General features: G+C 74.7%; 102 protein-coding genes and 1 pseudogene (1 of these 103 cut by a window edge). 37 read left to right on the top strand and 66 right to left on the bottom strand.

Annotated features, from left to right (window positions below):
- The 5 genes in view from BLP29_RS12990 to BLP29_RS12970 are tightly spaced (at most 45 nt apart) and all read right to left on the bottom strand, a layout consistent with a single transcriptional unit that may run on beyond the window.
- Positions 1-702 carry the 5' portion of a M16 family metallopeptidase gene (locus tag BLP29_RS12990; RefSeq protein ID WP_092805131.1) on the bottom strand. Its footprint begins 645 nt before the window's first position, so 702 of the gene's 1347 nt are visible here — the first part of the coding sequence; it begins with the start codon at positions 700-702; its stop codon lies off the left edge, out of view.
- Positions 699-2009, bottom strand: a complete 1311-nt coding sequence (locus BLP29_RS12985) for a M16 family metallopeptidase (RefSeq protein ID WP_092805129.1) — start codon at positions 2007-2009, stop codon at positions 699-701. Before BLP29_RS12985 ends, BLP29_RS12990 begins: the two co-directional genes overlap by 4 nt.
- 45 nt (positions 2010-2054) lie before the next feature.
- Positions 2055-2918 (bottom strand): DUF2510 domain-containing protein, encoded by an 864-nt coding sequence (locus BLP29_RS12980; protein WP_092805604.1) that lies wholly within the window; start codon positions 2916-2918, stop codon positions 2055-2057.
- 30 nt (positions 2919-2948) lie between these two features.
- Positions 2949-4667 carry a serine/threonine-protein kinase gene (locus BLP29_RS21280; protein WP_092805127.1) on the bottom strand — a complete coding sequence of 573 codons (1719 nt, stop codon included), beginning with the start codon at positions 4665-4667 and terminating at the stop codon, positions 2949-2951.
- A gap of 13 nt (positions 4668-4680) precedes the next feature.
- A complete protein-coding gene (locus BLP29_RS12970; RefSeq protein ID WP_092805125.1) occupies positions 4681-6111 on the bottom strand; it encodes a M20/M25/M40 family metallo-hydrolase in 1431 nt (476 codons plus the stop codon).
- Positions 6112-6162: 51 nt separating this feature from the next.
- On the opposite strand from BLP29_RS12970, the gene BLP29_RS12965 reads away from it, so the two are divergent.
- On the top strand, positions 6163-6996 hold the full coding sequence (locus tag BLP29_RS12965) for an alpha/beta fold hydrolase (protein ID WP_092805123.1): 834 nt from the start codon (positions 6163-6165) through the stop codon (positions 6994-6996).
- 111 nt (positions 6997-7107) lie between these two features.
- On the opposite strand, the gene BLP29_RS12960 is transcribed toward BLP29_RS12965, so the two are convergent.
- The 8 genes from BLP29_RS12960 to BLP29_RS12925 form a co-directional block, all read right to left on the bottom strand.
- On the bottom strand, positions 7108-10668 hold the full coding sequence (locus BLP29_RS12960) for an ATP-dependent helicase (protein ID WP_092805121.1): 3561 nt from the start codon (positions 10666-10668) through the stop codon (positions 7108-7110).
- The gene (locus tag BLP29_RS21805; protein ID WP_207798480.1) at positions 10665-13862 is read right to left on the bottom strand and encodes an ATP-dependent helicase; all 3198 of its coding nucleotides are present in this window, start codon (positions 13860-13862) and stop codon (positions 10665-10667) included. Before BLP29_RS21805 ends, BLP29_RS12960 begins: the two co-directional genes overlap by 4 nt.
- Before the next feature lie 49 nt (positions 13863-13911).
- A complete protein-coding gene (locus tag BLP29_RS12950; RefSeq protein ID WP_243469934.1) occupies positions 13912-14205 on the bottom strand; it encodes an MGMT family protein in 294 nt (97 codons plus the stop codon).
- 23 nt (positions 14206-14228) lie between these two features.
- The gene (locus BLP29_RS12945) at positions 14229-15293 is read right to left on the bottom strand and encodes a hypothetical protein (protein ID WP_092805117.1); all 1065 of its coding nucleotides are present in this window, start codon (positions 15291-15293) and stop codon (positions 14229-14231) included.
- 87 nt (positions 15294-15380) lie between these two features.
- Entirely contained in the window at positions 15381-15998 is a 618-nt protein-coding gene (locus BLP29_RS12940; RefSeq protein WP_092805115.1) for a maleylpyruvate isomerase N-terminal domain-containing protein, read from the bottom strand.
- Between the two features lie 64 nt (positions 15999-16062).
- Positions 16063-17223, bottom strand: coding sequence for an adenylyltransferase/sulfurtransferase MoeZ (gene moeZ, locus BLP29_RS12935; RefSeq protein WP_092805113.1), 1161 nt, complete (start codon positions 17221-17223; stop codon positions 16063-16065).
- Positions 17224-17325: 102 nt separating this feature from the next.
- Entirely contained in the window at positions 17326-18321 is a 996-nt protein-coding gene (locus BLP29_RS12930; RefSeq protein WP_092805110.1) for a DUF3152 domain-containing protein, read from the bottom strand.
- Positions 18322-18448: 127 nt separating this feature from the next.
- On the bottom strand, positions 18449-19555 hold the full coding sequence (locus tag BLP29_RS12925; RefSeq protein WP_243469933.1) for an alpha/beta fold hydrolase: 1107 nt from the start codon (positions 19553-19555) through the stop codon (positions 18449-18451).
- A gap of 81 nt (positions 19556-19636) precedes the next feature.
- On the opposite strand from BLP29_RS12925, the gene BLP29_RS12920 reads away from it, so the two are divergent.
- Positions 19637-20299 carry a TetR/AcrR family transcriptional regulator gene (locus BLP29_RS12920; RefSeq protein ID WP_092805108.1) on the top strand — a complete coding sequence of 221 codons (663 nt, stop codon included), beginning with the start codon at positions 19637-19639 and terminating at the stop codon, positions 20297-20299.
- A gap of 107 nt (positions 20300-20406) precedes the next feature.
- Entirely contained in the window at positions 20407-20640 is a 234-nt protein-coding gene (locus tag BLP29_RS12915; protein ID WP_092805106.1) for a DUF3107 domain-containing protein, read from the top strand.
- A gap of 166 nt (positions 20641-20806) precedes the next feature.
- Here BLP29_RS12915 and BLP29_RS12910 read toward each other — a convergent pair whose 3' ends face one another.
- Entirely contained in the window at positions 20807-21463 is a 657-nt protein-coding gene (locus tag BLP29_RS12910) for a ferritin-like fold-containing protein (protein ID WP_207798479.1), read from the bottom strand.
- Positions 21464-21914: 451 nt separating this feature from the next.
- Here BLP29_RS12910 and BLP29_RS12905 point away from each other — a divergent pair, with 451 nt between their 5' ends.
- The 4 genes from BLP29_RS12905 to BLP29_RS12890 are packed head-to-tail and all read left to right on the top strand — an operon-like array spanning position 21915 to position 26422.
- The gene (locus BLP29_RS12905; RefSeq protein WP_092805102.1) at positions 21915-23483 is read left to right on the top strand and encodes a DEAD/DEAH box helicase; all 1569 of its coding nucleotides are present in this window, start codon (positions 21915-21917) and stop codon (positions 23481-23483) included.
- Positions 23484-23517: 34 nt separating this feature from the next.
- Positions 23518-24657: an outer membrane protein assembly factor BamB family protein gene (locus BLP29_RS12900; protein WP_243469932.1), complete on the top strand. Its 1140-nt coding sequence runs from the start codon at positions 23518-23520 to the stop codon at positions 24655-24657.
- Between the two features lie 38 nt (positions 24658-24695).
- Positions 24696-25592: an alpha/beta fold hydrolase gene (locus BLP29_RS12895; protein WP_092805100.1), complete on the top strand. Its 897-nt coding sequence runs from the start codon at positions 24696-24698 to the stop codon at positions 25590-25592.
- Positions 25589-26422, top strand: a complete 834-nt coding sequence (locus BLP29_RS12890) for an oxygenase MpaB family protein (protein ID WP_092805098.1) — start codon at positions 25589-25591, stop codon at positions 26420-26422. The genes BLP29_RS12895 and BLP29_RS12890 overlap by 4 nt, the downstream gene beginning before the upstream one ends.
- A 236-nt stretch (positions 26423-26658) precedes the next feature.
- On the opposite strand, the pseudogene BLP29_RS21910 reads toward BLP29_RS12890, so the two are convergent.
- From BLP29_RS21910 to BLP29_RS12870, 5 genes and pseudogenes are all read right to left on the bottom strand, one after another.
- Positions 26659-26862 (bottom strand): annotated as a pseudogene (locus BLP29_RS21910) (PD-(D/E)XK nuclease family protein); the annotation flags it as partial.
- Positions 26863-26977: 115 nt separating this feature from the next.
- The gene (locus BLP29_RS12880) at positions 26978-27835 is read right to left on the bottom strand and encodes a PHP domain-containing protein (protein ID WP_092805096.1); all 858 of its coding nucleotides are present in this window, start codon (positions 27833-27835) and stop codon (positions 26978-26980) included.
- Between the two features lie 26 nt (positions 27836-27861).
- The gene (locus tag BLP29_RS12875; protein WP_092805094.1) at positions 27862-28524 is read right to left on the bottom strand and encodes a PH domain-containing protein; all 663 of its coding nucleotides are present in this window, start codon (positions 28522-28524) and stop codon (positions 27862-27864) included.
- A 25-nt stretch (positions 28525-28549) separates the two neighbouring features.
- Positions 28550-28708, bottom strand: a complete 159-nt coding sequence (locus tag BLP29_RS21050) for a hypothetical protein (RefSeq protein ID WP_165839379.1) — start codon at positions 28706-28708, stop codon at positions 28550-28552.
- A 132-nt stretch (positions 28709-28840) separates the two neighbouring features.
- Positions 28841-29461 (bottom strand): DUF6758 family protein, encoded by a 621-nt coding sequence (locus BLP29_RS12870; RefSeq protein WP_092805092.1) that lies wholly within the window; start codon positions 29459-29461, stop codon positions 28841-28843.
- Between the two features lie 63 nt (positions 29462-29524).
- Between BLP29_RS12870 and BLP29_RS12865 the strand changes: the two genes are divergently transcribed.
- Positions 29525-29920, top strand: coding sequence for an NUDIX domain-containing protein (locus tag BLP29_RS12865; RefSeq protein ID WP_207798478.1), 396 nt, complete (start codon positions 29525-29527; stop codon positions 29918-29920).
- A gap of 28 nt (positions 29921-29948) precedes the next feature.
- Here the strand turns inward: BLP29_RS12865 and BLP29_RS12860 are convergent, their stop codons facing one another.
- Entirely contained in the window at positions 29949-30509 is a 561-nt protein-coding gene (locus BLP29_RS12860; protein WP_341537344.1) for a MaoC family dehydratase, read from the bottom strand.
- A gap of 29 nt (positions 30510-30538) precedes the next feature.
- Here BLP29_RS12860 and BLP29_RS12855 point away from each other — a divergent pair, with 29 nt between their 5' ends.
- Together BLP29_RS12855 and BLP29_RS12850 are read left to right on the top strand one after the other, a co-directional pair.
- Complete coding sequence (locus BLP29_RS12855; protein ID WP_092805088.1) at positions 30539-31027, top strand: hypothetical protein; 489 nt, start codon at positions 30539-30541, stop codon at positions 31025-31027.
- Entirely contained in the window at positions 31024-31968 is a 945-nt protein-coding gene (locus BLP29_RS12850) for an MFS transporter permease (RefSeq protein ID WP_243469930.1), read from the top strand. The genes BLP29_RS12855 and BLP29_RS12850 overlap by 4 nt, the downstream gene beginning before the upstream one ends.
- Before the next feature lie 6 nt (positions 31969-31974).
- On the opposite strand, the gene BLP29_RS12845 is transcribed toward BLP29_RS12850, so the two are convergent.
- Complete coding sequence (locus tag BLP29_RS12845; protein WP_092805086.1) at positions 31975-32268, bottom strand: WXG100 family type VII secretion target; 294 nt, start codon at positions 32266-32268, stop codon at positions 31975-31977.
- Positions 32269-32420: 152 nt separating this feature from the next.
- Between BLP29_RS12845 and BLP29_RS12840 the strand changes: the two genes are divergently transcribed.
- A complete protein-coding gene (locus BLP29_RS12840) occupies positions 32421-36428 on the top strand; it encodes an FtsK/SpoIIIE domain-containing protein (RefSeq protein WP_092805084.1) in 4008 nt (1335 codons plus the stop codon).
- 3 nt (positions 36429-36431) lie between these two features.
- Here BLP29_RS12840 and BLP29_RS12835 read toward each other — a convergent pair whose 3' ends face one another.
- The 4 genes from BLP29_RS12835 to BLP29_RS12820 are packed head-to-tail and all read right to left on the bottom strand — an operon-like array spanning position 36432 to position 40477.
- Positions 36432-36932 (bottom strand): DUF6912 family protein, encoded by a 501-nt coding sequence (locus tag BLP29_RS12835; protein WP_092805592.1) that lies wholly within the window; start codon positions 36930-36932, stop codon positions 36432-36434.
- 10 nt (positions 36933-36942) lie between these two features.
- Positions 36943-38403, bottom strand: coding sequence for a WS/DGAT/MGAT family O-acyltransferase (locus BLP29_RS12830; protein WP_092805081.1), 1461 nt, complete (start codon positions 38401-38403; stop codon positions 36943-36945).
- A 41-nt stretch (positions 38404-38444) separates the two neighbouring features.
- On the bottom strand, positions 38445-39725 hold the full coding sequence (locus BLP29_RS12825; RefSeq protein WP_092805079.1) for a CpaE/TadZ family protein: 1281 nt from the start codon (positions 39723-39725) through the stop codon (positions 38445-38447).
- Positions 39725-40477, bottom strand: a complete 753-nt coding sequence (locus BLP29_RS12820) for an SAF domain-containing protein (protein WP_092805077.1) — start codon at positions 40475-40477, stop codon at positions 39725-39727. Before BLP29_RS12820 ends, BLP29_RS12825 begins: the two co-directional genes overlap by 1 nt.
- A 197-nt stretch (positions 40478-40674) precedes the next feature.
- Here BLP29_RS12820 and BLP29_RS12815 point away from each other — a divergent pair, with 197 nt between their 5' ends.
- The gene (locus BLP29_RS12815; protein ID WP_092805075.1) at positions 40675-40920 is read left to right on the top strand and encodes a helix-turn-helix domain-containing protein; all 246 of its coding nucleotides are present in this window, start codon (positions 40675-40677) and stop codon (positions 40918-40920) included.
- 27 nt (positions 40921-40947) lie between these two features.
- Here the strand turns inward: BLP29_RS12815 and BLP29_RS12810 are convergent, their stop codons facing one another.
- Positions 40948-41517, bottom strand: a complete 570-nt coding sequence (locus BLP29_RS12810; RefSeq protein ID WP_092805073.1) for a hypothetical protein — start codon at positions 41515-41517, stop codon at positions 40948-40950.
- A gap of 90 nt (positions 41518-41607) precedes the next feature.
- Between BLP29_RS12810 and BLP29_RS12805 the strand changes: the two genes are divergently transcribed.
- Positions 41608-42342 carry a hypothetical protein gene (locus tag BLP29_RS12805; RefSeq protein ID WP_092805071.1) on the top strand — a complete coding sequence of 245 codons (735 nt, stop codon included), beginning with the start codon at positions 41608-41610 and terminating at the stop codon, positions 42340-42342.
- A gap of 240 nt (positions 42343-42582) precedes the next feature.
- On the top strand, positions 42583-43014 hold the full coding sequence (locus tag BLP29_RS12800) for an Rv3235 family protein (RefSeq protein WP_243469929.1): 432 nt from the start codon (positions 42583-42585) through the stop codon (positions 43012-43014).
- A gap of 42 nt (positions 43015-43056) precedes the next feature.
- Here BLP29_RS12800 and secA read toward each other — a convergent pair whose 3' ends face one another.
- Both secA and BLP29_RS12790 read right to left on the bottom strand, forming a co-directional pair.
- Positions 43057-46086 (bottom strand): preprotein translocase subunit SecA, encoded by a 3030-nt coding sequence (gene secA / locus BLP29_RS12795; RefSeq protein ID WP_092805069.1) that lies wholly within the window; start codon positions 46084-46086, stop codon positions 43057-43059.
- A 48-nt stretch (positions 46087-46134) separates the two neighbouring features.
- Positions 46135-46836: an SDR family NAD(P)-dependent oxidoreductase gene (locus BLP29_RS12790; RefSeq protein WP_092805067.1), complete on the bottom strand. Its 702-nt coding sequence runs from the start codon at positions 46834-46836 to the stop codon at positions 46135-46137.
- 74 nt (positions 46837-46910) lie between these two features.
- Here BLP29_RS12790 and BLP29_RS12785 point away from each other — a divergent pair, with 74 nt between their 5' ends.
- Entirely contained in the window at positions 46911-47303 is a 393-nt protein-coding gene (locus BLP29_RS12785; RefSeq protein WP_092805065.1) for a pyridoxamine 5'-phosphate oxidase family protein, read from the top strand.
- A 69-nt stretch (positions 47304-47372) separates the two neighbouring features.
- On the opposite strand, the gene hpf is transcribed toward BLP29_RS12785, so the two are convergent.
- The 12 genes from hpf to BLP29_RS12725 all read right to left on the bottom strand — a co-directional run bounded on the left by hpf (position 47373) and on the right by BLP29_RS12725 (position 60227).
- Complete coding sequence (hpf, locus tag BLP29_RS12780) at positions 47373-48008, bottom strand: ribosome hibernation-promoting factor, HPF/YfiA family (protein WP_092805063.1); 636 nt, start codon at positions 48006-48008, stop codon at positions 47373-47375.
- A gap of 36 nt (positions 48009-48044) precedes the next feature.
- A complete protein-coding gene (locus BLP29_RS12775) occupies positions 48045-48857 on the bottom strand; it encodes a ComF family protein (RefSeq protein WP_092805061.1) in 813 nt (270 codons plus the stop codon).
- Positions 48858-48976: 119 nt separating this feature from the next.
- Entirely contained in the window at positions 48977-50695 is a 1719-nt protein-coding gene (locus BLP29_RS12770) for an LpqB family beta-propeller domain-containing protein (protein WP_092805059.1), read from the bottom strand.
- A complete protein-coding gene (gene mtrB, locus BLP29_RS12765; protein ID WP_243469928.1) occupies positions 50692-52299 on the bottom strand; it encodes an MtrAB system histidine kinase MtrB in 1608 nt (535 codons plus the stop codon). Before mtrB ends, BLP29_RS12770 begins: the two co-directional genes overlap by 4 nt.
- A gap of 7 nt (positions 52300-52306) precedes the next feature.
- Entirely contained in the window at positions 52307-53005 is a 699-nt protein-coding gene (gene mtrA / locus BLP29_RS12760; protein WP_092805057.1) for an MtrAB system response regulator MtrA, read from the bottom strand.
- 169 nt (positions 53006-53174) lie between these two features.
- Complete coding sequence (ahcY, locus tag BLP29_RS12755; protein ID WP_092805055.1) at positions 53175-54662, bottom strand: adenosylhomocysteinase; 1488 nt, start codon at positions 54660-54662, stop codon at positions 53175-53177.
- 145 nt (positions 54663-54807) lie between these two features.
- The gene (gene manA, locus BLP29_RS12750) at positions 54808-55989 is read right to left on the bottom strand and encodes a mannose-6-phosphate isomerase, class I (RefSeq protein WP_092805586.1); all 1182 of its coding nucleotides are present in this window, start codon (positions 55987-55989) and stop codon (positions 54808-54810) included.
- Between the two features lie 26 nt (positions 55990-56015).
- Positions 56016-57047 (bottom strand): cation diffusion facilitator family transporter, encoded by a 1032-nt coding sequence (locus BLP29_RS12745; RefSeq protein ID WP_092805053.1) that lies wholly within the window; start codon positions 57045-57047, stop codon positions 56016-56018.
- On the bottom strand, positions 57044-58204 hold the full coding sequence (locus tag BLP29_RS12740) for an SIS domain-containing protein (RefSeq protein ID WP_092805051.1): 1161 nt from the start codon (positions 58202-58204) through the stop codon (positions 57044-57046). Before BLP29_RS12740 ends, BLP29_RS12745 begins: the two co-directional genes overlap by 4 nt.
- Positions 58201-58413, bottom strand: coding sequence for a Trm112 family protein (locus BLP29_RS12735; RefSeq protein ID WP_243469927.1), 213 nt, complete (start codon positions 58411-58413; stop codon positions 58201-58203). The genes BLP29_RS12740 and BLP29_RS12735 overlap by 4 nt, the downstream gene beginning before the upstream one ends.
- Positions 58410-59786 carry a phosphomannomutase/phosphoglucomutase gene (locus tag BLP29_RS12730; RefSeq protein ID WP_092805048.1) on the bottom strand — a complete coding sequence of 459 codons (1377 nt, stop codon included), beginning with the start codon at positions 59784-59786 and terminating at the stop codon, positions 58410-58412. The genes BLP29_RS12735 and BLP29_RS12730 overlap by 4 nt, the downstream gene beginning before the upstream one ends.
- A gap of 90 nt (positions 59787-59876) precedes the next feature.
- Positions 59877-60227: a DUF3499 domain-containing protein gene (locus BLP29_RS12725; protein WP_091242127.1), complete on the bottom strand. Its 351-nt coding sequence runs from the start codon at positions 60225-60227 to the stop codon at positions 59877-59879.
- Between the two features lie 107 nt (positions 60228-60334).
- On the opposite strand from BLP29_RS12725, the gene BLP29_RS12720 reads away from it, so the two are divergent.
- Both BLP29_RS12720 and BLP29_RS12715 read left to right on the top strand, forming a co-directional pair.
- A complete protein-coding gene (locus BLP29_RS12720; protein ID WP_092805046.1) occupies positions 60335-60790 on the top strand; it encodes a metallopeptidase family protein in 456 nt (151 codons plus the stop codon).
- A 31-nt stretch (positions 60791-60821) separates the two neighbouring features.
- Positions 60822-61901 carry a hypothetical protein gene (locus tag BLP29_RS12715; protein WP_092805044.1) on the top strand — a complete coding sequence of 360 codons (1080 nt, stop codon included), beginning with the start codon at positions 60822-60824 and terminating at the stop codon, positions 61899-61901.
- Here the strand turns inward: BLP29_RS12715 and BLP29_RS12710 are convergent.
- Together BLP29_RS12710 and BLP29_RS12705 are read right to left on the bottom strand one after the other, a co-directional pair.
- Complete coding sequence (locus tag BLP29_RS12710; protein ID WP_092805042.1) at positions 61891-62709, bottom strand: GNAT family N-acetyltransferase; 819 nt, start codon at positions 62707-62709, stop codon at positions 61891-61893. The two genes, BLP29_RS12715 and BLP29_RS12710, sit on opposite strands and share 11 nt — an antisense overlap.
- Before the next feature lie 30 nt (positions 62710-62739).
- Complete coding sequence (locus tag BLP29_RS12705) at positions 62740-63066, bottom strand: WhiB family transcriptional regulator (RefSeq protein ID WP_243469926.1); 327 nt, start codon at positions 63064-63066, stop codon at positions 62740-62742.
- Between the two features lie 303 nt (positions 63067-63369).
- Here BLP29_RS12705 and cofD point away from each other — a divergent pair, with 303 nt between their 5' ends.
- Complete coding sequence (gene cofD, locus BLP29_RS12700; RefSeq protein ID WP_092805040.1) at positions 63370-64320, top strand: 2-phospho-L-lactate transferase; 951 nt, start codon at positions 63370-63372, stop codon at positions 64318-64320.
- Positions 64304-65368 carry a coenzyme F420-0:L-glutamate ligase gene (locus BLP29_RS12695; protein ID WP_092805038.1) on the top strand — a complete coding sequence of 355 codons (1065 nt, stop codon included), beginning with the start codon at positions 64304-64306 and terminating at the stop codon, positions 65366-65368. Before cofD ends, BLP29_RS12695 begins: the two co-directional genes overlap by 17 nt.
- A 22-nt stretch (positions 65369-65390) precedes the next feature.
- Here BLP29_RS12695 and rfbD read toward each other — a convergent pair whose 3' ends face one another.
- Entirely contained in the window at positions 65391-66287 is an 897-nt protein-coding gene (rfbD, locus tag BLP29_RS12690; RefSeq protein WP_092805036.1) for a dTDP-4-dehydrorhamnose reductase, read from the bottom strand.
- Entirely contained in the window at positions 66284-67279 is a 996-nt protein-coding gene (gene rfbB / locus BLP29_RS12685; protein ID WP_092805034.1) for a dTDP-glucose 4,6-dehydratase, read from the bottom strand. The genes rfbD and rfbB overlap by 4 nt, the downstream gene beginning before the upstream one ends.
- Before the next feature lie 101 nt (positions 67280-67380).
- On the opposite strand from rfbB, the gene rfbA reads away from it, so the two are divergent.
- Entirely contained in the window at positions 67381-68253 is an 873-nt protein-coding gene (gene rfbA, locus BLP29_RS12680) for a glucose-1-phosphate thymidylyltransferase RfbA (RefSeq protein WP_092805032.1), read from the top strand.
- A complete protein-coding gene (locus tag BLP29_RS12675) occupies positions 68250-68861 on the top strand; it encodes a dTDP-4-dehydrorhamnose 3,5-epimerase family protein (RefSeq protein WP_092805030.1) in 612 nt (203 codons plus the stop codon). Before rfbA ends, BLP29_RS12675 begins: the two co-directional genes overlap by 4 nt.
- Here the strand turns inward: BLP29_RS12675 and BLP29_RS12670 are convergent.
- Genes BLP29_RS12670 through BLP29_RS12650 form a run of 5 tightly spaced genes read right to left on the bottom strand, consistent with a single transcriptional unit; the run spans position 68846 to position 74706 of the window.
- A complete protein-coding gene (locus BLP29_RS12670) occupies positions 68846-69772 on the bottom strand; it encodes a DNA-3-methyladenine glycosylase family protein (protein ID WP_092805028.1) in 927 nt (308 codons plus the stop codon). The two genes, BLP29_RS12675 and BLP29_RS12670, sit on opposite strands and share 16 nt — an antisense overlap.
- Before the next feature lie 19 nt (positions 69773-69791).
- A complete protein-coding gene (locus tag BLP29_RS12665) occupies positions 69792-70883 on the bottom strand; it encodes a mannose-1-phosphate guanylyltransferase (RefSeq protein ID WP_092805026.1) in 1092 nt (363 codons plus the stop codon).
- Positions 70880-71791: a glycosyltransferase family 2 protein gene (locus BLP29_RS12660; RefSeq protein WP_092805024.1), complete on the bottom strand. Its 912-nt coding sequence runs from the start codon at positions 71789-71791 to the stop codon at positions 70880-70882. The genes BLP29_RS12665 and BLP29_RS12660 overlap by 4 nt, the downstream gene beginning before the upstream one ends.
- Positions 71788-72951, bottom strand: a complete 1164-nt coding sequence (locus BLP29_RS12655; protein ID WP_092805022.1) for a glycosyltransferase family 4 protein — start codon at positions 72949-72951, stop codon at positions 71788-71790. The genes BLP29_RS12660 and BLP29_RS12655 overlap by 4 nt, the downstream gene beginning before the upstream one ends.
- A 36-nt stretch (positions 72952-72987) precedes the next feature.
- On the bottom strand, positions 72988-74706 hold the full coding sequence (locus BLP29_RS12650; RefSeq protein WP_133379153.1) for a hypothetical protein: 1719 nt from the start codon (positions 74704-74706) through the stop codon (positions 72988-72990).
- A gap of 95 nt (positions 74707-74801) precedes the next feature.
- Between BLP29_RS12650 and BLP29_RS12645 the strand changes: the two genes are divergently transcribed.
- Positions 74802-75902: a glycosyltransferase family 4 protein gene (locus BLP29_RS12645; protein WP_207798477.1), complete on the top strand. Its 1101-nt coding sequence runs from the start codon at positions 74802-74804 to the stop codon at positions 75900-75902.
- 5 nt (positions 75903-75907) lie between these two features.
- Here the strand turns inward: BLP29_RS12645 and BLP29_RS12640 are convergent, their stop codons facing one another.
- Both BLP29_RS12640 and BLP29_RS12635 read right to left on the bottom strand, forming a co-directional pair.
- Positions 75908-76867, bottom strand: coding sequence for a GDP-mannose 4,6-dehydratase (locus tag BLP29_RS12640; protein ID WP_092805018.1), 960 nt, complete (start codon positions 76865-76867; stop codon positions 75908-75910).
- Complete coding sequence (locus tag BLP29_RS12635; protein WP_092805016.1) at positions 76864-77850, bottom strand: GDP-mannose 4,6-dehydratase; 987 nt, start codon at positions 77848-77850, stop codon at positions 76864-76866. The genes BLP29_RS12640 and BLP29_RS12635 overlap by 4 nt, the downstream gene beginning before the upstream one ends.
- Positions 77851-77964: 114 nt before the next feature.
- Here BLP29_RS12635 and BLP29_RS12630 point away from each other — a divergent pair, with 114 nt between their 5' ends.
- Positions 77965-79062 (top strand): glycosyltransferase family 4 protein, encoded by a 1098-nt coding sequence (locus tag BLP29_RS12630; protein ID WP_092805014.1) that lies wholly within the window; start codon positions 77965-77967, stop codon positions 79060-79062.
- Between the two features lie 61 nt (positions 79063-79123).
- Here the strand turns inward: BLP29_RS12630 and BLP29_RS12625 are convergent, their stop codons facing one another.
- Complete coding sequence (locus tag BLP29_RS12625; protein ID WP_092805012.1) at positions 79124-80947, bottom strand: SpoIID/LytB domain-containing protein; 1824 nt, start codon at positions 80945-80947, stop codon at positions 79124-79126.
- Positions 80948-81069: 122 nt separating this feature from the next.
- On the bottom strand, positions 81070-82209 hold the full coding sequence (locus BLP29_RS12620) for a glycosyltransferase family 4 protein (RefSeq protein WP_092805010.1): 1140 nt from the start codon (positions 82207-82209) through the stop codon (positions 81070-81072).
- Positions 82210-82398: 189 nt separating this feature from the next.
- Between BLP29_RS12620 and BLP29_RS12615 the strand changes: the two genes are divergently transcribed.
- The 5 genes from BLP29_RS12615 to BLP29_RS12595 are packed head-to-tail and all read left to right on the top strand — an operon-like array spanning position 82399 to position 88525.
- On the top strand, positions 82399-83376 hold the full coding sequence (locus BLP29_RS12615) for an FkbM family methyltransferase (RefSeq protein ID WP_165839378.1): 978 nt from the start codon (positions 82399-82401) through the stop codon (positions 83374-83376).
- Entirely contained in the window at positions 83373-84881 is a 1509-nt protein-coding gene (locus tag BLP29_RS12610) for a glycosyltransferase (RefSeq protein ID WP_092805006.1), read from the top strand. The genes BLP29_RS12615 and BLP29_RS12610 overlap by 4 nt, the downstream gene beginning before the upstream one ends.
- Entirely contained in the window at positions 84878-86401 is a 1524-nt protein-coding gene (locus BLP29_RS12605; protein ID WP_092805004.1) for a glycosyltransferase, read from the top strand. The genes BLP29_RS12610 and BLP29_RS12605 overlap by 4 nt, the downstream gene beginning before the upstream one ends.
- Complete coding sequence (locus BLP29_RS12600; RefSeq protein ID WP_092805002.1) at positions 86398-87336, top strand: ABC transporter permease; 939 nt, start codon at positions 86398-86400, stop codon at positions 87334-87336. Before BLP29_RS12605 ends, BLP29_RS12600 begins: the two co-directional genes overlap by 4 nt.
- Position 87337: 1 nt before the next feature.
- Positions 87338-88525, top strand: coding sequence for an ABC transporter ATP-binding protein (locus BLP29_RS12595; RefSeq protein WP_092805000.1), 1188 nt, complete (start codon positions 87338-87340; stop codon positions 88523-88525).
- Between the two features lie 20 nt (positions 88526-88545).
- On the opposite strand, the gene BLP29_RS12590 is transcribed toward BLP29_RS12595, so the two are convergent.
- Positions 88546-90741, bottom strand: coding sequence for a hypothetical protein (locus tag BLP29_RS12590; RefSeq protein ID WP_133379151.1), 2196 nt, complete (start codon positions 90739-90741; stop codon positions 88546-88548).
- Positions 90742-90882: 141 nt separating this feature from the next.
- Positions 90883-92688, bottom strand: coding sequence for a DUF4214 domain-containing protein (locus BLP29_RS12585; protein WP_207798476.1), 1806 nt, complete (start codon positions 92686-92688; stop codon positions 90883-90885).
- Between the two features lie 536 nt (positions 92689-93224).
- Here BLP29_RS12585 and BLP29_RS12580 point away from each other — a divergent pair.
- Complete coding sequence (locus BLP29_RS12580; protein WP_243469925.1) at positions 93225-94592, top strand: LCP family protein; 1368 nt, start codon at positions 93225-93227, stop codon at positions 94590-94592.
- Positions 94593-94622: 30 nt separating this feature from the next.
- On the opposite strand, the gene BLP29_RS12575 is transcribed toward BLP29_RS12580, so the two are convergent.
- Entirely contained in the window at positions 94623-95489 is an 867-nt protein-coding gene (locus BLP29_RS12575) for a decaprenyl-phosphate phosphoribosyltransferase (protein WP_092804992.1), read from the bottom strand.
- A gap of 83 nt (positions 95490-95572) precedes the next feature.
- A complete protein-coding gene (locus BLP29_RS12570; protein ID WP_092804990.1) occupies positions 95573-96109 on the bottom strand; it encodes a phosphatase PAP2 family protein in 537 nt (178 codons plus the stop codon).
- An 82-nt stretch (positions 96110-96191) separates the two neighbouring features.
- On the opposite strand from BLP29_RS12570, the gene BLP29_RS12565 reads away from it, so the two are divergent.
- The 4 genes from BLP29_RS12565 (at position 96192) to BLP29_RS12550 (ending at position 99796) form a co-directional block, all read left to right on the top strand.
- Positions 96192-97001 carry a TIGR03089 family protein gene (locus BLP29_RS12565; RefSeq protein ID WP_092804988.1) on the top strand — a complete coding sequence of 270 codons (810 nt, stop codon included), beginning with the start codon at positions 96192-96194 and terminating at the stop codon, positions 96999-97001.
- A 34-nt stretch (positions 97002-97035) separates the two neighbouring features.
- On the top strand, positions 97036-97800 hold the full coding sequence (locus BLP29_RS12560; RefSeq protein WP_092804986.1) for a CoA transferase subunit A: 765 nt from the start codon (positions 97036-97038) through the stop codon (positions 97798-97800).
- Between the two features lie 2 nt (positions 97801-97802).
- The gene (locus BLP29_RS12555; RefSeq protein WP_092804984.1) at positions 97803-98474 is read left to right on the top strand and encodes a CoA transferase subunit B; all 672 of its coding nucleotides are present in this window, start codon (positions 97803-97805) and stop codon (positions 98472-98474) included.
- A gap of 65 nt (positions 98475-98539) precedes the next feature.
- Positions 98540-99796, top strand: coding sequence for a lipopolysaccharide biosynthesis protein (locus tag BLP29_RS12550; RefSeq protein ID WP_092804982.1), 1257 nt, complete (start codon positions 98540-98542; stop codon positions 99794-99796).
- Positions 99797-99820: 24 nt separating this feature from the next.
- Here the strand turns inward: BLP29_RS12550 and BLP29_RS12545 are convergent, their stop codons facing one another.
- Genes BLP29_RS12545 through BLP29_RS12515 form a run of 7 tightly spaced genes read right to left on the bottom strand, consistent with a single transcriptional unit; the run spans position 99821 to position 108306 of the window.
- Complete coding sequence (locus tag BLP29_RS12545) at positions 99821-100978, bottom strand: acyl-CoA dehydrogenase family protein (RefSeq protein ID WP_092804980.1); 1158 nt, start codon at positions 100976-100978, stop codon at positions 99821-99823.
- 20 nt (positions 100979-100998) lie between these two features.
- Positions 100999-101508: a 5-(carboxyamino)imidazole ribonucleotide mutase gene (gene purE, locus BLP29_RS12540; protein ID WP_092804978.1), complete on the bottom strand. Its 510-nt coding sequence runs from the start codon at positions 101506-101508 to the stop codon at positions 100999-101001.
- On the bottom strand, positions 101508-102716 hold the full coding sequence (locus BLP29_RS12535; RefSeq protein WP_207798474.1) for a 5-(carboxyamino)imidazole ribonucleotide synthase: 1209 nt from the start codon (positions 102714-102716) through the stop codon (positions 101508-101510). Before BLP29_RS12535 ends, purE begins: the two co-directional genes overlap by 1 nt.
- A 19-nt stretch (positions 102717-102735) precedes the next feature.
- The gene (locus BLP29_RS12530) at positions 102736-105684 is read right to left on the bottom strand and encodes an AAA family ATPase (protein ID WP_092804976.1); all 2949 of its coding nucleotides are present in this window, start codon (positions 105682-105684) and stop codon (positions 102736-102738) included.
- Entirely contained in the window at positions 105681-106832 is a 1152-nt protein-coding gene (locus BLP29_RS12525; RefSeq protein WP_092804974.1) for an exonuclease SbcCD subunit D, read from the bottom strand. The genes BLP29_RS12530 and BLP29_RS12525 overlap by 4 nt, the downstream gene beginning before the upstream one ends.
- Positions 106833-106877: 45 nt before the next feature.
- Positions 106878-107444, bottom strand: coding sequence for a PH domain-containing protein (locus BLP29_RS12520; RefSeq protein ID WP_092804972.1), 567 nt, complete (start codon positions 107442-107444; stop codon positions 106878-106880).
- Between the two features lie 31 nt (positions 107445-107475).
- The gene (locus BLP29_RS12515; RefSeq protein WP_092804970.1) at positions 107476-108306 is read right to left on the bottom strand and encodes a biotin--[acetyl-CoA-carboxylase] ligase; all 831 of its coding nucleotides are present in this window, start codon (positions 108304-108306) and stop codon (positions 107476-107478) included.
- 79 nt (positions 108307-108385) lie between these two features.
- On the opposite strand from BLP29_RS12515, the gene BLP29_RS12510 reads away from it, so the two are divergent.
- Genes BLP29_RS12510 through BLP29_RS12500 form a run of 3 tightly spaced genes read left to right on the top strand, consistent with a single transcriptional unit; the run spans position 108386 to position 110822 of the window.
- Positions 108386-110011: an acyl-CoA carboxylase subunit beta gene (locus BLP29_RS12510; RefSeq protein ID WP_092804968.1), complete on the top strand. Its 1626-nt coding sequence runs from the start codon at positions 108386-108388 to the stop codon at positions 110009-110011.
- Entirely contained in the window at positions 110008-110223 is a 216-nt protein-coding gene (locus BLP29_RS12505) for an acyl-CoA carboxylase epsilon subunit (RefSeq protein ID WP_092804966.1), read from the top strand. Before BLP29_RS12510 ends, BLP29_RS12505 begins: the two co-directional genes overlap by 4 nt.
- On the top strand, positions 110220-110822 hold the full coding sequence (locus BLP29_RS12500; RefSeq protein ID WP_092804965.1) for a Maf family protein: 603 nt from the start codon (positions 110220-110222) through the stop codon (positions 110820-110822). The genes BLP29_RS12505 and BLP29_RS12500 overlap by 4 nt, the downstream gene beginning before the upstream one ends.
- A gap of 5 nt (positions 110823-110827) precedes the next feature.
- On the opposite strand, the gene BLP29_RS12495 is transcribed toward BLP29_RS12500, so the two are convergent.
- On the bottom strand, positions 110828-111544 hold the full coding sequence (locus tag BLP29_RS12495) for a class I SAM-dependent methyltransferase (RefSeq protein WP_092804963.1): 717 nt from the start codon (positions 111542-111544) through the stop codon (positions 110828-110830).
- 230 nt (positions 111545-111774) lie between these two features.
- Here BLP29_RS12495 and BLP29_RS12490 point away from each other — a divergent pair, with 230 nt between their 5' ends.
- Positions 111775-113532, top strand: coding sequence for an acetyl/propionyl/methylcrotonyl-CoA carboxylase subunit alpha (locus BLP29_RS12490; RefSeq protein ID WP_092804961.1), 1758 nt, complete (start codon positions 111775-111777; stop codon positions 113530-113532).
- Here the strand turns inward: BLP29_RS12490 and BLP29_RS12485 are convergent.
- Positions 113529-114023: a hypothetical protein gene (locus BLP29_RS12485; RefSeq protein WP_092804959.1), complete on the bottom strand. Its 495-nt coding sequence runs from the start codon at positions 114021-114023 to the stop codon at positions 113529-113531. The two genes, BLP29_RS12490 and BLP29_RS12485, sit on opposite strands and share 4 nt — an antisense overlap.
- Positions 114024-114052: the final 29 nt, after the last annotated feature.

Raw genomic sequence — 114052 nt, 5'->3', positions numbered from 1 at the left:
CCCGGCCCAGCCCCCGAGCGCGGTGGCCACGGCGTCGGTCGCCGCGGCCGGGTCGACGTCCCCGACCAGCACCAGCGTGCTGCCGGCGGGCAGGACCCGCTCGCGGTGCAGCTTGCGCAGCGCGGCCGGGGTGGTGGCCGCGACCTGCTCGGGGTCGGGCAACCCGACGGCGTAGGGGTGGGCCCCGTAGCGCCGGGCGGCCAGCGCCGTGCGGGCGACCACGCCCGGCTGCGAGCGGGCGATGGCCACGCGCTCGGCGACGCGGGCCTTCTCCGCGGCGACCTGGGCGGCCGGGTAGGTGGGGCGACCGAGCAGCTCGGCCAGCACACCGAGGACGGCGGGCAGGCCGTCGGGCAGCATCGTGGTGGACAGCAGCAGGCGGTCGGGGTCGGCCGACACCGACAGCTCGGCGCCCTGGGCCTGCAGCAGCTGGGCGATCTGCACCTGGTCGTGCGCGGCGGTGCCCAGCAGCACGGCGCCGGTCAGCACCGACGTGCGGGCGACGTGCGCGGCCACGGTGCGGGCCGAGGCGGCAGCGAAGGGGATGCGCAGCCGCAGCTCGACCAGCGGCACCCCGGCGCGGGGCACGACCGCGACCTGCAGGCCGGTGTCGAGGGTGGTCAGGTGGACGTCGGGCACCGGCTGCGGGCGGGGCTCCCCCAGCGGCGGGACCAGCGCGAGGTCCAGGACGGGCGCGCTCATGCGGCACCTCCGGCGGTGTGCAGCTCGAGGACGGCGGCGGTGTCGGGCACGAGCCCGCGGGCGGCGTGCTGCACCGCCTCGGGGGTGACCGCGGCCAGCCGGGCGGCGAGCTCGCCGGCCAGCTCGGCGCGGCCGTGGATCAGCTCGGCGGAGGCGAAGCCGAGGGTGCGGCCGAGCACGGAGTCGGCGCCGCGCAGCAGCTGCGCGCTGGTGCGGGCCTGCACGCGGGCCAGCTCCTCGGCCGGGACGCCGTCCTGGGCGACCTTCTCGACCTCCTCGTGGACCGCGGCCAGCACCCGCTCGGGGGTGATCTCGGCGGGGTGGTGCACCTGGGTGGTCAGCGTGGTGGCGTCGCGCACGTCGAACGGGTCGCCGAACAGGCCGACGTAGGAGGACTGGGCGATGGCCAGGTGGTCGCGGTGCACCAGGCGGAGCTCGAGCCGCGAGGCGTCGCCCTCGCTGAGCAGCTCGCTCAGCAGCACCGTGCCGAGGTAGGTGTCGAGGTCGGCGACCGGGTCGGGCACCCGCCACGCGATGGCCAGCGCGGGGGCCGGGGCAAGCGGGTCGACCACGACGCCGTGGCGGGCGGTGGTCGGCGACGGCTCGCCGGTGTAGGGCGTGGGTGGCGCCGGCCGGTGCGGGACCTGGTCGAACCAGCGGCGGACCAGCTTCTCGGTCTCGGTGACGTCGAGGTCGCCGCCCAGGCACAGGACGGCGTTGGCCGGGGCGTAGTAGCGGTCGAAGAAGTCCTGGGCGTCGGCGACGGTGGAGGACTCGAGGTCGACGAAGGAGCCGTAGCCGTCGTGGGTGTTGGCGAAGGACTCGAAGGCGATCTGCGGCAGCTGCAACCAGGGGAAGGCGCCGTAGGGCCGGTTGAGCACGTTGACCCGGATCTCCTCCTTCACCACGTCGATCTGGTTGCGGAGGTTCTCCTCGGTGATCGCCGGGGCCGCCATGCGGTCGGCCTCGAGGAACAGGGCGCGCTCGAGGGCCTCGGCGGGCAGGGCCTCGAAGTAGTTCGTGTAGTCCTGGTGGGTGGAGCCGTTGAAGGTGCCGCCGGCAGCCTGCACCAGGCGGGCGTGCTCCATCTTCGGCACGTTGGCCGAGCCCTGGAACATGACGTGCTCGAAGAGGTGGGCGAACCCGGTGCGGCCCTCGGGCTCGGAGCGCATGCCGACGTCGTAGAAGACGCTGACCGCCACGACCGGCACGCTGCTGTCGGGGGCGAGGACCACCCGCAGCCCGTTGTCGAGGGTGAAGCGCTCCACCGGGTGCCGCAGGGTCAGATCAGCAGCAGGTGAGCTCACGTCCCGACCCTAGTCGCGCCGCGGCCGCCCGGCCCGGGCCGGGCGTCAGAGGACGTCGACGGCCTCCACGACGCGGTCGATCACGCCGTACAGCTCGGCGTGGGTGTTGGGGATCGACAGGTAGAGCAGCGCCGGGGCCGAGCGGCCGGTGTCGACGACCAGGAGCGCCGCCCGCTCACCGGTGGCGTCGTACCCGGGGTTGTCCCAGGACAGGACGAACTCCCGGATCCAGCCCGGGGCGCCGTCGACGGTGACCGCCTCGTCGCGCAGCACCTCGGCCTCGTTGGGCCCCGGGTAGTAGTTCGCCCGCACGCTCTCGGTCAAGGTGTCCACCGTGGCCTGCGCGCTGCCGGGACCGGTCCACCCGTAGCCCTCGGCGACGGGCCCGGAGGTGATCTGCGCGATGAACTCGCCGCCGTCGGGCACGGTGTCCTGGGTGACGAAGTACTGCCCGGCCACCGACGTGGTCTCCAGCGGGGGGCTGAGCACGTACTGGTACCAGCCGTCGCCGAGGAACGGGTAGGCGATCCCGGCCTGGTTGTCGACGATCTGCACGGTGCCCGGCGCGAAGGTGGGGCCGGTCGCGGTGGGCCCCGCCACGCCGGTGGGGCCGGGGTCGCCGGTGCGCCCACCGGAGGTGCCGAGGACGACGCCGACCACCAGGACGACGACGGCCGCGACCACCGCGCCCACGACCCACGGCACGCGGCTACGGGTGGCTGCAGGGCCGGCGGGCTGCCACACCGGCCGGGGCGGGCGCAGCGTCTGCTCACCGGTGCCGGTGGTGACGCCGGGCCCGGCCGGGGTGGCGACGTCGGACCAGCCGATGCCGTTCCACCAGCGCACCATGCCGGGTGCGCCGTCCGGGTCCGGGTACCAGCCCGGAGGTGCCGCACCGGGAGCGCTCATGTCGAGCACCCTAGGCCCAGGCGTGCCGGGTCAGAGGTCCTCGCGGTCAGCGGTGTCCCGCCACCAGGAGAGCAGGTCCGACAGCCCGTCCTGGCCGCCGCGGCCGGTGACCGAGGCGTAGCCGGACCGGTCGTCCCAGGTCCAGGTCAGCACGGGCGCACCGTCGGCGTCGACGCCGCAGGAGAGCCGACCGACCGGCTGGTCGTCGAAGTCCGCGAGGCGCACCCAGCCCTGGTCGCCGTCCGAGCTCGAGCAGGCGAACGCGTCGTCGCCGTCGAGCTGGCCGAGCCCGGCGGCGGCCACGGCGTCGTCGAACGCGGCCGCGGCCGACTCCGGGGAGTCGTACAGCTGGTAGGTCTGGCCGCTGGGGCCGTCGGGGGACGGGCTGACCCCGCAGTCCAGCCCGGTGAGGACGGCGTCCTCGGCTGCGGTGCGCGTGCAGTCGGCGGGGACGACGTCGGTCGGCAGCCCGACGGCCAGCAGGGCCTGCTGGGCGTCCAGCGCAGCGTCCTCGGCGTCACCGGCCCGGGCCGTGGCGATCGCGGCCCACACCCCCAGGGCAGCCGCCACCAGCGCGAGGACGACGGCCAGCACGAGCAGCCCGCGCCCCGACCGACGCCGCGGTGCCCGGACCCGGCCCTGGCCCTGGCCGGGCGCCCACGGGGGCGGGCCCGGCGGCGGCACGGGCCCGCGCACCGCGTCGCCGAGCGGCGCACCCTGCGGGGCGTGACCCGGGAGCAGAGCGGTCGGGTCGGTGCGCAGGGCCGTGCCGGCCCGACCGGGGTCCTCGCCCTGCAGGCCGACGGTGGTGGGCGCGGTGCCGTTCGGGCCGGGGGGGCGATCGCCGGGGCGGGGCACCTCGATGCCGTTCACCCCGAGCGCTGCGCGGGCCGCCGCGGCCATCCCGCCGGCCGACGTCCAGCGCTGAGCCGGGTCCTTGGCCAGGCCGCGCAGCACCACGCCGTCCAGGACCGCCAGGTCGACGCCGCCGGACCCGCCTGGTCGCACCTCGCTGGGCGGCCGGGGGGTGCTGTTCACGTGCGCGTACATCTGGCTCACCGCGTCGCCGGGCGGGAACGGGCGCTCGCCGGTGAGCGCCTCGTGGAGGACGCAGGCCAGGGAGTACACGTCGGTGGCCGGCGACAGCTGGCGTCCGTGGAAGCGCTCGGGCGCCATGTACTCGGTGCTGCCGATGGTCAGCCCGGTGCCGGTGAGGGCGGGGCCGGTCTCGTCGCCGACCGGGCGGGCGATGCCGAAGTCGACCAGGTAGGCGAAGTCGTCCCCGACCACGGAGCCGGCGAGGTCGCCGCCGTCGGCGCGGGCGACCAGCAGCACGTTGGAGGGCTTGACGTCGCGGTGCACCAGGCCGTCGGCGTGGGCGGCGTCCAGCGCGCGGGCCACCTGGCCGACGATGTCGACCGCGCGGGCCGGGTGCAGCGGGCCGGTGCGGCGCAGCAGCGACCCGAGGTCCTCGCCCTCGACCAGCCGCATGTCCAGGAACAGCCGACCGTCGATCTCCCCGTAGCGGTGGATGGGCACCACGTGCGGCTCGCGCAGCCGGGCCACCACCCGGGCCTCGCGGCGGAACCGTTCGCGGTAGGACTCGTCGCCGGCCCACTGCGGGTGGAGCACCTTGAGCGCCACCTCGCGCTCGTGCTCGGCGTCCAGGGCACGCACCACCTCACCCATGCCACCGGACCCGAGCAGGCCCAGCACCCGGTAGGGGCCGAACTGGTCGCCCTCGCGCATCGTCGTCGTCCCCTCAGCGGGCCGGAGCGAGGGCGGCGAGCTCGCGCCACAGGTGCGCCGCCGCCTCGGCACCGCGGTGCAGCATCGGCAAGAGCACCCGCTCGTTGGGCGCGTGGATGCGGTCGGTGGGCAGGCCCACCCCGAGGAAGAGCAGCGGGGCGTCGAGGACCGCCACCAGGTCGGCCTCGGGGCCGCTGCCGCCCTCGCGGGTGAACAGCACCTCGTCGGCGGGGCGGTCGAAGGCCCGCCCGATGGCGGTGAGCAGCGCGGCCATGGCCGGGTGGTCGAGGTCGCTGGCGCAGGGGCTCACGCCGCCCTCGGGCACGTGCACGTCGGCCTCGATGCCGGCGGGCAGGTGGTCGGCGACCCACGCACGCAGCTGGTCGCCGAGGTCGGCCGGCACCTGGTCGGCCACCAGCCGGAAGGTGATCTTGGCGTGCGCCTCGGCCGGGACGATGGTCTTGTGCCCCGGTCCGGTGTAGCCGCCCCACATGCCGTTGACCTCGGCGGTGGGGCGGGCACCGATGCGCTCGAGCGTGCTGAACCCGGCCTCGCCGGCGGTCGCTCGCGACGCTGCGGGGCCGGCCAGCCAGGCCGCCTCGTCGAAGGGCACGCGGCCCATGAGCTCGCGCTCGCGGTCCGACAGCGGCCGCACCATGTCGTAGAACCCGGGCAGCGTGACCCGTCCCTGCTCGTCGTGCAGCGCGGCCAGCAGCGACGCCATGGCGTGGAGCGGGTTCGGGACCGCGCCGCCGAACGACCCGGAGTGCAGGTCGACGCCGGGGCCGCGCAGGGTGATCTCGGCGTCGGCCAGCCCGCGCATCGCGGTGACCGCGCTGGGCACGTCGGGGGCGGCCATGCCGGTGTCGCTGACCACCACGACGTCGCAGCCCAGCCGGTCGCGGCGCTCGTCGAGCAGGGCGCGGAAGTGCGGGGAGCCGGACTCCTCCTCGCCCTCGACCAGCAGCTTGACGGTCACCGCGGGGGTGTCACGGCCGGTGGCGGCCAGGTGGGCGCGCAGGCCCAGCAGGTGGAACGCCACGTTGCCCTTGTCGTCGATGGCACCGCGGGCGTGCAGCTCGGGGCCGCGGTCGGTCTCGACGACGGTGGGCTCGAACGGCGGGTGGGTCCAGGCGTCCTCGGGGGTCACCGGCTGCACATCGTGATGGCCGTAGACCAGCGCGACGGGGGCGTCGGCCTCGGCCGCCGGCCACTCGGCGTAGACCGCCGGCGCACCCGGGGTCTCCCACACCTCGACGACGGGGAAACCGACCCCGCGCAGCGCCCCGGCCAGCCACTCGGCACTGGCCCGCACGTCGGCGGCGTGCGCGGGGTCGGCGGAGATCGACGGGATGCGCAGCCAGGCGTCCAGGTCGGCGTGCAGGTCGTCGAGGTGGGCGCGGACGAACGTGCGCTCGGGGTTGCTGCTGGGGTCGCTGCTCACGCAGGCGACCGTAACGCGCCGCTCGTCGCGGGCCCCGCTACCTTCGCGGGCATGGGTGCTGGGCAGCTGCAGGTGGACGTCGGCGACCTCGTGTTCGACGTGCGGACCGACGGCCCGGAGGACGGTCGCCCCGTGCTGCTGCTGCACGGGTTCCCGCAGACGTCGCTGTCGTGGTCGGCGGTGACCCCGCTGCTGGCCGAGGCCGGGCTGCGCACCTACGCCCCCGACCAGCTGGGCTACTCCCCCGGCGCCCGGCCCGGGGAGACCGACGCCTACGCCCTCCCGGCGCTGGCCGCGGTGACCGCCGACCTGATGACCGCGCTGGACCTGACGACCGCCGACGTCGTGGGCCACGACTGGGGTGCCAACGTCGCGTGGGCGCTGGCCGGGTGGCACCCCGACCGCGTGCGCACCCTCACCGCGGTGTCGGTGCCGCACCCGACCGCCTACACCCTCGCCTACCGCGCCGACCCGGAGCAGAAGGAGCGCTCGGCCTACATCAAGCTGTTCTGGCAGCGCGACAAGGCCGAGCGCGTGCTGCTCGAGGACGACGCCCGCCGGCTGCGACGGATCCTCGGCGACGTGCCGCCCGAGGCGATCGACACCTACGTGGCGCACCTGTCGGCGCCGGGGGCGCTCACCGCGGCGCTGGACTGGTACCGGGCGATGAGCTCCTCCACCCCGGTCGACCCGGTCGGCGTGCCGACCACCTACGTGTGGAGCGACGAGGACATGGCCGTGGGCCGGACGGCCGCCGAGGCCTGCGCCGACCAGGTCACCGCCGACTACCGCTTCGTCGAGCTGCCCGGGGTCTCGCACTGGATCCCGGAGAAGGCGCCGCAGGAGCTCGCCGCAGCGATCCTGGACCGGGTCGCCACGGGCTGACCTGCCCCACCCCCGGCGGGGCCCACCACCCCGTCGCGCCGGGGCCGCGACCGCCCGGGCGTCGGGCCGGGGCCGATGAGCTGCCGGGGGTCGCCGGCCACCCCGGTTCGGTCACCGCGCACCGTCCCCGGGCCCGTCGGTGACCAGGGCGAGCAGGCCCGCCTCGTCGAGCAGGTCGGCGGGGCGGAGCGTGACCCCGGCCAGCACGTGGTGGAACCCGGCGCTGACCCGGTCGACAGGCACCCCGGCCAACCGGGACCACCCCAGCCGGTAGGCGGCCAGCTGCACCGCGGCGGCGGAGAGCTCGGCGGCGCCGGGGACCGGGCCGGTCTTCCAGTCGATGACCTCGTACCCCCCGTCGGCGTCGGCGTAGACGGCGTCGATGCGCCCGCGCAGCGTCAGCGGCCCCAGCGGCGTCTCGAACGGGGCCTCCACCTCCACCGGCTGGCGGTCGGCCCACTCCCCCGCCAGGAACGCCGCCTGCAGCGCGGCGAGGGCCTCGTCGGGGGCGGCGTCGGCGTCGCCGGAACCGGGCAGCTCGTCGAGGTCGATGAGCCGGGTGGTGCCGAACCGCTGCTCGAGCCACAGGTGGAACGCGGTGCCCCGCCGGGCCAACGGGGCAGGCGCGGCGGGCATGGGTCGCCGGAGCCGGCGGGCCAGCCCGGCCGGGTCGCGCCGGAGGGCCACCAGGGCCGAGACCGACAGGTGCCCGGGCAGCACCACCTCGGTGGCGCTGCGGCCGGACTCGGCACGTTCGCGCAGCAGCAGCTGGGCGTCGCGCACCCAGTCGGTGACCAGCGGGTCGTCGGCGGCGCCGAGGCCCGGCTCGCCCAGGGGGTGCGGCGCGGTGCCGGCCACGAGCTCGGCCGCGGCGGTGAGGGCGCGCCGCCGGCCGGCCGACAGCGGGTCGGCCGGCCAGACGCCCACGGGCCACTCGGCCAGCGCCGGGTTGGTGTCGCCGTCGGCCGGCGGGTCGGCCCAGTGGTCGACCGCACCGCGCACGGAACCGCCGTCGACCACCTCGCGGACGGCGAGCAGCAGGGACGAGGGGCCGGTGGGCTTGACCCCGTCGCGCCACCAGCTGCCCGAGCACAGGAGCAGGTGCCGGGCCCGGGTCACCGCCACGTAGCCCAGGCGGACCTCCTCGGCGGTGCCGAACGCCTTCCACTCGGCGACGTAGTCGGCGAGCGCGTCACGGACCGCGGCCTGGTCGCCGGAGCCCGGCACGGGCAGCCGCAGCGCGGGGAGGTCGTCGCGGTCGGTGAGCCGCAGCTCGGCCGGCACCGCACCGGGGTCGTTGATCCAGGAGTCGGAGGTGTCGGTGCGGCTGGGGAACTGGCCGACGGTGAGGCCGGGGACGGCGACGACGTCCCACTCGAGACCCTTGGCCGAGTGCCCGGTGAGCAGCTGCACCGCGTCGGGGTTGACCGCGACCTCGCCGGGCTCCAGGCCGCGCTCGCGGACCTCGGCGTCGGACAGGTAGCCCAGGAACGCCGGCAGCGACGGCAGCTCGGCCAGGTCGGCGAACTCGGCCGCCACCGCGTGCAGGGCGTCGAGGTGCACCCGGGCCCCGCCCGGGCTGGCGTCGGGATGGCTGGCCAGCTCGGTCTCCAGCCCCAGGGTGCGCACCACCTCGTCGACCAGGTCGGGCAGCGGGGCGCCGAGCCGGCCGCGGAGGGCGCCGAGCTCGGCGCCGAGGCGGCGCAGCCGCCGGTAGCCGTCGGCCGAGTACCCCACCGGTGCCCCCAGGTCGTCGAGGGCCTCGACGATGCTGCCGCGCTCGGTGGGCAGCGCCGGGGCCGTCGTGGGGTCGGGGGCCGGACCGGCGACCGCCCCGCCGCCGGTGCCTGCGTCCCCGTCCGGGGCGGGTCGCCGGTCGCGGACCAGGACCCGCGCGCGGGCCTCCAGGGCGGCGAGGTCTCGGGGCCCGATGCGCCAGCGGGCCCCGGTGAGCAGGCGCCCGAGGGCGTCGCCGGCGGTCGGGTCGACCAGCACGGTGAGGGTGGCGACCACGTCGATCACCTCGGGCACGTCGAGCAGCCCACCCAGTCCGACGACCTCGACGGGGAGGCCGCGCTCGCGCAGCGCTGCGGCGATGCCCGGCAGCTGGGCGCGGCGACGGGCCAGGACGGCCACGGTCGGGCGCCGGCGCGGGCCCCCCTCCGCGCCGTCCACCTGCGGCCCGGTCGCGGACGGATCGGCGCCCCCCGGGCCGGCACCCTGCGAACGGGCCTCCCCCGCACCGGCCTCGCCGGGGCCGGTCCCGCCCGGGCCGGTCCCGCCCGGGCCGGTCCCGCCCGGGCCGGCGTCGCCCGGGCCGGCGTCGCCCGGGCCGGCGTCGCCGGGACCGTGCCACTCGGCGGCCAGCCGGTCGGCCAGGGCCGCGGTCTCCTCGGCCACCGTCGCGTACAGGCCCACCCGCACCTCGCCCGGCCCGGCCGTGGGCGCGGCCGTGAGGTCGGGCAGCGGGTCGGCGCGGACGGGCTGGGGCAGCTCGGCCGCGACCCGGTTGGCCACGGCCAGGACGGCGTCGTCGTTGCGCCAGCTGGTGGACAGCGTCAGCCGCTCGGCCGGCCGGCCCGGCGCGCCGGGGAAGGTGCGGGAGAACCTCTCGATGGTGCCGGCCGAGGCCCCCCGCCAGCCGTAGATGGACTGGCGCGGGTCGCCGACGGCCAGCACCGGGTGGTGGGCCGCGCCGCCGAACAGCGCCTCGAGCATGCGCAGCTGCCCGACCGAGGTGTCCTGGTACTCGTCGAGCAGCACCACCCGCCAGCGGGCGCGCTCGCGGCGGCCCACCTCGGGGGACCCGGTCGCCGCGCGGGCGGCTGCGGCCACCTGGTCGGCGTAGTCGATGGCCCCGGCGGCCCGCTTGCGCGCCTCGAAGGCCTCCACCATGGGCAGCAGCGCGACCCGGGCCCGCTGGCGGGCGAGCATCTTGAGCACGTCGGCGTAGGGCCCCTTGGTGCGGCCGGTGACCGGGTAGGCGTGAACCTGGGCCTGGAGCCGGGCGGTCCAGGACCGCAACCGGTCGGGGGTGATGTCGTGCTCGCCCAGCTCGGCCGCCAGCTGCAGGACGTCCTCGGTGGTGGTGACCAGACCGAGGGCCACGTCGCTCATGTCACCGGTGTGCGCGGCGACGGCCGTGGCCGCCTGACCCCAGCACATGGCCGGACCGAGTACGCCGGCGCCGGGCTCGACGCCGATGCGCAGCCCGTGCTCGGCGACGATGCCCGCCGCGTAGCCGTGGTAGGTCGCGACCGTGGGCTGCGCGATCTCCAGCCGCTCGCGCAGCTGCGGCTCGGTGTCGGGGTGGGTGGCCAGCGCCCCCAGGCGCAGCCGGATGCGGGCGCCGAGCTCGCTGGCGGCCTTGCGGGTGAAGGTGAGCCCCAGCACCGCCTCGGGGGCCACCAGCTGGTTGGCCACCAGCCAGGCCACCCGGGCGGCCATCGTCTCGGTCTTGCCCGACCCGGCACCGGCGACCACCACCATGGGGCGGTCGACCGGCGCCTGCACGACCTGCGCCTGCTCGGCCGACGGGGCGTAGGACAGCCCGCAGCGCCGAGCCACCTCGGCCGGGTCGAGCAGCTCGGGGACCGCGGCGGCCCGGGGCTCGACGAACCCGGGGAGGTCGAAGGTCAGCTGCCCCTCGGGCGGGGTGCCGTGCCGGCTCACCGGGTCACCTGCCGGCCCGACTCCTGCACCGGGCAGCTGCGCCGGAAGGCGCACCGCTCGCAGTCGGTGTCGGTACGGGCCAGGAAGCTGCCCGCCCCCATGCCCTCGCCGACCTCGGCGACCAGCTCGCCGGCCCAGGTGCCGCGCGCCGGGACGTCGGGTGGCAGCGGCGGTTGCACGTGCTCCTTCGCCGCCTTCTGGCTGCCGCCGACCTGCAGCAGCGCCGCCCCGCCGGGCACGGTGCCGTGCTCGGCGAAGGCGCCCTCGGCGACGGCGACCTGGTAGGCCGCCAGCTGGCCGTGCTCGGCGACGGCGCGCGGGGCGGTCTTGCCGGTCTTGAGGTCGACCACCACCAGCCGGCCGGCGTCGTCGCGCTCGAGCCGGTCGACCTGACCACGCAGCCGGGCACGGCCGACGACGACGTCGAAGTCGTGCTCGGCGGCCACCAGCTCGCGGTCGGCACGCGCGTGCCAGGCGAGGAACTTGGCCAGCATCTCCTGGGCGCGGTCCCGCTGGCGCTGGTCGAACCACCCCGGGCCCAGGTCGAGCTGGTCGAGCTCGGCCGCGAGCACCTCGGGGGCGCGATCGGCGGGCAACCCCTCGGCCACCTGCTGGGCGACGTCGTGCACCGCCGACCCGACGGTGCGGGTGGTCTCGGGCGAGGCCTCCGCGCCGACGGCACCCAGCACCCACCGCAGGGGGCACCGCTGGAAGGTGTCCACCGCCGAGGGCCGCACGCGGACCACGGCGCCGGGGTCGACGAGCGGGGCGTCGTCGGACAGCGGCGCGAGCCCCCACCACGACGCCGGGTCGGCACCGGGGACCCGTTCCTCGGCCAGGCGGCGCAGCACCGCGGCAGCGCTGCGCCGCCGGCCGGCAGGGGTGTGCGGGTCGGTGAGCGCGCGGCGCAGCTCGGCGACGAGTGCGGGCAGGGTCAGCGCCCGCGGGAGCGGGGTGTGCGGGCGGCCGCCGTCGGCGCCTGCGTCGTCGGGGCGGGGCGGGGCGACCAGGTCGAGGAACCGGGAGGCGTTGGCCCCGACGTCGCCGCCCTCCAGGCCGCCGTCGACGGCGGTCACCACCAGCCGTCGCCGCGCCCGGGTGACCGCCACGTAGAACAGGCGGCGCTCCTCGGCCAGGGCCAGCGTGCGGCGGTCGACGTCGGTGACGTCGGTGCCGGCCGCGACCTCGACGAGGTCCTCGGCACCGAGCAGGCTGGCACGGGTGCGCAGATCGGGCCAGACGCCCTCCTGCACCCCCACGACGCACACGAGGTCCCACTCCAGGCCCTTGGACGCGTGCGCGGTGAGCAACCGCACCGTCTGGCCCTCGGGAGCGCGGGCGGCACCCCCGTCGCCGGGCAGCTCCTGGGCGCCGAAGTGGTCGACGAAGTCGGCCACCTGGGCGCCGGGCAGGCGGTCGACGAACCGGGCCGCGGCGTCGAACAGGGCGACGACGGCGTCGAGGTCGCGGTCGGCCACGGCCCCGGGCGGGCCACCGGCGGCGCTGAGGGCCGCCCACACCGGCGCCAGCCCGCTGGCCTGCCACATGGCCCACAGCACGTCCTCGGCCGACCCCTCGCGCAGCAGGGCGACCCGTCCGGCGGCCAGCACCCCCGCCACGCGGACCGCCGCGCGGGCCACCGGCGGGGGGACGGCGTCGAGCAGCGTGGCGTCGGCCAGCAGGTCGGCCAGGGGGGTGCCGCGCTCGGCCGGGTCCACGCCGCGGGCCACCAGGGCGCGGCGGGTCGCCCGGCGCAGCCGGCGGAGGTCGAGCACGGTGGCCCCGCCCAGCGGCGAGGCCAGCAGGGCCTCGGCGCCGGGCTCGGTGAGCCCGGCCGGAGCGGGCCCACCGGCGGGCAGCAACGAGCGCAGCGCCGCCAGCAGCGGTTCGACGGCGGGCTGCTGGGCCAGCGCGAGGTCGTCTGCGGACACCGCCACCGGCACCCCGGCCTGGGCCAGGGCCCGGCGCACGGGGGCCAAGGCGCTCGAGGTGCGCACGACCACGGCCATCGACGACCACGGGAGGCCGTCGAGCAGGTGGGCCCGGCGCAGGGTGTCGGCGACGTGCGCCGCCTCGACCGCGGGCGTGTCGAACACGTGCACCTCGGCGTGCCCCGGCGCACCATCGACCCCGGGGACCAGCTGCCGGTGCTCCCACGGGCCCGGCAGGCCGGCGGCCACCCGCCGACTGACCTCGAGCAGCGTGGCCCCCGACCGGCGGCACACCCCCAGCGACACCCGCTGGGCCGGTCGGCCGTCGCGGTGCCGGAAGCGGTCGGTGAACTCCGCGATGCCCCGGGGCTCGGACCCGCGGAAGGCGTAGATGGCCTGGTCGGGGTCGCCGACGACCACGAGGTCGCGGCCGGCCCCGGACAGCAGGTGCAGCAGCTCGACCTGGGCCGGGTCGGTGTCCTGGTACTCGTCGACGAACAGCCAGCTCGACCGGAGCTGCTCCTGCCGCAGCAGGGCGTCGTCGGCCCGTAGCTCGTCGATCGCGGCCCGGACCAGCTCGGCCGGGTCGTACCCGCTGCCCGACCCCTGGAACGCGGTCTCCAGGCCGGTGACGTCGTCGTACTGCCGGGCGAACCGGGCCGCAGCCACCCAGTGGGGGCGGTCGAGGGCGTGCCCCAGCTCGGCCAGCCGCCCGGGGTCGACCCCCCGCTCGGTGGCCCGCAGCAGCAGCTCGCGCAGCTCGCGCCGGAACCCGGCGGTGCGCAGCGCGGGCTCGAGGTCGGTGGGCCACGCGACGCCGTCGTCCTCGGCGTCGCCGGCCAGCAGCCGGCCCACCGTGAGGTCCTGCTCGGCGGAGGTGAGCAGCCGGGGCGGCGGGTCGCCGCGCAGCGCCGCGGCCCGGTGGAGCACCCCGAACGCGTAGGAGTGGAAGGTGCGGGCGACCGGCTCGCGGATGGTGCGGCCGACGCGCGCCGCGATGCGGGTGCGCAGCTCAGCGGCGGCCTTGCGGCTGAAGGTGAGCACCAGGATGCGCTCGGGGCCCACCCCCGCCTCGATGCGCCGGGCGACCGCCTCGACGACCGTGGTGGTCTTGCCCGTGCCGGGGCCGGCGAGCACGAGCAACGGGCCACCGGTGTGGTCGACGACGACCTGCTGGGTGGGGTCGAGCTCGGGGCGCGCCACGCTGCTCGGCGGCGGGACGACGAGCCGGTAGGCCGGTGCAGCGGTGCCCGTGGTCGTCATGGCCGCGATGACACCACGAAGGTCCGACAGGACCGGGCGGGGCGTGGGGTCAGCCGGACCAGCGGACGGCGTCGAGGTCCACCCGCTGGCCCCGGACCGGGACGCCCTCGGCCGCCAGCAGGGCCAGCTGACGGGCCCGCACCGGTTCGGCCGCCGTGCCGTCGGCGCGGACCACGCGGAACCAGGGCACCGCGGCGCCCCCCTGCGAGAGCGCCCGGGCGACCCGCCGGGGACCGACCCCGACGAGCCGCCCGACGTCGCCGTAGGTCGTGACGCGACCGGCCGGGACGCGCTCGACGACGTCGAACACCGCCTCGTCCACGTCCTCGGCCGGTCGGGTCACGGGTCGCCCCCCGGTGCGGTCGCTCAGTTGTAGTTGCTGTTGGCCTGCCACCACGTGTACAGGCTGGCGACGTCGGCCTGCGTGGTGCCGGTGGCCACGGCGATGCCCTCGATCGTGTACTGGTCGTCGGTCCATACGACCACGACCGTGCCGTTGGTGTTGATGCCGCACCCGACCATGCCGGTCTGGCTGCGGTCGTCGGTCGCCCAGGGGAAGTAGCCGACCGCGGTCGTGCAGTCCTGGTCGCCCGTGAGCTCGGTGAGACCGGCACCGGTCACGTCGGTCTGGAACACCGAGTCCATCGTGGACTGGTCCGGGTACTCGTAGAACGTGGCGCCCTGGGGACCGGGCTGCGTCAGCGCCGCACCGCACTCGGCGGCGTTGGTGGAGCCGTCGTCGCTCGGGGTCGCGGGCTCGCAGTCGGTGAAGTCGCTGGGCAGCGTGGCCAGGAACTCCTCCTCCTCGTCGGAGCCGGAGGAGGACGAGGTCGAGGACGCCGACGACGAGGACTCCGACGAGGACTCCGAGGACGACGACGTCGTGGCGGTCGTGGAGGTGGCCGTCGGGGTGGTCACGACGTCGTCGGAGTCGTCGCCACCGAGGGTGAGGAACAGGGTGACCCCGACCGCGATGGCGACCACGAGGGCGGCCACCGCACCGATGATCAGGCCCTTGTTGTTCCCGCCGGGAGCCGGCGGCTGACCGCCGAAGGGACCCCCCGGCCCACCCGGACCGCCGGGACCCCCGGGGCCGGACGGCCCACCGGGGCCTCCGAAGCCGGGCTGGCCGTACGGCGCCCCGCCGGGCGAACCGGGCTGACCGTAGGGCGCCCCGCCGGGCTGGCCGGGCTGGCCGTAGCCGGGCTGGCCGAACTGCTGGGTCGGCGGCGGGCCCTGCTGCCCGGGGCCCTGCTGACCGAACCCGGGCTGGCCCGGCTGGCCGAACTGCTGGGTGGGCTGCTGGGCGCCCCACCCGCCGGAGGACCCGCCCTGCTGGCCGAACGCCTCGGTCGGCGGCTCGCCCCCGGGCTGCTGGCCGAACGGCGGCTGCCCGCCGTGCTGCGGGTTGCCGTAGGGCGGCTGACTCATCGGGGACCTCCAGCTGGTGCGGACCGTACCGACCCGGATCGTAGGGCCACGGGTCGTCCCGGGCCGGTCGAACCGGTCACGAGATGATCACGCTCGCCGTCCGTACACGGCGAGCAGGCCGGACCGCGGATCGGTGCCGACCGCCGGGGACGGGGCGCCGGCCGGACCGGCGCCGTCGGGATCCGCGGAAGGCACGGGGAGACCGGGCACCCCGGGGCGCACGGGGTGGCGTCGGGCGTGCTCCCAGGCCGCCTCGACCAGGTCGGCATCGCCCACCGGGTCCGAACCGGTCGCCCGCGCCAGGTCCCAGGAGTGCACCAGCAGCTGGACGACGAGGTCCATGAGGTGCACCGCGGCGGGTACCCGCTGCTGGGCCCCGCCCGCGACCGGCACGGGCACGTCGAGGTCCCGCGGCACCGCCCACACGGTCAGCGCGCCGTCGGCGGCGGCCTCCCACGAGCCGAGCGGGTCGCCGGCGAGCAGGTCCTCGGTCCCCGTCGGCATCGCGGCCGGGACCGGGTCGTCGTCGACCAGCAGGGGCTCGTGCAGCTGGCCGGCGACGAGGTGCGCGACGAGGTCGGCCACGGTCCACCCGGGCAGGACGACGGCGTCCCACTGCTGCGGCTCGACGGCGTCGACAGCATCGGTGACCTGGGCTTGCGCCCGCTGGAAGAGCTCGAGCAACAGCACCTGCCGGGGATCCACCTGCTCAGTCAAACGCACCGGCCCCCCACCCGTGGGGGCGAGGGGCCGGTGCGCGGGACCTGCGTCAGTAGGTCGGGAGGGCCTTGTCGATGCGCGTCGCCCAGGCGGTGACGCCGCCCTGCACGTGGACGGCGTCGGAGAAGCCCGCCGCCTTGACCGCGGCCAGCGCCTCGGCCGAGCGCACGCCGGTCTTGCAGTGCAGCACGATCGGCTTGTCCTGCGGCAGGGTCGACAGGGCGCGGCCGGAGAGGATCTCGTCCTTGGGCACCAGGCGCGCACCGGGGATCGAGACGATCTCGTACTCGTTGGGCTCGCGGACGTCGATCAGCTCGAAGTCCTTGCCGGCGTCCATCATGTCCTTGAGCTCGTCGACGGTGATCGTCGAGCCGGCCGCGGCAGCCTGCGCCTCGTCGGACACGACGCCGCAGAACGCCTCGTAGTCGATGAGCCCGGTGATGGGCTCGGCCTCGGGGTCCTTGCGCACCTTAATCGTGCGGAAGGTCATCTCCAGGGCGTCGTAGACCATCAGCCGGCCCAGCAGCGAGTCACCGATGCCGGTGATCAGCTTGACCGCCTCGGTGGCCTGGATGGCGCCGATGGTCGCGCAGAGCACACCGAGCACGCCGCCCTCGGCGCACGAGGGCACCATCCCCGGCGGCGGGGGCACGGGGTAGAGGTCGCGGTAGTTCGGGCCGTGCTCGGCCCAGAACACCGACACCTGGCCGTCGAAGCGGTAGATCGAGCCCCAGACGTAGGGCTTGCCCAGCAGCACGCAGGCGTCGTTGACCAGGTAGCGGGTGGCGAAGTTGTCGGTGCCGTCGACGATCAGGTCGTACTGGCTGAAGATCTCCTCGACGTTCGAGGAGTCCAGCCGGGTCTCGTGCAGCCGGACGTCGACCAGCGGGTTGATCTCCTTGACGGAGTCGCGCGCGCTCTCGGCCTTGGAGCGGCCCACGTCGGAGGCACCGTGGATGATCTGGCGCTGCAGGTTGGACTCGTCGACGACGTCGAACTCGACGATGCCCAGCGTGCCGACCCCGGCGGCGGCCAGGTACATCAGCACGGGCGAGCCCAGCCCACCGGCGCCGACGGCGAGCACCTTGGCGTTCTTCAGCCGCTTCTGCCCGTCCATCCCGACGTCGGGGATGATCAGGTGGCGGCTGTAGCGGCGGACCTCGTCGATCGAGAGGTCGGCGGCGGGCTCCACCAGGGGTGGCAACGACACGTCGGGGCTCCTTGCGTGCGGGGTCTGGCAGCTGGGGACGGCGTCCTCACGAGCCCCAACAGCCTGCCAGCCGCCCCTCTTCCCGCTGCTGCGGGTGGGTGCTCAGGGGTAGGGCCAGGCGTTCTTCGCGCACCCCTGCAGGCCGAGGGTCTGCTGCTGCATGACCGGCGCGAGCTCACCGGGACCGGGGCAGGGCTGGTGCCCGTTGCCCAGGGCGTGACCGACCTCGTGGTTGACCACGTACTGCCGGTAGGTGGCGATGTCGCCGGCGTAGTCGGGGACGGCGGTCTCCCACCGGGCCAGGTTGATCACCGCGCGCTCGCCGTAGCGGCAGGAGGTGTACCCGCCGGTGCCGACGCCGGGGCAGTAGGTCTCCATGCTGCCGGGGCTGATCAGGCTGACCCGGAAGTCGTAGTCCCCGGCGGCGGCCTCGGCGGCCCCGACGCGCTGGAAGCTCATCGCGCCGTCGTGGCCCCAGGACCGCGGGTCCCCGAGGGTGGCCTCGACCGCTGCGGCGAAGGCGGGGCCGTCCATCCCGATGCCGTCCTCGACCTCCACGACGAAGCGGCGCAGCGGGCCGGTGCCGTACACCGCCGAGCTGCCGTCGACGACGCCGACGGTGCCCGCTCCGAGCTCGACGTAGCTGGCCGCGCCGGTGGTCGGGGCGAGGCCGGTGGGGTCGGCGTCGCCCTGGGCCACCGCCGGGTCGGTGGGCAGCACCGCAGCGTCGGGGGCCTCGGGGGCGGGGTCGGTCGCCGGGGCCGTGGTCACGGCCGTCGCGGCGCTGGTGGAGCGGGCCTGCCCGGTCCCGGTGACCGCGACGTCGACCAGGGCCAGGACGGTGAGGACGGCGAGCACCGGCAGTGCGTAGGCCCGCCACCCCCAGCGTGCGGCGAACCGGGTGGCCCAGCCGCCACGCACGCCGCCCGCCCGCCCGTGCCCGGGCGAACGGCTCGACCGGCGGCCGACCGGGTCGCGACGGGCGACCAGCGGACCCGCGGTGGTGCGCAGGCCCGTGCCGGGCAGCGGCCGCGGCAGCGGGTCCGGGGCCGGGGGGAAGTGGCTGCGGGACCGGCCGCGCGGCCGGGGGCCGACCAACGGTGGCCGCGGGACCGGGGGGAGCCCCGGTCGGGGGTCCGGCGCACGGCCGGGTCCAGGACCCTGGCCGTCCGACGCGCCGACCGCGCGGTCGGCGGGGTCCGGACGGGTCACACGTCCCAGGTTCTCACGCCGGTGCGGGGCCGCCGTCGTGGTCGGGCCCGGCCGAGGACGTGTCGGACCGTCCCGTCGCACCCGTCGCACCCGTCCCGTCGAGGAGTCCGGAGCCGGTCTCCTCCAGCATCGCCAGCACCGCCCGCGCGGTGTCCTCGGGTGCCTCCATCATCGCGACGTGGCCGATGCCGGCCTGCACCTGCAGCCGGGCGTCGGGCAGCGCCGTCGCCAGGCGCGGGGCCAGCCGCGGGTCGACCAGCTTGTCGCGGTCGCCCCAGACGACCAGCGCGGGGGCCGTGACGGAGCGGGCCGCCCGCCAGGCGTTGGCCCGCCCCACGCGCAGGTAGGAGGTCATGAGGCCGCGCATGCTGCGGGTCAGCGCCCGACCGGACCAGCTCTGCCCGTCGCGCAGCCGCATCTCCTCCACGGCCTCGGCCAAGCGCTCCGGCGGCACCCGCGCGGGGTCGCCGAAGCACATCTCCAGGGTCATCCGCACGCGGTCCTCCGGCGCACCGAGCCGCACGCGCTTCTCGGCCAGGGCCGGCACGCCGGGCACGAGCAGCAGGGCGATCGCCCGGTCGAACGCCGGCGGCACCCGGTACACCGGCATGGCCGGGGAGATCAGGGTGAGGGTCGCCACGAGGTCGGGACGGCGGACGGCGACGAGCAGGCTGACCAGGCCGCCGAGGGAGTTGCCCAGCAGGTGCACCGGCTGGTCCCGACCGGGTCCGGGGCGGGCGGCGACGTCGGCCAGCACCGCCTCGACCGCCTGCACGTGACGGGCGATGGAGTAGCGGCCGTGCGGCGGCGGCGCCGAGCGGCCGAAGCCGGGCAGGTCCACCGCGAAGCCCTCGAGCCGGCCGGACAGCAGGGCGGCGAGGTCGGTCCAGTTCGTGGAGGCCCCGCCGAGGCCGTGCACGTAGAGGGCGCGGGCCCCTTCGTCGGCACCGGTGCGGGGCGTGTGCCGCAGGAACACGGTGCCGCCGTCGGCGGGCACCTGCTCCCCGGGCCACGCCGGCACCGGGGACGGGAGGTCCGGCAGGTCGGCGGCGGAGCGCCCCGCCGGGCGCACGCCACCGGGCGCGGTCGCCGTCACCGGGGCCGGTCGGACGTCGGGCACCCGCGCGACGGTAGACCACCTCCCCGCCCGGCGACCGCCCGGCGACCCGGGGGCGAACTCGCCGGTAACATCTGCCGGGCCATGCAGCCTCCCCGACCGCCCGCGCCCCTCGACGCACCCGGCCGCCGCCCCTCCCGCCTGCCGCGGGGCGCCCGCCGGCTCCAGCTGCTGCGCGCGGCGCAGGAGGTGTTCGTCGCCCAGGGCTTCCACGCCGCGGCCATGGACGACATCGCCGTGGCCGCCGGGGTCAGCAAGCCGGTGCTGTACCAGCACTTCCCCGGCAAGCGCGAGCTGTACCTGGCGCTGCTCGAGCAGCAGGTCGGCGAGCTCACCGAGCGCATGCGCGAGGCGATGAGCGGTACCGACGACAACCGCACCCGGGTCGACGGCGCGGTCGGGGCCTACTTCGACTTCGTCGACGCCGACGGCGAGGCGTTCCGGCTGGTGTTCGAGTCCGACCTGCGCAACGACGAGGAGGTCCGCCGCATCGTCGACGAGGGCACGCGGGGCTGCGTCGAGGCCATCGCCGAGGTGATCGCCGCCGACACCGGGGTCGACCAGGAACGCGCCCTGCTGCTGGCCTCGGGCATGACCGGGCTGGCCGAGACCAGCGCGCGCTGGTGGCTGCCGCGCAAGGGCACCGTGTCCCGGGACGAGGCCGTGGCGCTGATGAGCTCGCTGTCCTGGCGGGGCATCTCGGGCTTCCCGCGGCTGGGCGACGCCGACCACCCGACCCGCTCCTGAGCCGTTCGCGCTCAGCGCACCTCGGCGGGCCACCGACCCGCCCCGGCTGGACTAGCGTCGGGGGCAGCAGCCAGAGCGGCCGCCAGACCTGAGGAGGCATCTCCAGCGTGGAAGTCAAGATCGGTGTTCAGCACTCCCCCCGCGAGCTGGTCATCGACAGCCCGAACACCCCCGACGAGATCGCGGCCGAGGTCTCCAAGGCCATGACCGGCTCGAAGGACGGCCTGCTCACCCTGGTCGACGAGCGCGGGCGCCGCATCGTCGTCCCCACCGACCGGATCGCCTACGTCGAGATCGCCGAGGCCGACACCCGGCGCGTCGGCTTCATCGCCGGGCCGTGACATCGCGATCCTCCGGATCGCACCGCGGCCAGGTGCCGTTCCCCTGATGTGCTGAGCGTGTCCGAGGTCCGGTGGGAGGAGGTCTCCGACCCCCGTCCCGCCGGACCTCCCTACCTCGTGGTGGTCGGGTTCTCCTACCTGCCACTCCCGTGCGGGAGCTACCTCATCAGCCGGCCAGGCCCAGCGCGCTCATCCGCTCGCCGTGCGCCGTGGTCAGGCGGGTGAGCAGGTCGGCGATGCCGTTGAGGTCGCCGGTGCCGGTGATCAGCAGGTCGGCCAGGCCGTCGCGCTCGGCGATGACGGCCTGCGACTGGGTCAGCGCCTCGCCCACCAGTCGCCGGGCCCACAGGGCCAGACGCCCGCCGACCCGCCGGTCCGCCGCGATCGCGGCCCGTACCTCCCGGACGGCGAACTGCGCGTGCCCGCTGTCGGCCAGGGTCTCCAGCACCAGGGTGCGGTCGGGCTCGGGCAGGAACGCGGCGACCTCGCGGTAGAAGTCCGTCGCCAGCCCGTCCCCGACGTAGGCCTTGACCAGCCCCTCCAGCCAGGTGCTGGCACGGGTGGAGTCGTGGAAGGCGTCCAGCGGCCGCACGAAGGGGGCCATGGCGCGGGCCGGCTCGACGTCGAGCTCGCGCAGCCGGTCGCACAGCCGCTGGTGGTGGCCGATCTCCGCGGCGGCCATGCGGGCCAGGGCCGCGTGCCCCTCCAGCGTGGGGGCCAACCGGGCGTCCTCGGCCAGCCGGTCGAAGGCGGTCAGCTCCGCGTAGGCCAGCACCCCCAGCAGGTCCACGACCGCCGGTTCCACCGTGTTGAGCGCGCTCACGCGGGTGCCTCCTCGACTGCGCGGGTCCGCTCCCGGGCGGGCGCGGGTGACCCGCACCGCAGCGCGGGGCCGGGTCGGACCGTATCCCGAGGTAGGATGGCCGCGGCGAGCCGCACGGCTCGCTCTCCGTGTGCGCTGATGACCGCTGGACGACGCCCGTCGGAACCCCGCCCGTGACGGCGGCGGCACCACGGTCGGTCCCCGGGCCTGTCTGCCCCACGACGCCCGGTCTGCTGGCCGCGTCGGCGCTGGATCGAAGAAGACGACCGGGCCGCAGCGCGTCGGCACACGACGCCGCAGCGGTCCCCTCCGGACCGAGGCGAGAGCACTGACCACCACAGAGCACACCCCGAACGACACCCCGCAGACCCCCGAGGTCGACCACGCCGAGTCGGGGGCACCCGCCCCCGAGCAGCTCGAGCAGCAGATCGACGAGCTCGGCGGCGCCCCCGTGCCCCCCGACGCGCCGTTGTTCAGCGACTTCGACGTGCACCCCGACATCATCGCGTCGCTGGCCGACGTCGGGATCACCCGCACGTTCGCCATCCAGGAGCTCACGCTCCCCCTCGCCCTGAGCGGCAACGACCTCATCGGCCAGGCGCGCACCGGCACCGGCAAGACGCTGGGCTTCGGCGTCCCGCTGCTGCAGCGGGTCACGCCGCCGTCCGAGGGCGCCGACGGCGTCCCGCAGGCGCTGGTCGTCGTCCCCACCCGCGAGCTGTGCGTGCAGGTCTCCCGCGACCTCGCCGCCGCCGGTGCCCGCCGCGGGATCCGGGTGCACGCGATCTACGGCGGCCGCGCCTTCGAGCCGCAGATCGCGGCGCTGCAGGCCGGCGTCGAGGTGGTCGTCGGCACCCCCGGCCGGCTGCTCGACCTGGCCCAGCGCGGTGACCTGATCCTGGGCAAGGTCGGCGGCCTGGTGCTCGACGAGGCCGACGAGATGCTCGACCTGGGCTTCCTGCCCGACATCGAGCGCATCCTCGCCATGGTCCCGACCAAGCGGCAGACCATGCTGTTCTCGGCCACCATGCCGGGGCCGATCGTGACGCTGTCGCGGTCGTTCATGTCGCAGCCGACCCACATCCGGGCGCACGGCAACGACGAGGGCTCCACGGTCCCGCAGACCACCCAGTTCATCTACCGGGCGCACAACCTGGACAAGCCCGAGCTGCTCTCGCGCGTGCTGCAGTCCCGCGACCGCGGCCTGGTCATGGTCTTCTGCCGCACCAAGCGCACGGCGCAGAAGGTGTCCGACGAGCTGGTCGACCGCGGGTTCGCCGCCGCCGCCGTGCACGGCGACCTGGGCCAGGGCGCCCGCGAGCAGGCACTGCGCGCCTTCCGGGCCGGCAAGGTCGACGTCCTGGTCGCCACCGACGTCGCCGCCCGCGGCATCGACGTCACGGGCGTCAGCCACGTCGTCAACTACCAGTGCCCCGAGGACGAGAAGACCTACGTGCACCGCATCGGCCGCACCGGCCGCGCGGGCAGCACCGGCGTCGCCGTCACGCTGGTCGACTGGGACGACATCCCCCGCTGGCAGCTGATCAACAAGGCGCTCGACCTCGACTTCGCCGACCCGCCGGAGACGTACTCGACCTCCCCGTGGGTCTACACCGACCTCGACGTGCCGACGACGGCCACCGGGCGGCTCCCCCGCGCCCAGCGCACCCGCGAGGGCCTGGACGCCGAGTCGCTGGAGGACCTCGGCGAGACCGGCAAGCGCCAGCGCACCGGTGACCGCGGCGGCGACCGTGGCGGCCGCTCCGGCGGGTCGGGCCCGGGCCGCGAGGCGCCGGCGGAGGAGACCCCCGCGGCCGGTCCGCGCAAGAGCCGGCCGCGCCGGCGCACCCGGGGCAACGGCGAGGCCGCGGCGGGTGCCGCAGCCGCTGCCGAGGGCGACTCGACGGCCGGGGCGGCCGCCGAGGGTGCACCGGCCGAGGGCGGGGCTCCCCGGCCGCGCCGTCGCCGTCGCCGCGGGGGCGCCGGGCGCTCAGGAGGCGGCGAGACCGCCGCCTCCTGACCACCCCACCCGGACGGTCGGGCACCATCTGGGCGTGAGCCCCGTGCACCGTCCCCCCGTCCGGGTCCTGGTGTGGACGGCGGTCACCCTCGTGGTGGTCGTCGTCGCCGTCCTGGCCTGGCGCAGCTCCGACGCCGCGGCGACCTCGAGCACCACCGCCGCGGCGCCCGCGCCGGCCACGGGGTCGCCGGCCGCGCAGCTCAGCGAGGCGTGGTCGACCAGCACCGACGGCCCGACGACCGGGGACGTGGTCGCCGACGCACGCGTGCTGCGCACCTCGACCGACGGCGTGGCCCTGCTCGACCCGGCCACCGGCACCGAGGCCTGGCACTACACCCGCGCCGGTGCACGGCTGTGCGGGGCGACGACGGTCGACCAGCTGGTCGTCGTGCTGTTCTCCACCGGCGGTCGGTGCAACGAGCTCACCGCGCTGCGCGCCGGCACCGGTGAGCGGCTCTGGTACCGGTCGGTGGGCTTCCGCGCCGACGCCACCCTGACCAGCACCGACCGCGTCGTCCTCGCGGTGAGCCCCACGGGCCTGGCCACCGTCGACCCCACCGGCAACAACCTGCGCTGGCACCAGGCCGCCCCCGAGGGCTGCCGGTTCACCGCCGCCGCGGCCGGCAGCACCGGTGTCGCCGCCCTGCAGCAGTGCGGCGACCAGCTGCAGGCCGTGCTCCTCGACGGGTTCGCCGGCACCCAGCGCTGGGTCGTCGACCTCGGCGCCGGTCCGGCACGCCTGGCCGGCGCCGACGGGTTCGTCGGAGTCGTCGTCGGCGACGAGCTGCGCTCCCTCGCCCCGGCCGACGGCACCCTGCTGGGCAGCACGGCGCTGCCCGCCGACCCCGACCCCGACGGCCCGGTCCTGGAGGTCGGGCTGGACGCCACGACGCTGGTGTGGGCGCGCGGCACCGTCCTCGCCCTCGACGCCGGCACGGGGGCACTGCGCTGGTCGGTCGCCGCGTCCGGGCTGCCCGCCGCCGGTGACGCCAAGGCCGCGCCGGCCACCGTGCTCGTCCCCGAGGACGGCGCGCTCGTGCGACGCGACGCCGTCACCGGCGCCGAGGTGTCCCGGTCCACCCTCCCCGGCGCCCTCCCCGCCGGCGCCCGCACGGCCGTGGTCGGCGACGTCGTGGTCGTCTCCTCCCCCGGACGGATCACCGCCCACCGCTGACCGGCGGACGCCCAGCTGCTCGGGGCACACTGGGGCGCATGCTCCCTGGCGGCTCCGAGAACAGCGCTCCCGACGACCTCCGGCAGCTCACCCCGCACCGGGCGGCCACCGTCACCTTCCCCGGCGGCACCGGACCGCTCGCCGCCCTGGACACCGGACCGGCAGCCCGCGGCACGGTCCTGCTGGTGCCCGGCTACACCGGGTCCAAGGAGGACTTCGCCCCGCTGCTGGACCCGGTCGCCGACGCCGGGTGGCGCGCGGTGGCCATCGACCAGCGCGGCCAGTACCGCTCCCCCGGCCCCGAGGACCCGGGCGCCTACACCGTCGCCGAGCTGGCCGCCGACGTCCTGGCCGTGGCCGACGAGCTGCGCGGCGACGGCCCGGTGCACCTGCTGGGGCACAGCTTCGGCGGCCTGGTGACCCGGGGTGCCGTGCTGGCCGACCCCGGTGCGTTCGCCTCGCTGACCCTGCTGGGCAGCGGTCCGGTCGGGCTCACCGGGCCGCGCGCCGAGCTGCTGGACCACCTCGCCCCGCTGCTGGCCGCCGGCGGCGTGCCGCTGGTGCACGAGACGCTGGAGCGGCTGGCCCTGACCGACCCGCGCACCCAGGAGGTGCCCGCCCCGGTGCGGGCGTTCCTGGCCGAGCGCTTCCTGGCCAACGCCGCCGCCGGGCTGACCGGCATGGGCGAGGCCATGACCGGCGAGCCCGACCGGGTCGCCGACCTGGCCGCCACCGGGGTGCCGGTGCTGGTCGCGCACGGGGTCGACGACGACGCCTGGAGCCCGGCGGCGCAGGAGGACATGGCGCACCGGCTCGGCGCGCACCACGAGGTCATCGCCGGGGCGGTACACTCCCCGGCCATCGAGCAGCCTGCGGTCACCGTCGCCGTGCTCACCAGCTTCTGGGCGAGCGTGCCGGCCGGGGTGGACGCATGAGCGGCCCCACCGTCACGGAGGACCGCGACGGCTTCTTCGGGCCCGACTCGGTGACCTGGCGGATCCACGGGGACCCCAGCTTCTCCGTCGGCGGGATCCGGGCGCTGCTGCTGCAGGCCCTGCACCCCGTGGCGATGGGCGGGGTGCACCGGTTCTCCGACGGCTTCCGCGACGAGCCGTGGGCCCGGCTCACCCGCACCGCCGAGTACGTCGCCACGCTCACCTTCGGCACCCGGCGGGAGGCGCTGCGCGCCGTCCGGCGGGTGCGCGGGGCGCACCGCGGCAAGTCCGACACCGAGCCGACCACCGGCCGGGCGTACTCGGTCGACGACCCCGACCTGCTGCTGTGGGTGCACGCCTGCGAGGTCGACTCGCTGCTGTCGGTGGCCCGCCGTTCGGGGATGCAGCTCACCCAGGACGACGCCGACCGGTACGTGCGCGAGCAGGTCGTCGCTGCCGAGCTGGTCGGGTGCACCCCCGGGACCGTGCCGACCACCGTCGCCGAGCTGGCCGCCTACTTCCGGCGGGTGCGGCCGCAGCTCGCCCTGACCGAGCCGGCCCGGCTGGCGGCCCGCTTCGTCCTGGTCCCGCCGATGCCGGGCTGGGTGCAGGTGCTCACCCCGGCGCGCCCCGCGTGGGCCGGGCTGGCCTCGCTGGGTCTGGCCACGCTGCCCCGGTGGGCGCGGTCGATGTACGGGCTGCCCGGCCTCGCGCTCACCGAGCCGGCCACGACGGCCGCGGTGCGGGCCTTCCGCACCACCGCGCTGGCGGTGCCCCCGCGCATCCGGGAGAACCCGACCCTGCGGGCGGCCCGCCTCCGGGTGGCCTGACGGACGTCGACGCCCCCCGGGCGACGCTCCGCGCCGACCGGGTCCCTGCGTCGAGGCCGTAGGTCACGTCGGGAGGAAGGACCAGGGCTCGCGGGCGGGAGCTGCCGCCTGGCCGGTGCGGCAGGACCGGCGGAAGTCGCACCAGCCGCACTGCTGCCCCGGCGCCGGCGGGAAGGGCTCGTCGTGGGCACGTACTCGTCGAGCCACCCGGCCGCCCGCGCGCGCCACGCGGCCGACTGCTCGGCGTCGGCGAAGCCGGTGTCCGACCAGTGCCCGTACAGCAGCTGGCGCGCCGCCCGCGGCGCGCGCTCCTGCACCGGCAGCTCCCACCACGACCGCAGGGCGGCGTGCACCGCCGACCCGACCGTGTTGTGCGCCCAGGGCGGGCCCTCCGGCGGGGTGGGCCGCTCGAGGTAGGAGAACCGGTAGCGGCGGGGCAGTCGGAGTACGTGGCCAGCTTGCTCGGCGTGGCCGGGAACAGCCGCCGCGGCATGCCGGGCATCTCCAGCTGGGCTCCGGTCACGGCAGGCACCGCGACCCGGGGGTCCGACGGCCTCAGCCGGCCGTCGGTGCGCTGCCCGTACCGGCCGCCAGCAGCCGCTCGTACTCGGCCGGGTGCGTGGTGCACGCCGCGATGGGCGTCTGCTTGTTGCTGCCGTGGTAGTCGCTGGACCCGGTGGTGAGCAGGCCCAGGTCACCGGCCAGCCCCCGCAGGTGGTCTCGGTCGGCGGGGGCGTGGTCGGGGTGGTCGACCTCCAGCCCCAGCAGTCCCGCCGTCGCCATGGCGGCCAACGCGGCGTCCCCCACCACCCGGCCCCGGGACCGCGCCAGGCCGTGGGCGAAGACCGGCACCCCGCCGGCGGCCCGCACCAGGGCGATCCCCTCGAGGACGTCGGTGTCGGCCTTGACGACGTAGTAGGGGCTGGTGTGGTGCAGGGGGCCGGCGAAGGCGGCGTCCACCGACGCCACCACGCCGGCCTCGACCAGGGCCCGGGCGACGTGCGGTCGGCCGACCACGCCGCCGCGGCTGCGCTCGACGATCGCGGCCCACGAGACCGGGTGGCCGTCGGCGGCCAGCGCGTCGACCATCCGCTCGCCCCGGGTCAGGCGCTCGGCCCGCAGCCGGGCCCGTTCGGCGGTGAGCTCGGGGGCCGCGGGGTCGAACAGGTAGGCCAGCAGGTGCACGCTGATCGGGGGCTCGTCGGCGGGGAACCAGCGGCAGGACAGCTCCATCCCCGGCACCAGCGTCAGGCCCGGGGGGCAGGCGGCGCGGGCGGCGTCCCAGCCGTCGGTGGTGTCGTGGTCGGTCAGCGCCACGACGTCCAGCCCGGTCGCGGCGGCCGCCGCGACGAGCTCGGCCGGGGTGTCGGTGCCGTCGGAGACCGACGAGTGCGTGTGCAGGTCGATGCGCATCGGCCCCCAGCCTGCCCGACGTCGGCTCAGCGCGGGCGGGGGTAGCGGCTGCGGAACCCCGGGATGGGGCCGGTGGGGTGCCGACCGTCCCCCGTGGGGGCGGGGCGCCGGACGACCGTGGCGCGCCCGACGAGCGGGGATCCGTCCTCGTCCTCACCACCACCACCGCGCGACCCGGCGTCGCTGGGGAACAGCAGTTCGCTGATGTCGTCGTAGATCTTCTTGGCGTCGGGCAGGTAGGTGATCTGGGAGAGCGCCTGGTCCTGCCCGGCGGACTCGAACCGGAAGCCCCCGTAGCCGAGCAGCTGCCCGACGAGGGTCTCCTGGTAGGTGAGGTCGGTGATGCGGCGCAGGGGCATCACCGCCACCTTGCGCACGACCACCCCTGAGGTGAGCAGCACGCGGCGCTTGGTGACCAGGAAGTGCCGGATCCACCACTCGGCGACCGCCAGACCCAGGTAGCCGAGCGCGCCCAGCGCGATGACCAGGCCGAGCACGACGGTGACGCGGTTGCCGGGGTCCAGCGCCAGCACCCACACGCCGAGGACGAGGACGGGGACGCCGCGCACCCCGGGGCGCACGAGCGCAGCCCAGTGACGCCGCTGGTTGACCACCGCGGTCTCCCCCGGGAGCAGGTAGCGCCCGGCGTCGCGCCCCAGCGGCGCCCCCGGTGCCCGCGCCCCCGTCATGCCCGCGCTGCCGTGCTCGAGCAGGTCAGAACAGCGAACCGACGAAGGTGGACAGCTGGCCCGCGGCGTCGGCGAGGGCCGTGCCGGTGGTGCGGACGATGTCGGCGGACCGCTCGGGCTGCGAGATCACGTAGAACAGCACGAACGCGACGACGACGAAGCCGAGGAGCTTCTTGACGTTCACCCGACACCTCCTCCTCGAGAGCCTGGGACGGGACCGCACGGACCCCGCGCGGCCGGGGAGGACCGCAGTCACATGGGTAACACGGGTCGCACGCGTCACGGCCGCGACACGCGGGGTCGGCGCGACCGCACTTCAGTCGCCGGGCAGCAGGTGCTCACCCGGCGGCCCCAGCGGGAGGTCCGGGGGCACCCGGTCCCGCAGGTCGGTGAGCACGAGGTCCTCGGCCAGCAGCCACGCCGCGGTGGCCGGCCACGTGACCAGCCACAGCCAGACCCCGTACGCCTCGCCCACGAAGGCCGACCGGTCCTCCCTCGTCGGCACCGACCACAGCGGTGCGCGCTGGCCGGCCGCCTGCACCGCCGCTGCCGACGCACCGCCCACCAGGTCGCCGGGGTCCACCCACGGCAGGCCGGCGTACCCCGCTCCCAACCCGGTGCCCGGCTCCTCGGCCACGAGCACCAGCTCGGCCTGGCCACCCAGCGGCGCCGGGCCCGAGCAGCCGACCACGATGCCCCGTGCGCCGGGCTCCCCGCCCCAGGCCGCCCCGGTGACCGACCACCCGGCCGGCATGGGGTCGGGCACCCAGGCCGGGACCCGGGAGTCCAGGCACACCGCGGACAGGGTGTCGTGGTCCAGGACGGCGGTGTGGTGCAGCGGCGTGACCGCCGCGTGCAGGTGGCACCAGGCCTCGTCGGACCCCGGGCGCACCACGAGGTCCGCACCGCACCGAGGACACACCGGACCGACGTTCATCCCGCCCACCGTCGCGGCCCGGGACCGCTCCTGTCAACGCCACCGGCCGCTACCGTCGGCGCCGTGACCGGGTTGGTGGCGTGCGTGGGCGGGGTGGTGCACGACCCCGCCGGCCGCCTGCTGCTGGTCCGCCGTGCGCACGACCCGGACCGGGGCAGCTGGTCGGTGCCCGGCGGTCGGGTCGAGCCCGGTGAGGACGACGCGACCGCCGTCGTGCGGGAGGTGCTGGAGGAGACCGGCCTGCACGTGGTGGCCGGGCGGGTCCTGGTGCCCGCCGGGGCGCCGCGGTACGAGGTCGTCGACCTGGTGTGCGAGCTCGTGGGCACGGCGGCGACCCCGGTGGCCGGCGACGACGCCGAGGCAGCGGCGTTCGTCGACCGGGCCACGCTGGCCACCCTGCGCTGCACGCCGGGGCTGGTGCCCACCCTCGGCGGGTGGGACCTGCTGCCCCGCTGCTGACGTGCGCCGGGGTCGCGGACGGCCCGGATCAGGGGCGGCGCGGCTCGGGGCGGCCGGGCTGCTCGCCGCCGCGGGCGTCGCCGTAGGACCGCTTGGGCACCATCACCTTGCGCCGGAAGACGCAGACGACCGTGCCGTCCTGCTTGTAGCCGATGGTCTCGACGTGGACGACCCCGCGGTCGTCCTTGGAGCGGGACTCCGTCTTGTCGAGCACGGTGGTCTCGCCGTAGATCGTGTCGCCGTGGAAGGTCGGGGCGATGTGCCTGAGCGACTCGACCTCGAGGTTGGCGATGGCCTTGCCGCTGACGTCGGCGACGCTCATGCCCAGCAGCAGCGAGTAGACGTAGTTGCCGACCACGACGTTCTTGCCGAAGTCGGTGGTCTCCCCCGCGTAGTGGGCGTCCATGTGCAGTGGGTGGTGGTTCATGGTGATGAGGCAGAAGAGGTGGTCGTCGTACTCGGTGACCGTCTTCCCGGGCCAGTGCTTGTAGACCGCCCCGACCTCGAACTCCTCGTAGTACCGGCCGAACTGCACGGATGCGCTCCTGTCGTCGTTGACCTGGTGTTCTGCCGGCCGGTCAACGGCCAGCAGCGCGTCGGCGATCCTACGATGGGTCCGTGCCCCTGCTGACCGCGACCGATGCCGAGGCCGGGCAGGAGGTCGAACGGCTGACCCCGGCCGGCCGGCGGGCCCGGCTCGCCGCCGCCTGCGTCGTGCTCGTCCTGCTGCTGGCCGGCAGCGTCTGGGGCGACGACTCCGAGTTCCCGTTCGGCCCCTTCCGCATGTACTCCACCCGCGCCGACCCCGACGCCCCGGTCGTCTCGACCCGGGTGGTCGGCGTGACCGCCGCGGGCGAGGAGGTGCGCCTGTCCGGGGGCGAGGTGGGTCTGCGGCGAGCCGAGTTCGAGGGCCAGCTGCCCCGGCTGGTCGACGACCCCTCGCTGCTCGGCCTGGTCGCCGAGTCCTACGAGTCGCGGCACCCCTCGGCCCCGGAGCTGGTGCGGGTCGAGGTCGTGCAGCGGCACTTCGACCTCTCCGGCGGGCAGCAGACCGGCACCTACACCGACGAGGTGCTCGTCTCCTACGAGCTGGACGGTGCCGCGTGAGCGCCCCGCCGACCGGGCGACCGGAGACCGCAGCAGCGGTGCCGCTGACCCCGCGGTGGTGGTTCCGCCCGGTGCCGCTGGCCCGCATCGCGGTCTTCCGGGTGATCGCCTACCTGTTCGTCCCCGTCGACGTCTTCCTCACCACCGCGTGGGTGAAGGCGCACGCCGACGTCCCCACGGCCTTCTACCAACCGTTGGCCATCGGTCGCCTCCTGCACCTGCCCACCCCCACCCACACGGTCGTCCTGGTGGTGCAGTGGGCCCTGGTGGTGGCCGCGGTCGCCGCGGCGACCGGGCGGGCCCCCCGACTGCTCGGCTGGGCCGTCTTCCTCCTGTACGCGGAGTGGATGGTCATCGCGATGAGCTACGGCAAGGTCGACCACGACCGCATCGCCTACCTCGTGGCCCTGGCGGTGCTGCCCACCATCGGCCGGGCCCGGTGGCGCGACCGGCGGTCGTCGGAGGCCGCCGGCTTCGCCACCGCCGCCGTGCTGGTCACGGTCATGCTGACCTACTTCCTGGCGGCCTGGGCCAAGATGCGCTTCGGCGGCTGGGACTGGGCAACCGGGGCCACCCTGACCCGCGCGGTGGTGCGCCGGGGCACCGAGCTGTCGCTGTGGACCCTCGACGTCGCCTGGCTGCTGCCCGCCGCGCAGTGGGTGATGCTGGTGTTCGAGTTCGCCTCACCGCTGATCCTGCTGGTGCGCAGCGACCGGGCGAGGGTCTGGCTGGTGGCGTTCCTGCTCGGCTTCCACGTGATGGTCTACGCCGGCGTCGGCATCATCTTCCTGCCGCACTGCATCGCCATCCTGTCGGTCCTCCCGTGGGAGCGGCTGCGTCGGCCCCGGGCCGACGCCGCCCCGCCCGCCGAGACGGCCGTCGACCGGGCCGCACCCGCGCCGGCCGCCGCCCCGTACCGGGACGGCGACCCGCCGGGCTGAGGCGGCTCAGACCAGGGCGCCGATGCGTGCGGCCATCTCGGCCTCGTGCTGCTGGTAGGCGGTGCCCACGTCGGTGAGCAGGTCCCCCATCCCCGCCAATGCCTGGCTGACGCCCTGGCTGCTGGCCCGCCACTGGTCGTACAGCCGACGGAACTCCAGCGCCGCGGAGCTGTCGGACCAGCCGTCGGTGACGCCGGTGTCGATGCCGGCGGACAACGTGCCCAACCGGGACGTCTGCTCCGCGGCCTCCCCCCGGCACTGGGCGGCCATGGCCTGCAGGGTGGCGATGTCGACCTTCACGGTTCCTCCTCCGTCCGGGCCCGTCCCGGTCGAGCGGGGACGGTAGGGCGCGACCGCGACGTCTCGCTGCTCGTCGTCCACAGGCGGCCCCGCCGTCCACAGATCTGCGCGGACCCTGCCGACGACGGGCGCCGGCGGGCACCCTGCGGCCCGTGACCGATGCCTGGCCGCCGCCCTCCGCGGCCCGCTGCTGGACCCTGGACGACGGGTCGGGGCCGGTCGACGTCGAGGTGCACGCCACGGAGGGGACCACCCTGGGCCGGGTCCGGGCAGCGCTCGCCGCCGCGGGTCTCCCGGCCGGCCCGTTGTGGTCCGGCGCGGACCCGCTGGCCGACTCGCTCCCCCTGCACGACCCCCGGCTGCGCCACGGGGCACGGCTGGGTTCCGACCGCCCGGGGCTCCGGCAGCCCGGGGACGGCGGTGCGCTCGAGCTCCAGGTCTGCGCGGGGCCCGGTGCCGGCCGGCGCCATGCCCTGGCGCACGGCCGGTCGACGGTGGGGCGCGGCCCGACCGACGGGGCCCACGCCCGGGGGCACCTCCCCCTGCCCGACCCCGGGGTGTCCCGCACCCACCTCGAGGTCACCGTCGACGGGCCGTCGGTGACGGTGCGCGACCCGGGCTCGGCCAACGGCACCCGCTGGCTGGTCGCCGGGTCGGTCGGCGACCCCGTCGGCGACCAGCCGCAGCCCTGGCCGCTGGGCGCCGTCCTGCGGCTGGGGTCGACGTCGCTGCGGCTGACGGTGCCCAGCGGTCCGGCGCGGACGGTCAGGTCCGTCCCTGGTGGACGCCTGCAGCTGGAGGGCCTCCGAGCCGGCGCGACCCCTGCGGACGAGGCGTGCACCGACGCACCGGGAGGCAGGACGGCGGTGGGCGAGGTCGTGGTCGCCGTCCCGGACGACCCGCCCGACCCGCCCCGCCGGCCCCCGGCCTGGGTGGCGGTCGCGCTGCCCGCCCTGGCCGGAGGAGCGCTGGCCGTGGTGCTGGGCTCGCCGCACTTCCTGCTCGTGGCCCTGCTGGGCCCCCTCGTGGCCCTCGGCACCTGGGTCTCGGACCGCTGGTCCGGTCGTCGGGGGCACCGTCGCCGACGCGCCGAGCACGAGCTGGCCCTGGTCGAGGTCGCCGAGCAGGTCAGCGCCGCCGTCGGCGCGGAGACCGCGCAGCGCGAACGCGCCGCCCCCGACCCCGCCGTGCTCACCGGGGCCGCCCACCGGCGCACCGCGCCGCTGTGGGGCGCGGCCGCCACGACGACCACGGTGCGCCTGGGCAGCGGTCCGGGAGCGACCCGGGTCGTCCGCGGCGCGGGCCCGCCGCTGGCGGTCGACCTGCACCCGGTGACCCTGGACCTGTCCGGGCCGGCCGGGGTCGGCCCGGACCTCGTCGTGCGCGGGCCGCGCGACGCCGTCCTCGGGGTGCTGCGGTCGGTGCTCTGCCAGCTGGTCACCCTGCACCCGCCCGGGCGGTGGGCGCTCACCGTGCTCGCCCCGCCCGCGGCCCTCGACGCGTGGGCGTGGACCCGCTGGCTGCCGCACTGCGCCGTGGCCCCGTCACCGGGCGCCGGGCCCGTGCCCCGGCACGTCGTCGTGCTCGACGGGGAACCCCACGGACCAGCCCGGGCCTGGTTGCACCGCGCCCGCGCCGAGGGGGCGGTCGTGGTGACCACCCGGAACGAGGGGGCGGCCGGGGCCGCGGTGCTCGACGTCGTGGGCGAGACCGGGGCGCACGGTCGACTGGCCGTCCCCGGGCTGCCCACGCGGACCGTCGAGCTCGACCTGGTCGACCGCGACGTCGCCGAGCAGCTGGCCGTGGACCTGGCTCCCCTGACCGTGCCCGGCGGGCCGGCGGGGCTCCCGGACCGGGTGCGCTGGCGCGACCTGGTCGCCGGGCGGGCCACGACGTGGTCGCGGTCCCGCCGACGGCTCACCACCGTCCTCGGGGTCGGAGTGGACGGCCCGGTCGAGCTGGACCTCTGCGCGGTCGGCCCGCACGTGCTCGTGGCCGGGACGACCGGGGCCGGCAAGTCCGAGCTGCTGCGCACCCTGGTGCTCGGCCTGGCCCGGGCCCACCCACCCGACCGCTGCAGCTTCCTGCTCGTGGACTACAAGGGCGGGGCGGCCTTCGCCGACTGCGCCGACCTGCCGCACACGGTCGGGGTGCTGACCGACCTCGACGGCGCGGCCACCGCCCGGGCGCTGCAGTCCCTGGTCGCCGAGCTGACCCGCCGCGAGAGGCTGCTGGCCGACCACGGCGCCCGCGACCTCGCCGACCTCCCCGACACCGTGCTGCTCCCGCGGTTGGTCATCGTCGTCGACGAGTTCGCCACCCTGGGCGACGAGCTGCCCGGGTTCGTCCCCGGCCTGGTCGGCATCGCCCAGCGCGGCCGGTCCCTGGGCGTCCACCTGGTGCTGGCCACCCAACGGCCGTCGGGCAGCGTCGGTCCCGAGATCCGGGCCAACTGCACGGTGCGGCTGTGCCTGCGCACGACCGACGAGACGGGCTCGCGCGACGTCATCGGGGTGCCCGACGCCGCGCGGCTCCCGGTCGACCGACCCGGACGCGCACTGCTGCGGGTGGGGGCCGGCGCCCCGGCGCTGCTCCAGGTGGCCCAGGTGGGGGAAGCAGCCCCGCAGCCCACCACGGACGGGACGCCGGTCCTGGTCCGGCGGCGCACCTGGCCCGCCTCCCCCGCCGTGCCCGCGGCCCCCGGGGCGGACACCGGGGCGGGCGACGGCGACACCGACCTCTCCCTCGAGGTGGCCCGCCTGCGCCGCCTCGCCGTGCCCCTGCCCGCTCCTCCGCGACCGTGGTTGCCGCCGTTGCCCGACCGGGTCGCACCGGCGCCGGCCACCGACCGGGACCCGCCGGCGGTGCTGCGCTGGGGCCTCGTCGACCACCCCGGACGGCAGTCCCAGGAGCCGCTGCTGGTCGACCTCGCCGCGGGTGGTGGGTGGCTGGTGGTGGGCGGCCCCGGCAGCGGGCGCACCACCGCCCTGCGCACCCTGCTGGCCGCGGCCACGACCCGGCTGCGCCCCGACCAGCTGCACGTGCACGTCCTCGACCACGCCGGGGGCGCGCTGGTCGGCCTCGCCCAGGGGCTCCCGCACACCGGCACCGCGGTCGCCCGGGGCGACGGCCACCGGCTTCACCGCCTGCTCGTGCGGCTCCAGCACGAGGTCGACCGGCGCCGCAGCGCCCCGGGCCCGCACCCGCACCTGCTGGTCCTGGTCGACGGCCTCGAGGCGGTCGCCGACGCCGCCGAGGAGGTGCTGCCCGGCGTGGGGGCCGCGACGCTGCTGCGGGTGCTCCGCGAGGGCGCCGCGGTGGGTCTGACCGCCGTCCTCACCGCCGACCGGGTGCTGCCGGGCAGCCGGTTGGCCGGGGCCGCCGGGCACCGCGTCGTACTGCCCCTCCCCGACCGGGCGGACTACCCCCTGGCCGGGGTGCCCGCCGCCCTCGTCCCGGGCCACCGGCCGCCCGGGCGTGGGCTGCTGGGGCCCGACGCGGTGCAGGTGCAGCTCGCACTGCCCGGCCCGCTGCCCGGGTCGGCGCGGGCCACGGTGCCCGGGCGGGTCGAGGTGGTGGAGCTGCCCGCGGACCCGCCGCCCTGCGCGCCCGGACCCCCCGGGCAGGTCGCTCTGGGGCCGGGCGGGGACGACGGGGCGCCGGTGCTGCTGGACCTCCGGCGGTGCGGGGGTCTGCTGGTGGCCGGTCCGCCGGGCAGCGGGCGCAGCTGCACCCTCGCCGCCCTCGCCGCGCGGTTGACCGAGGCCGGCACGCCCGTGCTCCAGGTGGCACCGGGAGCGCCCACCGCTGCGGTGCTCGAGCGACTCGATGCGTGGGGACCCGAGGGCGGCGTGGTGCTCGCCGACGACCTCGGCCGGCTCCCCGACCCGGTGCTCGACGCCCTCGCCTCGGTCACCGGCCCCGGCGCGCCCGCGGTGCTGGTCGCGGCCGCCTCCGCCGCCGACGTCGGGTCCGCGTTCCGTGGTCCGGGCCCGGCACTGCGCCGCAACCGCACCGCGCTGCTGCTGCAGCCGGCCCGCGGTGACGCCGAGCTGCTCGGCATGCGGCTGCCCCGCGACCCCCTGCCGACCCGACCCGGCGCGGGCTGGCTGGTCACGCCGGGCGTCGTGGTGCGCGTGCAGGTCTCCCGACGACGGTGACGCTCAGAGCAGGTCGAGCACCGGTCCGATCTCCTGCGTGGCGTACCAGGCCAGCTCGTGGCCCTCCGCCTGGTCGACCACGAACTGGGCGTCCTCGCTCCCGAGGTCGGCCTCCAGCACCACACGCACGGCTGCGGCCACGTCGGTCTCGGCGTCGGCCACGTCGACGTGCGCACTGGCGACCTCGGCCAGCGTCAGGTCGACGCCGGCCCGCGCCGCACCGCGGTCGGTGTCGGGGTCACCGAGCGGGGTGACGGCGTCGTCGGGCAGGTCGGCGGCCAGCACCACCCGTCGCCGGGCGGCCACCGGGTCGACGTCCAGCAGCCGCAGGCTGGCCCGCGCCGCGGCCGACATCGCGGCGTACTCGAGCTCCTCCTCGTCGCCCTCGTCGTAGAAGTCCCGCACCTCGGGCGTCACGGCGAACACGGTGAGCGGACCGGTCAGCCGGCCCTCGTCGAGCAGCTGGCGCAGGACGGTCGTGGTGGCCGGCAGGTACACGCGCATCCGCCCAGTGTCACGCACCCGGCGCGGCACCGGGGCCGCGGCCCCGCCGGGGCTGCTCCGAGCCACCGGTGGTCTCGACGAGGTCGGCGACCTCCTGCTCGATGAGGTCGGCGAGCACGTCGACGTCGCTGACCGAGTCGCGGTCGGCGTTGAGCCCGAAGTAGACGGTGCCGTCGTAGCTCGTCAGCCCGATCGCCAGCCCCTGCCCGCGCGCCAGCGGCACCACCGGGAACACCTCGAGCATGCGGGCGCCCGAGGCGTAGAGCGGGACCTGCGGACCCGGCACGTTGGTGACCACCAGGTTGAACAGCCGCCGGGACAGCCCGCTGGCAGCCCGGGCGCCGAGGGCGTGCAGGGTGGGCGGCGCGAACCCCGAGAGCGCGACGAGGGCGTCGGCGCCGACCGACTGGCTGCCGTGGGCCGCCCCGCGCATGGCGTAGCCGATGCGGGCGACGCGGACCCGCGGGTTGGGCTCACCGACCGGGAGGTCCAGCAGCAACGAGGACACGACCGTGCCGGCCGGGCCGTCGTCCTCGGCGGCGTCCTCCGGCCGGACCGACACCGGCACCAGCGCCCGGACCGACGTGGACCCCACCACCGGCTCGCCGCGCGAGAGCAGCCATTCGCGGAGGGCGCCGGTGACCGTCGCGAGCAGGACGTCGTTGACCGTGCCTCCCAGCTCCCGGCGCACGGCCTTGAGCTGGTCGAGGTCGGCGCGGGCCACGGCCACCCGGCGCTGCCGGCCGATCGACCCGTTGAGCGGGCTCGTCGGCGCCGGGCGGACGGCGGTGCGGGCCAGCGCGGTGAGCAGCGACCCCGCGGTGCCGGCCAGACGCCCGGCGGTGGCCCGCAGGTCCCCGGTGGCGGTGCGGACGGTGTCCAGCACGGCCGTGGGCCGCTGGACCACCTCCTCCACGGCCTCCCACACCAGCGCGACCGGACCGGGCGGGCGGCGGGGCCGCCAGTCGTCGGGGGGCGCCGGGCGGTCGGCCGGCACCGGGGCGTCGTCGAGGATGACCTGCCCGATGTCGATGGCGGTGAGGCCGTCGACCAGGGCCGGGTGGGTCTTGGTGACCACGGCGATGCGGTCGTCGGCCAGCCCCTCGACCAGGTACATCTCCCACAGCGGCCGGGCGTGGTCCAGCGGCCGCGCGGTCAACCGCGCCACCAGGTCGAGCAGCTGCGCCTCGGTGCCCGGTCGCGGCAGCGCCGAACGCCGCACGTGGTAGGTGACGTCGAAGTCGGGGTCGTCCACCCAGGCGGGGTTCGCCAGGTGCCCGGGCACCTCGACGACCTTCTGCCGGAACCGAGGCACGAGGGACAGCCGCGACTGCACCAGGTCGACGAGGTCCTCGTGGTCCAGGCCGCCGCGCGGGGACTCCAGCACGAAGAACCCGGCCACGTGCATCGGCGTGTCCTTGTCCTCCAGGTAGAGGAACGACGCGTCCAGCGAGGTCAGGCGGTCGACCACGGTGCTCCCTCCGTCGCAGGACCCGACCCTAGCCACACCGGTCAGCGACGGCGACGGCTGCGTCCGGGGGCGGGGACGCCGGTCAGCTCGGCGGCCAGTGCGCGCAGGGCCACCCGCAGCGGTGAGCGCTCAGCCACCTCGGCCAGGGTGCGGCCGGCCGCCAGGGCCGCGTCGGTGGCCTTGCGGTCGGCCGGCAGGAAGCCGACGACGCGGGCACCGGCGAAGCGGGTGAGGGCCCCGCCGATCTCCTCGCGCGGGTCGCCGGGCACCGGACCGCGGCGGACCTGGTTGACCAGCACGCCCGGATCGACGTCGGGGAGCACGTCCTGCAGCTGGCCCAGGGCCCGGATGGTGCGCTGCAGGGCGACCGGGTCGGCGCCGCTCACGCAGAGGACCACGTCGGCCTGCTCCAGCACCGTGGTGGTCACCCCGTTGCGCCGGGGCGCCGCGGTGTCGAAGGACAGCTCCTCGTCCTCCTCGACGCAGAAGGCGCAGTCGACCACGGTGAGCGCCGACAGCCGCCGCGCCTGGTCCAGGACCGTCCCGACCGCCTGCGGCCGCAGCTCCGGCCAGCGGTCGGCCCGCGCCAGACCGGTGAGCACCCGCAGCTGAGGCGTGACCGCCCAGGCCAGCCGGGCCAGGCGGGCGACGTCCAGGGTGCCGGCGGTGGCCTGCCGGGCGGCGGCGGCGATGCCCGGTGACTCGTCGAGCAGGCCGAGCACCTGGGCCACCACGCCGCCGTAGACGTCGGCGTCCACGAGGAGGGTGGGGACACCGAGCCGGGCCGCCTCGTCGGCCAGGCCCACCGCCACCGTGGTGCGGCCGGGCGCGCCGGTCGGGCCCCACACGGCCACCACCGTGCCGCGGCCGGCCGGTCGGGCGGTCGGGTCGTCGGGCACGCCGAGGGCCGGCAGCGCCGCGCGCGGGTCACCGACGTCGTGGCCGCCGGGCGCGTCACCGGTCCCCAGCACGGCCTCCCGCAGGGCCGCGGCGATGCGGGCCGCTTCGGTGTCGGCCGGCAGCACGCGGCCCACGCCGAGCTGGTGCAGCCGCTCGACGGCCCGCTCGTCGCCCGGCTCCACCAGCCCGACCACCGCCACCCCGGCCGCGGTCAGCCGGGCCACGGCATCGCCGTCCAGCCGGCGCAGCTCGGCCGACAGCAGCACGGCCTGGCCGGTGCCCGTGGTGGCCGCGGCGAGCAGGTCGCCGACGTCGACGCACCGCCGGACGACGGTCACGCCGTGGTCGGCCCGGTCCAGCGCGCCCACCAGCTCGGACTCCCAGGCGGCCCCGGTGACGGCGGTGAAGACCTGCAGCGCCATCAGCCGGTCGGCCCGGCGGGCGGGGTCGTCGGCGTGCCCGCCGGCACGGTCGGGGTCGCGGGACCGGCGGTGCGTCCGGTGTCGACGCCGTCGCGCACGACGACCACGAGGGCGCGGCCCCCGACCGCGGCCAGGACGGCGGGGACGTCCTCGGCGGGCACCCCGACGACCACCTGGATCGTGGTCGCACTGGTGGACAGCACGCCGTCCCCCCGCCCGGTCACGGCCTGCACGGTGGCCCCGCCGACCACGAGGTCGACGTCCCCGGACACGTCGGTCGCCCCCGCCGCGGGGTCCGCGACGGCGTACACGTCGACCAGCTGCCCGCGGGCCAGCGCGGGCGGTGCGTACCCCGCCTGCACGGGCAGGGCCAGCTGCACGTCCTCCGACGCCGGGTACAGCGCCGAGCGGGGCAGCAGCTCCCCGCCACCCACGGCCCGGCCGAGCACCTGGCCGACGGGGTCGGTGGTGGTGGCGAGGTAGCCACCGGCGGCGTCGTCGAGCCGCACCTGGGCCGCCACCAGGTCGTCGGCGGCCAGCACCGTGCCCGCGGCGAGGTCACCGGTGGCCGACCAGACCGGGACGGTGGCGTCGGCGGCGCTCACGACGCGGGCCCCGATCAGCACCGAGCCCAGCACGAGCAGCACCCCGAACACCAGGCGCAGGTCGAGCCAGCGGGGCGGTCGCACCCGTCGGGGCACGGGCCCCTCGGGCCCGGCGGGTGCCACCGCCGAGGGCGTCCTGGTGCTCATCGCGCTCCCGTTCCTCGACATCGGCTGCCGTTCGTCGCCGCCGGGCCGGTCCGGGCGCGATCAGCTGCAGATGATGGCGTACGCGGACGTTCGCGTGCACTGGTTGTGGACACCTCTGCCTGTGGATCCACCCGACCGGGTCATGCCCGAGGTGCCAGACTGGCTCCCGACCCCCGAAGAGGAGACGACCCACCCCGATGGCCACCCCGCGCTTCCTGACCCTCGACGACGTCGCCGAGACCCTCAACGTCTCGTGGTCCCAGGCCTACGCGCTGGTGCGCCGCAAGGAGCTCATCGCCATCCAGATCGGCGGGCGGGGCCAGTGGCGCGTGGAGCGCGACGAGCTCGAGCGCTTCATCGCCCAGAAGTACGCCGAGGCGCGGGGCGCCACCCCGCCGCCGCTGGAGTCGGCCACGCCCGAGGTCGCCCGCACCGCCGACTGACCGGCCCGGGTCGCGCCCCGCCGGAGCTCACCCGACCGACGGCTCCACCGACACCACGACCGCGACGGCCGCCAGGGCCACCGCACGCACCGAGCGCACCGCTGTCCGCCGCCGCGGTCGGTCGAGGTGGTGCTCGGCCAGCTCCAGGAAGTCCGCGCCCACCCGGTCCACCGTCCCGGTCAGCACCGAGCCGCCCGTCAGCCGGCACTGCACCGCGGCCCGGTCCCGCGCCAACCCGCGCACCGCCCGCCGGAGGTCCCAGGACCGGCCGACGACCCCCTCCTCCTCGGCCGCGGCGGTCGCGACCCCCAGACCGGCGACCGCCTCGAGGGCGTCGAGGGCCACCAGCACCTCCCGGCCCTGGTCGTCCCGCAGCAGCACCCAGTCGACGCCGACGTCGAGCAACCGTCCGCGCACGGGACCGGCCCCGCGGCACTCGAGCACGAGCTCGTGCCCGCCCGACCCGCGCAGCCGGTCGGCCAGCCGCACCGCACCGACGGCGGCCCGGGCCCGTGAGCCCGCCTCCGCCCGCTCCGCGGCGGCCTCCTCGGCCTCGAACGCGGCGTCGAGGTCGGCGAACAGCTGCTCCCAGCGCATGGGCGCACCGTAGTCGAGCCCAGTTCATGCATTTGCTTGCGTTTGATGTGTTCGATCGTGTTAGCGTGCGTTCGAATCCGAGGAGGACACATGACGGTGCGACGGTGGGCAGCCACGACCGCGGTGATGGCGCTGGTCGGCTGGGCGCTCGCCGTCCTGGCGCCGGGCGCGGACGCCGTGACGGCCGCACTCACCGGCCCGCAGCGGGTCGTGGACACCGCCGGGACCGACGCCCTGCTGGTGCCCCTGGTCTGGCTGCTGGCCGCCGCGTGCTGGGTGTGGGGCACGGTCGGTATCGCACTGACCGCCCTGAGCGTGCGCACCGGGCTCGTCGGCCGGGTGGCCGAGGCCCTGCTGGGCGTCGTCCTGCCGGCCGGGCTGCGCCGGGTGGCCGCCGTCGCCGTCGGGGTGTCGCTGGCCACCGTCCCCGTCGTCGCCACCGCCGCGCCGCCGACAACCACCACTGCGAGCACCACCGCGACGGCCAGCCCCGGCGCGGACGGCGGCGGGGCGGACGTCGGCGGCGGGGCGGTCCAGAAGACCGGGCCCACGTCCGCACCGGCCTGGTCCGACGTCGCCCCGGTCCCGCCGGCGGTGCCGGACTGGCCCGCCGCGCCCAGCAGCGGCGAGCACGTCGTGCTCCGCGGTGACTGCCTGTGGGACATCGCGGCCACCTGGTTGGCCGAGCACTCCCCGGCCCAGGTCACCCCGGCAGCGACCGCAGCCGCCGCGGACGCCTGGTGGCGCGCCAACGCCGACGTCATCGGGTCCGACCCCGACCTGCTGCTCCCGGGCCAGGTGCTGCGCGCACCGGCCGCGCCCTGAGACCCCCGCACCCACCGCACCCGAGGAGAGATCCCCATGAGCACCCCGGCCCCGCTGCACCTGGACCCCGCGACCTCGAACCCCGCGACCTCGAACCCCGCGACCTCGAACTCGGCGACCTCGAACCCGGCGACCTCGAACCCAGCGGCCTCGAACCCAGCCGTCCACGAGCGCCCCGCCCCTGGACGGGTCCGACTGCGGCTGGTCCCCACCCCGGGTCCGAGCACGCAGGCGGTCCCGGTGACGCAGCTGGTGCAGCGGGGCGTCCCTGCCCTGCGGCCGGTGCTGGCCCCGGGCCCACGACCCGGCGCGGTGCCGGCCGGCGCCGCCGTGCGGACCGGGGCGCCGTCGCCGGCGGGCCCGCCGGCACCCGTGGCGCACCGGTTGCTGACCATGACGCTCGAGGCGTTCAGCGGGCTGCGGCCACTGGCCCAGCTGCGTGCGGCCTACACGCTGCCGGTGTTCACCGCGATCACCCGCGGCCGCCGTCCCGCGTGGTGCGCAGCCGGCAGCGGCCCCCTGCTGGTCGGCGGTGTCCGGGTGGCCGAGCCGGTGGAGGGCGTCGCCGAGGTGTGCGCGGTGGCCCGGCGCAACGGCCGGGCGCACGCCGTCGCGGCCCGCCTCGAGGTCATCGACGGACGCTGGCGGTGCACGGCCCTGCAGGTGGGTTGAGCGGTGCCCGCGACCGCAGCGGTCGCGGTCACCGATGCGGCCTCAGGCGCCGGCCACCCCGTGGCACTGCTTGTACTTCTTGCCCGACCCGCAGGGGCAGGGCGCGTTGCGGGCGGGGGCCTTGGTGCCGGTCACGGTGGCCGACTTGGCCGCCGCGCCCTTGGCGCCGCCGGGACGCCGGGTCTCGGCCTCGCCGTCGATCCCCGGGGCGGAGTAGCTCAGGTCCGCGGTGGGCTGCGGTCGGTCCAGCCCCTCGACAGCCAGCTCCGGCCCGGTCCCGGTGGTCGACGTGGTGGTCGAGGTGGAGGCCGCCGTGGTGGCCGACGGGGTGGTCGAGGCCGAGCGGCGAGCCGTGGCGGCGGGCGGGGCGGCCGACGGGGCGTCGGCGGAGGCAGCCGGCTCGACCTCGACGGCGTCGTCGGCGGCCCCGGTGGACGGGGCGGCGGGCACCATGGCCTGCTGGGCGCGGGCGGCGGCGGCGCGGGCGAGCACCTTGTCGTTGCCCGACACCGCCCGGGCGAGGGCCTCGGCCTCGGCGGTGGCCTGCTTGGCCTTGGCCTCGGCCTCCTGCTGCTCCTTGGTCTTGACCTCGAGGTTGAACAGGAAGCCGACCGACTCCTCCTTGATGCCGTCGAGCATCGCGTTGAACATGTCGTAGCCCTCGCGCTGGTACTCCACGACCGGGTCGCGGTTGGCCATCGCGCGCAGGTGGATGCCGGCCCGCAGGTAGTCCATCTCGTACAGGTGCTCGCGCCACTTGCGGTCCAGCACGCTCAGCAGCACGCGGCGCTCGAGCTCGCGGGTGACGTCGCTGCCGAGGGTCTCCTCGCGCACCTCGTACTGCGCCTGAACGTCGGCCAGCAGTTCCCGCTTGAGCACGTCGGCCGTGAGCGCGGACTGGTCGCCCTCGGCGTGCTCGTCGAGCACCTCCTCGACGGTGACGCCGACGGGGTACAGCGCCTTCAGACCGGTCCACAGCTGGTCGAGGTCCCAGTCCTCGGCGTAGCCGGCCTCGGTGGCGCCGTCGACGTAGGCGGCCACGACGTCGTCGAGCATCGACTCGACCTGCTCGTGCAGGTCCTCGCCGTCGAGGACCTTGCGGCGCTCGTCGTAGATGACGGTGCGCTGCCGGTTGAGCACCTCGTCGTACTTGAGGACGTCCTTGCGGGTCTCGAAGTTCTGCTGCTCGACCTGGGTCTGCGCCGAGCGGATGGCCCGGCTGACCATCTTGGACTCGATCGGCTGGTCCTCGGGCACGCGCAGGGTGGTCATCATCGACTCGAGCATCGGTCCGTTGAACCGGCGCATGAGGTCGTCGCCCAGCGAGAGGTAGAAGCGGGACTCGCCGGGGTCGCCCTGGCGCCCGGAGCGCCCGCGCAGCTGGTTGTCGATGCGCCGGCTCTCGTGCCGCTCGGTACCCAGCACGTAGAGGCCACCGGCCTCGACGACCTCCTCGTGCTCCTTCGCGACCTGCGCCTTGGCCTCGGCGAGCGCGTCGTCCCAGGCGGCCTCGTACTCCTCGGGGGTCTCGGTCGGGGTGAGGCCCCGGGCGCGCAGCTCGTCGTCGGCGATGACCTCGGGGTTGCCGCCGAGCTGGATGTCGGTGCCGCGGCCGGCCATGTTGGTGGCCACGGTGACCGCAGCCAGCCGCCCGGCCTGGGCCACGATGGCGGCCTCGCGGGCGTGGTTCTTGGCGTTGAGGACCTCGTGCGGGATGCCCCGCTTGAGCAGGTACTTGCTGACGACCTCGGACTTCTCGACGCTGGCCGTGCCGACCAGCACCGGCTGACCGGCCTCGACCCGCTCGGCGATGTCGTCGACGACGGCCTCGAACTTGGCCTTCTCCGTCTTGTAGATGACGTCGGAGCGGTCCTGCCGGACCATCGGCTTGTTCGTCGGGATCGGGACGACCCCGACCTTGTAGGTCTGGTTGAGCTCGGCCGCCTCGGTCTGGGCGGTGCCGGTCATCCCGGAGAGCTTCTCGTAGAGACGGAAGTAGTTCTGCAGCGTGATCGTGGCGAGGGTCTGGTTCTCGTCCTTGATCGCCACCTTCTCCTTGGCCTCGATGGCCTGGTGCATGCCCTCGTTGTAGCGCCGCCCGGCGAGCACACGACCGGTGAACTCGTCGACGATGAGCACCTCACCGTTGGTGACGATGTACTCCTGGTCCTTGTGGAACAGCTCCTTGGCCTTGAGCGCGTTGTTCAGGTAGCCGATGAGCGGGGTGTTGACCGCCTCGTAGAGGTTGTCGATGCCGAGCTGGTCCTCGACGAACTCGACGCCCTCCTCGGTGATGGCGACGGTGCGCTTGCTCTCCTCGACCTCGTAGTGCCGGTCGCGCTTGAGCAGCGGGGCGATGCGGGCGAACTCGCCGTACCACTTGGCCGACTGCTCGGCCGGGCCGCTGATGATCAGCGGGGTGCGGGCCTCGTCGATGAGGATGGAGTCCACCTCGTCGACGATGGCGAAGTGGTGGCCGCGCTGCACCAGGTCGGCCTTGCTCCAGGCCATGTTGTCGCGCAGGTAGTCGAAGCCGAACTCGTTGTTCGTGCCGTGCGTGATGTCGCAGAGGTACTGCTCGCGCCGCTGGGCGGGCTTCTCGCCGGACAGGATGGTGCCGACCGACAGGCCGAGGAAGCGGTGCACCCGGCCCATCCACTCGGCGTCGCGCTTGGCGAGGTAGTCGTTGGTGGTGACCACGTGCACGCCGTCGCCGGTGAGCGCGTTGAGGTAGGCGGGCAGGACACCGGTCAGGGTCTTGCCCTCACCGGTGCGCATCTCGGCGATGTTGCCCAGGTGCAGCGCCGCGCCACCCATGAGCTGCACGCGGTAGTGCCGCTGGCCCAGCGTGCGCCCGGCGCCCTCGCGGACGACGGCGAAGGCCTCGGGGAGCATCGAGTCCAGCGACTCGCCGTCGGCGTAGCGCTCCTTGAACTCCTCGGTCTTGGCGCGCAGCTCGGCGTCGGTCAGGTCGACGACGTCGGGCTCGAGGGACTCGACCGCGTCGGCGATCTTGGACAGCCGTCGGACCAGCTTGCCTTCACCGGCGCGCAGGATCTTGGAGAACACCACGCGACCAATGTAGTGCGGTCCCGCCACCGCCCAGCTGGACGCGAGCTGTCAGCGCAGGACCAGCTCCCCGGCCTTCGGGTCGAGCACGACCTCCCGGCTGGTCCCGCGCAGGCCGGCGAGCACGGCGTCGACCACCGCCCGCTGGTCGAACCCGGCCGGCAGCCTCGGCGGGGTGCCGGCCAGCGCCCGGTGGACCAGTCCGGTGTCCACGTGCGGGGGCTTGACGTCGAGGACGGCGACGCGCCGTGGGCGCAGCTCGCGCCGCAGCACCGACGCCCAGGCCGACAGCGCGGCCTTCGACGCCGAGTACTCGGCCATCTGCAGGGTCGGGGCGTCGGCGACGATCGCCGAGAGCAGGACCACCGCTCCCCCGTCGGCCAGGTGCGGCAGCGCGCCCCGCACCATGCTCATGGGCCCGAGGGTGTTGACCGCGAACAGCTCCTCCACCACCGCGTCGTCGGCGTCGGCGGCCGGCCCGAACGCCACCACCCCGGAGGCGACGACCACGGCGTCCAGCCCGCCGAGCGCCTCGGCCGCCGCGGTCACCGCCGCGCGGCCGGACTCGACGTCGACGACGTCGAGCACCTGGGTGGGCGCCCCGCCGAGCTCGTCGGCCAGCGCAGCCAGCCGGTCGGCGTCCCGCCCGCCCAGCGCGACGCGGGCCCCGGCCGCGGCCAGCTCCCGGGCCAGCGCCCCGCCCAGCACCCCGGTGGCCCCGGCCACCCACACCCGCGCACCCTGGATCTCCACGCGCCGATCCTGCGGGACCATCCGCATTTGCGCAGTTCGGAGCCGGGCTGCCGGGCGCCCCGTAGGCTGCGCCGGTGCCCCGCGCCGAGCTGTCCGACGACCTCATCGCCTTCTTCACCGAGCGTCACCTCGCGACGCTGACCACCCTGCGGTCCGACGGCACCCCGCACGTGGTCCCGGTCGGGGTCACCCTCGACCCGTCGACCAGCACCGCACGGGTGATCACCTCGGGCACGTCGGTCAAGGCCGGCCACGTGCGCGACGGTGCGGGCACGGCCCGGGTGGCCGTGTGCCAGGTCGACGGCCGGCGGTGGACGACGCTCGAGGGCGTCGCCGTGCTGCGCGACGACGAGGCCTCGGTCGCCGACGCCGTGCGCCGCTACGCCGAGCGCTACCGCCAGCCCCGGGTCAACCCGGCCCGCGTCGTCCTCGAGATCGCCGTCGACCGGGTCCTGGGCAACCAGTGAGGGGCCCCCTCGCCACCCACGAGCCGCTGTGCGGCCCGCGGGACCCGGCGAGGGGGCCCCTCGCCCAGCTCACCCGGCGTGGGCGGGTTCCCGGTCCGGGGCGCCGAGCCTGATCAGCCCGTAGTCGTAGGCGTGCCGGCGGTAGACCACCGTCGGCTGGCCGGTGTCGGCGCAGGCGAACAGGAAGAAGTCGTGCCCCACGAGCTCCATCTCGTGCAGCGCCTGGTCGACGGTCATGGGTGTGGCGGGGTGCTGCTTCTCACGGACGACGCGGCCGGGCAGGTTCTCCTCGACCTCGGGCGTGTCGGGCTGCGCCGCCGCCAGCTGCTGGTCGAGCTCGTCGAGCGCCGCAGCCGCGGCGCTGCCGTCGAGCCGGACGCTGGCCGGGGTGCGCCGGCCGTGGTGCACGCGCCGGCGGTCGGCGGCACGCCGGAGCCGGTTCTCCAGCTTGGCGACGGAGGCGTCCAGGGCGGACTGGAAGTCCGCGGCGCACGCCTCGGCCCGCACGACGGGGCCCTTGCCCCGCAGGGTGATCTCCACGCGCTGGCAGTTCGCGGACTGGCGTGGGTTCTTCTCGTGGAGCAGCTCCACGTCGAAGCGTTCGATCTTCGCGTCGAACCGCTCCAGCTGGCCGACCTTGTCCTCGACGTGCTGCCGGAAGTGCTCGGGCACCTCGACGTTGCGACCTCGGACCACGATCTCCATGTGACCTCCCGAACTCGGGTGTTGGTCGACCCGACGCTAGTGCCGGACGGCCCGGTCCGACAGTCCGGGGCCGGGGAAGCCGGCCGCGGGCACGTCACGCACGGTGAACACCCCTGCTCCGCCCGGGACCGGGGGCCGGGCGCGCCCCCGCGGGGTGGCGGCCACGACCGCGGCGACCACCGGCGTGTCCCCGCCCGCGGCCGCCGGGGCGAGGGCCGGGGCGAGGGCCGTGGCCGCCTCGGTGAGGGTCGCCCCGCTGCTCACGACGTCGTCCACCAGCACCACGAGGCCGGGCAGCCGGCGCGAGGGCTCGCGCAGCACGACGGTGCCCGCGAGGTTGGCCCGCCGCTGCTCGGAGCCCAGCCCCGCCGAGTCCTGCACCCGGCCCCGCCGGCCCAGCGCGGCCACGACGGTCGCCGGGACCCCGGCGCGGCGCAGCTCGCGCACCGCCGCCGCGGCGAGCTCGGCGACGGGGTCGCGGCCGCGGACCCGCAGCGCGGACCGGCTGCTGGGCAGCGGGACGAGCACGACGGCGTCGCGCCGGCCGGACGCCACCTGCACGGCCCCCACCGCCAGGGCCAGTGCGGCTCCCAGGGGACCGGCCAGCTCGGTGCGGGCGTGCTCCTTGAACGCGTTGACCGCCGGGCGCACCGGCCCGGCGTACTCACCGGCGGCGACCGTCGGCGGGAAGCCGTGGGGGTGCCGGCGCGGGGTGGCCGGCCGCGGCCGGGCCAGCAGCGCGGCGCAGGGCGGGCACAGCACGTGCCCGGGGTGGCCGCACCCGGCGCACACCCGGGGCAGCACGAGGTCGGCCAGGGTGCGGCCGAGTACGTGCGGTGACCCGATCACCGCTCCAGGCTGCCCGACCGGGGGCCGTGCGGCCCGTCGGCCGGGCCCCGTGTGGACCGGGGCCCGGCCTGTGGACGGCGGCCGACGCGCACGTGCGCGCTGGTGTAGGCGCTCGGGCCTCAGAGCGGGTAGGTCGGCGCCTGGCCGACCAGCGGCCCCTGGCCCCGCACGAGGGTGGTCCAGACCCCGCCCACCAGCTGCCACAGCGTCCCCCCGGCCACGACCAGCGGCGGGCGACTGGGCGCGGCGGCCACTGCGGTCGGCTGCGCCGGGAGACCGGCCGTGCTCACCGCGTCCAGTCCCCACCCGTCGACGCCCATCTCGTAGGGCGCGGTGCCGTCCTCGCCGGGGGCACCGGCGAGCACCACCAGTCCACCGGCCGTCCGCCAGGCGACGTCGACGACCTGGGACAGCTGCGGGGCGATCGACCGCAGGTCGCGGACGGCGACCTGGTCGTCGCTGCGCACCACGGTGCCCACGAGCAGTTGCCCCCCGTCGGGCCCGTCGACGACGACCGCGGCACGGACGCCGTCGGGTGAGAGCTGGAAGACCCGTGCGCCGCCGAGCCCGGGCAGCGTGGTGGCGTTGACCGTCTGCGGCGAACCGGTCGCCGGGATGCGGATCACCTCGCTGCCGTCGCGCACCGTCCACACCTCGGGTCGGGTGGCCGCGGTCGTGGGCGCGGTGAAGGTGGTCGCCGTCAGCACCGGGGTGAGCGCGTCGGCGTAGGCGCCGGTGAGCAGCGTGCTGGTGCCCCCGGCCGCCGCGACCGCCACGGTGGTGCCCAGCTGGTTGGTGCGGGCGTCGGCGGTGATCGCGGCCGCGGTGAGCTGGTACTGCCCGGTGCCGGCCGGGCCCGGGGCCGGCTCACCGGTGCCGGTGCGCAGCGCGCCGGCGGAGACGTAGTGGGCCACCGAGACGGCCGGGACGGCGTCGGGGTCGAAGGAGGCCCAGTCGTCGACGGTCTGCACGTCGGGCACGCCGTCGACGGCGACCGGGGCGCCGTCCACGCGCACCCGCACGGCCCGGACGTCGTCGAGCTGGTCGAGCGCCCAGACCAGCTGGGCGCACAGCAGCGACACCCCGTCGCCGGCGCCCGGCGGCAGCCCGGTGAGGTCGACCGTGGCGACCTGCTGGCGCACCTGCACGTTGCTGCGCAGCTCGACCCCCGCCAGCGGGTTGAGCACGCCGGCGGCCACCGCCGTGGAGGCCCCGGCGACCAGCCGGTCGACCAGGGCCGTGGCCTGGGAACCACCCGACACCAGGAACCGTGGGTCGGGGACGACGCGGGTGCCCGTCGGGTCCACGAAGTAGGCGTTCACCTGGTCGTAGGTGCGGATGAAGTCGGGTTCGAGCAGGACCAGGCCGTCCGGCGGCGAGGCGATGCGCCACTCGCCGTCCTCCTGCACGAGGTCGAACGTCGCGGAGTACGGCTGACCGGCGCCGGTGCTGAACACCCCACCGGGGTCCACCCGGCCGACCAGGCCGGCGGTGAGGACGACGGTGCCGTCGTCGGCGGCCACCGGGGCGTAGTCGGCGCTGATGACCGTCACGCCGTCGGTGTCGCTCCAGGTGTCGGCCGCACCGGCCGTGAGGAACTGGCGGGCGACCGGGTGGTTGCGGGTGGTGCTGGCCATCGCGTCGACGAAGCCGCGCACGACCTCCTCCGGGCCGGCACCGGGCACCGGCGGCAGGGCCTCGATGCCGACGTCGTCGGGCGGGTCGGCGACCTGGGTGATCTCGACCGGCGTCGAGCTCGTGGGCACGGTGGTGCAGCCGGCGACCAGCAGCGCCGCCGCCGCGGCCACGGCCGCGGCGGCCCGGCGGCCGGCCCTCATCGGGGTCCCTCCGGACGGCGGCTGTCGGGGCGGCGGCGGACGACCACCGGGCGCAGCGGCAGCGGTGAGCCCGTCAGATCGTCCCCCGCGTTCAGCGGCAGGGTCAGCCGGAACTGGGCTCCCTGGTCGGGCTGGCCCCAGACCTGCAGCCAGCCCCCGTGCAGGCGGGCGTCCTCCAGGCTGATCGACAGGCCCAGCCCGGAGCCGCCCACGGTGCGCACCCGGGCGGGGTCGGCGCGCCAGAAGCGGTCGAAGACGTGCGCGGCCTCCTCCGAGGTCAGGCCGATGCCGTGGTCGCGCACGGTGACCGCGGCGGCCGTGCGGTTGGCGGCCAGGGTCAGCTCGACCGGGCGGCCGGCCCCGTGCTCGACGGCGTTGCCGACCAGGTTGCGCAGCACCCGCTGCACCCGCCGGGCGTCGACGTCGGCGATGACCGGTCGCTGGGGCGCGCGCACCTCGAGCCGGCAGCCGAGGCGGTCGGCCAGGCTGGACATGTCCGCCGCCACCCGGCGGACGAGCGGGCCCAGGTCGGTGGGTTCGGCCTCCAGCTCGGCTGCTCCGGCGTCGTAGCGGCTGATCTCGAGCAGGTCCGACAGCAGGGACTCGAACCGGTTGACCTCGGCGTACAGGAGCTCGGCCGAGCGGGCCACGTGCGGGTCGAAGTCCGACCGCGACTCGTGCAGCACCTCGGCGGCCATCTGCACGGTGGTCAGCGGGGTGCGCAGCTCGTGCGAGACGTCGGAGGTGAACCGCTGCTGGAGCTGGGACAACCCCTCGAGCTGGGTGATCTGCCGTTGCAGGCTGTCGGCCATGGCGTTGAAGCTGGTGGCCAGCCGGGCGAGGTCGTCCTCGCCGTTCACCGCCAGCCGCTCCTCCAGCTGCCCCTCGGCCAGCCGTTGGGCGCTGCTCGCGGCCCGGCGCACCGGGTCGACCACCAGCCGGGTGACCAGCACCCCGATGCCGACGACGAACAGCGTGAGCGCGATGCCGCTGATGGCCACCGTGCTGCGCACCAGCGAGAGGGTCTCCTGCTCCTGGTCCAGCGGGAAGGCGTAGTACAGGTCGACCTGCTCGCCGCCCTGCCCGTCCAGCGGTACCGGCACCCCGACCAGCAACGTGGGCACGGTGCCGGACGCGCCGTCGGGGATCGAGGCGTACTGCCACACCTGCGCGCCGCCGTCGACCGCGGCGACCAGCTCGGGCGGGAGGGCCGGGTAGAGGCTGGGCCGGCTCGCCGCGGGCCGGGCCGTGTCGCCGGTGCGGTAGACGAGCACGGTGTCGAAGTTCCCGGCCTCGCCGTTGCGGCTCTGCAGCTCGCGCACGGTGCGGGCCAGGGTCGAGCGCACGCTCGCGGCGTCGCCGGTGGCGATGCCCGAGACCTGCGACTGGGCGTAGGCCACCCCGGACTGGGCCTGGTCGATGGCGGCGTCGCGCTTCACCTCGAGCAGCTGGCCGCTGATCTGCCGGAAGAGCACCACGCTGACCACCACGACGACGACGCCGGCCACGAGCATGGTGATGGCGCCGATGCGCAGCTGCAGGGACGAGCGCCACGCGTGCCAGCCGGCCGCGCTCCACGCCCGCAGGCGGGCCCGGAGCGTCACCGAGCGGTCATGCGGGACCGGCCTTGTAGCCCACCCCGCGCACCGTCAGCACGACCTCGGGCCGCTCGGGGTCGCGCTCGACCTTGGCGCGCAGCCGCTGCACGTGCACGTTGACCAGCCGGGTGTCGGCGGCGTGCCGGTAGCCCCACACCTGCTCGAGCAGCAGCTCGCGGGTGAACACCTGCCGCGGCTTGCGGGCCAGGGCCACCAGGAGGTCGAACTCCAGCGGGGTCAGCGCGATGGGCTGGCCCTCGCGGCTGACCTGGTGGGCGGGGACGTCGATGGTCAGGTCACCGATGCCGAGGGTCTCGGCCTGCCCGGTCTCGCCGCGGCGCAGCTGGGACCGGACCCGGGCCACGAGCTCGACCGGCTTGAACGGCTTGGTGACGTAGTCGTCGGCACCGGCCTCGAGCCCCTGGACGACGTCGATCGTGTCGCCCTTGGCGGTGAGCATGATGATCGGCACGCTGGACTGGGCGCGGATGTCGCCGCAGATCTGCAGGCCGTTGCGGCCGGGCAGCATGAGGTCCAGCAGCACGAGATCGGGGCGCACCTGCTGGAAGGTGGCCAGCGCGCGGGCGCCGTCGGCGACGAAGGCGGGTTCGTACCCCTCCCGGCGCAGCACGATGCCGAGCATCTCGGCCAGCGCCGCATCGTCGTCGACGACCAGGACGCGTCCGCGGGCGGTGGGAGCAGGAGACGGCACGTGCCCATTGTGCGCGCAGGGCCCCCGACAGCACTGCACCCCGGCCAGGTCTCCCCCGGCCGGGGTGCAGGTGTCAGCGCGTCGCCGAGGCCGTCAGCGTGCCCGGCCCCGGCCTGCCTTCAGGGTCCCGCGGCGTGCGGAGCACGTCGTGGGGGGAAGGCAGGTCCTTTCAGTAGCGGTAGTGGTCGCTCTTGTACGGGCCCTCGACCGGGACGCCGAGGTAGTCGGCCTGGACCTTGGTCAGCTCGGTGAGCTTGACGCCCAGCGAGTCCAGGTGCAGGCGGGCGACCTTCTCGTCGAGATGCTTGGGCAGCACGGTGACGCCCGGGGTCTTGCCCTCGTAGGCGGCACGGTTGGCCCACAGCTCGATCTGCGCCAGCGTCTGGTTGGTGAACGAGTTGCTCATCACGAAGCTGGGGTGCCCGGTGGCGTTGCCCAGGTTCAGCAGCCGGCCCTCGGACAGCACGATGATCGTGTGGCCGTCGGCGAAGCGCCACTCGTCGACCTGCGGCTTGATGTTGGTCTTCACCACGCCCGGGGTCTTCGCGAGCCCGGCCATGTCGATCTCGTTGTCGAAGTGCCCGATGTTGCCGATGATCGCCTGGTGCTTGGTGGCGGCCAGCTGCTCGGCCGAGATGATGTCCTTGTTGCCCGTGGTGGTGATGACGATGTCGGCGATGCCGATGACGTCGTCCAGGGTGGTGACCTGGTAGCCCTCCATGGCGGCCTGCAGCGCGCAGATCGGGTCGATCTCGGTGACGATCACGCGGGCGCCCTGGCCGCGCAGCGCCTCGGCGCAGCCCTTGCCGACGTCGCCGAAGCCGCACACGACGGCGACCTTGCCGCCGATCATGACGTCGGTGGCGCGGTTGATGCCGTCGATGAGCGAGTGCCGGCAGCCGTAGAGGTTGTCGAACTTGCTCTTGGTGACCGAGTCGTTGACGTTGATGGCCGGGAAGAGCAGGCGGCCGTCGCGGGCGAGCTCGTACAGGCGCAGGACACCGGTGGTGGTCTCCTCGGTGACGCCCTTGATCTCCTTGCCGATGCGGGTCCAGTACTGGTCGTCGACGGCGAGGGTGTCGCGCAGCACCTGCAGGACGACGGCGAACTCCTCGCTGTCGCTCTCGGTGGTGTCCGGGACGGCGCCGTCGGCGGCGAAGCGGGTGCCGAGGTGGACCAGCATGGTGGCGTCGCCGCCGTCGTCGAGGATCATGTTCGGGCCGATGACGGTGCCGGACTCGTCGCGGAACTCGAACAGGCGCTGGGTGCACCACCAGTAGTCCTCGAGGGTCTCGCCCTTCCAGGCGAAGACGGGGACGCCGGAGGGGGCCTCGGGGGTGCCCTCGGGGCCCACGGCGATGGCGGCGGCGGCGTGGTCCTGGGTGGAGAAGATGTTGCAGGAGACCCAGCGGACGTCGGCGCCCAGCGCGGTGAGGGTCTCGATGAGGACGGCGGTCTGCACGGTCATGTGCAGCGAGCCGGCGATGCGGGCGCCGGCCAGCGGCTGCTCCTCGCCGTACTCGGCACGCAGGGCCATGAGGCCGGGCATCTCGTGCTCGGCGAGGGAGATCTCCTTGCGGCCGAAGCCGGCGAGGGAGAGGTCGGCGACCTTGAAGTCGCCGTCGGTCAGTACGCGTGCGCCGGTAGAGGCGGTCATGTCGCTCCAGATGTCCCGGCCGCGCCAGAGGGGCTGCGGCTGCGTCGGTGTCTGTTCGTGAGCGAGCATGCCGAGGCTTCGGCGGGGCTCGTGCCGTCGTCCACGGTACCGGTTCGTCACGCCCCGGTGCCAGGACCGACGAGGATCACACGGCGCGCAGCCCCGTGGTGGCGCGGTAGAGGACCCCTGGCCCCTGGGCGCTGAGCTGGGCGTTCGCCGGCACGAAGGCCGACTCCCCCTTCTGGAGCACGAGTTCGCCGTCGTCCGTGCCGAGCACGACGGTCCCCTCGGTGCACAGCAGCACCTGCGGTCCCGCCGTGCGCAGGCTGCCCGGGTCGGCGCCCAGCTCGACGCGGGTCAGGTCGAAGTCCTCGACCGGCACGGGGTAGCGGAGGCCGCCGGGGCCCAGGACCGGTCGGATGACGGGGACCTTGCCGTCGGCGAAGTCGAGCACCTCGACGAGCGCGGCCAGGTCGACGTGCTTGCCGGTGAGGCCACCGCGCAGCACGTTGTCGGAGCTGGCCATGACCTCGACCCCCGCCCCGGAGAGGTAGGCGTGCAGGTTCCCGGCCGGGAGGAAGACCGCCTCGCCCGGGTCGAGGGTGAGGTGGTTGCACAGCAGCGAGATGACCACGCCGATGTCGCCCGGGTAGGTGTCGGCGAGGGACGCCGCCCAGCGGTAGGTGTTGATGAACTCGGGGTCGTGCGCGGCCACGAACGTCGCGGCCTTCTCCGCCACCGCGGTCACCAGCGACTGGCGGCGACGCACGGACAGCGCCAGCAGCTGCGGGATGGCCACCTGCAGGCCGCCCCGCGCCAGGGCGGCGATGGTGGGCTTGAGCTCGGGCAGCTGGAGCTTGGCCAGGCAGTGCAGGGACTCCTCGACCGGCCGGAACCCGCACAGCGCCTCGACCGGGGTGAGGGCCAGCAGGATCTCGGGCTTGTGGTGCGGGTCCTTGAAGGTGCGGGTCGGGTCGTCCTTGGGGATGCCCGCTGCCTCCTCCGCGGCGAACCCCACCTCGGCCTGCGCCGTCGTGGGGTGGGCCTGCAGCGACAGCGGCGCGTCGGCGGCGAGCACCTTCATGAGGAACGGCAACCGGTCGCCGAAGCGCTGGCGGACCAGCGGGCCCAGCAGCCGATCGGGTTCGGCGGCGATGGCGGCGTCGAGGCCTCGGCCGTCGGCCAGCACGCTCGGTGCGTCGGGGTGCGCGCCCATCCAGAGCTCGGCGCACGGCTCGGGCGCCGGGGACGGCTCACCCAGGAGCTCCGGGATGACGGTGCGACTACCCCAGGGGTAGTGCCGGATGGTGTTCGTCAGCTGCCACATCGTCCGCGAGGCTACCGGGGTGCGGGTCACCCCTCGGTCATCGGCGCACCCGTGGGAGAACCTGAGCGTCGCCGGATGTCGGGTTCCAGGTAGATCACGGTCGCGATCGGGACGGCCCTGCGCACGCGCGCCTCGGCCTCGTCGATGGCCCGGGCCACCGCCTCGGCCGTGTCGTCGTGCCGGACGGCGATCTTCGCGGCGACCAGCAGCTCCTCGGGGCCGAGGTGCTGCGTGCGCAGGTGGATCACCGACTCGACGTGCTCCCCGCCGGCGAGGGCGTCCTCGATGGCCCGCCGGGCGGCCGGGGTGGCCGACTCGCCGACCAGCAGGCTCTTGGTCTCCACCGCCAGCACCGAGGCGACGGCCACCAGGAGGACCCCGATCGCGACGGTGCCCAGGCCGTCGTACACCCCGTTGCCGGTCGCTGCGGTCAGCCCGACGCCGGCGAGGGCGAACACCAGGCCGGTGAGCGCCGCGGAGTCCTCGAGCAGCACCACCGGCAGCTCGGGCGCCCGGGCCTGCCGGATGAAGGCCCAGTAGCTCTCGCCCGGCTGCCGGACCTCGTTCGTCTCCCTGATCGCGGTGCGCAGCGAGAACGACTCCAGGACGACGGCGACGCCGAGCACGCCGAAGGCCCAGCCCGGGCTGGTGAGCTCCTCGGGCTCGAGCACCTTGTGCACGCCCTCGTACACCGCGAACAGGCCACCCACGCTGAACAGGACGACGGCCACCAGGAAGCCGTAGACGTAGCGGTCGCGCCCGAAGCCGAAGGGGTGCTCCGCCGTGGGGCGCCGCCGGGACGTGCGGCCGCCGACCAGCAGCAGGACCTGGTTGCCCGAGTCGGCCACCGAGTGGATCGCCTCGGCGAGCATCGAGGAGGCCCCGGTGACCAGGAAGGCGACGAACTTGGCGGCCGCGATGCCGAGGTTGGCCAGCAGCGCGGCGATGATCGCTGCGCCCCCGCCACCGTGCCCGCTCCCCTGCCCGCTTCCCTGCCCATCGCCCTCCGTCGTCGCCGCCGGAGCGGGTGCGGACGGGCGATCGGGTGGTTGCGTCACGGGAGGAGTGTGCTCCCGGGGTCGCGGCCGCGCTCGGCGTCGAGGGCCAACGCCAGGTAGACCGCAGCGAAGTCGCCCACCGCCACCTGGCGTGCCACGCGGGCCAGCCGTGCGTCGCCCTCACCACCGGCCCGGTCGGCCAGGCCGCTGACCGGCACCGTGCGCGCGGTCGCGGTCGTGAGCACCTGGCGCAGGGCGTCGGCCGCCGACCGCGGGTCGCGCTCGGCGGGGCCGTCGTCGGCACCGGCCGCCTCGTCGCGGACGGTCAGCAGCCGCAGTCGCCGGCCGGTGTCGTCGGCGCGGTCGCGGAAGAAGTCGTCGCCGTCGACGGGGGCCAGCGGGCCCCCCAGCACCGTGCAGGCGGCCGCTCGCTGCTCGGGTAGGCGGTAGGCCGCGGCGGGCAGGCCGGCCAGCGTCGCCAGCTGGTCGGCGACCCGGCCGCCGGCCGCAGCGGCCAGCGGACCCTCGGCCACGACGACCGGGAGCGCGTCGAGCAGCTCGAGGGCGAGGGTCTTGGCCGGGTTGGCGTAGGTGGGCACCACCGGACCGCAGTCGGCCGCGACGGCGTCGAGCGCCGCGGCGACCTCGTCGGTGCCCGCTGCGCCGTCCGGGAGGAGCCCCAGCCCGCCGGCCAGCTGCAGCATCGGGGTGAGGAGGGACCACAGGCTCGTGTGCTGGACCCGGCTCGGCGGCAGCGGGACGTAGGGCGCGCGACCGCCCGCGCACGCGGCGTGCAGCGGTGCCCCGTCGGCGCCGATGCCGAGCACCGCCACCCCCCGGCGGAGCGCCTCGTACGCGGGCGCGACGGCGTAGGACCCCGCGCCGGTCCGGGTGGCGACGACGGCGACGTCGGAGGCACCGGTCCACACCGGCAGCCGGGGCCCGGGGACGACGTCGACCGCGACCGGGCTGCCCGGCCCCAGCAGGGCGCGCAGCAGGCCACCGGCCACCGCGCCCTCCCGCCGGGCGACCACCACGAGTCCCCGGGGGCGACCGGCGTCGGTGATGCGGCCGAGCCCGGCCTCGTCGGTGAGGCTGGCGGTCTCGCGCACCTGCGCGCCGGCGCCGGCGACCGCGGGCAGGAGGCCACGGGGGTCCCGTGCCCGCAGCAGCTGCGGGTCGTCCAGGACCTCCTCGACCAGCTCGGGGGAGGTCATGCCCCTGCGCCACCTCCGCGGCGGCGGGCCTCGTCGAGCAGCAGCACCGGGATGCCGTCGCGGACCGGGAAGGCCCGGTCGCACCCGGTGCACAGCAGCTCGCCCGCCCCGGCGTCGAGGGTCAGGGGGCTGTGGTGCGCATCGGGACAGGCCAGGATGGCCAGGAGGGCCGGGTCGATGCCCAGCGTGTCGGGGTGGGCCGTGGTCATGCGCGCACCTTCGCCAGGACGTCGTCGCGGATCGTGGTCATGCGGGCCTCGTCGGGGGCCTCGACGTTGAGCCGCAGCAGCGGCTCGGTGTTGCTGGCACGCAGGTTGAACCAGGCGCCGTCGGGGAGCTGCACGGTCAGGCCGTCGAGCTCGTCGACGGTGACGCCGTCCCCCTCGTAGGACTCGCGGACCGCGGCCACGCGGCCCGGCGCGTCCGTCACCGTCGAGTTGATCTCACCCGAGGCGGTGTACCGGCTGTAGGCGGAGGCGAGCTCCGACAGCGGCCGGGTCTGCTCGCCGAGCGCGGCCAGGACGTGCATCGCGGCCAGCATGCCGGTGTCGGCACGCCAGAAGTCGCGGAAGTAGTAGTGCGCGGAGTGCTCACCGCCGAAGACGGCGTCGGTGCGGGCCATCTCGGCCTTGATGAAGCTGTGCCCCACCCGGGTGCGCACGGGCTCGCCGCCGTGCTCGCGGACGATCTCGGGCACCGCGGAGGACGTGATCAGGTTGTGGATGATCGTCGTCCCGACCCCCCGGGCCAGCTCGCGGACGGCGACCAGCGCGGTGACCGCCGACGGGCTGACCGGCTCGCCGCGCTCGTCGACGACGAAGACCCGGTCGGCGTCGCCGTCGAAGGCCAGGCCGATGTCGGCGCCGTGCTCGGGGACCGCCCGCTGCAGGTCGACGAGGTTGGCCGGGTCGAGGGGGTTGGCCTCGTGGTTGGGGAAGGACCCGTCGAGCTCGAAGTACATGGGCACGACCTCCAACGGCAGCCCGCTCAGCACCACCGGCACGGTGTGCCCGCCCATGCCGTTCCCCGCGTCGACGACGACCTTCAGGGGTCGGATGCCGGAGAGGTCGACCAGACCGCGCAGGTAGTCGGAGTACTCGCCGAGCACGTCGCGGGTGCTCGAGGTGCCGGGTGCGTCGACCACGCGCTCGAACACGGCCTCGCCGTCGAGCTGCTGCTCGGCCCAGGTGCGGATCTGGGCGAGACCGGAGTCCTGGCCGATCGGTGCGGCCCCGGCGCGGCACATCTTGATGCCGTTGTACTGGGCCGGGTTGTGGCTGGCGGTGAACATGGCGCCGGGCAGGTCGAGGCTGCCGGCGGCGAAGTAGAGCATGTCCGTGGAGCCCAGGCCGGCCTCGACCACGTCGAGACCGCGGCTGAGCACCCCCTCGGCGAAGGCGCGCGACAGCGGGACGGAGGAGTCGCGCATGTCGTGGGCGGTCACGACGGCCGACGCACCGGTCTCGGCGTGCACGAACTCGGCGAAGGCCGCACCGATCGCCCGGGCGACCGTCTCGTCCCACTGGTCGGGGACCACGCCCCGTACGTCGTAGGCCTTGATGATCGTCGACAGGTCGGGCACTGAAGTCCACCTCGGGTCGTGTTCGGCACACCGCACCGGAGGCCGTGGTCAGACCCTAGCGACGAGGCACGGCGACCCGCCCCCGGAAGGTCAGGGGAGGTTCGGGAGCACCCGCAGGTGTCCCCGCCGAGTGCCCGAGCCGTCGTCGGCCGGGTCGCGCTCGGGCTCGGGGCGGGCCGCCTCGCGCACGGCGTCGGCGAGCGCCAGGAGGTCGTCGCCGGTCGGACCGGCGTCGTCGGTGTCGACCTCGTGCCGGACGACCTCCCAGCCGCGCGGGACGGTGAGCCGCTCGGCGTGGAACTCGCACAGGTCGTAGCTGTGCGGCTCGGAGTAGGTCGCCAACGGGCCGACGACGGCCGTGGACTCTGCGTAGACGTAGGTCAGCGTGGCCGCCGCCGGCTGCGCGCACCCACTGCGCGAGCAGCGACGGGACTGCCTCACCACCGGTTCCTCACGGCTGGCACCCTAGCCCCGCCGAGGCCGGTTCGTCAGGGAGGCACACCGGCGAGGTCGGGTGCGCCGCGCCGGGCCGTAGGCTCGCAGCCGCCATGGACCGACCACCCGCCCGACGCCGCGACCGCCACGGTCGAGGCCTGCGCGGGCCGCTGGTCCCGCCGGGCGTGCCGCTCTCCCGCAGCCGCGCCGAGCAGTTCGACGACCTCGTCCTCGACGCGGTCGAGGACATCGAGCGACGGTGGGAGCGGGAGCTGGCCGGCGTGGAGTTCGCGGTCGAGGACGTGCCGTGGGTCGACCACAGCAGCCCCGACGAGGTGGTGCTCGACGCCGACGTCCTCGACGACGGCAGCGTGCCGCTGGCGCGGGTGCTGCCCGGCCGGCGCGAGGGTGGCGTCGAGCACGCTCCTCGGATCATCGTCTACCGCCGGCCGCTGGAGATCCGCGCCCACGACCCCGAGGACCTCGCCGACCTGGTGCGCGACGTCGTGGTGGACCAGGTGGCCGTCCTGCTGGGGCGCGACCCGGAGGAGATCGACCCCGCCGGCTGACACACTCGCGGCGAGGAACGGGGGGCAGGTCATGCGGGGGACGCAACGCACGGTCGCGGTCGCGGCGGTGGTCGCCGTGGTGGTGGCCGTGCTGGCCGTGGTCCTCGGCGTGCCGTGGCTGTGGGCGGGCGCGGCGACCGCCGCGGCGGTCGGCACGGTGGTCGGCGTCCCGGTGGTCCGCGCACGACGGGCGGGGGCGACCCGCGCCCGGAGCGCCGCCCGCTCCTCGGCCACGGCCCCGTCGACGGACCCCTCGGCCGCACAGGCACCCCGGTCGGTCCGCGAGGTGGACGACCTGCGCGACTTCTTCGACCGGCCACCGGGGTCGCCCACAGCTCTGCCTGCAGGCGCAGTCCCCGACGCACCGGCGGCCGTCCCTGCGACGCCGGGGCCCGGGGCGGACGTCCCGGCCGGCCGCGGCCGGCGCGGAGCCCGGCGGGGCGCCGTCGTCGCGCTGACCCTGCTCGTCCTGGGCGGCCTCGTGGCCGGGGGCGTGGTGCTGACCGGCGACCGCGGCCCCGGCGGGGCGTCCTCCCGCGCACCCGCACCCGCACCCGCACCCGCCGAGCCGTCGCGCACGGGGACGGCGCCGTCCGCGGCCCCCACCCCGCAGCCCGCCCCGCTCACCGCGACCGCGGCGGGCGGCCTGGCCGGGACCGACGTGCCACCCGGGGTCGACGGGTTCACCGCATCGCTGACCTTCGCCGGGATCGTCCTCGAGCCCCGTGCGGTCGGGGTCACCGTCGCCTACCCCGTGCTCACCGCCAGCAGCGACGGCTCCCGCGCGGTGGCGCACCTCGAGCTGCCGGTCTGGAACTGCCTGGCCGCCGACCCGCCCGCCGACCCCGCCGCCGCGCAGTGCACACGATCGCTGACCGAGTACGCCGACCTCGGCTCGCCCGACCTCGTCGTCGACCGTTCCGCCGACGGCGCGGCCCTGCGGGGGACCTTCGCCACCTACACCCGACCGAACGGCTCCGCCCCGGTCTACACGGGGCGCAGCTACGCCGTCGAGGTCGAGGTGGGGTCGTCACCGACCGGGGCGACGGGCACGCTGAGGCTCGGCGGCGGCGAGGCCGCGGTGCTCCCCGGGGGGACCGTCAGGGGCTGACGGTCCACGACGCCGCGCCCAGCGACACGTGCGGCGGCCCGGGAGCCGTCCCCGCCACGACGTCGCCGAACCCCCACCAGGGGAGGCGGACGGGCCCCTCGAGCAGGGTGAGGAGGCCGCCGACCGGCCGGCCGGCGGACCGTACGACCGCGTGCTCCAGCACGCCGGTGGCGGCGTGCACGCGGGCCAGCGCGCGCAGGTCGACCAGCCGCGCTCCGGCCGGCCGGTGGTCGAGGAAGACCGGGAGCCACCGCTCCAGCGCCACCGGGTCGGTGGACCGGGTGACCTCACCCAGGTCGTCGAGGTGGTCGACCAGGCCCCGCGCGCGCACGGTGCGGAAGCGCGAGCCGGTGCCGAGCCGGGCGCTCAGCGCCCGCAGGACCGGGTCCCCCATCGGCAGCCCGGTGAGCGAGAGCTCCCACGGGCCGCGCACGGCGGCGAGGAGGTCGACCAGGCCGTCGGCCAGCAGCTCGGCCACCTCCGGAGAGGCAGCGGGGAGTCGACGGGGGGCCGGGCCGGGCGGGCCCGGCGGTCCGCCCTCACCGAGCAGCCGGACCACGGTGGTCGGGAGTCCCCGACGCAGCTCGCGCCGGGACGTGACCAGGGCCAGCCCGGCGGGGCGGCCCTGGCGGTGGTGCTCGACGACCACGGCTCGGTGCCGGACCCGGGGGGCGGGTGCGGCGCCCAGCGCGGCGGTGAGCCACGGGCCGCGGGCGGTGGTCGGCGCGGTCAGCCCGGCGAGCAGCGGGGCGGCGGCGCGGATCTCCCGCACCACCGGGGCGCGCCCCTCGGCCACACGGATGAACACCTGCTCATCGTGCCAGCCGGCGGTGCGGACCTAGACGGCCTGGCGGCGCAGGCGACGACGCTCGCGCTCGGAGAGCCCGCCCCAGATGCCGAACCGCTCGTCGTTGCCCAACGCGTACTCCAGGCACTCCACCCGGACGTCGCACCCGGTGCAGATCTTCTTGGCCTCGCGGGTCGACCCGCCCTTCTCCGGGAAGAAGGCCTCGGGGTCGGTCTCGGCGCACAGTGCGCGCTCCTGCCAGCCCTGGTCCTCCTCGTCGAGGCCCGCCGACCAGTCCAGGCCGGAGAACCCCAGCGCCGACCCCGTGTCGACACCCTGCTGCTGCTTGTAGTCGCTCAACCACGACACCTCGGCCATGACGATGCGTCCCCTCTCGCCTTCGTCACAGTGCGTGATCATCGGGCCACTCCCGACGTGCCGCACTCGGTGACATCGATGGAATTACACGCGTGTCGTCCGGGTGGGGTCAAGTCGAGCAGATGGTCCGTGGAGCATCACGCGTCACAGGTGTCACGCAGGGTCTCGACAGCGTCACGAAAGCCGGAGACACGCCGCACCCGACCACAGGATCTGCCCACGGAACCCCAGGTTTTGGTACAGATCATTCCGACACCGGTCCGGTGGGAACAACCTAATTTGCCATCAGGCACCATGGTGTGCATGCGGATCGTGGTCGTGGCCGGCGGCGTCGGCGGAGCCCGCTTCCTCCTCGGGGTGCGTGCGGCGGCCCCGGACGCCACGATCACCGCCGTCGTGAACACCGGCGACGACGTCACGATGCACGGGTTGCGGATCTGCCCCGACCTGGACTCGGTGATGTATACGCTCGGTGACGGAACCGACCCGGTCCGCGGATGGGGCCGACGGGACGAGACGTGGGTCGTCAAGGACGAACTGGCTGCCTACGGGGCCGATCCGACGTGGTTCGGACTGGGTGACCGCGACCTCGCCACCCATCTCGTGCGCACCCGCATGCTCGACGCCGGTTACCCGCTGTCGGAGGTGACGGCCGCGCTCGCGCAGCGGTGGCAGCCCGGCGTCGACCTCGTCCCCATGAGCGACCAGCGGGTCGAGACCCACGTCGTGGTGGACGACCCCGCCACGGGACGCCGGCAGGCCATCCACTTCCAGGAGTGGTGGGTGCGGCACCGCGCCGCGCCCGAGCCGCACGCCTTCGTCCAGGTCGGCGTCGAGGACGCCCGACCGGCGCCCGGGGTCGTGGAGGCGTTCGCCGGTGCCGACGCCGTCCTCCTCGCGCCCTCGAACCCCGTGGTGTCCATCGGCACCGTGCTCGGCGTCCCCGGCCTGCGCGAGGCCCTGCTGGCCACCCCGTCGCGGATCGTCGGGCTGTCGCCCATCGTCGGCGACGCCCCGGTGCGCGGGATGGCCGACCGCTGCCTGCCCGCCGTCGGTGTCCAGGTGAGCGCCGAGGGCGTCGGCCGGCACTACGGCGCCCGGTCCGACGGCGGCCTGCTCGACGCCTGGGTCGTGCACGAGGGCGACACCGCCGACGTGCCCGGCGTCGACGTCCGCACGGTGCCGTTGCTCATGACCGACCTCGCCGCCACGCAGGCGATGGCGCAGGCTGCACTGCATGCCGCACGCGCATGAGGCACCACCGGGCCTGACCGTCCACCCCGTGCCCGGTCTGCCCGAGTTCAGCCCCGGCGACGACCTGGTCGCCGCGATCGCCACCGCGGCGCCGTGGCTGGCCGACGGGGACGTCGTCGTCGTGACCTCCAAGGTGGTCTCCAAGGTCGAGGGCAACCTGGTGGCGGTGCCGCCCGGTGCCGACCGGGAGGCGGTGCGCCAACGGGCCATCGACGCCGAGACGGTGCGGGTGGTGGCCCGGCGGGGCCCGTTGAAGATCGTCGAGACCCACCACGGGTGGGTCGTGGCGGCCGCGGGCATCGACGCGTCCAACACCGCCGCCGACAGCCTGGTGCTCCTGCCGGCCGACGCCGACGAGTCCGCCCGCCGCCTGCGGGCCGGCCTGCACCAGCGACTCGGGGTGACCGTCGGCGTCGTCGTGAGCGACACGTTCGGCCGCACCTGGCGCGACGGCCTCACCGACGTCGCGGTCGGCGCTGCGGGTCTGCCCGCGCTGCTCGACCACCGGGGCGACGTCGACGCGCACGGCAACCGGCTCGAGACCACCCAGGTCGCCGTCGTCGACGAGCTCGCCGCAGCCGCGGACCTGGTCAAGGGCAAGCTCGGCGGGGTGCCGGTCGCCGTCGTCCGCGGGTGGCGCTGGACCGCGCCGGACGACGACCACGGCACCCGACCCCTCGTGCGGCTGGGCCCGGGAGACCTCTTCGCCCTGGGCACCCGCGACCTCGTCCCGGCCCGGACGGCGGCGCCCGACGTGGCGCCCCGGCCCGGCGCGCTCGACGCGGTCGCGGCCGCCTTCCGCGTCGCCACAGCCGCGCTGCCGGAGTTCCCGGTCGTGTTCGCCTACGGCGGCGACACCCCCGACGTCGTCGACGTGCACCTCACCGACGCGCCGTCGGTCGTCACCGCGCTGAACCTCGGCGCGCTGGTCGGGGCCGCGCTGGTGCAGCTGCACGCCGAGGGCTGGGCCACCCGGTGGGAACCCGTGGGCACCCCCGGCGGCTCCTCGCTGGTCGGCCGCGTCCGGCTCGGCGCCGCCGCCGGCTGAGCCGACCGGTCGACCCCCGGGGTCAGCCGCGGGGGCCGGCCTGCATGGCCTCGGCGAGCGCCGTCCGCCACCCGCGGCGGGCCAGCAGGCCGGCGGCGTCCCAGGTGCTGCCGTCGAGGACCGACCAGGCCGGGCGCGGTGCGGGCCGGACGAAGTCGGCCGAGGTGGTGGGCAGCACCCGCGCCGGGTCGGCGCCCAGCTCCTCGAACACCGCCTGCGCGAGCCCGTGCCAGGACACCTGCCCCTCGTCGGTGTAGTGCAGCAGGGGCGGCACCGCCCGGGTGGCCGCGCCGAGCGCGACCAGGCCGCCGGCGAGGTCCCACGACCAGGTCGGCGACCCGACCTGGTCATCGACGACCGAGACCGTCTCGCGCTGACCCTCCAGGCTGGTCATCGTGGCCACGAAGTTCCCGCCGTGCCGGCTGTGCACCCAGGCGGTGCGGACGACGGAGGCATCGGCGTCCACGGCCGCGACCGCCGCCTCGCCGGCCGCCTTGGTCCGCCCGTAGGCCGACCGCGGTGCCACCGGGGCGTCGACGGGGTAGGGCTCGGTCGCGGTGCCGTCGAAGACGTAGTCGGTGGACACGTGGACCAGCCTGCCGTGCCCCGCCACCTCCTCGGCCAGCCAGCCGGGCGCGTGGCCGTTGACGATCAGCGCCGTGCCCTCGTCGGTCTCGGCGGCGTCGACGGCGGTGTAGGCCGCGGCGTTCACCAGCACGAGCCGGTCGGCCGCAGCCGACGCGACCCACCCGCGCACCGCCCCGCGCACCGACGCCTCGTCGGTGAGGTCGACCTCGGCGCGACCGACCGCGGTGACCACGTCGCCGTCGCGGCGGGACAGGTGGTCGAGGAGGTCACGGCCCAGCTGGCCGCGGGCGCCGGTGACCAACCAGGCGGTGCGGGAGCCGGCGGCGCTCACGACCGGGCCGTCGCGGCGGCGGCCTTGAGCGGCTCCCACCAGGCGCGGTTGTCGCGGTACCACTGCACCGTGAGGGCCAGCCCGTCCTCGAAGGTCATGCGCGGCGCGTAGCCCAGCTCACCGGTCTTGGAGTGGTCGACCGAGTAGCGCTTGTCGTGCCCCCCGCCGCGGGGGTCGACGATCTCCTCGACGTAGCTCCAGTCGCGGCCGGTGGCGGCCAGCAGCTGCTCGGTGAGCTCGCGGTTGGACAGCTCGCGGCCGCCGCCGATGTTGTAGAACTCCCCCGGCGCGCCCTTCTCGACGACGAGCTGGATGCCGCGGCAGTGGTCGTCCACGAACAGCCAGTCGCGCACGTTGGCGCCCACGCCGTAGAGCGGCACCTTCTTCCCGTCCAGCAGGTTGGTCACGAAGAGCGGGATGACCTTCTCGGGGAAGTGGTACGGACCGTAGTTGTTGCTGCACCGGGTGATCGAGATGTCCAGCCCGTAGGTCTTGGCGTAGGCACGGGCGATCAGGTCGCTGCCGGCCTTGGCCGCCGAGTACGGGGAGTTGGGCTCGAGGATGTGGTCCTCGACCCAGGAGCCCTCGTCGATGGAGCCGTAGACCTCGTCGGTGGAGACGTGGACGACGCGGCCGACGCCGTGCCGCAGCGACGCCTCGAACACCTGCTGGGCGCCGAGGACGTTGGTGAGCACGAACTCCGCGGCGCCGGTGATCGACCGGTCGACGTGGGACTCGGCGGCGAAGTTGACGACGACGTCGTGCCCGGGCAGGGCGGCGTCGAGGTCGGCGGGGACGCAGATGTCGCCCTGCACGAAGCGGTAGCGAGGGCTGTCGGCCACCGACGCGAGGTTGGCCAGGTTGCCGGCGTAGGTCAGCTTGTCGAAGACCGTGACCTCGGCGTCCTCGAACCCGGGGTAGCCGCCGGTGAGCATGGTGCGCACGTAGTGGGAGCCGATGAAGCCGGCACCGCCGGTGACGAGGACGCGCATGCCGGGACGGTATCGGGCCCGGCCCCGCAGACCGCGGAGCTCTCACCCCGACGGGCGAGGGGTCGACCTCGCGGGCTCGCCCGTGCCCTACCGTCTGGTCGATGCGCGGAATCATCCTGGCCGGGGGCACCGGGAGCCGGCTCTACCCGATCACGCAGGCGGTCAGCAAGCAGCTGATGCCGGTGTACGACAAGCCGATGGTCTACTACCCGCTGTCGACCCTGATGATGGCCGGCATCCGCGAGGTGCTGGTGATCACCACCCCGGCCGACCAGACCGCCTTCGAGCACCTGATCGGCGACGGTTCCCGGCTGGGCATGCGCATCGAGTACGCCGCGCAGCCCCGGCCGGAGGGCCTGGCCCAGGCGTTCCTGATCGGCGCCGAGTTCATCGGCGACCAGTCGGTGGCCCTCGTGCTGGGCGACAACATCTTCTACGGCGCCGGCCTGGGCACCGCCCTGGCCCGGCTGCCCGAGCCTGCGGGCGGGCACGTGTTCGCCTACCACGTGGCCAACCCCGGCGAGTACGGCGTCGTGGAGTTCGACGACGCCGGCCGCGTGCTCTCGATCGAGGAGAAGCCCGCCGTCCCCAAGAGCTCCTACGCCGTCCCCGGCCTGTACTTCTACGCCGCGGACGTCGTCGACGTCGCCCGGTCGATCACCCCCAGCGCACGGGGCGAGCTGGAGATCACCGCGGTCAACGAGCACTACCTGCGTGCCGGGCGGCTGACGGTGACCGCGTTGGACCGCGGCACCGCGTGGTTGGACACCGGCACGTTCACGTCGCTGCGCCAGGCCACCGAGTTCGTCTCGGTGGTCGAGGAGCGGCAGGGCCTCAAGGTCGGTTGCATCGAGGAGGTCGCCTGGCGCAACGGCTGGCTGGACGACGACGCCCTGCGCCGGGTCGCCGAACCGCTGGCCAAGAGCGGCTACGGCGCCTACCTGCTGGGGCTGCTCGCGGAGGTGCGTTCGTGAACATCCGCGAGTTGGCCGTGCCCGACGCCTACGTGGTCGACCTCGTCACCCACGGGGACAGCCGCGGTGGGTTCACCGAGTGGTACCGAACCGACGTGCTCACCGACGCCGTCGGGCACGGTGTCGACCTCGCCCAGGCCAACCACTCGGTGTCCGCCCGCGGCGCCCTGCGCGGGGTGCACTTCGCGCTGGTCCCCCCCGGCCAGGCCAAGTACGTCTACTGCCCGGCCGGCCGGGTGCTGGACGTCGTCGTCGACGTCCGCGTGGGCTCCCCCACCTTCGGCACGGTCGACGCCGTCGAGCTGGGGGGCGAGCGGCCCCGGGCGGTGTACCTGTCCGAGGGCCTCGGGCACGCCTTCGTGTCGCTGGAGGACCGGTCGTCGGTGACCTACCTGCTCTCCAGCGCCTTCTCCCCGGGTCGCGAGTTCGGCATCCATCCCATGGACCCCGACCTCGACCTGCCGTGGCCGAAGGACGTCGAGTTCGAGCTGTCGGCCAAGGACACCGCCGCCCCGACGCTCGAGGAGGCCCGGCAGCAGGGGTTGCTGCCGACCATGGAGCAGTGCACCGCGCGGTACGACGAGCTGCGGGCTCAGAGCCGGCGGTAGTCGGTCGGGGCCATCCGCGGCCCGCGCTTGGGCGGGCGGGAGCCGCCGACCTCCAGCAGCCGCACGACCCGCTGCCGGTGGCCCCGCCACGGCTCGAGCAGCTCGAGCATCCCGGCGTCGTCGGTCTTCCGGCCGGCCAGGGACCAGCCCACCAGGTTCTTCAGGTGGTAGTCACCGACGCTGACCTGGTCCGGGCACCCGATGGCACGCTGCGCGACCTCCGCCGCCGTCCAGACCCCGATGCCGGGCACCGACCGCAACCGGCGGCGCAGGTCCTCGCAGTCGGTGTGGTCGTCGCACTCGAGCCGGTCGGCCACCGACGCGACGGCGAGCAGGGCCCGCCGGCGGGCGCCGTCCAAGCCGCACCGGTGCCAATCCCAATCGGTCACCGCGCGGACCCGTTCGGCCGTGGGGACCACGCGCATGCCGTCCGGCGCCGGCCCCGGTGCCGGTTCCCCGGCCAGGTGCAGCAGCTGACGCCACGTGCGGTGGGCCTCGATGCCGGTCACCTTCTGCTCGAGCACCCCGGGGACGAGCGCGTCCCACACCCGGCCGGTGCCACCGATCCGCAGCCAGGGCGAGGACCGGTGCAGCCGGTCGACCAGCGGGTGCAGGTGGGCCGGGAACCCGTCGGGCCGGTCCTCGGCGCCCAGCCACCGGGGCACCACCTCGAGCGCCCAGGACGCCCCGGGGCCCCACGACTGCGCGTGCACCACTCCGGCCCGGACGGCCAGCCGCACCGTCGCCGGCCCGTCCGGCGTGCTCGTTGTGCGCCAGAGCGCGCCGTCGGGCGCGTACTGCAGTGCGGGGTCACCGGCGCCCCGCCGGTGCGGGGACAGCGCCCGGCGGACGTCGAGCGGCCAGGTCGGCTGCCAGGAGCGCTCCCGCGGGAGCTCGCGCAGGCCGGTCACCGCACCGAGGGTAGGCCCCTCAGGCGTACCGCCCGGGGAACCGTTCCTCGGCGGCGGCGAGCAGCTGCTTGACCCGCTCGGCATCCCCGACCGGGCACACCATGGTGACGTCGGCGGTGTGCACGACCACGCTGTCGCGAACCCCGACGAGGGCGACCAGGTGGTCGGGGTCGTCGGACAGCACGACGTTCCCCGAGCTGTCGAGGGCCACGACCAGCCCCCGGACGGCGTTCCCCTGCTCGTCGGCGTCGAGGGTGTGCGCCAGCGCCGGCCACGAGCCGACGTCCAGCCAGTCGACGTCGAGGTCGACGACCAGCACACGACCGGGCTCAGCGGCCGCGGGCTCCAGCACGGCGTAGTCGACGCTGATCTTCTGCAACGTCGGGAAGACCTCCTGCAGCTCGGCGTCCCGGTCCTCGGCGGCGACGATGCGGGCCAACCCGGCGGCGGTCTCGGGCAGGTGGTCACGCAGCGCGTCGAGCACGGTCTGCGCCCGCCACACGAACATGCCCGAGTTCCACAGGTACTCCCCCGACGCCAGGTACTCCTGCGCGGTGGCCAGGTCCGGCTTCTCGCGGAACGAGGCCGCCTCGGCGGCACCGGGCACCTCGGTCGGGTCGCCCTTCTGCACGTAACCGAAACCGGTGGCCGGCGAGGTCGGGGTGATGCCCAGGGTGACCAAGGACCGCGGCCGGGCGGCGAGGCAGTCGTAGGCCGTGCGCAACGCGTCGGCGAACCGCTCGACCGGACGGATCACGTGGTCGGCCGAGACCACCGCCAGCTCTGCGTCGGGATCTGCGTCGGCGACCAGGGCAGCGGCGAGCCCCACGGCGTTGGCGGTGTCCCGGGCCACCGGCTCCAGGATCAGCCGGTCGGCGCCGAGCTCGGGCAGCGCCGCCCGGACCGCGTCGCCGTACCGGGCCGCGGTGCACACCCAGATCTGCTCGGTGGGCAGCACGGCCTGCAGCCGGGCGAAGGCCTCGGCGAGCAGGCTGTGCGCGCCGCCCGACTCCTCGGCGACGACGTCGAGCAGCTGCTTGGGACGGGCCGACCGGGACAGCGGCCACAACCGGGTCCCGGATCCGCCGGCCATGATCACTGCGTGCCTCACGGGTGGTGCCTCTCGTCGGGGATGGGGGTGTCGAGGTGCTGCTGGGGGCGGGCGCCCGCGCCGACCCGGCCGCTGACGTAGGCCACGAGCATCCGCGCGCCCAGCCCTCCTCGCAGAGCGGTCCGCAGAGGCGCGTACCGGCGCCCCGGGTACCGGCCCGAGAGGTAGCGCAGCGCGCTGGTGTGGTGGACCCGTTGCATGCGGTGGGACTGACGGCGGGTTGCGTGGCCGCCCTCGTGGGTGACGGTGGCCGACGGGACGTACACGCTGAGGTGGCCTGCTCGCCCGAGCCGCTCCCCGAGGTCGACGTCCTCGAAGTACATGAAGTACCCCGGGTCGTAGCCGCCGACCGCGTGGAAGGCCGCCGTGTCGACGAGGAAGCACGAGCCCGACAGCCAGCCGGCCGACCGTTCGCGTGGGGCTTCGCGCTCCCGGCGGTACCGCGCCGTCCAGGGGTTGGCCGGCCAGAACCAGCCGAGCACGGCGTGCCCCACCCCGGTGGACAGGGAGGGCAGGTCGCGGGCCGACGGGTACAGGTCGCCCTCGGTGGTGCGGATCGCCGGCCCCACCATCACGGCCCTGGGCCACCGGGCGGCGGCGGCCAGCATCTCGTCGACGCTGCCCGGGTCGAGGACCACGTCGGGGTTGGACACCAGCGCCCATCCGCTGCGCACGTCGTCCAGGCCGGCGTTCACCGCAGGCCCGTAGCCGATGTTCCCGCCCGTGCGCAGGACCCGGACCCCGGGCCGGGTCGCGGCCTCGGCCTCGGGTGCCCCGTCGGTGGACCCGTTGTCCGCGAGCACGACGTCCACGGGCCGCCGGGTGGCACCGGAGAGGCTGTCGAGGAAGGTCGGCAAGGACCGACCGGGTGAGTAGGTGACGACGACGACCCGCAGCGGCTCCGTCATGCCTGCCTCCTCCACCACGGCCCGCGGCCGCGGGCGGCGCGGAACGCCTCGACGTGCTGGTCGGCCGCACGGGACCAGGTGAAGCCCGCCGCGCGCGCCCGGGCTGCCCCGCCCAGCGCAGCCCGCCTGGCGGGATCGGCGAGCAGCGCACCCAGGGCGTCGCCGATGGCCCGGTCGTCGACATCGGTGTACGCCACCGCGTCACCGCCCACCTCCGGCAACGCGAGCCGGTCCGTGGTCAGCACGGCGGCACCGCAGGCCATGGCCTCCAGGACGGGCAGCCCGAACCCCTCGCCCAGGCTCGGGTAGGCGACCACGTCGGCTCCGCCCAGCAGGGCCGGCAGGTCGGCCAACGGCAGGTAGCCCGGCCGCACGACCGTGAGGCGCGGGGGAACCGCACGCACGGCCCCATCGACCTCGTCGTCCCAGCCTCGTCCCCCGGCGAGCACCAGCGCCGGAGGGTCAGAGAGGTCACCGACCGCTCCCACCCAGCCGCGCACCAGCGCGGGCACGTTCTTGCGGGGCTCGATCGTCCCCAGGAAGGCCACCCAGCTCCGGCCGGCGAGCCCCAGGGATCGGGCAACCCTGTCGACGTCGGCCGCGGAGGGCGGGCCGAACAGGTCGCGGTCCACCCCGTGGTGGGCCACGGTCGTCCGGGCGGGGTCGACCCCGGCCTCCCGTGCGACCTCGGCACCCGTGGCGGCCGAGGGCACCACCAGACCGGCTGCGAGCCGGCCGGCCAGGCGGGTCCACATGCGGAAGAAGCGCGCCTTGAGCGGGGAGTGCAGGTCGGGGTCGGTGAAGAAGGTCGCATCGTGCAGGGTCACGACCACGGGGACCGGCGCCAGCAGCGGCATCGTGTAGTGGGGGCTGAGCACGACGTCAGGACGCCGACGGGTCGCCAGCCACGGCAGACCGACCTGTTCCCACACCAGCCGGGCGGCCGGGTGCCGGGCCCACGCCGGCACGACGGACACGGCCGCGCCGGCGGACTCGACCAGGGCGACGTCCCGCTCCTGCACGACCACCTCGACGTCCACACCCGGTCGGACCAGCTCGGGCAGCAGCGCGTCGAGGTAGCGCCCCACGCCGCCGCGGTCGGCGGGGACGGCGGTCGCGTCGACGAGGACCCTCAGGTCAGCTCCTTCCCGCGCATCCATCGTCGGCGACACTACCGACACACCGACCGGAGACGGTCACGGAACCCGGTACACGAGAACTCCGCCCACCGACCGACCCTGGCCCGGCAGGACCGCGTCCATCACCGCGCGCCACTCGGGGTGCCCCTCGTCCACCAGCACCAGCTGGACCCCCACGCTGCGCAGGTACGGGAGGAGACGGTCGGCGTAGTCGTAGGCGAGGTCCCGGTTGAACAGGGCCGCTGCCGTGGGGTCCTTCAGCTGCGGCGGTGGTGCAGCACCGCCGCCGTTGCCCGTCGGCGTCCGGAACGAGAAGTCCAGGACCTCCATCCACCGCAGACCTGGGCCCCACTGACCCGACGGCAGCACCAGGACGTTCTCGTCGGGCTGGGTGTCGTCGGTCAACTGCCCGCTCGACACGTACGCCGCGACCGGGGTGGGGGTCGGGTACACCGGCCACCCCAGCGACGGAGAGGGCAGGAGCAGCACGCAGGAGACGGCGATCCCGACCCCGACCGCGAGCCGGGGGAGGCGGGACCGCCACGTGGACCACGCGATGGCCACCAGGACGGCCAAGGCCATGAACACGAATGCCGAGAACCGACCGGGCAGGGCGTGGTTCAGACCGGGCAGCAGCTCGGCGAGACGCCACGGCATCGGGACGGTGGGGTAGCCCGCGATGGTCAGCACGGGACCCAGGCTGAGCACGAAGCTGATCGCGGCGAACGCAGCCAGGCCGAGCGTCAGTCGGTTCCGGACCCAGACCACCGCGACCCCGGCGAGCACCAGCATGGTCAGCGGCACGTAGGCCGTGTTCTCGGCGACGTTGCCCATCCAGTGCGACCGGAGGTCCTGGAAGAACGAGTCCCCGATCAGCACGTTCGGCGTCGGCACGACGAGGTTGGTGAGGTCGGTGGAGAACTGCGAAGGAGGGTTGGCGGCGGCCTCCGGCACCCCGGTGCGCAGCGCCGCCCAGATCACCGGCGCGGCGAGGACCGCGCCCCCCGCTCCACCGGCGGCCAGCAGGGGGATGCAGGCGAGGATCCTGCGGCGCGGGCCCGCGGGGGCGAACAGGAGGCCGACCCCGAGGGCGACGGCTCCGAAGACGACCTGCGTGACCATCAGCTCGGTGGAGGCGCCGAGGGTGAAGGCGACCAGCACCGCTGTGCCGACGACCAACCACCTGCCCCGCATGCGACCCCGGACGTGGCGTACGACGAGGAAGGCCACCCCGGGCAGGGCGACCACCCACATCATGTTGAGGTGGCCGAGCGCGTGCCCGGAGAAGTAGGGGCTGACCACGACGAGCGCCCCGGCGACCAGGCTCCCGGACGCCGAACCGGTCCACTCCCTGGCCAGCAGGAGGACGGCGACGGCCGCGGCCAGGATGGCTACCAGGAAGGCGACGTTGTAGCCGGCGGTCGCTCCCCACAGCAGGGTCACGGGCGCCACGAGCACCGACACGGCCGGGATCGAGATGGCGTTCCCGAGGTCCATGCCCTGCGGCGCGTACATGTTCGGCGTGGTGAACGGGTTCTCGCCGTTCAGCACGGCGTGCACGTTCCACGCGAGGTAGAAGGCGAAGGACTCCGAGTCCCCGGGGTTGGACAACCGTGCTCCGGCGAAGTCCGACAGCACGGGGCGCGCCCACACCAGCACGGTCATCACGGCCAACCCCAGCCCGGCGGCGCTGCGGCTGCGGAGGATCCGGCGGGTGCGCCCTGCTGGACGTCCGGCCGACTCGGCGCCCACCACCTCAGTTGACGACCCCGACACGGCGCCAGCGTAGGCGAGGACCACGGCAGGCCCTGCCCGACGGCCCGGACCTCGTCCGGGAACCCGCGGTCCGGGGGGATGGGTAACGTCGGGCCGTGCCCGTCGAGCCGTCCCTGCGCGTGGCCATGACCGTCGAGCAGTGCTGGCAACCCGCGCCCGGCGGGTCGGGCACGTACATCAGGGAGCTGCTCCGCGCATACGCGGAGCTCGACGACCTGTCCGTCACGGGCATCTCCGCCTGGCACCGTGGCTCCCCGCCCGAGGACGGTCCGCTCCCCGTCCCGGTTCGTCGCGTGCCGCTGCCCCGCGCTCTGCTCTACCGCTCGTGGCAGCAGGCCCGCCTCCCGCGCACCGGCGGGGCCGACGTGGTCCACGCGAGCACCTGGGCCGTGCCCGGGCGACGCGCCCCGCTCGTCGCCACCGTCCACGACCTCGCGTTCCGCCACGACCCGCAGCACTTCACCCCGAACGGCGTCGCCTTCTTCGAGCGGGGGCTGGCCATCGTGCGGGACGAGGCTGCCGCCGTCGTCGTCCCGTCCTCGGCCACCGCCGCCGACTGCGTGGCCGCCGGGATCGAGCCGGAACGGGTGCACGTCGTCCTGCACGGTGTGCGGGCGGGTGCGGCAGATCCCGCCGGCGTCGCGACCTTCCGGGCCCGGCACGGGCTCGTCCGTCCGTACGTGCTGTGGGCCGGGACCCGGGAACCCCGCAAGAACCTGCCCCGGCTGGTCGCCGGCTTCTCCGCGGCAGTGCGGGCCGGTGCGGACCTTGACCTCGTGCTGGTCGGACCGGACGGCTGGGGCGACGAGCGGGACCGGCTGGCCGGGGTGTCGGCGGACCGTGTGCGGGTGCTCGGACGGCTGCCCGCCACCGATCTCTCCGCCGCCTACGCAGGCGCCCACGTCTTCTGCTACCCGTCGGTGCGGGAAGGGTTCGGCATGCCGGTCTCCGAGGCGATGGCGCACGGCGTCCCCGTGGTCACGTCCCGGGGGACCTCCATGGAGGAGGTGTCCGACGGCGCCGCCGTGCTCGTCGACCCGATGGACGAGGACGACATCGGGCGCGGCATCGTCGAGGCGATCTGGCCCGGGGCGCACCCGGCCCTGGCCGCCGCGTCACGGGCGCGGGCGGCCCAGCTCAGCTGGAGCCGAGCCGCCGCGCAGACCGTGGCCGTGCTGCGCGAGGCAGCCGGCTGACCGTCTCAGCCCGCGCGCACGAGGTCCAGGTCGTGACGCACCATGCGGGCCACGAGCTCCTCGAAGGGCACCGTCGGCGCCCACCCGAGCTCGGCCGCCGCCCTCGACGGGTCACCTCGCTGCTCGGGCGCGTCGGAAGGCCGGGCGAAGCGGGGGTCCAGCGTGACCAGGTGCTCCCACCGATCGACCCCGGCCGCGGCGAACGCGGCGGCGACGAAGTCACGCACGCTGTGGGAAGCACCCGTGGCCACGACGTACTCCCCCGGTGTCCCGTGCCGCAGCGCCCGCACCATGGCGTCGACGTAGTCCGGTGCCCACCCCCAGTCCCGGCGGGCGTCGAGGTTCCCCATCGACAGCTCGTCCTGCTGGCCTGCGACGATGCGGGCCACACCGGCCGTGATCTTCCTCGTCACGAAGGCCTCCGGTCGTCGCGGTGACTCGTGGTTGAACAGGATGCAGCTCGATGCGTGCAGTCCCCGCCGCCGGTACACGGCGACGAGGTGGTGGGCGAAGGCCTTGGCCGCACCGTAGGGGGTGACCGGGGCGATGGGTGTGCGCTCGTCCTGCGGCGGCCCCGCCCAGCCGAACACCTCTGCGCTGGATGCCTGCACGAACCGCACCGGATGACCGGTGCGCTCCTGGAGGTCCCAGGACCCCTTGAGCAGGTGCCCGACCGCGACGCCGGTGACCTGTGCGGTCAGGGCCGGCTCCGCCCACGAGAGCGCCACCGAGCTCAGCCCGCCGAGGTTGAACACCTCGGTGGGCTCCACGTCGGCCACCAACGCCTCCAGCCCCGCACCGTCGGTCAGGTCCCCGACGTGCCGGACGACCCCCTCCGGGAGGGCGACCCCGTCGCCCTCCCGGACCATCGCGTGGACCTCGGTGCCCTCGTCGAGCAGCTGCTCCACCAGGTAGCTGCCGTCCTGACCGGTGGCACCGGTGACCAGCGCCCGTGCCGCGGTCACCTGCCGGAGAGCTTCTTCTGCTCGGCGACGTCGGAGTCGACCATCATCTGGACCAGCTGCTCGAAGCCCACCTGCGGCTCCCAGCCGAGCTTCTCCTTGGCCTTGGCCGGGTCGCCGATCAGGAGGTCGACCTCTGCGGGCCGGAAGAACCGGGGGTCCTGGACGACCTTGGACTCCCAGTCGTCGATGCCGACGCGGGTGAACGCCACGTCCAGCAGCTCGCGGATCGAGTGGGTCTCGCCCGTTGCGACCACGTAGTCGTCGCCCTCGGGCTGCTGGAGCATGCGCCACATGGCGTCGACGTAGTCGCCGGCGAAACCCCAGTCGCGCTTGGCGTCGAGGTTGCCCAACGAGATGGTGTCCTGCAGACCCAGCGAGATGCGGGCGACCGCCTGGGTCACCTTGCGGGTGACGAACTCCGGTCCGCGGCGGGGCGACTCGTGGTTGAACAGGATGCCCGACGAGGCGTGCATCCCGTAGGACTCGCGGTAGTTGATCGTCATGTAGTGGCCGAAGACCTTGGCCACGCCGTACGGCGACCGCGGCCACAGCAGCGTGCTCTCGCGCTGCGGGACGTCCTGGACCTTGCCGAACATCTCCGAGCTGGACGCCTGGTAGAAGCGGACGCTCGACAGGTCGTCGCCCGCGTAGAGCCGGGTCGCCTCGAGCATGTTCAGCACGCCCTGGCCGGTGACGTCCGACGTCAGCTTGGCGTTCTCCCACGAGTAGGCGACGAAGGAGATGGCGCCCAGGTTGTAGACCTCCTCCGGCCGCGCCTCGCCGAAGGCACGCATGAGGCTGGACAGGTCGGTGATGTCGCCGGTCAGGAGCTTGACGTCGGGGACGGTCTCGCGGACCAGGTCGGCCTTCGGGTTGTTCTGGCCTCGGATGAGGCCGTAGACCTCGTACCCCTTGGACAGCAGCAGCTCCGAGAGGTAGAGACCGTCCTGGCCGGTGATCCCGGTGACGAGTGCGCGCTTCATGAGTCCTTCAATCCTCGAGGCCTGGAACGCGGGTTAGCGTAACGGTGCCCTCACAGGACGGCGGTTCCGTCACCCGACGGACGCCCCGTCACCCCACCTCGCCCCAGGAGCCCCGTGCGCATCGGTCTGGACGCGACCCCGCTCCTCGGGCAGCGCAGCGGGGTGGGTCGGTACGTCGCCGGCCTGGTCGCCGGCCTGCAGCAGCTGCCCGAGGCCCCGGAGGTGCTGCTCACCCTGTTCAGCATCCGGGGGTCCGTCCCCGTGGCGTCGTCGGCCACCGTCCGCCCGGCGCCCCGTCGAGCACCGGCCCGCCTGCTGCGCCGGACCTGGGCGCACACCCGGTTCCCCCCGGCCGAGCTGCTCACCGGTCGGGTGGCGGTGTTCCACGGGACGAACTTCGTCGCGCCCCCCACTGCGCGGGCCGGGCGGCTGGTCACCGTGCACGACCTGGCCTACCTGCGCTACCCGCAGACGGTCACGGGCGACGCGGAGCACTACGCCCGGTTGGTTCCGCGGGCTCTGGACGGGGGCGCCCACGTGCTCGCGGTGACGCACGCCATGGCGGAGGAGATCCGGGACGAGTACGGCCTCCCGGCGGACCGGGTGCACGTGGCAGCGCACGGGGTGGACCCGGAGTGGTCCGCGGCGACGCCTGCGACCCCCGGGCAGCTGGCTGCGCTCGGGCTCCCGCCCGAGTACCACCTGTTCACCGGGAACCTCGAGCCCCGCAAGAACCTCGGCATGCTGGTGGCCGCGCATCGAGCAGCCCGACGCTCCGACCCCGGGGTGCCACCCCTGGTGCTCGTCGGCCCCGCTGGTTGGGGGGACCGCTGGCAGGGCGCCGAGCCGGACCCCGCCGACGTCGTGCTGGCCGGCTACCTGCCGGACGAGGACCTCCGGTCCGTGGTGGCCGGGGCGACCTCGGTCTGCATGCCCTCCCACTACGAGGGCTTCGGCCTCCCCGTCCTGGAGGCGTTGGCCGCCGGGCGCCCGGTGCTGGCCAGCGACATACCGGCGCACCGCGAGGTGGCCGGGGGGCAGGCGCAGCTGCTCGACCCGGCCGATCCGGACTGCTGGGCCTCGGCTCTGGGCAACCCGGCCTCGGCCCCGGGCGACACCGGCTCCCGACGTGCACACGCAGCCGGCTTCACGTGGTCGATCTCCGCGTCGGCGCACCTGCGCGCCTACGAGGACGCCGCCCAGGACCGGTGATCGACGGGACGAGCCGCACGGCTCCTGCTCGGAGCAGGTGCCGTGCGGCTCGTCCCGTCGCTCAGGGGAAGCGGGCCGCGGCCCGCTGGGCGTACTCCGCGCTCGAGGCGAGCGCCGCCACCACGTCGACGTCCCCGCGCTGCGCGAGTGCCGGCAGGAACGATGCCCGGCCCCCCGCATCGACGGCCCGACCGAGCAGGACCTGGTAGTAGATCCCCAGCCTCAGCTCGCGGGCCTCGGCCGACGTCGTGATCTCGCGCACGACCGCGGCGCGCGGCCCGGAGGCGAGTCGGCCCTGCCAGAAGTCACGCTCGTCCTCCCCGGCCGATCGACCCAGCAGGGCCTGGTAGAGCCCCTCGATCCAGAGCCGGTCGCCGCCCTGCGCCTGCACGGCTTCGGGGGTGGACCAGATCGCGACCGTGAGCTCGTTGGGGCTGCCGCCCCCGGACAGGTAGTTCGTGAAGGTCGCCAGTCCGCCGGGGTCGGGAGCGCGCCTCAGACCCTGGACGTAGGCGGTGCGCACCAGTTGCCCGAACCGCTCCGAGGAGGCTGCGAAGCCCTGCGCCACGGACTGGGAACTCTGCCCGGACGCCAGCTGGGCGGTCCAGTAGGACACGCCGCCGGCATCGGCCGGACGACCCAGGACGTCGGCGTAGAGCGCCTGCACCATGGCCGATGCGCCGCGGTTGGTGAAGGTGAACCAGTCGCTCTTCAGCCCCAGCGCCGACCTGATCTGGTTGCCGGTGTAGGTCCGCGACCCGCCTGCGGTCGACACGGTCACCTGCAGGGCCCGCCCGCCGTCGGGCCCGAGCCCGTTGGCCTGCGTGACGGCGATCCCGGTGACGGAGCCCAGCCCGAGACGGTTGCCGATGTCGGCCAACGACATGGACACCGACCAGTTGTGGTTGGGGTTGCCAGCCGTGGCGTCGCCCCGGTCCTCGACCGCCGGGAACGCCCCGCCGGCGGTGAACCCGCCGGAGGAGGAGCTGAACTCGGTCCGGACGACGGCCCCACCGGGCGTCCGGCGGACCTGTCCCGAGGTCGCCGCGATCGCGGAGTTGGTGCGGGAGTCCTCGAGCCACGTGACCGCCCCGCCGAACGGCTGCGTGTACGCACCGCCGTACACCTGGCAGCTCGTCGTGTCGCACGTCTTCGCGTAGGAGGTCCACTGGGACGCCAGCGCGTAGCTGCGGGCAGCCACCGCCTGCACCTTCACGGCCTCGGCGCCGCGGCCTCCACCGGCGTTGGCCCAGCTGGCCGGCATCTCGCGGGGGACCACCCCGCGGAGGTAGTCGTCGATGGAGACGTTGTTGACGGTGGTCTGGAAACCGCCGCCGTCCACCACCGACATCGTGCCGCGGTAGGCGCGCACCTGGCCCGACTCGCACGAGCGGACCTCGCCGCCCACGGTCGCGCCGGACGACACCCGGGGGGTCGCGCCCAGGACCGTCCAGGGACCGCTGCAGCTGTCACCCACGAGGACCTCGAAGGTGTTGCTGGCCACGCCCCGGATGCGGACGGCCGCGCGGCCGATCGGCGCACCGTTCAGGGTGAGGTCCGGCCCGGTCAGCACGGTCTCCCGGTTGCGCAGGCTGAGCAGCTCCACGCTCACCACGGGGTTCCCGGCGTCCGAAGCGGCCGTCGTGCCCCCGTAGTAGTGGTCCAGGATGCTGGCGTGGTCGGCCCCGAGGTCCACGGCGTAGCCGTAGGCCCCCCACTGGCTCATCCCGCGGCCGTGGCCGTACCCGTGGCCCGAGATCGTGACGTCGCCGGGTGCGGCGGACGCCGCACCCGTGGGTGCTGCGGAGACGAGCAGGAGCGTGGCCAGCGCGGCCACGGCGGACCTGACGAGCCCCGGCCGGGGGAAGCGGCGGGCGGTCGACATGGGACCCCTCTTCGTCGGGAGAGCGGAAGGTCTCCGCTGCTCAGGTGGACGCAGCCGGGGTCACCGGCCGCTCTCCACTGTGTGTCGGCAGCACGCCGGGGTTCCTTGAGGAGCGACGACGGTCAGCGACCTCCGGGCCGCGCCACGGACTCGAAGACCGCGTCGTACTCGTCCAGCGTCCGCTCGAGCCCGTAGAGCTCGGCGGTGCGGCGGGCACCGTCGACGCGATCGGACAGGTCGAGGGTCAGGTCGCGCAGCCCGCGGTGCACGGCATCCGGGTCACGAGGAGCCACGACCACGCCGAACCCCGTCCGCTGGACAGGGATGCGCACCCCCGGGATGTCACTGGCGAGGGAGGGGACCCCGGCCAGCATGGCCTCCACCTGCACGATGCCGAAGGCCTCGAAGGAGTTGACGGAGGGGAGGGCGAAGACGTCCAACGAGGCGTACAGATCGGCCAGTCGGTCGTCGGGCAGGAACCCCAGCAGACGGATCCGCGGGTCCGCCCCCACCGCAGCGCGGACCCGCTCGACGACGCTCCCCCCGGCGACCCGGGCGTGGTCGCCGGCGATCAGCAGCCGGGCCGTCGGGTCCTCGAGGCGGCGGAAGCCCTCGACCAGGAACTCCAACCCCTTCTCCTCGACGATCCTCCCGACGAACCCGACGTGCGGCCCCGCGCCGTCCCGGAACGCGGGGGCGCCCCCCCTCCGGTCGACGCACGGCGGAGCGATGGCGCGGGTCCTGCCCTCCATCGCCGGGCGCAGACGGGAGTGCACGGCGTAGTCGTCACTGGAGGGCACGACGACGTCGCTGCGGCGCATGGCTGCCGCCGACGAGAGGTCCATCACCCGCTGCTGCACGCGGTCCAGCCGCGTCCCCTGCATCGAGACGTCGCACTGGTAGGTCAGCACCGTCGGGGTCGACCCGGACAGCAGCGCGACCGCACCTGCCTCCAGCAGGGGCATGTGCAGGTTGAGCACCCGCGAGCGCCGGGCGGCTCTGGCGACCACCGCGGGGAACGTGGGGCTGATGACCCCCTTGCCCAGGCGGGCGACGACCGGGGTGCGGCGGACCTCCACCCCGTTGAGCACCTCGTGCGCAGGCAGGTGCGCCTCGTGCCTGGTCGCCACCACGAGGACACGCTTGCCCCGGGCGGCCAACCCCTCGGCGACGAGCCGGGCCGCCTCGGTCAGACCGCTCACGTAGGGCGAGTAGTAGGTCAGGCCCATGACGACGTCGTGGGTGATGGTGCGCTGGGTCATGGGGCCTCCTCGGTGGCCGGCCGACGGACGGTGTGGCGCGCCTCGCCGGGGCCTTGGCCGAGAGCCGACGCAGCCTGCCGTCCGGGCCGCTGTGACACGGAGGACCGTAGCCCGGAGGGTGGGTGGGGTGCCCCGCGCCACTGCCGAGGTCCCCGGAGGAGAGGGGGCAGCCGACGTATGGTGGCCGCCGTGAGCGAAGAGCTGCTGGTGTCCCACGCACAGAACGCCGAGGACGTGGTGCTGTGGCGCGCCCTGGGTTCTGTGCAGAACGGGCGGTACGTCGAGGTCGGCGCCAACCACCCTGCGGTCGACTCCATCAGCAAGGCCTTTTACGACCGCGGTTGGGCCGGGGTGGCCGTCGAACCCGTACCCGCCTTCGCCCAGGCCTACCGCGAGGCCCGACCCCGCGACGTCGTCGTGGAGGCCGCCGTCACCGACGCCGCGGAGCAGGAAGTCGTCCTGCACGTCTTCGAGGGCACCGGGCTGTCGACCGTGCGCGAGGACATCAGCGCCGGCCACGAGGCATCGGGCATCGAGGCGACCGAGGTCCGGGTACCGGCCCGCCGACTGGACGACGTCCTCGTCGAGCACGTCCCCGCCGGCGAGGAGATCCACTTCCTGATGGTCGACGTGGAGGGCGCCGAGCACGACGTCCTCCGGAGCATCGACCTGTCCGTGCACCGCCCGTGGGTCCTCGTCGTCGAGGCCACCGCCCCTCGCAGCCGCGACCGCACGCACCACGAGTGGGAGCACATCGTCCTGGGCAACGGCTACGTCCACGCCATGTTCGACGGCCTCTCCCAGTGGTACGTGGCGCAGGAGCACGTCGACCTGCTGCCCGAGCTCGACCACCCGGCGTGCCCGCTGGACTCCTGGGTCCCGATCCGCACCTTCGTGGCCGAACGACGGGTGGAGAGCCTGGACGCAGAGCTGGGCGGGGTGCGCCTGGAGAACGCCGAGCTCACCCGCCAGGTGGTCTCGTGGCGGGGACGGGTCCTGGAGCAGTGGGCCAAGGCCGCGCGCACCGCCACCTCCGCGAGGGGCTCGTCCGACAACGGTCACCTCCGCCAGGAGCTCGACGCCCTGCAGAGGACGCTGTCCTGGCGCATCACCGCGCCGTTGCGGTCGGTGCGGTCGGCCCAGCTGCGGCGGAGCCGTCGTCCGTGACCTCCGCCCACGCCCCCGAGGCGCCCTCCGTCCACGGCGTCGGCGCCGCTCTGGCGCAGCGTCTCCGTGCCGTCGCGCCGTTCGTCGTCGAGGCCGTGCCGGACGCCGACCCGGTTCCGCAGCAGGATGCCGGAACCGTGCTCACCACCCTGGTGGAGGAGCTGCGCTCCCGCGCCGATGCATCGAAGGCGTGGCTGGTGTGGACCGCGCTGACCGGGGCCTTCCCCACGCACGACGAACTCGCCTCCATGCGTCGGCACCTCGAGCTCACCGACACGCTCGGGTCCGTGCAGTGGTTGCTCGAGGCGGGCCTGTCCGCCGTCGTCGGCGGCGGCTCCCCCGACGCGGAGCTCGAGGTCCTCGACCAGGGCGTCGTCGTCGACGTCGACTTCTGCGCGACAAGCGACCACCACACCGGCATCCAGCGCGTCGTCCGGGAGACCGTCCCCCGGTGGGTGCGCGACCACGACCTCACGCTGGTGGCGTGGACCGCAGCCGGCGGGGCCACCCGTCGCCTGACGGGCAGCGAGACCGACCGGGTGATCCGGTGGGGTACGTCCTCGGCCGCCCGCACCGTGGACGGCCCGACCCGACCCCGGCTCGTCGTGCCGTGGCGGTCGGTGGTCGTGTTCCCGGAGAACCCGGAGCCGCAGCGGTGCCCCGCACTCGCCGCGCTGGCCGAGCTGAGCGGCAACACCGCCACCGTCCTCGGGTACGACTGCATCCCCGTCGTCAGTCCCGAGCTGATCCACCCCGGGTTGCCGGACCGGTTCATGCGCTACCTGCACCTGGTCAAGCACGCCCGCACGGTCGCCGCGATCTCGAGTTCGGCCCGCGACGAGTTCGAGGGCTTCTCCCAGATGATGGGCGCCCAAGGCCTCACCGGTCCCGCCGTCGTCGAGGTGGCCCTGCCCATGCAGGTGCCCGAGGTCGAGGCCCGGCCGTCGCCGACGGGCGCGCCCCTGGTCATCGCGGTGGGCAGCTTCGAGCCCAGGAAGAACCAGCTGGCCGTGCTCCACGCCGCTGAGCGCCTGTGGCGCGAGGGGCACCGGTTCCGGTTGCGGTTCATCGGCGGTGGCGGCTGGCGGACCGAGTTCGACGCCGAGCTCAACCGTCTGGCCGCCCGAGGTCGCGACGTCGACATCGCCGTCCGTCTCTCGGACCGCGAACTGTGGCAGGCCTTCGCCGACGCCCGGTTCACCGTCTTCGCCAGCCTCCACGAGGGGTACGGGCTCCCCGTCGCCGAGTCCCTGGCGCACGGCACACCAGCGCTCACGACCGGCTACGGGAGCACAGCCGAGATCGCCGCGGAGGGTGGCGCCCTCACCGTCGACCCCCGCGACGACGACGCCCTCATGGCGGGGATGCGGCGACTGCTCACCGACGACGACCTCCTGTGCGAGCTCGAGGCACAGGCCGCGTCACGACCCACCCGGACCTGGGACGACTACGCGGCCGAGTCGTGGCGTGTCCTGGTCGCCGAGCACGTGGAGGAGACGGCGTGAGCCTGCGGAGCCGGGTGGCGGCATCGGTCCCGCTCGACCAGCTGTTCCGGTCCCCGGGTGACCGATGGGCGGCCCTGGGCGAGCGGTTCGCGCTGGTGGCCCGCGTCCTGGACGTGGCGCACAGCGGCGGACGCCCCGACCACGACGACGTCGTCGCGATGCACGACCGCTTCCGCGCCCCGGACCCCGACGAGGTCTGGCTCGCGCTGGCGGTGCTCCAGGCCGAGCTGCCGGAGCTGGAGGACGTCGTCCGGCAGGTGCGGCGCATCCGGCTGGACGGCCCTGAGGTCGTCCTGCAGGACCTCGTCCTCCGAGCCGGTCTCCGTCGGCTGCGGCGACGGCTGCCCGAACCCCGGGTCGAGGTCGTGACCGACGAGGTCCTCGTGGACCTCGAGCACACCAGCAGGACCTCGCTCGCCACGGGCATCCAGCGCGTCGCGCGCGAGACCGCGCGTCGCTGGGCCCGCGACCACGACGTCGTCCTCGTGGGGTGGGAGGGGCAACGCGCCCTGCGCCGGCTGGACCGGGGGGAGTCGGCACGTGCCCTGCACGGCACCGAGGCGCCGAGCGGGGAACGGGGGACGGCGGACCTCGTCGTCCCCTGGGGCGCCACGTACCTGCTGCCCGAGCTGGCCCCCGAACGGGACCGCACCAGCAGGTTGGCCGCCCTCGCCCGCCATGCCCGGACCCGCACCGGCGTGATCGGCTTCGACTGCGTGCCGATCAGCTCCGCCGAGACCACCGACGCAGGTGTCAGCGAGTCCTTCGCCAACAACCTGGTGGCGGTCCGCGACTTCACCACCGTCGCGGCGATCTCCGAAGCGGCCGCGATCGAGTACCGCGGCTGGCGGCACATGCTGTCGGCGATCGGTCGGTCGGGGCCGACCATCGACCCCGTCGTCCTGCCCGTCGAGCCCGTCGACGCCTCCGAGGAGGGTCTGGTGTGGGCCCGGGACGAGCTGCGGACGGGCACGCTGCCCGTGGTGCTCTGCGTGGGCACGCACGAACCGCGCAAGAACCACCTCGCCGTGCTCCACGCGTGCGAGCTCCTGTGGCGCGACGGGGTGCGCTTCAGCCTGGCCTTCATCGGTGGGCACGCCTGGAACAGCCGGGCGTTCGACCAGACCCTCAGCTCGTTGCGTGCACAGGGCAGGCCGGTCCAGAACTTCAGCAGCGTGACCGACGACCAGCTGTGGGCCGCCTACCGGGCGAGCCGCTGCGTCGTCTTCCCGTCGCTGAACGAGGGGTTCGGCCTCCCCATCGCCGAGGCCCTCGCCTGCGGCACACCCATCGTCACCTCCGACTTCGGGAGCATGGCGCAGATCGCGTCAGCAGGCGGCGCCGAACTGGTCGACCCGCGTGATGACGCCTCGATCAGGGACGGCCTGCGGCGGGTCCTCGTCGACGAGGACCACTACCAGGAGCTCCGGAAGGCAGCCGCCGCCCGGCCTCGCCGCACCTGGGACGAGTACGCCCGAGACACCTGGCAGCACCTAGCGCAGAGCGAGAAGACCCCATGACCTCGATCGGCGATCGCCCAGCCACCCCGCTGAACGACGAGGCGAGCGCGCGGATGACCCGGCTCGCCGAGGAACCGCTCGTCCCGGCCGGGTCCGTGCGTGGGTTCTTCCGGGGCACGCTGCACTCCCTGAGGGACCTCGCGGCCTACCGGGAGTTGCTGTCCCTCCTCGTCCGGCGCGAGCTCAAGGCCAGGTACAAGGACAGCGCCCTGGGTTTCCTCTGGAGCCTCATCCGTCCGCTGGCGATCTTGTTGGTGTACTACATCGCGATCGGCAAGTTCCTGGGCGCCGAGCGGTCCATCCCGGACTTCGCCATCTACATCTTCACGGGCCTGACGGTGTGGCAGTTCTTCACCGAGGTCGTCGCCGGCGGAACTGGATGCATCGTCGGCAACGCGGGTCTGATCAAGAAGGTCTACCTACCGCGGGAGGTCTTCCCCCTCAGCGTGGTCGGTTCGGCCATGTTCACCTTCGCCACCCAGTTCGTCATCCTGCTGCTGGCCCTGGTCGCAGCCGGTGCCGTCCCGACGAGCTCCCGCCTGCTGTACGCACCCCTGGCCCTGTCGGTGCTGATCGTCTACGCCACGGCACTGGCCCTGGTCCTGGCCGCGGTCAACGTCTACCTGCGGGACGTGCAGTACCTGGTCGAGATCGGCCTGACGGTGATGTTCTGGTCCACCCCCGTCGTCTACTCGTGGGAGTTGGTCAGTCGGGTGGTGGACCACCCGACCCTGCAACAGCTCTACCTGGCCAACCCGATCACCGCGGCGGTGCTGGGCATGCAGCGTGCCTTCTGGGTCGCGGGGGCCGATCAACCCTTCCCCGACGGCATGGCCGCACGGCTCGGCGTCATGCTGGCCGTCGGTTTGGTCCTGCTGTGGCTCGCGCAACGCCTCTTCGCCCGGCTCGAGGCGAACTTCGCCCAGGAACTGTGAGATGACAACCACACCCACCGTCGTCCGGCTGCGCGACGTGTCGCAGCGCTTCGTCATCCGCAAGGACAAATCGCTCAAGGAGCGCTTGGTCAACGCGGCTCGCTCCCGGAAGCACCGCGAGGACTTCTGGGCTCTGCGCGACGTCGACCTCGACATCCACGCCGGCACCACCGTCGGGCTCATCGGGCCCAACGGCTCGGGGAAGAGCACCCTGCTGAAGACGATCGGCGGGATCCTGCAGCCGACCTCCGGCACCGTCGAGCGCCGCGGTCGACTCGCCGCCCTGCTGGAGCTCGGGGCGGGGTTCCACCCCGATCTCACCGGGCGCGAGAACGTCTACCTGAACGCGTCGATCCTCGGCCTGAGCCGAGCCACGACCGACCGCTACTTCGACGAGATCGTCGACTTCTCCGGCATCGAGAAGTTCATCGACACCCAGGTCAAGTTCTACTCGTCCGGGATGTACGTGCGGCTGGCCTTCGCCGTCGCCGTCCACGTCGACCCGGACGTGCTCCTGGTCGACGAGGTGCTCGCCGTCGGCGACGAACCCTTCCAACGCAAGTGCCTGGACAAGATCCGTTCGTTCCAGAAGGACGGGCGCACCATCGTGCTGGTCACCCACGCCCTGGACCAGGTGGTCGACATGTGCGACCGGGCCGTGGTCCTCGAGTCGGGGCGCGTCGTCGTCGACGGGGAACCGACGGTCGCCACCCGGACGTTGCGCGACGACTTCGAGACGGCTCGTCGCGCCGAGGCCGACAGCTCGCCGTCCGCGTCCACCGCTCCTGGTGCGCGTGTGCTGGCGGTCCGCGCGCTCGACGAGGACGGGCAGGAGTTCCGCGAGCTGTCCGCCGGGCAGTCCATCCGGGTGCAGGTGGACGTCGAGTCGCCGGCGCCCCTGGACGACTGGGTGCTCGGGATCGGCATCGACACCCCGTCGGGCATGAGCGTGTTCGGGACCAACACCCAACTGCTCGGCCAGCGGATGCCGGTGCTGCGCGGCCGTCAGCAGTTCGAGATCCGCCTGGACAACGTGTGCCTCGGCCCGGGCCGGTACGAGCTGCACGGCGCCCTCGCCATCTGGTCCGGTCCGGAGCTGCACCGCCTGCCCCAGGCCGCCAACTTCTCCGTGTCCAACGGCGGCGTGTCCGTCGGTCTGCTGGGCAGCACGCCGACGCTGGTGAGGTGACGGCGCGGGCCCTGCCCTGATCAGTTCTGCCGCGTCACCCCGGACAGCACGACCCACCGGGCAGCAGCAGGGTCACTGGGGCTGTCGACCTGCATGGAGACGACCACGGGAGCGGATCCGGACGGCAGGTCGACGACGACCTGCTCGGGGTCGGCGGTCAACCCGTCCACCGAGGTCGAAATCCCCCGGCCGGTGGACACCACCACGTCCAGCGGCGCGGTCGACTCCCCCCGGACGGTCAGCTGGATCTGCTGCGACACCCCCGGGGTGCGCACCACCAGGGCACTGGCGTCGCCCACCGTCGCGAAACCACCGCCGGGCCGGACGAACAGGTTCCAGTTCAGGAGGTCGTACGGTGCGACGACCACAGCCTCGCCACGGTCCAGATCGAGCAACCGGAACCGGTCGTTCTGCCGGATGACGACCCCCGGGTCAGCGGCCACCTGCACCCCGTCCCCGACCAGCCAGTACCGGTCGGTGCCGCCGGACCAGTAGGACGAGACCCGGAGGTAGTCAGGCCGGAGTGCGGGGTACTCCACGTCGTCCTCGTCGGCCAGGACCAAGGTCATCCACTGCTGGTCGAAGAACTGGGGCACCAGGACGGACAGGTCCTCACCCTCGTCGCCGCCGAGTTCGCGGACCCAGGCAGCCGCCTCGGTGAACGAGCCGTCGACGTGCCGACCGGGCAGCGCCACGGGGTCGAGGGAGTCCAGGGAGGACCGTGCGTTGAGCGACACCCAGGCCGCGAGGGACACGAGCACCACGGACGCGATGCCGGCAGCCACCAGCCGTGCCACGGCTGGACGTCGACGGTCGGCGAACCGCCGTACCAACCCTGTCACGGCGCTGGCGACGGAGGCCCACCCGAGGACGGCGAGGAACAACCCGACCGAGAAGGTGATCTCCACGGCCCGGCGCTGGGCGTAGTCGAGGCCCTCGGCGGTCAACAGCCCGACGACGGCCGTGCTGGACACCGCGAAGCCCGTGGCGAGACCCCGGGCCGGCCCGACGAGGACAGCAGCGACCCAACCCCCCAGCACCACCAGCGCGAGCCCCCCGGCGACGGCGACGCCCGTGCTCGACGTCGCTGTGGGGAACCCGACGAGGCGATCGGCAACGACCAGCACGTCCGGGTCGAGGTAGGGCGAGACGCTCGGGTTGTCGCCCCCCGACCCCACCACCAGGAGCGAGACGACCGCCCGGTACCAGGCCAACGGCGCCAGGACCACAGCCAGGAGGATGACCTGCAGAGCCCCCAGCACGGCCGCCCGGACGTGGGTCCTGCGCACCACGGCCGCGGCGATCAGGGCCGGCGCCAGGAAGGGCGCGAACTCCGAGTAGGTGCCGACGACGGCGCCGAGGACCAGAGCGGCCACCACGTGGGTCCTCCGGTCCGTGCCCGGCCGCAGCGACGCCACGAACAGACCCATCGCCAGGGGGACCAGGGCGACACCGAGCACGGAGGCGGCGTTCTGGTTGTACGCCTGCTGCACGAGGACGGTGGAGGAGGCGACGACCGTGCCGGCCACCAGACCTGCCGTCCGGCTCGCCCCCAGCACCCGTGCTGCACCGACGCAGGCCCCGGGGATCAGCAGCACCCAGGTGCCCAGCCACGCCACGAACGTCGTCGTCGGGTTCGTCGAGGTGAGCACGTTCAGCGCAGCCTGGACCAGTTCCTGCCCGACCCGGAGCGGCAGGTCCAGCGCCGTCTGCGCCGGGCCGTCCCCCGGTACGGCCCCGGAAGGCTCCTGACCAGCCGGCACCGGCGCCACCGCCGGGGCGTCGAGGATGGAGTGCTCCTCCAGCCACCCCGTCACCGACACGTAGTAGACCGCGTCGTTGCTGGGGGTGGCGCTGACGACCGTCGGTGATCCGAGTTCGATGCTGGGTGCCATCGAGACCGCGGCGAGCGGGATCCCGACGGCGACGGCCACTGCGCACCAGGCGAGCGTGGTCCGGTCCGCCCAGCGGCGGACCCCGTGCCGGACCACGAAGCGGGCGATCAGGGCCACGGCGACGACACCCAGCACCCACACCCCGACCGAGACGGGCAGGAGGATGCCGGTGGCGTGCAGGCCGCAGACGAGGAAGGCGATCCCGACGACGGGGGCCGCTGGGAGGACCTGCCGCCGCAGCTCATCGGGGACGAGGGTCAGGACGGCCCAGCCGAAGGACGTCAGGACGACGACGGCTCCGACGACCAGGAGGAACAGCATCAACATGTCGCCGGTGGGGACCCCTCCGCGGAACCGATCACCTGGTCACCCTCTCACGCCCGACCGCGGGTGAGCCGGAGGTCCGGGAACGGGTCGACCCGGGCCACCGTCGGGGGGACGGCGGCCCGGGTCGAGGGCACATCAGGGGAAGCGGGACTGCGCGCGCAGGAAGTACTCCTGGCTGACGGTGACCTCTTCACGGAGGCGCTCGTCGCCGCTGCCCATGACCACCGGCAGCCAGTACTGCTGCTCCGAGACGCCTGCGGCCCGTCCGAGGTAGTACTGGTACGCCTGGTCGACGCGGCGCATCCCGGCCTCCGGTGAACCCCAGATGGCCTGGATGACCGGCTCGGGTCCGACCTGCCGCCGGACGTAGGCCCAGTGCGAGACCTCGTTCGAGCCCGCGGACCTGCCGAGGGCGGCCTGGTACATGTTGTTGACGAACGCGGCATCGCTGCTGCCCCCACGGAGGTAGAACTCAGCGCTGGCCATCAGGGTGGGTCGCAGGTTGTCCAACCGCACGTTGCCGAGGCTCAGCTGCTGCAGCCAGGTGTCCATGCCGCTGGGGTCGGGGCCTCGCCCGAGCACCTGGACGTAGGCCTGGGTGATGATCAGTCGCCGGTACTCCAGCGAGGTCGCGAAACCCGTCGTCGCGCCGCGCCGGTCGAGGGAGCCGTTGGCCAGAGCCGTCGACCACATCATCAATCCCCCGTCGTCGGGGTCCCGGGTCATCATGTCGCGGTAGAGGGCCCGGACGTACGGGGATGCCGAGACCTGGGCCGCGACGGCCGACCGGATCTCCGGCAGTCGCGCGTACCCGTACTGACCGGGGCACGTCGTGCTGCCGACGTCCCGGTGCCCGAAGATCGTCGGCAGGGTGACCCGCTGCCCCGCGGCGTACTTGGACGTACCGCCCCCGCTCGAGGTCAGGACCGTCGTGCCGGACGGGTTGACCCCGTAGAGCGAGAACTTCCAGGCGATGATGGCCTCGACCGCGTTGACCATGGCCTGCGGTGCAGGCGTCGTGTCGTAGTTCCCGAGCATCGACACCCCGAACGTGGAGGTGTTGAAGCCGCCCGCGTGCGCCCCGATGACGGTGCTGGCGAGACCGCCGTACCGGCCTTCCCACAGCCGCCCGAACTTGTCGACGATCACGTTGTAGCCGATGTCGCCCCAGCCCCTGCTCACCGTGTGGTAGCGGTAGATGGAACGCATCATCGCGGGCACCTGGTCCGCGGTGTAGTTGTTCGTGTCCGCCGTGTGGTGGAGGGTCGCGGCCTTGATCGTGGGCGCGTACTCCGGGTCCCACGTGCGGATGGTCTCGTCGGCGCCCCACTGAGCGCGCGAGTAGACGTCCGGCATGGCCGTCGCGGCGTCCGCCGTGTCCTGGATGTCCGGTGCGGTGAGGGAGTCGTCGGCATCGCTGGTCCCCGGGTCGACCAGGTCGAGGGTCACGTCGACGGGCTGGGCCCCGCTGGCCGTGACGAGTTCGGCCTCGACGCCGTGGCTCGCACCCGTCCACAGCGGAGCCGTGCCGCCGCGCCGAGGTGCACCGGAGTCCGTGCCCGTGTTCTGGTCGCTGTCCTCGACGGTGACCGCAGTCCAGTCGCCCCAGGCGCCTGCTTCGTCCTGCACGCGGATCTGCACGACGGTGCCGGTCACGGCTGCGTCGTAGGCCCACGTGACCCCGACGAGGGAGAACTCGGCGGTGTCCGTCTGGCTCACGGTCAGCGTCGGCTCCACGGGGGACACGCCCCCGACCGGCTCGGTCGTCCCTTCCTGGACCTCGGCGTCGGGCGCGGGTGCATCGACCGATCCCATCTCGACCTGCTCCGTGGAGGTCTCCACGGGCTCGGGCGCGGGCGCCGGCGCGGCGTAGACCGGGAGCACCAGCAGCCCCCCGGTGAAGGCGAGGAAGGCGGTGATCCCTCCGAGTGTGCGACGCACGTGTTCCCTGCTTCCGGTGACGATGCCCGCGCAACGGGGTTCTGCGCGGTTCTGCTCTGCCGGTTCATCGGCCAGGAGCAGGTCCACCTTGAACCAGGCATCGCCGACCCGGAACAGCTCGACCTGGCGAGTCGGGGCGAGGAGGCACATTTCGTCACAACGCACTGAACAGCGGGCGCCGATCTGGCGACACCGACTGCAGTACTCGGGACGACGCCCGGCGCGTCGCACGGACCGGCTTCGACGCACAGCCTTCCCCCGTAGGGTGGCCAGTCGTCCGTGGACGTCGGCACGGCCGTCCGGCTGCCAGGCGCACCTGCCCCCGTGAGGACCACTCCATGCCCGACCCAGAGCAGCACGCACGCCACCTCCCTGACGCACGCCCGCTCCCGCCCCGTCTCGATCCCCGAGGTGGCCGAGGCCCACGCCGCAGGGAGACCGAGGGATCCCGAACTCATCGGACCGGACCGCGCCGGGCCCGACCCAACCGGGCAGCGGTCATCGCCCGGGTCGCGGCCGGCCTCGTAGCTGTCCTGGTGCTCGGCACCAGCGGCTGGGGCTGGTACCTGGGTCAGGTCGTCGAGGCGGGCGTCAACCGCACCGACGCGATCCCGGCCACCGGCAACGAGGACGGCGACGGCGTCGACGGCCGGGCGATGAACCTGCTGCTGGTCGGCAACGACAGCCGGGCCAGCGCGACCGAGGAGGAGCTCGCCGAGCTCGGGACCGAGGCCAACGAGGGCACCAACACCGACACGATGATCCTGGTGCACATCCCGTCGAACGGGGCCGCGGCGTCGTTCGTCTCCTTCCCCCGCGACTCCTACGTCGACATCCCGGGCCACGGCCAGGACAAGCTCAACGCCGCCTACGCCTACGGGATGGCCGATGCCCCCGACGGCGCCACCGACGCCCAGAAGCAGGCCTCGGGCGCCCAGCTGCTCATCCAGACGATCAGCCAGCTCACCGGGCTGGCCATCGACCACTACGCCGAGGTCGACCTGCTGGGCTTCTTCAACCTGTCCTCGGTCATCGGTGGGGTCGAGGTCAACCTGTGCAACGCGGTGCAGGACGACTTCTCCGGCGTCGACCTGCCGGCGGGCATCTCCACCATCGAGGGCACCCAGGCCCTGGCCTTCGTGCGTCAGCGGCATGGCCTGCCGCGCGGGGACTTCGACCGGATCATCCGCCAGCAGTACTTCATCGCGGCGATGATCCGGAAGATGCTGTCGGACAACGTGCTGCTCGACCTGGGCAAGCAGCGGCAGCTCGTCGAGGCGGCCGCGAACTCCCTCACCGTCGACCAGACGCTGGACCTGTTCGAGCTGGCCGCCCAGATGCAGTCGGTCACGGCGGGCAGCATCGACTTCCAGACGATCCCCTACGTCGGCGACAGCGAGGACGACGAAGGCCGCTACATCCTGCAGCTGCAGGACGAGGACACGCTGCACGCCTTCTTCGCCAACCTGTCGGCCGACGCCGAGCCCCAGCCGGAAGCCACGGCAGCGCCGACCACCCCGGCCACCGTGGACCCCGCCGAGGTGTCGGTCGCCGTCTTCAACGGCTCGGGCGTCGCCGGGGTGGCGTCCTCGGCCGCCGACGACCTCAGCGCAGCCGGGTTCCAGGTGGCCAGCACCGGCAACGCCGACTCGACGGCCTACACCGCGACCGAGATCCGCTTCGCCGCCGGCGACGAGGCCCTGGCCGCCACCCTCGCCGCACAGGTCCCGGGTGCCACGACGGCGCAGGTGGACGACGTCGAGGCAGGCACGGTGCAGCTGGTGATCGGGTCGGACTTCAACGGGATCGGGCAGGCACTGTCAGCACCCCCGGCCGCGACGAGCGAGGCCGCTGTCCAGGGCGAGGACCCGCGCACGGCGGCCGACACCGGCTGCATCAACTGATGGCGGCTGACCGCTCGGGCGACCGGGCGGTCAGCCGAAGAACACCCCGATGCCGACGGTTGCCGCCCACAGGATGCCCAGGACCAGCAGGACGCGGTCCCCCAGGACGATCTCCTCCGGCGCACCGGCGGCACCCTTGTCCACGTCGCGGGCGTACCGCAGGACCGCCAGGACGAAGGGCGCGATGGAGATCGTGGCCCACGGCACCGTCGGCTGGGACTCCGACATCTCGAAGGCCCACAGGCTGTACGCGGTCAGCGTGACACCCGCCGACAAGCTCCAGACGAAGCGTAGGTAGCTCGCCGAGTACTCCTGCAGCGTCTTCCGGGTGGCGGCGGCGTCACCGACCAGGATCAGCTCCGAGTAGCGCTTGCCCGCCACCATGAACAGCGACCCGAAAGCCGTCACCAGCAGGAACCACTGCGACAGCAACAACCCGGCGGCCACGCCGCCGGCGATGCCGCGGAGGAGGAACCCGGACGCCACCACCGCGAGGTCGATGACCGGCTGGTTCTTCAGGAAGGTGCAGTACGCCAGCTGGATCATGACGTAGCTGCCCAGTACCCCGGCCAGGGCCGGGCGCGTGAGGACGACGGCGGCTGTGAGCGCCACGGCGAAGAGCACCACGGCGAGCGCCACCGCAGCCGGACGCGGCACGAGACCAGCGGCGATGGGTCGGTACCGCTTGCGCGGGTGGCGCCTGTCCTCCTCGACGTCGATCGAGTCGTTCACCAGGTAGACCCCGGACGCGCACAGGCAGAACAGGACGAAGGCCACAGCCGTCGGGCCGATCACGTCGGCCTGGAAGACCGCCCCGGCGGCCAGCGGCGCTGCGAGCACCAAGACGTTCTTGACCCACTGCCGCGGCCTCAACGACCGGACGTACCCCCAGGGCACCGACCCCCGCGGTCCGGGCGTCCGCGGCGGCGGCGGGACACGGCCAGGTGCAACGAGCGGCGTCTCCGGCCCGGCGGGCGTGCTCACGACCGAGCTCCTCTGCGGCGGCGTGCGCCACGCCGGACACCGGTGGCCACACCGCCGCCGATCATCGCACCGGCCAGGACGTCGGAGGGGTAGTGGACCCCGAGCAGGACACGGGACACCAGCATCGCTCCGGTGACCGCCGCCATCACCGGGCCCCCCACGAAGGGCGCGAACCCGACGGCGGCTGCAGCGGTCGAGCAGCTGTGCGCAGAGGGGAACGACAGAGTGCTGGGGGTGCTCACCAGAGCCGGGACGTCGACCAGCCGGGGCCGAGGACGCCGGACGACGCGCTTGACCAGGACCCCCGCCGCGTGTGCCGCCACCACGCCGGCCACGGCATCACCCCACTCGGGCCGGCGGCGCCCCCCCAGCCACCCGAGCGACCCGATGGCGATCCAGCCGGCCGCGTGCTCGCCGAAGTGCGACAGGGCGCGAGCGACCGGTACGGCAGCCGTACTCCCCAAGCGGGCCCGGGTGGTGCGGAGGATCGCGTGGTCGAGGCGGGGCACGAGCCCGCCCGGGTCTCCGGTCATCGGGAGACGACTCTAGTGCCGGCTCCCACCCCGGGGGGACCCGATGAGCAGACGGGCACGGCCCTGGTGCCACCCTCGCACCATGGCACCCGCACGCCACGCCGTCCCCGCCGACCTGCTCGTCGACGCCGTCCGACGCGACGCCGCCTCACCTCGCCTCACCCACTACGACGACGCCACCGGGGAGCGGACGGAGCTGTCCGGAGCGACGCTGGCCAACTGGGTGGCCAAGTCGGCCAACCTGTTCCAGGACGAGTTCGACATCGGACCGGGGAGCAGGGTGGCGGTTGCCCTGCCCGTCCACTGGCAGACCGCCGCGGTCCTGCTGGGCATCTGGTCCTGCGGCGCGGCCGTCGTGGACACCGTGCCCGAGGACGAGACGTCGCTCGCAGGGATCGATCTCGTGCTGGCCGAGCAGGGCAGGCTCGACGCGCTGTCGGACGCCGGCGCACCCGACGTGCTGGGGCTCTCGCTGCACCCGCTCGGGCTGGGGATGGTCGGCTACACCGGCGAGGCCCGGGACTTCGCCCTCGAGGTCCGGGCCCACGGCGACCACTTCGCACCCCATGAGCAGGTCGACCCCGATGCCCCTGGACTGCAGGTGGGCGGTCTCGAGCTCAGCCTCGGCGGCCTGGTGGACACCGCCCGGGCACTCGCCGACCGCCTGGGGGTGCGGGCCGCCGACCGGTTGCTGGTCGGCGAGCGAGCAGCGACCGAGGCGGGTCCGGTGACGTGGTTGTTGGCTCCGCTGGCCGCCGGTGCCTCCGTCGTGCTGTGCCGCCACGCTGCTTCCGGCCAGTTGAAGCACCGGGCGGGGACGGAGAAGGTGACGGCTACCCTCGGCCTCGAGCTCGACGGGATCCGCGAGCTGGGCCGCCCCGCCGCGAGCTGACCCGCCCAGCCACTCGATGGACGGTGGTTGCTGCATGGACAAGGTCGTCGCCAGTGCTGCCGAGGCGGTGGCCGACATCGGCTCCGGCTCGTCGTTGGCCGTGGGCGGGTTCGGGTTGTGCGGGGTGCCGATCAAGCTGATCGATGCCCTCCTCGCCCAGGGTGCGGACGGGCTGACCACCATCAGCAACAACTGCGGGGTGGACGACGCCGCGCTGGGTGTCCTGCTCTACGCGGGCCGGATCTCGCGGACCATCTCGTCGTTCGTGGGCGGCAACAAGGAGCTCGCCCGGCTGTACCTCTCGGGCCAGCTGGAGGTCGAGCTGACCCCGCAGGGCACCCTGGCCGAGCGGCTGCGCGCCGGCGGTGCCGGCATCCCGGCCTTCTACACCCCCACCGGCGTCGGCACGATGGTCGCCGACGGCGGTATCCCGGTCCGCTACGACGCGGACGGGAACGTCGTCGAGACCTCCAGGCCCAAGGAGATCAGGGAGTTCGACGGCCGCCAGTACGTCCTGGAGACGGCACTGACGGCCGACTTCGGCCTGGTGCGCGCCGCGGTCGGCGACCGGCACGGCAACCTGGTCTTCCACGCCTCAGCCGGCAACTTCAACGCCCTGGCCGGCATGGCCGGGCGCACCACCGTCGCCGAGGTCGAGCGACTGGTGGAGCCCGGCGAGATCCCCCCGGAGCAGGTGCACCTGCCCGGCGTCTTCGTCCAGCGCGTGGTCGAGGTCGGCCCCGAGGGCAAGGACATCGAGAAGCGCACCACCCGCCCCCGCCCCACCCAGGAGGTCTGACCGTGGCGCTCACCCGTGACCAGCTCGCCGCCCGGGTCGCCCTCGACCTCGAGGACGGCGCCTACGTCAACCTGGGCATCGGCATGCCCACCCTGGTGCCCAACCACATCCCCGACGGCGTGCACGTCGTGCTGCAGTCGGAGAACGGGATCCTCGGCGTCGGCCCCTACCCGTTCAGCGGCGACGAGGACCCCGACCTGATCAACGCCGGGAAGGAGACGGTCACCCTCCAGCCCGGGGCGTCGTTCTTCGACTCGGCGATGTCCTTCGGCATGATCCGCGGCCACCACATCGACGTCGCCGTCCTCGGCGCCATGCAGGTCAACCCCCGCGGCGACCTCGCCAACTGGCTGATCCCCGGCAAGATGGTCAACGGCATGGGCGGCGCCATGGACCTCGTGCACGGCGCCCGCCAGGTCATCCTGATGATGGAGCACGTCGCGCGCGACGGGTCGCACAAGCTCGTCGAGGAGTGCACTCTCCCCCTGACCGGCAAGGGCTGCGTCGACCGCGTCGTCACCGACCTGGCCGTGGTCGACGTCGTCCCCGGTACGGGATTCGTGCTCCGCGAGACCGCACCCGGCGTCACCGTCGAGCAGGTCGTCGCCGCCACCGGGGCACCCCTGGCCGTCGCCGACGACGTCCACGAGATGCATCTGCCGGTGACCGCCTGATCGGCGGTACGGGCGCTGCCGGCGGGGAGCCGCCGGCGAGGCGGGCCCCGCTCCGGCTCGCCTGGGTGGTCGTCTGCATCGCGGGCGCCAGCGTCCTGACCTACGGCTACCTCGCCGTGGTGGCGCGGAACCTGCCCAGTGCCGAGTACGCGGGGTTCGGTTCGTTCTGGTCGCTGGCGCTCATCGTCGCGTTCGGAGTGTTCCTCCCCGTGGAGCTGGAGCTGGCACGGGCGATGAGCGCGCACCCCGACGGGGACGTCCCCGCACGTCTGGGTCGAACGGTCCTGTGGCTCGTGCTGGGGTGCCTGGCCGCCATCGCCGCGACCAGCCCCTTCCTGGTGCCGGCCCTGGGCGGATCGTCGACACTGGCGCCGCTGGCCGCGCTCGTCGTCGTGAGCGCGGGCCAGTTCCTGCTCCGGGGGATGCTGCTCGGGCAAGGCAGGCTCGTCGCGCACGGCACGGTGCTGCTGGTCGACTCGGGTCTGCGCGTGCTGCTCGCCTGGTTGGTGGGGGTTGTGGTTCCCGACGCCGGCAGTGCGGTCTACGCCTGGACCACGGTGATCGCCGTGGCTCTCGCTCACCTGCCCCTCCTCGTCCTCGTGGGGCGCCGGGCGGGTCGGGGCGGGACACCGCCGGGCCCTGCCCTCGCCGGGCCGCGCGGGGGCACCGGGGCCAGCCGGATGGGTGCTGCGGTGACCCACCTCCTGGTCGGCACCCTGAGTGCCCAGGTGTTGCTCAACTCCGGTCCGGTCCTCGCCTCAGCAGTGGCCGGCGCGACGCAGGCCGGCGTGGCGGCCGCCTACGTCGCCTGCTTCACCCTCGTCCGGCTGCCGCTCTTCGTGGCGGTCCCCCTGCAGAGCGCCCTCGTCCCGTTGCTGGTCAGCGCCGCTCGGGCGGGAGGGCCCCGAGCCGTCCGCGCTGTGGTGCTGCGCATGATCGCGGGCACAGCCGCGGCGGCGTCGCTGGGTTGGGTCATCGGCGACCTCATCGGGCCGCCGCTGGTCGGGCTGCTCTTCGGCGACGAGTACCGGTTGCCCGGCAGCACGATCGCCCTGCTCGCCGCCGGGGCCGGCCTGCACATCGGACTCATCGTGCTGACCCAGGTCCTGGTGGCCACCGAGCAGCACCGACGAGTCGCCCTCGTGTGGTCGACGGGCGTCGCCGTGGGGCTCGTCGTCTTCCTCGCGGTGCCGGACCTCGTCCTGCGCGCCGGCCTCGGGTTCACACTGGGGACGGCGGCCGCCCTCCTGGCCTGCACCGTCTTCCTGGTCCGCGGCGGGCTCACGGACCTGCCCGCGGAGCCACCGCCCCGGGTCGGGTGAGTCACCCGGCCCGGGGCGCATCCATCAGCGGAGCAGGTTGCGGGCGATGACCATGCGCTGGATCTGGTTGGTCCCCTCGTAGATCTGGGTGATCTTCGCGTCGCGCATCATGCGCTCGACCGGGAAGTCCTGGGTGTACCCGGCCCCGCCGAACAGCTGGACGGCGTCGGTGGTCACCTGCATGGCGACGTCCGAGGCGAAGGCCTTGGACGACGCCGACACCATGGTCAGGTCCGGCCCACCGGTCTCCCCGCGCGCGGCGGCGACGTAGACCAGGTGCCGGGCAGCCTCGATCTTCATGGCCATGTCGGCGAGCATGAACTGCACGCCCTGGAAGTCCGACGTGCTCTTCCCGAACTGCTTGCGGTCCTTGGTGTACGCGATCGCGGCGTCGAGGGCGCCCTGCGCGACGCCGACGGCCTGCGCGCCGATCGTGGGCCGCGTGAAGTCCAGCGTCCGCAGCGCCGTCTTGAAGCCGGTGCCGGGCTCGCCGACGATGCGGTCGGCGGGGATGGTGCAGTCGGTGAAGTGCAGCTCGCAGGTGGGCGACCCCTTGATGCCCATCTTGCGCTCCTTGGCGCCCACCTCGAAGCCGGGGTCGTCGCGGTGGACCACGAACGCCGAGATGCCGTTGGCGCCCTTCTCCGGGTCGGTGACGGCCATGACCGTGTACCACTCGCTGATGCCGGCGTTGGTGATCCAGGCCTTGGCGCCGTTGAGCACCCAGGAGTCGCCGTCCAGGCGGGCGCGGGTCTTCATCGCGGCGGCGTCGGAGCCGGCCTCGCGCTCGGACAGGCCGTAGCTGATCATCGCGTCGCCCGCGGCGATCGAGGGCAGCACCTTCTGCTTGAGCTCCTCCGACGCCGAGAGGATCACGGGCACCGAGCCCAGCTTGTTCACCGCGGGGATGAGCGAGGCCGAGACGTCGACGCGGGCGACCTCCTCGATGACGATGCAGGTCGCGATCGCGTCGGCGCCCTCGCCGCCGTACTGCTCCTCGATGTGGGTGGCGTGGAACCCGGCCGCCGTCAGCGCCTTCTGCGCCTCGATCGGGTACCGGGACTCGGCGTCGCACTCGGCTGCGTAGGGGGCGATCTCGCGTTCGGCGATCTCGCGGACCGCCTCCCGGATCGCCTCGTGCTCCTCGGTCAGCGCGTACAGCCCGCCGGCGACGTTACCCACGGGTAGAGATTAATCCGTGTTCACTCCGTGGCGGTAGCCAGACGCTGCTGGAGCTGCGCGTCGCGCGCGACCACGGAGGCGGCCAGGTCCGCCTGGAACTGCTCGACCCGCGACCGGAGCGCCTCGTCCGACGCCGCGAGAATGCGGACGGCGAGCAACCCGGCGTTGCGGCCACCGCCGATGGACACCGTGGCCACGGGGACGCCGGCCGGCATCTGCACGATGGACAGCAGGCTGTCCAGGCCGTCGAGCCGGTCGAGGGGGCGCGGGACGCCGATCACCGGCAGCGGCGTGGCCGCCGCGATCATCCCGGGCAGGTGCGCCGCTCCCCCGGCGCCGGCGACCACCACGCGCAGCCCGCGCCCCGCGGCGCCCTCCGCCCAGTCGAGCATGCGGCGGGGGGTGCGGTGCGCCGACAGCACGTGGGCCTCCCACGCGACGTCGAACTCGTCGAGCGCCTGCGCGGCCGGCTCCATCATCGGCCAGTCGGAGTCGCTGCCCATCACGATGCCGACGACGGCGGTTCCCATCAGTGGTGCTCCTCCTCGAAGACGAACGCCGGGTCGACCACCCCGTCGGCCAGGTAGCGGGCCGCGGCGACGGCACGGGCACGGACCTCGGCGAGGTCCGCGCCGAGGGCGGTGACGTGGCCGAGCTTGCGGCCCCGTCGTTGGCCCTTGCCGTACCAGTGGAGCTTGACGTCGGGCCAGTGCGCCATGAAGTGGTGGATGCGCTCGTCGAGCGGCGGGCCCGCCCAGTGGTCCTCGGCCGCCTCGCCCCCGAGGACGTTGGCCATGACCACCACCGGCGCGGTCATGGCGGTCGAGCCCAGCGGGTAGTCGAGCACTGCCCGCAGGTGCTGCTCGAACTGGCTGGTCACGGCGCCGTCGATCGACCAGTGCCCCGAGTTGTGGGGCCGCATGGCCAGCTCGTTGACCAGGACGCCGTCAGCGGTCTGGAACAGCTCGACGGCCAGCATGCCCACGACCCCGAGCCGGTCGGCGACGCGCACGGCCAGCTCCTGCGCCTGCGTGGCGAGCTCGGGGTCGAGGTCGGGCGCGGGGACCAGCGCCTCGTTGCACACCCCGTCGCGCTGCACGGTCTCGACCACCGGGTAGACGGCGACCTGACCGAACGGGGACCGGGCGACCTGCGCGGACAGCTCCCGGACCATCGCCACGCGCTCCTCGACGAGCAGCGCACCGTGCTGCTCGAGGAGGGCCCCGGCGGCCTCCTCGTCCCCGACGACGAACACCCCCCGGCCGTCGTAGCCGCCGCGCGGGGTCTTGAGCACCACCGGCCAGCCGTGGGCGGCGGCGAACGCGGCCACGTCGCCCGGGCTGTCGACCTGGGCCCACGCCGGTTGCGGCTCACCGGCGTCGGCGAGGGCGCGTCTGAGGACGAGCTTGTCCTGGGCGTGCACGAGGGCATCGGGCCCCGGTGCCACGCGGACCCCCGCCGCCTGCAGGGAACGCAGGTGCTCGGTGGGCACGTGCTCGTGGTCGAACGTGACGACGGTGGCCCCCTGCGCGAAGGCCGTGAGGTCGTCGAGGTCGGCGTGCGAGCCCAACCGGACGTCGCCAGCGACGAGTGCCGCCGACTCGGCGGGGTCCGACGCCAGGACCCGCAGCGACTGGCCGAGAGCGATCGCTGCCTGGTGGGTCATCCGGGACAGCTGACCACCGCCCACCATCGCGACGACAGGAGTACCGGTTCGGGGGTCCAGAGGTGCAGCCATGGTGCGGTCAGGCTATCGGTCACCCCGCCAGCCGGGATCCGTCGCGCCCGGTGCGGATCTCGATGCGGCTCGGGATGCGGGTGCGCAGCTCCTCGACGTGGCTGACGACGCCGACGGTGCGCCCGCCCCGGCGGAGCTCGTCGAGCACGCCCATGACCGCGTCGAGGGCCAGCGGGTCGAGCGAGCCGAAGCCCTCGTCGACGAACAGCGTGTCGATCTGCACCCCGCCGGACTCGGCGGTGACCACGTCGGCCAGGCCCAGGGCGAGGGCCAGGGACGCCATGAAGCTCTCGCCCCCGGAGAGGGTCTTCGTAGGTCGTAGCTGGCCGGTGTACTCGTCGAGCACGTCGAGGCCGAGCCCGCCGCGGGCGCCGTTGCGGCCGGCGGCGTCGCTGTGCCGGAAGGTGTAGCGGCCCCCGGACATGTCCTGCAGCCGCGAGCTCGCGACCTCGGCCACCTGCTCGAGCCGGGCGGCGAGCACGAAGGACTGCAAGCGCATGCGCAGCGTGTTGGCACCGCGGCCGTTGGCGAGGTCGGCCAGGTCGGCGACGTGGCCGGCGACCGCGCGGCGCTCGTCGAGCTCGATGCGCGCCGCCGTGAGCGCACCGGCCAGCTGGGCCAGCTCGGCGACGCACCGCCGGGCGGCATCGGCCTGCGCCACCGCGGCCTCGCGCCGCTGCACCGCCGCGCGCAGGTCTGCTTCGAGGGCCGGGAGGTCGGGCCGCGGGCCGGGATCGGCCAGGTCGGGGTCGGCAAGCACGGACCGGGCGACGGCCACTGCACGCTCGTGCTCAGCAACCCGCTCGGCCAGCCGCGCGGTGGCCGCGGGGTCGAGCAACGCCGCCGCGGCCTCGCGGAGGTCGGCGAAACCGGCCGCCGTCACCTTGCCGGACGCGCGCTCGTCGGCCAGCACCAGGTCGGCACGGGCCCGCAGGTCGGTGGCATGGGCTTCCAGCCATGCCTCGCAGCACTCGGCCTCGGCCAGCAGCCGACGCCGCCGGGCCCGCAGGTCCCCGTCGGACCCGACGACCTCGGCCAGCCGGGCGGCCAGGTCGGCCCGGGCAGCCTCGGTCGTCCCCAGCTCGGCGCGGGCCGCGGCCAGCGTGGACTGCGCGGTGGACTGGTCCTCGGCCCGGCGAGTGACGTCGGCGAGGTGGTCGTCGAGCGCGGCCCGGGCGGCACCGAGGTCGGCCGCCTGTTCGACGAGGTCCTCGAGCGCCGCCCGGGCGTCGGTGCGCCGGCCGCGCAGCTCGACCGCCCCGGACCCACCGGCGACGGCCCGGTGCGCGGCCAGCGCAGCCTCGACCTCGGCCTGCTCGGCCCGGGCGTCAGCCAGCCGCGCCTCCGCCTGCTCGAGCCCGGCCCGCGCCGCGTCCTCGGCCTCGGCCGTCACCTGCCGGCCCACCGGCGACGCGGGGCGGGGGTGCTCGACCGAGCCGCACACCGGGCAGTCGTGGCCCTCGGCAAGGGCAGCGGCGAGCTCGGCGGCCATGCCGACGAGCCGGGCGTCACGCAGGTCCTGCACCGACTCCCGGGCGGCGACGACCGCCTCGCGCAGCGCCAGTACCTCGGCCTGCCCCGCGGTCGCCCGCGCCGCCAGCCTGTCGACTGCCTCGGCGGCCGCGAGCTGCTCGGTCAGCCGGTCGAGCTCGGCGGTGGCGCCGTCGACCCGCGCCTCGGCCGCCGCGGCCCGCTCGACCCTGCCCTCCAGCTCGGCCTGCCGCGCCGGGGACCCGGCCAGCGCCCCGTGCGCCAGCGCCAGGTGCTCGTCGAGATCGGTCACCCGCCGCCGCATCCGGCTCACCTGCTCCTGCAGTGCCACGGCCCGGCGCTCGTCGGCGAGCATGCCCTCGGCCACCGCGGCACCGGCCCGGAGCTCGCGGGCCGTCGCCGCGTCCGCGGTGCGCCCGGCGGCCACCCGGGCCCACGACCGGTCGGCGCCCTGGAGCGCGGCGCCGGCGGTCTCGACCACCGAAGCTGCACGGCGGACCATCTCGAGGGCGTCGCGCACCGGTTCGGCGCGCCGTGCGCGGTCGCACCGTTGCCGGGCCGCGGTCACCTCCGCCTCGCGGGCGGTGAGCGCATCGAGGTCGGCACGGGCCCGGTCGAGCCGGTGGTGCCGCTCGGCGGCCGCCCGTCCTGCGTCCCGCGCCGCCTCGGCCACGGCCTGCGCGTGGCCCGTTGCGTCGGCCGCGGCATGCGCCTGCTCGTCCCTCGACCGGGCAGCCTGGGTGGTGGCCCGCACCCACCGCTCGACGGCGACGTCGCCCGGGTCGACCGCGAGGTCCTCGGGCAGGTCGGCCCCCGCGACCTGGGCGACCCGCGCCAACAGCCCGGCCAGCGACGCCCGGGCCAGGTCGAGCTGCTGACCGGCGGTGCGCCGCTCGTCGGCCAGCCACTCCTCGGCGCGGGCGAAGCGGTCGACGTCGAAGAGCGTGCGCAGCAACCGGCTGCGGTCCTCGGGTTCAGCACGCAGGAACCGTGCGAAGTCGCCCTGCGGCAGCAGCACCACCTGGCAGAACTGCTCGGCCGAGAGCCCCAGCCGCGTGCGCAGGTGCTCGGACCCCTCGTCGATGCGGGTGCTGACCGGCTCCCACCCACCGTCGGTCAGCCGCTGCACGTGCAGGAGGGCCTGCTCCGTGGTCGTGCCGGTGCCGCGCTTCTTGGGGCGGACCTGCTCGGGCCGCCGGGTGACCCGGAGCCGTTCGCCGCCCAGGGTGACCTCACAGGAGACCTCGGTGCGGACGCCGGCGGGTGCGTGGTCGCTGCGCAGCCGCTTCTCCTGGCCCCGCGGCCCGGGTACCGAGCCGTAGAGGGCGAAGACCACGGCATCGAGCAGGGTGGTCTTGCCCGCGCCGGTGGGACCCCAGAGCAGGAACAACCCGTCGCGGCCGACGTCGTCGAGGTCGACGGACACGGTGCCGGCGAAGGGGCCGAACGCACTCAACGTCAACGAGTGGACCCTCACCGGGTCACCTCCTCGCGGTCGGCGGCTGCCAGTGCCCGCCCCAGCAGTTCGCGCTCGGCCGCCGAGGGTGCCACGCCACCACGCACGTGCCGCACGAACTCGTCGGCCACCGACAGGTCGTCGCGGCCGCGCAACCGGTCGGTGTAGCTGCGGGTGTCGTCGTCGCGGGGCGTACCGGCCCACTCGAGGTGCACGCAGTGGGGGAACCTCGCCCGCAGGCGCCGCATGGCGTCGGTCGGCCGTACCGGGTCGGTCAGCCGGGCGGACACGAAGTCGTCGGCGACCGCCTCGTGCGCCGGGTCGGCCAGCAGCTCGGCCAGCTCGCCGGTGACGACGCTGAGCCGGCGGGGGGTCGGGAGGGCCACGGGGCGGACCTCGGCCAACCCCTCGGCGTCGAGGTCGACCAGCCAGACCTGCTTGCGCTGGCCTGCCTCGCCGAAGGAGTACGGCAGCGGGGAGCCGCTGTAGCGCACCCGGGGCGTGACCGTCTGCGGGCGGTGCAGGTGACCGAGGGCGACGTAGTCGACGCCGTCGAACACCGATGCGCTGACCACGTCGACCCCGCCCACGGCGATGTCCCGCTCGCTGTCGCTGGGCAGCCCCCCCTGCACGAACGCGTGCGCCAGCACCACGGACCGCACGCCGGGACGGAAGTACAGGTCGGTGCGCACCTTCTCCATCGCCGCGGACAGCACCGCCTGGTGGGACCGGGCGAGGTCGGCGCCGAGCTCGTGCCGGGCGACCTCCGGTTCGAGGAACGGCAACCCGTAGACCGCGACCTCGCCGTGCTCGTCGGCCAGCAGGACAGGCTCGTCGAGGGAGGCGGTGGTGGCGCGGACGTGCACCCCGGACACGGCGAGCAGGCCCGACGCGAACCCCAGCCGCCGGGCGGAGTCGTGGTTGCCCGGGGTGAGCACCACCGTGGCGCCGGCGCCGCGCAACCGGGAGAGCACACGGTCGAGCACGCCGGTGGCGTCGGCCGAGGGCACCGCGCGGTCGTAGACGTCGCCGGCCACGACGACGACGTCGACCCCCTCGGCGCGCACGACCGCGGCCAGGCCGGAGAGCACGGCCTCCTGCTCGGCCAGCAGGTCGGTCCCGTGCAGGGACCGGCCCACGTGCCAGTCGGAGGTGTGCAGCAACCGCATGCCGACGACGCTAGGCCGACCCACCGACAGAACGGTGGGCGGTGCTCAGCGACCGGGCTCGAAGGGACCCGTGTCGCCTCGGTAGTACTGCCCGATGTAGCCGGCGCTCTCCTGCGCCCGGCGGTCGGCGTCCTCCTCGACCATGTGGTTGAGCAGCTGCTGCACGCCGTCGGAGTCCGGGATCGCCGTCCAGACCGTGGACCCGCCGTCCCCCGCGGTCTCGATGGTGAGCGTGCCGGAGTTGATGATCCGGTCCCACAGCGTCTGCGTGTAGGACACGTCGGTGATCCGGGAGAGCCCGATGTCCCGGCCGGTGCGGGACAGGATGCCGACGCGGTGCAGGATCCGGTGCGTCGTGATGATGTAGTGCGTCGTCCGCCAGCGCAGCAGCGGGACGGCGACGAGCGGCACGGCCAGCACCAGCACGACGACCAGGACCACCAGCCGGAAGACGCCCTGGTTCGAGCCCTCGGGGATCAGGGCCGCACCGAACGAGCCCAGGCCCACGAGCGCCAGGAAGGCGACCAGCGGCCAGAAGACGGTCAGCCAGTGCGGGTGCAGGTGCCGGACGACCTCTTCGTCGTCGGCCAGCAGCTTGTCGGGGTAGGCCACACCACCAGGATGGCCGACGACGGCGCCGTCGTCACCGCTCGCGCGACGCGGGCCGTACGTGTCGGACGTCCCCGGCGGACAGCTCCACCCGTCCCTCGGGCGTGCGCACGACGAGCCGGCCGTCCCAGTCGACGGCCTCGGCGACGCCGTCCAGCACGGTGTCGTCGGGCATCGTCACGCGGACGTCGGCCCCGACCGTGGAGCACCAGGCCAGGTAGTCGGCGGCCAGCCCGGAGGACACCGGGTCGCCGGCGTGCTCGACCCACCGGCGGTAGCGCGTCTCCAGCTCGCGCAGGTACCCCAGCAGCACCGGGGCGCGGTCGACCACGTCGCCGGTCAGCTCGGACAGCGACGTCCCGGTGTCGGGCAGTTCGTCGGGACGGGTGCTCACGTTCAGGCCGACACCGACCACGACACCGCCGTCGGCGACCTCGGCCAGGATGCCGGCGAGCTTGCGGCCGTCGGGGGCGAGCAGGTCGTTGGGCCACTTGAGCGACGTCCGCGCCAGGCCCGACAGCGACTCGGCCAGGGCGACGCCGGTGAGCATCGACAACCAGCCGCGGCGGGCCGCCGGGACGTCGGGCCGCAGCAGGACCGACACGGTCACCCCGGCCCGCGGCGGGGACGTCCACGTGCGGTCGAGCCGGCCACGGCCGGCCACCTGGTGCTCGGCGACCAGGACCAGGCCCTCGTCCTCGCCGTCGGCGCGGGCAGCCAGCGCCGCGTTGGTGGAGCCGATCTCGTCGACGACCTCGACCTCGCGCCACAGCCCGCCACCGCGCCGCAGAGCTGTGACCAGGGCCACGGCGTCGAGGCCGGGGCGGTCGAGGTCCCGGTAGCGCCCCGAGCCGGTGTCGTCCATGTCCCCTACGCTACGGCCGGTGCGGATGGCCTCCGCAGCGGAGCAGGGGCCGACGGTTCGCTGGGAGGGCTGAGGTCACGTGAGCGCGGCTGAACTGCAGGACGCCGGCGAGAGCGTCCCCGACGGCATCGACGTGCACACCACGGCGGGCAAGATCGCCGACTTCGAGCGCCGGCAGCAGGAGGCACTGCACGCGGGGTCGGAGAAGGCTGTCGAGAAGCAGCACGCCGCCGGGAAGATGACCGCGCGCGAGCGGGTGGCCTTCCTGCTCGACGAGGGCTCCTTCACCGAGTTCGACGAGTTCGCCCGGCACCGCTCCACCAACTTCGGGCTGGAGAAGAAGCGCCCCTTCGGTGACGGCGTGGTCACCGGCTACGGCACCGTCGACGGGCGCCCGGTCGCCGTCTTCAGCCAGGACGTCACCAGCTTCGGCGGCGCGCTCGGCGAGGTCTACGGCGAGAAGATCGTCAAGGTGCTCGACTTCGCGATCGCCAACGGCTGCCCGGTCGTGGGCATCAACGAGGGCGGCGGCGCGCGCATCCAGGAGGGCGTGGTCTCCCTCGGCCTGTACGGCGAGATCTTCCGGCGCAACGTGCACGCCTCGGGCGTCGTCCCGCAGATCTCGCTGATCATGGGCGCCAACGCCGGCGGGCACGTCTACTCCCCCGCCCTCACCGACTTCGTCGTGATGGTGGACGGGACCAGCCAGATGTTCATCACCGGGCCCGACGTCGTGAAGACCGTCACCGGCGAGGACGTCACCCTCGAGGAGCTCGGCGGCGCGCGCACCCACAACACGAAGTCCGGTGTGGCGCACTACCTGGGCTCCGACGAGGAGGACGCGCTCGACTACGTCAAGACGCTGCTGTCCTACCTGCCGGCCAACAACCTCGACCCGCTGCCCGTGCTCGACGTCGCCCCCGTCGACGTGTCGCTCGACGGCGTGACGGACGAGGACCGCGAGCTCGACACCTTCGTCCCGGACTCGGCGAACTCGCCCTACGACATGCACACCGTCATCGAGCACGTGCTCGACGACGGCGAGTTCCTCGAGGTCCAGGAGCTGTTCGCGCCCAACATCCTCATCGGCTACGGCCGGGTCGAGGGCCGACCGGTCGGGGTGGTCGCCAACCAGCCGACGCAGTTCGCCGGCACGCTCGACATCGACGCCAGCGAGAAGGCCGCCCGCTTCGTGCGCACGTGCGACGCCTTCGGCATCCCGGTGCTCACGTTCGTCGACGTCCCCGGCTTCCTGCCCGGCACCTCGCAGGAGTGGGACGGCATCATCCGGCGCGGTGCCAAGCTCATCTACGCCTACGCCGAGGCGACCGTCCCGCTGGTCACCGTCATCACGCGCAAGGCCTACGGCGGCGCCTACGACGTGATGGGCTCCAAGCACCTCGGGGCCGACGTCAACCTCGCCTGGCCCACCGCCCAGATCGCCGTGGTCGGCGCCCAGGGCGCGGTCGGCATCCTGTACCGGCGCGAGCTCGCCGAGGCCGACAACCCCGACGAGCGTCGCGCCGAGCTCATCGCCGAGTACGAGGACACGCTGGCCAACCCCTACATCGCGGCCGACCGCGGCTACGTCGACGCGGTCATCCTGCCCTCGCACACCCGCATCCAGGTCACCAAGGCCCTGCGCGTGCTGGCCAACAAGCGCCAGACCCTGCCGGCCAAGAAGCACGGGAACATCCCGCTGTGAGCGAGCAGGCCGCACCCTTGCTACGGGTGGTCTCCGGGGCACCGACCGACGAGGAACTGGCCGCGCTCACCGCGGTCGTCGCCGCGCTGTCGCAGCGGCGCGAGCGGGTGCGCCCGACCCCGGTCGGCGCCTGGGCGTCGCGGGCCGACGGGTTCCGCCGTCCGCTGCAGGCGGGGCCGGGCGGCTGGCGGGCCTCGGGACGGTTCGCATGAGCCGCCGCCTGGTCCTCGGGTCCGCCTCCCCGGCGCGGCTGCAGCTGCTGCGCCAGGCCGGCCTGTCCCCCGAGGTCGTCGTCTCCGGCGTGGACGAGACCGCGATCTCCTCCCCCCGCGTCGCCGAGCTGGTCGCGCTGCTGGCGACCGCGAAGGCGCAGGCGGTCGCCGCGCAGGAGACCGACGCGCTGGTGATCGGTGCCGACTCCGTGCTGGAGTTCCGCGGTCAGCCGCTAGGCAAGCCGACCGACGCCGACGACGCCCGGCTGCGGTGGCGCCGCATGGGTGGCCGCAGCGGTGTCCTGCACACCGGTCAGGCCCTGCTCGACGTCCGCGACGGGGCGATCACGCGGCGGGACGTGGCCGTCTCGTCGACCACCGTGCACTTCGCCGTCCCCACGGACGCCGAGCTCGACGCCTACGTCGGCAGCGGTGAGCCGCTGCAGGTCGCCGGCGCCTTCACCCTCGACGGCCTCGGCGCACCCTTCGTCCGCCGCGTCGAGGGCGACCCCACCGCCGTCGTCGGCCTGTCCCTGCCGCTCCTGCGGGTCCAGCTCGGTCGGTTGGGGCTCACCATCACCGACTTCTGGACCCGCTGACCAGCTCAGCCGACCTTGCGGAGGTCCAGCACCACCGCTCCGGCGACGGGCCGGAGCCCTTCGAGTCGCCGCTCGACCTTCTCGGCCCACGCAGGGACGCGGGCCACCGTGCTCGGGTACAGGTACAGGTTCCGCCGACCCTGGAGGCGCCACCCAGCTGCAGCGGCCGTGCGCAGGAAGGGCCGCACGGGGAAGGTCCGTTCGCCGTCGGTCAGCACGTGGTAGGCCAGGACGTAGGGGTGGACCCGGTTGGGCTCCATCGCCCGCCACTGGCAGCCCGGGGCTGCGGCCCGGGCCACCTGGTCGGCGACCTCGCGCACGTCCGCGACGTGGTGGAGCATGTCGACGCTGATCACCAGTCCCGCGGCGCCCGCCCCGACGGCCGCGACGAGGTCCTCACCCGTGCCCACCTCAGCCCGCACGTTCCTTAGGCCCTCCTCCGCGGCGCGCTCCCGGGCGAACTCCACGTAGTTGGCCAACGGCTCGACCCCGACGAACGAGCGATCGGGGTGGCGCTTGGCGAGCTCGCGCAGGAGCACACCGGTACCCATGCCGATCTCCACGACGGTGCCCTCCGAGCCGCGGACCACCTCGTCGTAGAACGCCAGCCGACGGCGAGCCATGTGACCCGCCGCGCGCATCTCGTCGTACCCGGCGGGGTCGTCGTCGTGGGAGGCGTTCAGCGGCTCCGTGGACGGCGGCGTGTTCGGTCCAGACGTCATGTCGACAAACTACGGCCCCACCCACCCGGCATCCAGCACCACAGCGCGGAGCGGACGTCGTGCCGGAGGGGTCCGTCCGTCCCGTTGCACGAGCCCCAGCGGCCACAGGCCGCCCACCTCACCTCCCGTGAGCTGCGCCACTGAGCTGCCGGGGGACGGCTGCCCTGTGTCGCAGACGGCACCGCGCCTGGCTACAGTCCAGGCGGTTCTCATCGAGGAGGCTGTGCGCAGTGCAGAAGGTCCTGATCGCCAACCGCGGCGAGATCGCCGTCCGGGTCGCCCGCGCCTGCAAGGACGCCGGCCTGACCAGCGTCGCCGTCTACGCCGACCCCGACCGCGACGCCTTGCACGTGCGGGTGGCCGACGAGGCCTTCGCGCTCGGTGGCAACACCCCGGGTGAGTCCTACCTGGTGATCGAGAAGATCATCGAGGTCGCGCAGCGGTCCGGCGCCGACGCCGTGCACCCCGGCTACGGGTTCCTCTCCGAGAACGCCGACTTCGCCCAGGCCGTCCTCGACGCCGGGCTGACCTGGATCGGTCCCTCCCCCGCCGCGATCATCGCCCTCGGGGACAAGGTGCAGGCCCGGCACATCGCCACCAAGGCCGGCGCCCCGCTCGTGCCCGGCACGAAGGACCCCGTGGCCAACGGCGACGAGGTCGTCGCCTTCGCCGAGGAGCACGGCCTGCCGGTGGCCATCAAGGCCGCGTTCGGCGGTGGCGGGCGCGGGTTGAAGGTCGCCCGGACGATGGAGGAGATCCCCGAGCTGTTCGACTCCGCCGTCCGCGAGGCCGTGTCGGCCTTCGGGCGCGGCGAGTGCTTCGTGGAGAAGTTCCTCGACAAGCCCCGCCACGTCGAGGCCCAGGTGCTCGCCGACACCCACGGCAACGTCGTCGTCGTCGGCACCCGCGACTGCTCGCTGCAGCGGCGCAACCAGAAGCTCGTGGAGGAGGCGCCGGCGCCCTTCCTCACCGACGAGCAGCGGGCCCGCATCCACTCATCGGCCAAGGACATCGTCCGTGGCGCTGACTACGTCGGTGCCGGCACGGTGGAGTACCTGGTCGGCGTCGACGGCGACATCTCGTTCCTCGAGGTGAACACCCGCCTGCAGGTCGAGCACCCGGTCAGCGAGGAGACCAGCGGTCTGGACCTCGTGCGCCAGCAGTTCCGCATCGCCGAGGGCCTGCCGCTGGAGATCACCGAGGACCCCACCCCGCGCGGGCACTCCATCGAGTTCCGCATCAACGCCGAGGACGCCGGGCGCGGCTTCATGCCCGCCCCCGGCCCGGTCACCGCGCTGTCGGTGCCGCAGGGCCCGGGCGTGCGCTGGGACTCCGGCGTCGTCGCCGGTGGCGAGGTGGCCGGTGCCTTCGACTCGATGCTGGCCAAGCTGATCGTCACCGGCGCGACCCGGGCCGAGGCCCTGCAGCGGGCCGCCCGGGCCCTGGACGAGTTGACCGTCGAGGGCATGCCCACGGTCATCCCGTTCCACCGCGCCGTGGTGCGCGACGAAGCCTTCACGTCCGAGCCGTTCACCGTGCACACCCGGTGGATCGAGACCGAGTGGGACAACCAGGTCCAGCCCTACGGCGCCGCAGGCGAGTCCGACGAGCCCGAGGAGCGCCAGACCGTCGTCGTCGAGGTCGGCGGCCGCCGTCTCGAGGTCTCCCTGCCCGCCGGCCTCGCCGCCGGTGGCGGTGCGCCCGCGGCCGGCGCGAAGGCCAAGCCGCGCAAGCGGGGCGGCGGATCCGGCGGTGGGGCAGCGTCCGGGGACAGCCTCACCTCGCCCATGCAGGGCACGATCGTCAAGGTGGCCGTCGAGGACGGCGCCACCGTCGCGACCGGTGACCTGGTGGTCGTCCTGGAGGCGATGAAGATGGAGCAGCCCATCGTCGCCCACAAGGCCGGCACCATCACCGGCCTCACCGCCGAGGTCGGGGCGGGCGTCACCAGCGGCGCCGTCCTCTGCACCATCGCCGACACGGACTAGGGCGACCTGGCCCACAGCGCTCTGGCATCCGCGTCGACGACCACGAGGACGCCGTCGTCGAGCAGACGTGCAGTCGCCAGGTTCGGTGACCAGGTCCGGGAGGCCCAGGAGGCGGAGCCGTCCGGACGGTAGTGCACGAGGTTCCCGTCCGTCTGCATGATCAGGCTCCCGCCGGGGGCACCCCCCTGCGTCCAGAGGACGGCACCGCCAGCGGACTGCACGACGAGGTTCCCGTCGGCCTGCACCACCAACCGGTACGCACCGTTGGCCGAGACCAACGACTGACCACCGAACAACCGCTGACCAGCACGCAGCACCGAACGGTCATCGGACCCCGAGGACCACAGCACAGCCCCCGAACCCGACGACACCACCACCGCACCGTCATCGGACAACCGGACCGACCCACCCGACGAGGCATACGTCCGCGTGGACCACAACGCCTCACCACGGCCCCCGTACACCACCAGGTTGCCGTCGGCCTGCATCACCGCACGAGCACCCGAACCACCGCTGTAGC

The organism is Klenkia marina (assembly GCF_900101025.1).
Lineage (GTDB): Bacteria > Actinomycetota > Actinomycetes > Mycobacteriales > Geodermatophilaceae > Klenkia > Klenkia marina.
Note: the sequence above shows the minus strand (reverse complement) of the source record. Positions and strands in the feature narration are given on the sequence as shown.

Excerpts from the sequence above, each read along its gene's own strand:
- BLP29_RS12980 (WP_092805604.1), bottom strand. The coding sequence starts at position 2,918 with ATGAGCGCTCCCGGTGCGGCACCTCCGGGCTGGTACCCGGACCCGGAC.
- BLP29_RS21280 (WP_092805127.1), bottom strand. The coding sequence starts at position 4,667 with ATGCGCGAGGGCGACCAGTTCGGCCCCTACCGGGTGCTGGGCCTGCTC.
- BLP29_RS12965 (WP_092805123.1), top strand. The coding sequence starts at position 6,163 with ATGGGTGCTGGGCAGCTGCAGGTGGACGTCGGCGACCTCGTGTTCGAC.
- BLP29_RS21805 (WP_207798480.1), bottom strand. The coding sequence starts at position 13,862 with ATGACGACCACGGGCACCGCTGCACCGGCCTACCGGCTCGTCGTCCCG.
- BLP29_RS12945 (WP_092805117.1), bottom strand. The coding sequence starts at position 15,293 with ATGAGTCAGCCGCCCTACGGCAACCCGCAGCACGGCGGGCAGCCGCCG.
- BLP29_RS12920 (WP_092805108.1), top strand. The coding sequence starts at position 19,637 with ATGCAGCCTCCCCGACCGCCCGCGCCCCTCGACGCACCCGGCCGCCGC.
- BLP29_RS12895 (WP_092805100.1), top strand. The coding sequence starts at position 24,696 with ATGCTCCCTGGCGGCTCCGAGAACAGCGCTCCCGACGACCTCCGGCAG.
- BLP29_RS12890 (WP_092805098.1), top strand. The coding sequence starts at position 25,589 with ATGAGCGGCCCCACCGTCACGGAGGACCGCGACGGCTTCTTCGGGCCC.
- BLP29_RS12880 (WP_092805096.1), bottom strand. The coding sequence starts at position 27,835 with ATGCGCATCGACCTGCACACGCACTCGTCGGTCTCCGACGGCACCGAC.
- BLP29_RS12875 (WP_092805094.1), bottom strand. The coding sequence starts at position 28,524 with ATGACGGGGGCGCGGGCACCGGGGGCGCCGCTGGGGCGCGACGCCGGG.
- BLP29_RS12870 (WP_092805092.1), bottom strand. The coding sequence starts at position 29,461 with ATGAACGTCGGTCCGGTGTGTCCTCGGTGCGGTGCGGACCTCGTGGTG.
- BLP29_RS12835 (WP_092805592.1), bottom strand. The coding sequence starts at position 36,932 with ATGCGCGTGTACCTGCCGGCCACCACGACCGTCCTGCGCCAGCTGCTC.
- BLP29_RS12825 (WP_092805079.1), bottom strand. The coding sequence starts at position 39,725 with ATGGCGCTGCAGGTCTTCACCGCCGTCACCGGGGCCGCCTGGGAGTCC.
- BLP29_RS12820 (WP_092805077.1), bottom strand. The coding sequence starts at position 40,477 with ATGAGCACCAGGACGCCCTCGGCGGTGGCACCCGCCGGGCCCGAGGGG.
- BLP29_RS12815 (WP_092805075.1), top strand. The coding sequence starts at position 40,675 with ATGGCCACCCCGCGCTTCCTGACCCTCGACGACGTCGCCGAGACCCTC.
- BLP29_RS12810 (WP_092805073.1), bottom strand. The coding sequence starts at position 41,517 with ATGCGCTGGGAGCAGCTGTTCGCCGACCTCGACGCCGCGTTCGAGGCC.
- BLP29_RS12805 (WP_092805071.1), top strand. The coding sequence starts at position 41,608 with ATGACGGTGCGACGGTGGGCAGCCACGACCGCGGTGATGGCGCTGGTC.
- hpf (WP_092805063.1), bottom strand. The coding sequence starts at position 48,008 with ATGGAGATCGTGGTCCGAGGTCGCAACGTCGAGGTGCCCGAGCACTTC.
- BLP29_RS12770 (WP_092805059.1), bottom strand. The coding sequence starts at position 50,695 with ATGAGGGCCGGCCGCCGGGCCGCCGCGGCCGTGGCCGCGGCGGCGGCG.
- ahcY (WP_092805055.1), bottom strand. The coding sequence starts at position 54,662 with ATGACCGCCTCTACCGGCGCACGCGTACTGACCGACGGCGACTTCAAG.
- manA (WP_092805586.1), bottom strand. The coding sequence starts at position 55,989 with ATGTGGCAGCTGACGAACACCATCCGGCACTACCCCTGGGGTAGTCGC.
- BLP29_RS12740 (WP_092805051.1), bottom strand. The coding sequence starts at position 58,204 with ATGACCTCCCCCGAGCTGGTCGAGGAGGTCCTGGACGACCCGCAGCTG.
- BLP29_RS12735 (WP_243469927.1), bottom strand. The coding sequence starts at position 58,413 with ATGACCACGGCCCACCCCGACACGCTGGGCATCGACCCGGCCCTCCTG.
- BLP29_RS12720 (WP_092805046.1), top strand. The coding sequence starts at position 60,335 with ATGGACCGACCACCCGCCCGACGCCGCGACCGCCACGGTCGAGGCCTG.
- BLP29_RS12715 (WP_092805044.1), top strand. The coding sequence starts at position 60,822 with ATGCGGGGGACGCAACGCACGGTCGCGGTCGCGGCGGTGGTCGCCGTG.
- BLP29_RS12705 (WP_243469926.1), bottom strand. The coding sequence starts at position 63,066 with ATGGCCGAGGTGTCGTGGTTGAGCGACTACAAGCAGCAGCAGGGTGTC.
- cofD (WP_092805040.1), top strand. The coding sequence starts at position 63,370 with ATGCGGATCGTGGTCGTGGCCGGCGGCGTCGGCGGAGCCCGCTTCCTC.
- BLP29_RS12695 (WP_092805038.1), top strand. The coding sequence starts at position 64,304 with ATGCCGCACGCGCATGAGGCACCACCGGGCCTGACCGTCCACCCCGTG.
- rfbB (WP_092805034.1), bottom strand. The coding sequence starts at position 67,279 with ATGCGCGTCCTCGTCACCGGCGGTGCCGGCTTCATCGGCTCCCACTAC.
- rfbA (WP_092805032.1), top strand. The coding sequence starts at position 67,381 with ATGCGCGGAATCATCCTGGCCGGGGGCACCGGGAGCCGGCTCTACCCG.
- BLP29_RS12660 (WP_092805024.1), bottom strand. The coding sequence starts at position 71,791 with ATGACGGAGCCGCTGCGGGTCGTCGTCGTCACCTACTCACCCGGTCGG.
- BLP29_RS12655 (WP_092805022.1), bottom strand. The coding sequence starts at position 72,951 with ATGGATGCGCGGGAAGGAGCTGACCTGAGGGTCCTCGTCGACGCGACC.
- BLP29_RS12635 (WP_092805016.1), bottom strand. The coding sequence starts at position 77,850 with ATGAAGCGCGCACTCGTCACCGGGATCACCGGCCAGGACGGTCTCTAC.
- BLP29_RS12625 (WP_092805012.1), bottom strand. The coding sequence starts at position 80,947 with ATGTCGACCGCCCGCCGCTTCCCCCGGCCGGGGCTCGTCAGGTCCGCC.
- BLP29_RS12620 (WP_092805010.1), bottom strand. The coding sequence starts at position 82,209 with ATGACCCAGCGCACCATCACCCACGACGTCGTCATGGGCCTGACCTAC.
- BLP29_RS12600 (WP_092805002.1), top strand. The coding sequence starts at position 86,398 with ATGACCTCGATCGGCGATCGCCCAGCCACCCCGCTGAACGACGAGGCG.
- BLP29_RS12595 (WP_092805000.1), top strand. The coding sequence starts at position 87,338 with ATGACAACCACACCCACCGTCGTCCGGCTGCGCGACGTGTCGCAGCGC.
- BLP29_RS12590 (WP_133379151.1), bottom strand. The coding sequence starts at position 90,741 with ATGCTGTTCCTCCTGGTCGTCGGAGCCGTCGTCGTCCTGACGTCCTTC.
- BLP29_RS12570 (WP_092804990.1), bottom strand. The coding sequence starts at position 96,109 with ATGACCGGAGACCCGGGCGGGCTCGTGCCCCGCCTCGACCACGCGATC.
- BLP29_RS12565 (WP_092804988.1), top strand. The coding sequence starts at position 96,192 with ATGGCACCCGCACGCCACGCCGTCCCCGCCGACCTGCTCGTCGACGCC.
- BLP29_RS12560 (WP_092804986.1), top strand. The coding sequence starts at position 97,036 with ATGGACAAGGTCGTCGCCAGTGCTGCCGAGGCGGTGGCCGACATCGGC.
- purE (WP_092804978.1), bottom strand. The coding sequence starts at position 101,508 with ATGGGAACCGCCGTCGTCGGCATCGTGATGGGCAGCGACTCCGACTGG.
- BLP29_RS12535 (WP_207798474.1), bottom strand. The coding sequence starts at position 102,716 with ATGGCTGCACCTCTGGACCCCCGAACCGGTACTCCTGTCGTCGCGATG.
- BLP29_RS12525 (WP_092804974.1), bottom strand. The coding sequence starts at position 106,832 with ATGCGGTTGCTGCACACCTCCGACTGGCACGTGGGCCGGTCCCTGCAC.
- BLP29_RS12515 (WP_092804970.1), bottom strand. The coding sequence starts at position 108,306 with ATGGACGACACCGGCTCGGGGCGCTACCGGGACCTCGACCGCCCCGGC.
- BLP29_RS12500 (WP_092804965.1), top strand. The coding sequence starts at position 110,220 with ATGAGCCGCCGCCTGGTCCTCGGGTCCGCCTCCCCGGCGCGGCTGCAG.
- BLP29_RS12495 (WP_092804963.1), bottom strand. The coding sequence starts at position 111,544 with ATGACGTCTGGACCGAACACGCCGCCGTCCACGGAGCCGCTGAACGCC.